This window comes from Streptomyces sp. NPDC037401 (genome assembly GCF_055602345.1).
The window spans coordinates 66,710-179,811 of record NZ_JBVJWO010000017.1 but is presented as its reverse complement, the minus strand read 5'-3'; the positions used below and the strand labels follow the sequence as shown (position 1 = coordinate 179,811).

The following is a 113,102-nucleotide window of genomic DNA, read 5'->3' as shown; positions in this document are numbered from 1 at the left end:
GCCGGCCAGGCCAATGGCCGTACGCGGACCCAGGAGGACGCCCAGCACGCCCCAGAGTGCCGTCAGCAGCGCGATCGAGGCCTTGGTCGTCACCGCCCGGGCGGACAGCGTTCGGGCGGCCCGGTCGGTCGGGGTGCGCTCGAGGCGGTAGGTGGCGTAGACGGGGTTGAAGACCCCGCAACAGAAGACGAGTCCGAGCTCGACACCCATCACCAGCAGCAAGCCTGCGGTGCCCGGCCCGAGGAAGACCAGGCCGACGGGCCAGAGCGCGCGCAGCGCTCCGGCCACGACCAGGACCTGGTGTTGCCCGAAGCGGATGACGAGCGGTCGGGCCAGCCGAGATCCGAGCAGCCCGCCGATCGAGGGCACGGCGAAGGCGAGGCCGTATTGCCACGGCGCGAACCCGAGGGGGCCGAGCATCAGGATGGCCAGGAGCGGCTGGGTGGCCATGACCAGGCCGTTGAACAAGGCGGTGTTGAAGAACAGCGGACGCAGCGTCACGTCGGCGAGGATGTACCGCCAACCGTCGAAAAGGTCCCCGGCTCGCATGCGCGCGGCCTCCCGGCGCTCGGGCGGCGGCTCGTGTCCGCCCATCGCGCGGATGCCCAGGGCCGAGAGCAGAAAGCTGACCGCGTCGGCGGCCACCGTCGCCACCGGACCGAGGATCCCGATCGCCACCCCGCCCAGCGGCGGTCCGATGATGGTGGTCGTCCAGGTCGTGGACTCGAACCGGGTGTTGGCGACGAGCAGGTCGTCGGCCGGCAGCAGTGCCTTCAGGTACGCGCCGGAGGCGGCGCGGAAGGTGATGTCGGCCGCCGCGACGACGACCGAGACCAGCAGGAGCTGGAGAAGGGTGAGCACGCCGAGTGCGAACGCGGCGGGGATCGTCAGCAGCGCCGCGCACCGCACCAGGTCCATCGTGATCAGCATCGTGCGCTTGCGGCGGAACTCCACCCACGGACCGAGCGGCACCGCGACGGCCGCGCCCACCGCGGCCCCCAGGGAGGAGAGCGCCGCGACCTCGGCCGGTCCGGCGTGCAGCACCTGGATGGCGATCAGCGGGAACGCGCCGAAGGCGAGCCACGTGCCGAGGGCGCTGGTTCCGTACGCTCCCCAGAGCCACCCGAACCGCCGCCCCAGCCGATGACCGTGCAGGCGTCCGTGTACGCGGCCCGGCCGGTGCCCGCTCCTCATGCCCGACTCCCCTCGCCGCTCACGGCACAACCGTTCCGCGATCAGCAGCATCAAAGCGAGGGCTTCACCAGGGGTCAAACAACCACAGGACGGTCTGACCACAACCAATGGTTGTACCCCCTAGGGTGGTCGACATGGACCTCGACACCGTCCGGACCTTCGTCGCCGCCACCGACGCGGGGCAGTTCCAGCAGGCCGCCGCCGAGCTGGCGGTCACCCAGCAGGCCGTCTCGAAGCGCATCGCCGCGCTGGAGCGCAACCTCGGCGTGCGACTGTTCACCCGCACCGCGCGCGGCGCCGAGCTCACCATCGACGGGCAGGCGTTCCTGCCCCACGCGCGCGAGCTGCTGCGCGTCGCCGAGCGCGCGGTCGCGTCCGTTCGCCCCGGCCGCCGACCGCTGCGCGTCGACGTGATCGCCTCGCGGGTCGCCCCGTCGGGCCTGATGCGCGGTTTCCACCGCGCACACCCCGAGATCGACCTCGACGTGGTGATGCTGTTCGACATCGAGACGGCCGTCGCCGCCCTCCGGTCCGGTGCGGTCGACGCATCCTTCCGCGCCGTCGCCGTGCCCGGCCGGCCCCTTCCCGAGGACATCGAGACCGTCCGGGTGCTCGACGAGCCGCTCCAACTCCTCACCGGCCCCGCCCACGCGCTGGCGGGCGCCCGGTCGGTGCAGCTCGCTCGGCTCGCCGGGCACCGGATCTGGATGCCCGGCGTCGTCGCCGGTACCGAGTGGGCCGCGTACTACGACGACCTCGTCACCGAATTCGGCCTCACCATCGAGGCGACCGGCCCCGACTTCGGCTCCGACGCGCTCCTCGACACCATCGCCGACACCCCGGCCCTGGCCACCTTCATGGGCGAGCAGACCCGGCTCGTCTGGCCCGCCGGCCACGGCCTGCGCCGCATCCACGTGACCGACCCGACGCCCGTCTACCCGCACTCGCTCCTCTGGCACCGCGACAACCCCCACCCAGCGCTGGCCACCCTCCGCGCCCACCTCGCCGCCACGGTGGCCGGCCGGGACGCCGCCGGGACCTGGACGCCGGACTGGGTGATCCCGCGCTGAACGCCGCTTGCCGTCCTTCAGTCGCCGTTCCGGCCGGGGGTCTTCACGGGGGCCGCGCCGGGACGGGTCCACTGCGGAACGGGACGGCTGGTCGGTCCCCAGGTGGCGACGCCGTCGGCGTCCGAGCGCCAGTACCAGCACGCCTGCCCGCCCTCGGACGGATACCCCTCGCGGACATTGCCGAGCACGGGCCGGCCGGCGGGGTTGTCCTCCCACGCTTCGCCGCGGCCGTAGGGCGTCATGTCGAGCAGGCCGAACGACCCGTTGGCCGACTCGTTGCCACGGCCCGTCGTGGAGTACGTGAGGAACACGCGGTCCCCGTCGCGCAGGAAACAGGTGAGGTGCCCCATTGCGCCGCCGACCGGTGCCTCCACGCCCCGCACCGAATACCAGGGCTGGGTGTAGCCCATGAACTCGACGTAGGGAGCCACCTCGTCCCACGGTCCCGAGGTCAGGACGGCGAACGAGACGCCGCGGGTGTTGAGGTAGACGGCGTCCTTCACGTGCCAGGCGACGGTGGTACAGCCCTCGCACTGCCCCTGGTGCGGCGCGCCGTCGCGCCACATGTGCTTGTAGACCACGAGCTCCTCGCGGCCCTGGAACAGGTCGAGGAACGGGACCGGCCCGTCGGCGCCGGTGACCTCGACCGCGCCGTCGAACTCGACCATCGGCAGCCTCCGCCGGGCCGCGGCGATCGCGTCGCCCTCACGGGTGTGCGCCTTCTCCCGGACCAGCAACTCCTCGCGCGCCGCCTGCCAGGCGGCCAGGTCGACGACCGGCGGCCTGCCGGGGAGACTGCTGCTCGCGTTGCCGGGCGTGGTCGTCATGGTGTCCTCCGTGGTGTCTCGTACGTACCGGGTAGGCAGCGTCGTACGCCGTCCCACGAAGCTCACCAGAACTCTCGTTCTTCAGTCCCTCGGATCCGTGCCGTCAGCCCCACTTTTCGGAGTCGCCCGCATCGAGCGGCCGGGCGGCCGGGTCCCGTACGAGATCGACGGGCTGTCGTTTCCCGCCGGCTCGGCGGGGAGTCCTGTGCCGCGGTCGTCGCCGTCGCCTTCACCGGGCAACGCCCGGGTCAGGGCATCTCGTCGGGATCGCAGCTCGCCCGGCGCCCGATCGTGCGCAGGGCCCGCATCAATGCTTCGGAGTCCCGTTCGCGCACGACGTGGACGGCTCCTTCGACGGCGAGGCCCGACAGTACCCGGGGCGCGCGGGCGGCGGCCGTCCGCAGCACCACCCCGCTCGGCGGGTCCAGGGCCCGTACCCCGCGGTACACGCGGAGGATCTCCGGGGCCGCGTCGAGGCTGTCGATCCCGGCGGGCAGGGCCAGGACGGTGATGTCGGGCCGCAGGACGCGGGCGTGCGCGAGCGCTACCACGGGGTCGTGGGCATGCGAGACGACCTGGAAGTGCGGGTTGCGCTGGATACCCGAGAAGCGCCTGTTACAGGTGCCTGAACCCGTTCGGCGCAGGGAACGCAAGATGGTGTGAACGGTCCGTCCTCGTGGCCGAGACCTTCCTGTTCGGACACCGCACCTGCTGTCCCCGTCCGAGCGCCCCGTTCGCGTCAACTGGAGCTTGACGCTTGCCCCCCACAAGGGAGAGTTACGGACATGTCCGCATTTGGAAACACGTACCCCAGGTTGTGGCGGTTAGCAGAGATGCGGGACAGAGTGTGACTCACCGGCAGGACGCCGGGAACCGTACGGACTCCGCGCGGCCGGCAAGAGGCCGGGCGGGGCTGACTGTTCAAGGAGCCATCTGCATGTCTGCTTCCCTCGCCACCCGCCGCTTCCTCTCCGCGGCTCTGGCCGCCGGCGCCCTGGTCGGCGCGGCCGCCATCCCGGCAGCTGCCCACGACGACGACCGGCGCGGCCACCGTGACCGCTCCTCGATCGTCATCGGCGACGTCCAGACCGAGAGCCACGGCCGCGGCAACCGTGCCCTGAACCGCGAATGGGTCGAGGTGAAGAACACCGGCCGCCGCCCGGTGAACCTGCGCGGCTTCACCCTCACCGACCGCGACGGCAACCGCTACCGCTTCCGCCACCTCCGCCTGGACGGCCACTCCAGCGTCAGGGTCCACACCGGCAACGGACGCGACACCGAGTACGACGTCTACCAGGACAGCCGCCACCAGATCTGGAACGAGCGCGACACCGCCACCCTCCGCGACGACCGCGGCCGCGTCATCGACACCGAGTCCTGGGGCCGCCGCGGACACCACGACGGCCACCGCCGCTAACCCAGGACGGCAGCCCCGCCATCGGGGTCGCTGAACTGCCGGTCACCGGCAACGGCGTGCCGCCGCAACCAGCCGCGGCACGCCGGCGCGTCAGTGCCCGTCCCGTGGTTGTGCGGGGGCCTGCAGCGGCGGCAGGTTACGGACCTGCCGGTCGTAGTCGTCCAGCAGCCGGCGCAGCTGCTCGAGGGATTCCGCCGGCATCTCCGGAGGCGCGGACTTCGTGACGTAGCGGGCCGCTGCGACCAGGGCCGCCAGTTCGTACACGTGGAACGTGCCCCGGAGCACCGTCGGGCGCACGCGCTCCAGCTCCATCTCAGCCCTGGGACCGTACGTACTCGACGACCTGGGCCAGTTCGGAGGCGAACTGGTCGTAGTCCTCCTGCATGCCGTTGATGTACGCGCTCCAGCCCAGGCTGGCCTTCGCGTAGTGGACGGCCTCCTGGATCTCCTCGTCGGTCGCACCGAAGAGCTTGGCGGCCTCCGCGTGGAACAGACTGCAATAGCGGCACTTGGTCTCGGCGTGCAGACCGGCGCCGATCAGTTCCTTGTACTTGTTCGGTATCAGCGTCTCGCCGAGCTCGATCCTCTTGAAGATCTCCCACTCGGGACCGAGCAGCTCCGTCGGGATGCTCTGGAAGAAGTGCGGGACCAGCCCCAGGGTCTGCTTGATGTCGGCCTCGATCTCGCCGCGGTTCACGGTGACAGCCATGACGGCTCCCTCCTCACGGAGGCGCCGCACGCAAGACCCGGGCCCCGCTCGTGCTGGTCACGGGGTGGGAAGGGCACCGAGTCTCATCACGGCACGCGCGGGCCCTCAGTTCCACTCAAGCACGGCACCGCCAAACCGCCACCCGGGCCCGTCGTCCGTCCCGCGTTCCAGGGCGGCCACCCGAAGTGCGAGACGTGGCGTAATCGCCCCGGCACTTTGCGCAATGACCCTGCCCTCCCCCCGGCCGGAGGGATCTCCAGCAGCTTGCGGGCCCGCGCGGCGTACGAGGTGTCCGGGCAGGCCGTGATGGCGGCGAGCACGTCCCCCGGCCGGCGGCTCGGTGTGCCGGGCCTCCTCGATCGCCGCGAAGCTCTTGCGTTCCGCCTTGCCCGACACCGTGCTCGCGCCGTACGTCAGCCCGAACTCGACCAGCAGGTCCGGCGGCCAGTTCGGCTGGTCCATGGCGTTCCCGGGGTGGAAGTACGGCAGCAGGTCCAGTGCGTGCAGCGCGCGGAGCGGGGCGAGTGCCTCGGGCGGGGCTGTGGTGTTCCGGCCGATCGCGGCGAGCACGGCCAGGCTGGGATCGCCGGCCAGTTCGGTGAGCTGCCGGACGGGAGTGAACTCGTCGGCCGCTGCGGCCGCCCGAACGCACGGTTCGGCGTCGGCCGCACCGACCCGCCGGACCAGCGTCAGCCGGACTTCGACGGAGGGCGTCCGTGACCAGTAACGCGGCTACCTTGCGCGGCAGTTCCTCGCGCCCGGCAAGCGCCCGGCGCACCGCCACCGACCGGTCCCGGGCCAGCGCCCTGACCGCCGCCTTGGGGGTATTGCCGACGAGGTCACCGCCACCGGCCTCAACAGCAGCCACAGCTGACGCACCGTCCCGGGGGACGAGCGCCGGGTGGTGGCTATGCTGCGGCCCATGGACATAGTGATCCCGCTCTTCGACAACTTCGAGCCGCTCGACGCGATCGGGCCGTACGAGATCCTCGCGTACGTGCCCGGTGCCAAGGTGCGGTTCGTGGCTGCCGAACCCGGCCTGGTACAGGACGTGTTGGGCTCCCTGCCGGTGCACGTCCCGACCCGGTACTCCGAGGTGGAACACTGCGACGTCCTGCTGATCCCGGGCGGGGGCAGCTTCCAGTCCATGGTGGGCGACCCCGCGTTCCTCGACTGGGTATGCAGGATCCACGCGGGCACCCGCTTCACCACCTCGGTCTGCACCGGATCCCTGGTGCTCGGCGCGGCAGGCCTGCTGGACGGTCTGACCGCCACCACCCACTGGGACGCGGCCGCCGATCTGGAGTCGTACGGCGCCACTTACACCCCCGAGCGGGTGGTCCGGCACGACCGCGTGATCACCTCGGCCGGGGTCTCCTCCGGCATCGACATGGCCGTCAGCCTGGCCGCCCTGCTCACGGACGAGGTGACGGCCCAGGCGATCCAGCTCTACACCGAGTACGACCCGCAACCCCCCTTCGACACCGGCTCGGTGGCCAAGGCCCCGGCCGAGGTGCTCGAACGGGCCCGCACCCTGGGCTAGTCGGCAACACCCGCCGCCCCCGGTCAGGCGGCGCGGCAGAGGGCCGTCTGGTCGGCGGGTGCCGTGGTGCGGGCCACGGTCGCGGGCGCGGGGTGCACGGTGGGGGTGGTGGCCGGGGCCTGCGAGCGGTTGCGGGCGAAGACGACGAGGCGCAGTACTGCGAATCGTGCGACGCCGGCGAGTGCGGAGGCGGACAGGTAGACGGCCTGCTCGAGCACCGGGCCGGGTGCCGCCACGAGCTGGTGCAGGACGAGCATCGCCACGCAGGTCACGGCGTAGGCGACGGCCGCGGATCCGGCCGACTGTGCGTGCTGGCGCCAGGTGGCGCGCCCGCCGGTGCCGAAGGTGATGCGGGCGTGGAGCTCGGTGGCGAGGAGCGTGGAGGCCGCCGTGATCAGAGCGTTGGCCAGGGCCCAGGGCATCCAGGAGGCGAGGGCGACCACGGCGAAGCTGGACGCGAGCCCCACCCCGCCGCCGCAGAGCACGAAGCGGGCGAAGGAGGCGAAGGCGCCGGGTGCCACCTGCTGCTCGCTCTGCGCTGTCTCCATGATCCACCCCTTTGACCACTCACTCCGCGGAACGCGAACCCCTCGGCCTACAGGCCCCCGGTCCGTCGTTTCTCATGATGGAAACGCTACGTTGCATTCATGGATCGAGCAACATACTCGTTGCGCGATTTCGCAATATCCGCAGGTAGATGCCTTAATTTCATTGCAACCGACTTGGAGCTAACGCAACAAACAAGACTCTGACCGTTGCAATAGATTGAGGGTGAACGCTATGCCCCAGCGGCGCGCGACGGTCTGCACGGGCTGTCGCTCAGCTCCGTGTCGAGAGCGACGGCCCCCATGCCTGTCGGCTCCGAGGCCGGCAGTCCGGGCCGTGGGCACGCAGGGTGCTCGGGAACCCGCCGAGGATCCCCGCCGTACCGCTGCCGGGACTACGGGACTACGGCATGACCGGCGGTGATGGTCGGGCGGCACCCGCAGCATGCCGTACTCTTGCCGTACCGACGCGGGGTGGAGCAGCTCGGTAGCTCGCTGGGCTCATAACCCAGAGGTCGCAGGTTCAAATCCTGTCCCCGCTACCAACGCACCGGCCCCCTCGACATCCGTGTCGAGGGGGCCGGTCGCATGTCCGGAGTCAGTGGATTCCGCCGGTGTATACCTGCCGGCCGGTGGCGATCCCGGTGCGGGCGGTGAAGGTGCCCTTGCCGGTTCCGCTCCAGCGCCAGACGGCTCCGGCGGTGTCACGGGCGATCAGGTCGGCGTGGCCGTCGCCGGTGAAGTCGCCGATGCCGACCAGGGTGTTGTAGGAGGCGCTGAAGTCGGCGGCTACGAGGGTGCGGCCGGAGAACTTGCCCGTTCCGGTTCCGTACATCCGCCACAGTTCGTTCGCGTTGTCGTGCAGCAGCAGGTCGCCGTGCCCGTCACCGTTGAGGTCGCCGGCCCCGACGATCTCCTTGTAGCCCTTGAACGCCGTGCTGAGGCCGACGCGCGCGCCGAGGATCCCGGCCGAGGTGGTCGGGTAGAGGTACAGCCCGCCGGTCCTGGGGTCGCGGGCGATCAGGTCCGGGCGGCCGTCGTTCGTCACGTCGCCGGGCGAGGTGAGGACGTCGTAGACGTTCCAGCCGGCGCCCAGGACCTTGTGAGCGGTCCCCGGGGTGACGGCCGCCCCGCAAGCGGGGGTGTAGCGACGCATCTCGCCGTTCACGAGCCGCACGAGCACGTCGTTGCAGCGGTCGCCGTTCATGTCGCCCATCGGCACGGGACGGAAGCCGGACGGCCAGCCGCTCCCGGTGACGCTGCCGCTGAAGTTCCCGGTGGCCGGGTTGCCGTACGCGATCCGCAGCGATCCGCCGGAGACCGAGAAGAGGTCTCCGGTCCCGTCCGGGATGTACGCGCCCGTCGCGGTCCTGCCGTTCCAGGACGCCTTCGGCCGGGCGGCGACGGCTCCGCCGGAGACGGTGTGCAGCAGCCTGCCGTTGAGCGCCGTGACGGCCAGGGACCAGGAGGTCAGTGGACGGTTGAGCAGCCACACCGCATCGAGGGTGCCGGTGCCGTCGGTCTGGGACTGCAGGGACACCAGTGCGCGCGGGGCCACGCCCGCGTGACGGACGTGGGTCTTCTCCGTTCCGTCGATCCACGCGACCAGGCCGGTCGCCTTGTCCACGGTCCAGCGGAGCCGGCGGTCGTACCCGTGCCCGGTCTCGGCGTCGGGGAGGACGCCCGACAGGGCCCGGGTGGCGCCGGTGGCGTTGGTGGTCACGACCAGTTTGTCCGCCGCAGGGTCGTGCAGAACGGTGAAGCCGTCGGAGACATCCACGATGCGGCCGTCGCCGGAGAGCTCGTCGAAGTCCATGGTCTTGCCGTCGAAGGTGTACAGCCGGTCGGCGTGGCCGTTGTCGGCCTTGCCCAGCATGGCGTCACCGCCGCTGCCGGTGTCCGCCCATACCTGCCCGCAGTCCACCACCGCGAGGCATTCGATCAGGTCGTCGCGGCCCGCGGTGCGTGCGGAGGCGCTCAGCCCGGCCGTCGGGTGCGTGGAGATCTGCCAGGTCTGCGTGTGCAGGGCGGAGTCGTTGCCGTCCTCGTATTCGACGACCCGCAGGGCACCCCGTCCGAGCGAGATACCGGTCTTCGGGAACTCCTGTGCCCCCGGAGGGAGCGGCAGGACCGTGGCGGCCGACGGCGGCGTGGTGGTGCCGGGCGCGGTGAAGCGCTGGACACCCCAGGCGGCGGCGCCGGAACCACCGACGGCCAGGGGGCGGCCGCCGGGCGCCGCGAACAGCCCGGGGTAGGCGCCGGGCAGGACGGAACGGCCCGGCCCGCCGGTCAACGGCAGGGCCACGACCTCGGGCAGCGGAAACGGCTGCTGCAGCAGGAGCCAGTCCCCGGCAAGGGCTGCCGCGCGGGTGTTGATGTAGGGATCGGCCGTGAAGAGCTTGGCTGCGGAGCCGAGAGCGTTGCGGGCCTTGGTGACGGCCGCGCTTCCCGGTTCGAACAGGCCGACGCGCGTGGCGCTGAGGAGCAGCTGGTCGTCTTGGTCGAACGTGTCCACGACGGGGGTGAGGGCCGCCGTCGCGAAGTCGAGGTAGCCGACGAACGACGAGTCGCCGTCGACGGCGTACCAGACGGCGGCCCGGTCTGGTCGGCGATCCCGGAGAGGAGCTGCGCCCCCGCGGGTGCGGTCACGGCCCGCTGCCGCCGCTGGCCGTTCACCACGTCGATCAGGTAGCCCGCGCCGGTCTCCGGGTCGTCGGCGCGGACCGTACGCCCGAGGGTTCCCGCGTAGGTGAGACCGTTGAGCTGCACCGTCACGGGCGGGGTGCCGTCGGCGTTCCAGAGCGTCACGGACTGCGGGGTCCAGGACGTGTCGCTCGGCAGGGCGACGACGTCGGCGCCGGTGCCGTACCAGTCCGACGGGCAGGCTCTGGAGTGCGTCCCGCACACGCCCGTGAGGACGGCGGGAGTGCCCTGCGGGGTGGTCGCGACCGACGTGTCGCCGTCGGCGTAGCGCGTCCACAGGGCCCGGGTGCTGCCCTGCGGCCGGTGCAGAATCCCGTGGGGCCGGCGGAGAGGATCTCCTCCCGCGCGGGATCGGGACGGGCCACCGGGCTGTCGAGGACGAGTTCGGTGACCGGACCGGCGGTGGACACGGCCACCGCCGGAGGTATGGCTGTGGCCAGGGCGGCCAGGGACACCAGCGTGGTCAGGCCACGCTGGAGCACAGCGGAGTTGCGCACGATCCCCTCAGACAAGTGCATGTGGGGCGGGACGGTGCAGAGCGGTGGCACCTGCCGCCCGGCCTCCTGCATGCGGAAGTGGCGCGATCATATCCGCACGTCCCCCGCCCTTTGCGAGGTACCTGGAGGGTCCGGTTCCGGGCGGATCCCGCCACCGGAGGACTCCCCTGCTCGCCCGTCGCGATCACCGCCCGGGTGCCGATGGGTGAGCAGGAGAGCCGGCCCCGTCAGAAGATGCGCTGGCCGGGCGTGAGGACGCCGTCGGGGTCGTAGCGGTGGCGCGCAGCCTCGAACTCGGACCAGAAGGAGCCGAAGTGGCGTACCCAGTCGTCCTTGGTGAGCGGCACCGAGCCGATCGGGTACCAGCAGCCGCCCGCCTCGCGTGTGGCGTCGTACTGGACGCGGTTCGCGGCGACCATCTCCTCGGCGGAATCCGCCCCCGGGGAAGCGGTCTTGAGGAGGGAGAAGAGGTAGACGAGGTCCTCGTCCGGCATGACCGGGAGCGGGGTGGTGCGCTTGGCGGTGAGGACGGGGTAGAGCAGGATGACCGCGGTGGCGCCGATCGCGTTGGCCTTGAGGCCGGAGAGCGTGTCCGTGACGACGGCGTTCACGGTGGATGCGGGGAGCAGGCTGTCGTACCAGGGGTGGGGCCGCTGCCACTCGCCCATGGACCTGAACACCTCCACTCCCGGCGCGATCCGGTTGAGGAAGTCGAAGTAGGGCACGTCCTGGGCCTCTGCCGTGGCGTGGCCCAGGTCGTCCGTGAGCCGGGCGTCGTCGGCTGCGGTCCCGTCGTAGGCGGCGGCCTCGATCATGTAGGTCCAGCCGTCCGGGGTGGGCAGGGCCTGGCCGACGAGGTAGTCGAAGCGTCCTTCCCCGATCAGCTTGGCCTGCTGCGCGGTGATGGCCTCAACGGTCGGGTAGGTCAGGACGTAGTGCCGTACGGAGCGGGGCGCGGGGACCAGGGCGACGGTGGCGCGGGTGATGATCCCGCACTGTCCGAGGCCGCCGAGGACGGCGCGGAACAGCTCGGGACGCACGGTGGGCGAGCAGGTGGTGATCTCGCCCTCGCCGGTGACGACCTGGAGTTCGCGCACGTTGTCGACCTGGGTGCCGTAGCGGCCGATCTGCCCGCCGAGGCCGCCGGCCGACAGCGTGCCGCCCACGGACAGTTCGAGGTAGTCGGTGAAGGCCGGCGGGGTGAGGTCGCGGGCCAGGGTGGCCCGGACGAGGTCGCTCCACAGCACCCCGCTCCCGACTATGGCGGTGTCGTCGTGGATCTCGATGGTGTCCAGGGCGCTGAGCTCGATGACGAGCCCGGAGGGGACCTGCGCCTGGCCGTTGGTGGAGTGTCCCTGGCCTCGCCCGGCGACCTTCAGTCCGTGCTCCCGGCAGTGGCGGACCATCGCGGCGATGTCCTCGGCCGAGCCGGGCCTGAGGACGGCGGCGGGCTCCTGGCGGACAAGGCCGCCGAAGTCGGTGGACGCGGCGTCGAGGGCGGGCTGGTCGAAGCGCAGCTCGCCGTCCAGTGCGGGAACCGAGCCGAAGGGATCGCCGGCGCCGGGGGCAGCGGCGGGGTCCGGCTGCGGGGTGGGAAGGTGGGACGTCACGCTTACTCCAGATCAACTCGGGTACGAGGGGCCGCCCCCCGGTCTCGTTCGAGTCGGGGGCGGCGGTGCGCCCGGCCCGCAGCACGCACGGTCGCTCCGGGCGCCGACCTGCTTCCTGCACATTGTGGTCGTACTCGCGCCAGAAGATCCACTTGCCGGTGATGTCGAAATGAGTTCGGCTCAGGCCGGCGACGGCGCCGGGCGCCGTGGTCGGCAGTGGAAGCAGCCGACTGCGGCGCCCGGAGCGCGGTCAGGAAGTGCGCTTCAGGGTCCAGGTGTTGGGGTTGAAGCTGGGGACGGCGGAGTAGCGACAGCCGCTCGAGTAGTAGGTGCTGGTGATGGTCCAGCCGGCGGGCGGCCACGTGGAGGCGCAGGCGTTGACCTGGGTGCCGACCGGGTAGCCGGTGAGGTTCTTGATCTGCTTGGTGTTGGGGTTGAAGCCGGAGCCGCATCCGCCGCTGTTCCACCACTGGGTGTCCACCCAGCCGGCCGGGGTGAGCGTGCTGGAGCACATGGTGAGCGTCTCGCCGGCGGCCGAGGCGGGGCTCGCGGTGATGGCGAGCGCGGTGACGGCTGCGGTGGCCAGAGCGGCGGCGTAACGGGTGCGGATCACGAGAAGTTCCTTTCGGCACACTGGGTTCGCCGCCGACCGTCGGCGGGCCGTGCCAGGCGCCGCGTCATTGCTATCCGACCAGGTCAGGCTGCAGACAGTCACCTTTTGGGCATAACTCTGCAGCAATTTAAAGCCGTTGCGGTCGTGCTGTCCCATTGAGGCCGGTACCAGGGCTGAGCGAGTCCGGGCGGAGCGACCTCCGCCGCCCGATCGGCCGCTCGAACCGTGTCGCCGAGCCCGCCGCCGGTGCCGGCGTGGAACCGTCTGCGCATGACCGAAGGCTCAGCACCACACATCTCCCCGGCGCGCATCACCGTCCTGGGCGTTCAACCCGGCAAACCACCGTTTCGCATCGTGGAGGTCGACGGCGAATTCGTCGGCAGGGCGACATCGATGACGGACTTGCTGGTGATCGCCGCGGAGGCGGGGGTCCCGATCCATGACCTCGACGACCTCGACGTGGTCCGGTGGGTCGGAGGCGGCAAATTCCACTGGATGCCGTCCTGAAGGGGATGGCGCCGCCGACCTGCCGGGTTTCCGTCGCCGTACGGCTGTGGAATCGTGGCATCCCCCTCACTGGTCCGGACCTGATGTGGAGGATCGATGCGGAGCACCACCGTCTTACCGGGGACGCCCTGTGTCTCGCCGCACGCCGGGGAGCCGCCCCTGCACCGGCTGGAGCTGGCCGCGGCGGGAGCCGTGCCGTTCGCCGCCGGGTCGTTCGACGACGTGGGACCGCTGTCCCGGACGAACCACCCGCACCGCCACACCTTCTACGAGATCGTCCACGTCACCGCCGGCTCGGGCACCCACGTCGTCGACCTCGCGGGGTGGCCGGTGCGGCCACCGCAGCTGGCCGTCATCCTGCCGGGACAGATCCACTGCTGGCAGGACCAGCGGGGGCTCGACGGCACCCTTGCCCTGTTCACCGAGGACTTCCTCGTCGACCACCCCGGCGACCGCGAACTCTGCCGGCGCCTGGGGAAGACCGGCTGGTTCGACCTGAGCGAGGAGGAGCACGAGCGGACCGGGCGGCTGATGGCGGAGCTCGCCGCGGAGTACCGGCAGCGGGCCCCGGGGCACGAGAGCGTACTGCGCGCCCTGCTGCACGTCCTCGTCGTCCGGGCGGCACGGCTGCTGGTCACCGGTGGCCGGGGCGGCCCCGGTGACCGGCAGCCGTGCCGCCCGGCCTTGGCCGATGCCTTCGTCCGGCTCGCCACCCGGCGGGAGGCGTCCGCCTGGTCGGTGCGGGAGTGCGCAGAGCGGCTGGGCGTGACGGCGGGCCATCTCACCCAGACCGTGCGCGCGGCCACCGGCCGCAGCCCGGGCCGCCTGCTGATCGAGGCCCGCGTCCACCACGCCCAGCGCCTGCTCGCGCACACCGAACTGCCGGTACGGCAGGTCGCCTCGCGCGTCGGATTCGCCGACCCCGCGTACTTCTGCAGGTTCTTCCGGCGCGAGACCGGCAGCACCCCCGGCGAGTTCCGAAAGCACCACAGTCGCCGTCGCCCGTCCATCGCAGCGCCGGAGAAACGCGCCTAGGTTCATTGCCGATCCGACGGCCCACGAGGAGCAGGCATGGACAAGGACCCCCACCCCCCCGCAGCCCGGACAGGCCCGGCTCGTCCCCCGCAAGACGGTGCTGCGCGCTGCGCTCGCGGCCACCGCAGCAGTCCCCGTCGCCCTCATCGGCGGCTCGGCCCCGGCCCGCACCCTCACCTCCGGCGGCACGGCCGTACCGCTCACCCCGGCCTGTGACGAAGGCGACGATCCCACGCCGGAGCAGACCGAGGGCCCGTACTTCAAGCCCAACTCGCCCAGGCGCACCAGCCTGCTGGAGCCCGGCATGCCCGGCACACGGCTGACGGTGGCCGGCTACGTCTTCGGCAGGGCATGCCTGCCGGTCGCCGGTGCCCTGCTGGACTTCTGGCAGGCCGATGCCAACGGCGCTTACGACAACGCCCGGTTCCGGCTGCGGGGCCACCAGTACACCGACTCGCGCGGCCTCTTCGCGCTGACCACGGTCGTCCCGGGCCTCTACCCCGGCCGCACCCGGCACATCCACGTGAAGGTGCAGGCACCGGGCCGCCCGGTGCTGACGACCCAGCTCTACTTCCCCAACGAGCCGCGCAACAACACCGACACGATCTTCGACCCGCGGCTGCTGATGACCGTGCGCGATGTCAGCGGCGGGCGCGAGGCCGCCTTCGACTTCGTCCTGGACGTCCCCCAGGACCCCGGCCCCGGACCCTCGCCGACCGGTACCCCGCCGTCGGGCAGCGCCTGGGCCGTGGGCACCGCCTACCGGGAGGGCAACCGGGTCACGTACGCGGGCCGCGGCTACGTCTGCCTCCAGGCCCACACGGCACAGCCCGGCTGGGAGCCCCCGTCGGTCCCGGCCCTGTGGCGTACGGCCTGAGCCTCTCGGAAACCCGGGAGCGATGCGTCAGGGGGCGAGGGCCGGGGCGGCGGCCTCCCAGGCGAAGCCGTCCGGGTCGGTGCAGGGGCCCGCGCCGCCGCCGATGACCAGGCGGTGCGAGCCCGTGCCCTCGAGCGGCACGCCGACGTCCTTCGCCAGGGCGCGGCGCCGGTACAGGGCGAGCTTGAGCGGGCCGGACCCGGCGTCGAACTCGGCGTACACGCGGCCGAAGCTCTTCGCGACCGTGAGGCCCTGGGCGGTGTAGAAGCGCTTGCTGGCGGCGACGTCCGCGACGCCCAGCAGGAGGACGATCTCGTCGACGGTCCCGGTGGCGGGGCCGGTGTTCTTCTTCGCCGAGGTGGCGATCTTCCAGATCGTCCCGTCGGGGGCCTGGACCACGGCGCCGTAGCCCCACAGCGACTTCGCGGCGGGCTTGAGTGATGTGGCGCCCGCGTCGAGGGCCGCGCCGACGAGCCGGTCGACGTCGGCGGGCTGGGAGACCGTGAGTCCCAGGATGAACCCGCGGAAGCCGGCCGTGGGTGCCTCCGAGGAGCGCAGGCGTACCTGCGTGTCCAGGCCGAAGGCCTCGGTGTAGAAGCGGTGGGCGGCCGTGGTGTCGGCCACTTCGAGGGTGACGGATTTGATGGTCTTCATGTCCTTCACGCTAGTGAGGGTCATGGCGCGGGCGCTTCTCCGATCCTGACCGATGCGGCGCCCGGTTGTCGGTGCGGCCGTGCACAATCGCCGCAGTGACACGGACCGGTACGACGGGCAGGAGTGGAGATGGAGGGCTTGTACACGCTGCGCAACGCGGCGAACGGGCTGGTGCTGGCGACGGAGGGCGGGCGCTCCGGCAGCGGTTCCCGGGTCCGCCTGGTGCCGGACACCGAGGGCGCACAGCGCTGGCGGATCGCCCCGGTGCACGCCGGGGCGGGGATGTTCCACGTGGTGCACCCGGACAGCGGCAAGAGGCTGGACGTGGCGGGCGCCTCGACGGAGAGCGGTGCGCGGGTGCAGCTGTGGGCGGCGAACGGCTACGGCGCCCAGGAGTGGCTGGCCGAGGACCACCTCGACCAGCCCGGGGTGGTGAGTCTGATCGCCTGCGTCAGCGGACTCCCGCTGGACGTGGACGAGGAGGGGCGGGCCCGGCAGTGGGAGGAGTCGGATTCCCCGACGCAGGGGTGGCGGCTCGAACGGGTGGGCACGGGCCGCGAGTAGGCTCCCCGCCGGCGGCCCCCTCCGGTCCCCTGCGCCCGCCGGGGGCGCCTCCTTATGGGGGACGCTCCCGGAAGATCCTGTTCAGCAGCATCGCAGCGAATGGGCTCGTACGATCACGCTCACATGCCGAACGTGCCGAGCATGTCGGGCATGTCGAACGGGCACACCGGAAGAACGTCACCACGGAGGGGAACCATGTCAGGGATTTCACGGCGCTCGCTGCTGGGGTATTCGGGGACTGCGGCAGCCGGAGCGGCGCTGAGCGGCACGGGGGCCGCGGAGGCGGCCGAAGCCGGGGCACAGACGCCACAGTCCGCGCCCTCGTTCCCTCCGGGGACCCAGTTCAAGGGCAGGACCTCCCTCCCCGGGTACGAGGGGGAGCTGTCGGTCACGTTCAGCGTCGCGATGGTGGACGCCGCGGCCACCCACGAGCTCGCGCCGATCGAGATCGCCAACGCGCTCAGCCAGCTCGCGCAGCAGCGCGGCTGGTCGCCGATCACCTTCTACGGCACGCCCGCGCCCGCCCCGCTCACCTCCTGAGCGGCCGCGCCGGGCGGCGGCGGGCTGCCGTCGCCCCGCGCGGGGGCCGCCCGGGTGGGTGGCCGCGTAGTTGTAGACGAGCGAGACGTCGCTGATTCCGTCGCCGTTGGTGTCGTGGGCGGCGGGCGGCGGCTCGCGCACGGTGCCGACGACGTGCGTGCCGGCCGCGTAGTAACCGTCGACGGCGGTGTTGATCGCCTCGGGGGTCAGGGCGGCGTCGTAGAAGGTTTCCACGGGGTGCTCGCCGCCGGCGACGTCAGGCTCGCGGCGCGAGCCAGCAGTGCGGCGGCCAGCGGCGCACCGCCTTTGCGCCCGGCGCGGCGGCGGGGTTGGGGACGCGATCCATCAAGACTCCGCGGATAAATGGAAATTGATCGAGCATAAACGTCGTATCTCTATCGTGAAGTCTGCCGGATATTCCGGTCGGCATGGCATCCCTCGGCAGGCCCGGCGGCTTCGGTATTGAGTGGATGAGGAAATTCCGGATCACGGTCCGGCGTCGGCGCCCGGCGGCAGGATCCGCTGAGCTGCGTTCCCCCGTCCTTCTCGGTGGCAACGGCAGAGGCGGAGAGGAGCGTCGCCGCGGCGAGGGTCCCCCAGAGGGCGCCGGAGCCGCGGGGTGCGAGAGCGGTGATGACCGCCGGGGAGACGGCCAGGCCGAAGCCCGTGGAGAGCTCGAAACGGGCGAGGGCGCGGCCCAGGACACGGGCCGGGGCGAGGGCCGTGACCAGCGCGGTGGCACTCCCGGCATAGATGATCTCGCCGATCGTGCAGACCACGGACACCGCGGCGACGGCCGGGGCAGCCCAGCCGTGTCCGAGTGAGGTGGCCCCGAGGAAACCGAGGTAGGAGACGGCGAGTACCACGCCGGCGAGAGCCAGCACGGTCCGCCGGGGGAAGCGGGACATCAGGACGGTGACCGGAACCTGCAGGGTGACCACCAGCACGGTGTTGGCCACGAAGATGGCCGCCGACCACACCGGGGAGGCGTCCAGCTGTGTCACCAGGACCAGGGGGAGCGCGATTTCGGGGACGTTGAGGCAGAAGACGTAGATCACGTTGGCGGCCAGCAGCCAGCGCATCCGGGGCGCGGGCCCGCCGGCACCGTCCTCGGCAGGGACGGCGGCCGGGTGCGCGTGGACGCGGACCGACCACGCCAGGGCCGCAGCAACGAGATAGGCGAGCCCGGTGACGGCTGCCAGCGCCTGCAGCGCCGTGGCGCCGCCCGCCAGGCATGCGGTGGCGAGGAGCGCGCCCGCGCCGAGGCCCGCGTTGCGCAGGGCGCGGCCTGCCGCGAGGGCGGTGTCGCGTTCCCGGCCGTGGGCGACCGTGGCCACGAGAGCCGCGTGGGCGGCCGGCCATGCCTGGTTGCCGATGCCCAGGAAGAGCGCCGCCGTCGCGAACGGCCAGACGTGCCCCGCCGGGGTGGCCAGCAGCAGCACCACGCCCAGCACGCGCACCAGCATGGACGCTGCCACGACCGTGCTGCGTGCGCCCCGGTCCAGCCATCGGCCCACCGCGGGCATGCACCCCAGACCCACCACGACCCCGGCCGTCATGGCGATGCCGGTGGCCGGTGCGGACAGCCTCAGCACCATCACCCCGTAGAGCAGCAGAAAGGGCCGCAGCAGGCCGGTGCCGAGCGCGTCCACGGCCAGGGCGACGGCGTAGCGGGGGCCTCCGGAGGCGCGGACGAGGGCGTGGGGCTGGATCTTGGTGGTGGGCATGGCGTCAACGGTGCGTTCGGCCCGCGGGTGCGGGTACGCCGGTTGACGAAGTCCGTCAACCGGCGTCCGTCGCCGACCGTGCGGTCAGTGATGATGGCGGGGTGACGTTGAGGATCGACATCAGCGGCCCGCCGTCCGAGCGACTGCGCTTCGCCGCCTCCCCGCTGGCCGAACTGACCGCAATGCTGCACGTGCTGGCCGAACCCGGGCACCATCCGCAGCTCGCCGGCTGGGCCGGGGACGTCTGGGCCGGGCTGCGGCCGGAGCTGGCCGAGCGGTTGCGGGAGGCGGAGTTCCTCTGGCGTTCCTCACAAGCCGACTTCCTGATCCCCGCCCGGCCCCGTCCGACCCTCGCCGAGGAGCTGGACGACGTGGACGGGATCGACGACGAAACGTACGTGACCGCCGCGCTCGTCACCACCTGCGGCAGCAACCGGCTCCACTTCGCCGCGCCGTCACCGCTCACCGACGCGACCGCGCGCGAGCGGGCCCTGGACCTGGCACAGGCGCGCGGGGGGCGGCAAGAAGCCTTCGCGGAGCGGCTGCTCGCGGACCCGGCCGCGGTCCGGGCGCGGGTGCGCCACACCCTCGAACAGTGCGCCGAGGCGTTCTTCGACGCCGCCTGGGCGGGCGTCGCCGTGCAACTGGCCACCGACCTGCGCCTGAAGAACGACCTGCTGGACCGCCAGGGCATCCGGGCGGCACTCGCATCGGTCTCCGGCGCGGTCACCCTGGCACCCGACGGCGACTGCATCGTCGTCGACAAGCTGCAGGACAAGGCGACCACCGCCCGCGGCTCCGGGGTCACCTTCATCCCCAGTGTCTTCGGCCGCCCGCACCTGGTGGCGGTCCACGCGCCCGGGTGGCAGCCGGTGGTGCAGTACCCCGTGGCCGAGCCGGGTCCGTCGGAGCCGGTATCGCTGGAGACGGTCACACGACGACTGGAGGCACTCGCACATCCGGTACGGCTGCGGCTGCTGCGCACCCTGGCCCGCGGCCCGCACACCACCGGTGAGCTGGCTCACGCCTGGGAACTGTCTGCGCCGGAGGTCTCCCGCCACCTCGCCGTCCTGCGCCGTGCGGACCTGCTCACGGCCCGGCGGCAGGGCCGTTACGTCCGCTACACCCTCAACCTGCCCGATCTGACGGCGCTGGGGACCGACCTGCTGGCGGCCGTACTGCGCTGACCACCGCCCGCTTCCCGAGTCCGCGCGCAGCCCGGGGTATCCGTACGGTGACCTGCCGGGCCCGGGTCAGCGGGTGCGCAGTACGGTCCCCCGGCGTTCGAACTCCAGCAGGGCTTCGACGTCGGTCGCGGCCTTCGGGCCGAGCTCACGCTCCAGGAGCCACAGCGCCGCGTCGATGCCCGAGCTGACTCCGCCCGCGCAGACGAGGTCGCCGTCGTCCACGACGCGCGCGTCCCGTACGTCGGCGCCCAGGTCGCGCAGGTCCTGCTTGGCACGCTGGTGGGTGGTGCAGGGGCGGTCGCCGATCAGGCCCGCGGCGTGGAGGATGAAGACCCCGGTGCAGACCCCGGCCACGGTGAGGCCGGGGCGTACCGCGCGGCGCAGCGCGCGCGGCAGGACGCCCTTCTTGATCTCGGCCCAGACGCCCGGCCGGTCGCGCTGCCGGTAACCCCCGCCGAGCACCACGATGGCATCGGCGGCGAGCGGGTCCCAGGCGCCCGGCACTTCGATCTCCGTGCCGAAGGAGGCCCGGACCCGCCCCGGCCGGCCCGAGGTCACGAGGGTGGGCACCACCGGGCGGCCGAGGGCCGCTGCCAGCGCGAAGACTTCGAGCGGGCCGAAGAGATCGAGCTCCTCGACTCCGTCGAACGCGACGAGATGGACCCGCAGGGGCTTGTCGGCCGTGGTCGGCTTGTCCGCCGTGGTCGCCTTGTCCGCCGCGGCCGCCGGGCCCGCGTGGGCCCACCCCGTGGCGCCGGCCGCGCCGGTGGCGAGCGTGGTGGCCAGCAGTGTCCGTCGGTTCAGCTCGGTCATGCACAGGTGGTCGCGGCCACGGCCCCGCGAGTTCCTGCCCGTTCGTACGGGAGTGCGGGGCTGTGCAACGGACCTTGCGGGCGACTCTCGGTTGACACCCGTACTCCTCCGAACAGGTGACGGTCCGTGACCTGCCGCCGCCCTTGTCCCATCCTCTTGTCTCGGGCTCCGGAGGACTTCTCGCGCCCCGATGCCGGCGGGATGCGCCCCGGACCGGCGTTCCGGACAGCGGAGGCGGACATCTGTGAATCTCGACGACGTGGTCAGCTGCGAGATCCATCCGACCATCGGCATCGCGCGGGTGGGCAACAGTCCCGCGGAGTTCTTCATCGGCCCCGAGCGGCCGGGAGTCGCGCCGGAGCCCCGCGGCGGTTTCAAGGACGCGGCCGGGCGGGTGAAACGGCAGGCGGCCCGGTTCCGCGTGTACGGCTACGACAAGGACGGGAACGTCCTGGGCGAGCTGACGGCGGACGAGGCCGGGATCTCGTGGACGGTCGAGCTCGCGAACGCCAAGGCCGACTGGTTCAAGTTCCTCGGCCGCTTCCAGGACGCGCCGGAGGACGGACCGGGTGACCCGCGCAACCGGCGCAACGCGGAGGTCGACGTCGACGACCCCGAGGCCCGCGCGCGGCTTGTCGTCAGGCCGGGCCCCCGGACCGTGACCGGTCCTTCCCAGGACGGCACCACGGCGCGGTTCGACACCGGCACCTTCCTCGGCAGGACCGTGCCGCTCGGGGAGCTGCGCACCGACGAACGGGGACGGCTGCTGGTCCTCGGCGGGTTCGGCCACTCCGGGACGACGGCGGCGGAGAATCCGATCGTCCACTACGCCAACAACGACTACTGGTACGACGACGTGTCCGACGGCCCGGTGACCGCCACCGTGACCCTCCGCGCCGGCACCGGCGGCAGCGGCGGGGAGGGCGGCGCGGGCCGGACGCTGCAGGCTCGTTCCGCGTGGGTGGTCGTCGGCCCGCCCGACTTCTCCCCCCACACCACCAACCTCGTCACCCTTTACGACGTGGTCGCCGAGACCCTGGGGTACGGGCAGGAGGAGCAGGTCTCGTTCACCCGGCACGTCTACCCGATCCTGCGGCGCATCAGCGACTACCAGTGGGTCAATGCCGCGGCGCTGAGAGGGCACGGCGAGGGTGAGACCGGCCATTTCACCGCGCCGGGGATGCTCCGGGAACTCGCCTCGGCTTCGCCCCGCAGCAAGGCGGTGCGCAGGAGCGTCTTTGAGCGGCTGCGCAACCCGGAAGCGGACGTCGCGGAAGCCACCTCCTGGTACATGCCGCAGCTCGCGGGCGACGACGGGGACCCGGTCGACGGCCGGCCGCGGACGTGGATGACGCTGCTGCCGGGGCAGTACGAGCGCATGCGGCGCTGGGCCGACGGCGATTTCGCCGCCGACTGGACCGGCAGTGAGCCCGTACCCGAGGAGCCCGCGCCGGCGCAGGAGCCGCACGCCCTGGTGGAGGCGGCTCTGGAGGCCTGCTCCGGAGGCCCGTTCTACCCCGGCATCGAGATGACGTACACCGCGGGGCTTCCGCAGACGTGGTCGGGGCCCTTCCGCGTACGTGAGGACTTCGCGCCGGGCGACCTGACGAAGTACATGGCCCTGCCGTGGCAGGCCGACTTCTACGAGTGCCACACCCACTGGTGGCCCGCCCAGCGGCCCGACGACGTGTATCCCGAATCCCACTTCCTCGCGCTGGTACGGGCTGCGGGCGATCAGGCCCCGGGCGGGGACGGGCAGTTCCCCTTCCGGCAGCCCTGGGCCCGCGGGGTGGGCCAGCAGGTGGTCTACAAGCCGAAGCTGGTACGCAGGCCCGGCGAGAGCGAACCTGCGTACCGCACCCGCGTGGCCGAGCAGTGGAAGCGGATCCGCGCGCACGCCGGCGACAACGACATGGTCGAGCAGTGGAGCAGGCTGGGCTTCGTGGTCCCGCGCCGCGCTCCGGACGGCAGCCGCGCACTGGTCGAGACCGAGCGCTCCGTTCACGTCGGGCTCAGCGACCGCGAGTGGTTCTACACGCTCCAGCATCCCGACCGGTTCCCCGAACAGGTCAAGGCCTCGCGCGAATTCGTCCGCAAGGTGCTGTCCGACGCGGTGGCCGCCCAGAACGCCCCCAGTGCGCCGCAGACCCTGCGGCCCTTCCGCTACACGCGGGAGAACCTGGAAGAGCGGCTCGACCTCATCTACACGCAGCTCGCCCAGGAGGCGGACGCCTACGACGCGGCCGATCCGCGCAGGGACCCGCTGTTCCGCGCCCGGGGGTCGGTCGTCGAACGGATCCGCCAGATGGCTCCGTTCAACCTGCTGGACGGCGTCTGGCTGCGCAACATCACCCCGGCGAAGCCGATCGACGACGTACACGCCCTCCTGTTCACCATCTGGAAGGAGGAAGTCGGCGACGGCGACCCGGCACTGAACCACTCCAGCCTGTACCAGAACCTGCTGGAGCAACTGGGCATCTTCCTGCCGCCGGTGGATTCCCACGCCTTCTCCGCCCTGCCCGAGCTGCTCGACTCGGCCTACACCGTCCCCGCCTTCGAGCTGGCCATCTCCCTGCATCCCGAGGAGTTCTTCCCGGAGCTCCTCGGCATGACGCTGCACCTGGAGTGGGAGATCCTCGGCGTCGTGCCCATGGCTAAGCTGCTGGACCACCACGGCATCGACGCGCGCTTCTACCGCATGCACATCGGCATCGACAACGCCTCCCACGGGCACGGCGCGCTCGCCCGTGACGCCATCGTGCTGCACCTCGACCAGCTCTACGCCGCCGGAGGCGACGACGCGGTGCAGCGGCAGTGGCAGCGCATCTGGAACGGCTACGTCGCGTTCCAGACCACGGGAAACCTGGGCGAGGACCTCGCCTCGCTGCTGCTCCGGCCGCCCAGCGTCGAGCAGCGGCTGACCAGGATCATCGAGGCCAAGGCCCGCTGGGCCGCGCGCAACCACGAGGAGAAGATGCTGGGAGGCAGCCAGCTGAACGACTGGTTCGCCGACCCGCAGGGGCTGCTGGGGGCTCTGAGCACGTCCGACTGGGTCACGCCCGGGGATCACAAGCGGAGCAAGCTCTTCGAGCTGTTCGCCTGGGACGGTCCCATGTACAAGGTGTTCGACGAGGAGGAGACCGCCCTGTGGCGGGAATGGATCGACGCCCTCGGCCGGCAGCCGTCCGCGCCGCGCACCTTCTCGCCGCTGGAGTCGATGGTCCTCCTCACGGACGCCGTGCGCGCACGCCCAGACGGCCTGTTCGCCGGAGGAGGTTCCGTGGTCGGGCCGCAGCCCGGCAACCCGGAGCACCTGGTGGAGCGGTCGGCCGCCTGGTGGTCCCTGCAGCCGACGGAGTCGCTGCTGGCGGCCATCGCCCACCCCGCCAACCGCACGGGGCTCGCCGAACGCCCCCGCAGTACCCCCGTCGGGTCCGCAGCGCCGGCGGCAGAAGGGCAGGCACCTGCGCAGGACGGCAGTGACTTCGTCCGCGCGTTCTTCGCTTCGGCCGACGGGCCGGAGCTCGCGGAAGGACTGCCCGTCACCGGCAGCCCCCAGGAGATCGTGGACGACTGGGTCGAGGCCGGCTGCCCGCTGCCCGACAGCCAGGTCCCGGTCGTACGGGTGAGCCTGGCGACGCGCCAGCCGGTGGACGAACCCGACAGCCCGCTGCGCCTGCGGATCCACGGCATGGGCGGCATCCACTGACCGCGGCGGGCTCGGGCGCCGACGTCCTCGTGGCCGGGGGCGGGCCGGCCGGAGCGGCCGCCGCCCTCGCCCTCGCCCGCTCCGGCGCCGAAGTCGTCCTGGTCCACCCGCGGTCCGCGCCCGGGTGGCGGATCGGGGAGAGCCTGGCGCCCACGGCACGCACGCTGCTGGACCGCCTCGGAGTGCTGGACCGGGTCGCCCGGGACGGCCACCTGCCGTGCTACGGCAACCGCTCGGCATGGGGCGGGGCCGCCCTGGCCGCATCGGACTTCATCCGCAGCCCCTACGGCCCGGGCTGGCACCTCGACCGGGCGCGGTTCGACGCCTCGCTGCGGGCCGCCGCGCTGGCCGCCGGTGTACGCCGGTACGAGGGCAGCGTCACCGGGCTCACGCGCGCTGGGAACCACTGGCGGGCCGACGTCCGCGGGGACGAGATCACCGCGCCGTACGTCGTGGACGCCACGGGGGCCCGGGCGCGGCTCGCCCGCCGGGTCGGCGCTCGCCGGGTCCACACCGACCACCTCGTGGCGATCGCCGCCGTCCTGGCGGACACCGGCCGGAGGGACGCCGGGTGCGGTCCGTCCGAGGACGGCACCGAGCACACTTCGCTCGTCGAGTCCGCACCCTTCGGCTGGTGGTACACCGCGCCCCTGCCGTCGGGTGAACACGTCGTCATGGCGGTCACCGATGCCGATCTCGTCGGGGCGGCGGGCCTGCGCACGCCTGACGGCTGGCAGAGCACGCTCGGCCGCAGCCGGCACGTCGGGGCCCGGCTGGGGCTGTCCGTACGGGCCCTGCCGCCGCAGCGCCTCGCCGTGCTCCGGGCCGGTACCTCCCGCGCCCTGCCCGCCGCCGGCCCCGGCTGGGCGGCGGTCGGCGACGCGGCCGGCGCCACCGATCCGCTCGCCGCCCGCGGGATCACCGCGGCACTCGCAACCGGCATCGCCGCTGCCGACGCACTGGCCGCGGATGCCGGCGGCGACGGGGACGCGATCGGCTGCTACGCCGATCTCGTCGCCGACGTCCACAGCGAGTTCCTGGCTGCCCGCTCGGCCCACTACGGGGCCGAAACCCGCTGGGACACACCGTTCTGGACCCGCCGCCGTGCTACGGGTCAGCGGGTGTGAGTCGGCCAGGGGACGTCGGTTTCGACGGCGGCGGTGTAGTCGACGCCCGGGACGGAGAAGCCGTAGAGGCGGCGCACTTCGTCGCTGAACCAGTCGAGGTCGGCGAGTCCGGTGATGGTCTCGCTGGTGGCGGTGCTCCAGCGTTCGGCTACGGCGTCCTGCACGGCGGGGTCCAGTTCCCAGGTGTCCAGGCGGACCCGGCCCTCGTCGTCGAGGCCGAGGGGGTGGGATCCGGTCAACTGGTCCCACAGTTGCACCAGTTGGCCGATCGGGGCCACCATGGCGTCGCCGAGGACGCCGCGCAGCAGCCCGACGTACAGGGCGATGCCGGGGATGGCGGTGGAGGACTGGGTGACGGCGGCGGCGTTGACGGAGGTCACGGCCCGGCCGCCCAGGGTCTTGCCGAGACGCTCGTCCAACGTGCGTGCGGTGGCTTCCAGATGGGCCTTCGCTGCGCCGATGGTGCCCTGCCGGTAGATCGCCGCGGTGAGCGGCGAGCCGATGTAGGACAGGGCGGCGGTGGTGAAGCCGTCGGCCAGCAGGGACCGGTCGGCCAGGAACGTGACCCATCGTTCCCAGTCGGCGCCGCCCATCACCGCCACGGTCTGCTCGATGTCGTCGCCCTCGGCCGGTGCGGTGGTGACCTCCTTCACCTCCGGGGCACCGGACCCGTCGAAGACGAGGGTCTTGGTGGTGTACGGCGAGCCGATCGGCTTGAGGACCGAGGCGTACACGTTGCCGGTGTCAGGGTCGGTGCGGCGGGGCGCGGCCACCGAGTAGACCAGGAAGTCGAGTCGTCCCCCGAACCGCTCGGCGAGGAGGTCGGCAACCTGCTCCTTCACCGTGTCGCTGAACGCGTCGCCGTTGAGGAAGACCATGTCCCGCCCGTGCTGTCGGGCGAGCCGGGCGGTGGCGGCGGTGCGGTACCAGCCGGCCGTGCCGGTGCGCCGCGCGGGCGCCTTCTCGAAGCACACGCCGATGCCCCGGATGCCGACACGGGCCAGGCCCGCGATGGTGGCGGCGAGGCCGTATCCGGCGGACGAGCCGATGACCAGGGCCACCGGCCCTTCGCCCCCGGCGGGGACCGGGCCGGGGACGGCCTGCCACATCTCCTCCACCAGCTGTCGGCAGCCGCCGGGATGGGAGTCGAGGAAGAGGAAGCCCCGGCTCTTGGGCGCAATGACGCGTTCGCTCACGGTGTGGTGCCCCAGGTGTCGTCACGGACAAGGACGCGGCGGCCGCCTCGGCCGCCCCGTGGTGCAAGTCTGCGGCGCAACGGCCGAACACGATGATCTTGACCTGTACAACGATGTCCAGCCGCGCTTGGAGGGTTCCCACTGGTTCGGGCGGGGGGAACCGGCGGCGCCCGAGTCCCCCCGCGCGAGGGGTGTCAGGAGGGTTTGACGGACGAGAACGCGGTGACGGTGGCCTTGTTGTCGCAGAAGGCGAAGACGCCGTCGTCCATGGCGATCTGGTGCGCACCCGCGCCCGGGACGCCGAGGACGAGCGTGGGGAAGCTCGCGGGAGTGGCGCCGGACTTGCAGTAGCCGTCCGCCTCGCCGTGGACGTTGACGAAGGTGAGCTTCGTCCAGGCACGGGCGCCCGGGGCCAGGGACACCTTGGCGACCTTGCCGCTGTGGGTGGTGGCCAGCGGGAGGTTGCGGTCGGGCGAGCCGTTGCCCGCGGCGGCGACGGTCGGGAAGCCGCGGAGCGTGCAGAGGCGGTCCGAGGCGTTGGTGACGGATACGATGGCGGCTCCGGTTCCGGTACCGGGCGGCCGGACGTCGGCCTGGCGGGCGTCCGAGACCTTGACGTCGTCGATCGTGCAGGGCTTCGTCTCGCGGCCGGGGCCGGGCTCGGTGGCGGGAGCGCTGGGCTTGATCCGGCCGCCGCCCCCGGTGCTGCCGGTTCCGCCCGTGCTGCCCGTGCCGTCGCCGGTGGGCGTCGGCCTGGCCGGCGCCGGGGCTGCGGACTCCTTCGGCGGCTGGGCGGCGCCGTCGTCGCCGGCCGGTGTGCAGCCCGTCATCAGGGCGGTCGCCGCAGCTGCTGCCACCAGTGCTGCCACGGTCCGGCCGATGCCTGCTGTGTACGTCATTGGGTGCTCCCCGTGGTTCGGACCGGTACCGTACCGGCACTTGCACGAGGGGACACGGCGCCGCGCCCGCCGGGGTTCCCCGGCCGGGGCGTTGTGGCGGTTCCGTGACGTGATCATGACGTACCGGCGATCGCCGCGCAGGCCTGGCCCGGCCAGGCCTGCGGGTGGTGTCATACGAGTTCGGGTTGCGGTTCGGGTTCCGGTTGCCGCACCGGGACGGGTTTCGACTCCCACAGTCTCGTGGTCCGTACGTAGCCGTAGATCACCGAGGTCATCGCCAGAATGAGCAGCGGCCCGAACACCCGGGGATGCGTGGCCATGTCCAGCGACAGGTAGCGGTACGACAGCAGGAGCGCGGCGAAGACCGCTGCGCCGTAGGCGACGAGCCGGATGCCCTTCCGGTCCCAGCCGCGGTCGTGCGCGCGCAGGGCCGCCTCGATCGTGAGCGTGAACACCACTCCGGCAACCAGATCCGCACCGTAGTGGTAGCCGAAGCCCAGCGTGGCGGCGAGCGTGGCGATGAGCCAGAACGTCCCTGCGAACCGCAGGATCCACGGGCCCTTGCGGGAATGGATGAAGATCGCGGTGGCCCACGCCGTGTGCAGGCTGGGCATGCAGTTGCGGGGGGTGATCGCGTCGTATCCCATCGGGAGCGGGATGTTGATCGGCGGCGGCGTGTTCGGCCACAGGTCGGCCACCGCCCACTGCACGCCGCCGGTGCCCGAGGCGCCCGGGCCGTACGCGAAGATCGGGCCGACCACCGGGAAGATCATGTAGATGCCCGGCCCGAGGAGACCGATCACCAGGAACGTACGCACCAGATGATGGCGCGGGAAGCGGCGCTCGACCGCCACGTTGCGCAGCTGGTAGAGCGCGAAGACGACCGCGGCCACCGCGAGCTGGGCGTAGACCCAGTCCAGGAGGTGGGTGCCGACCGGACCGCCGGCCTCGAGGATCCGGCCTGCCAGCCACGACGGGTTGCCCAGCGCGTGATCGGCGGTCGCCACGTACTGGTCGAGCACCACCGGGCGGGTCTTCGACGTGATGAGCAGCCAGGTTTCGCCGGCCTTGCGGCCGGCCACCAGCAGCAGGCCCAGCCCGACCGCCTTGAGCAGGAGGACGCGTTCCCGGCCGGTGCGGCGCGTGACGGCGATGAACGCGTAGCCCAGCATCACCCACAGCGCGCCGTTGCCGAAGTAGCGGCCGTCGGTCACCTCGGCGTCGGCCGCCCACCGCGCCAGCACGAAGACGATGTCGATGCCGATCGCGACGCCGGCCGCGATGAACCGCTGCCGCCAGGTGAGCACCACCATCATCAACGCCATGCCGGCGTACAGCGGACCCGGCTTGGGCGCGAACACGACCTCCCTCGCCTGGTTGGTGATCGGCCCCGGTACGCCGCCGTAGTGACGCGCGGCCATCTCCAGCGCGATGAGGAATCCGAGGAACGTCGCACCCGCCACGGCCCACAGGATCACCCGTGGTTGACGCCAGTCGACGCGCTTGACGCTGCGATTTATGCCCGAAAACACCCGCGATGCTATGGATATCAATTGTTTGACCGATTTGTTAGATTCTGGTGACAGAGGTCGCTCGTTGCCTGTCCGATCATGCCATTTGCCCGGAGGTCGAACTCTCGTACGTCCGGCTTCCACCGCAAGGGGGGCTGATCGAACATCTCTCGCAGCCGTGTACCGAATCCGGGGCGCCGCAGATCCTGTGTATTGCGCTGCCCGGAAAGTATGATCAAGCAATGTCTGACACGACCGAGACCACGCCCGGCTGGCTCACCAGGGACGAGCTGGAGACGGCCCGGGCCCGGATGCCGATCCTGTACGTGGAGGCCGTACCCGTACGCGTGGATGACAGCGGCCAAGTCATCAGCATTGGACTGCTGCTGCGCATCGGTCCGGACGGGACGGTCAGCCGGACCCTGGTGTCCGGCCGCGTCCTGCACCACGAGCGGATCCGCGACGCGCTGCTGCGGCACCTGGAGAAGGATCTCGGCCCGGTCGCCCTGCCCCGGGTTCCCGCCTCGCTCCAGCCCTTCACCGTCGCCGAGTACTTCCCCACCGTGGGTGTCAGCTCGTACCACGATCCGCGCCAGCACGCCGTGTCCCTCGCCTACATCGTGCCCGTGAGCGGCGACTGCCGGCCGCGGCAGGACGCGCTCGACCTGGTCTGGTTCAGTCCGGAGGAGGCGGCCTCCCCGGCCGTGCACAGCGAAATGCCGGGCGGGCAGGGGGTCCTGCTGAAACAGGCCCTCGCCCATGTGGGACACACCTACTGAGCGATCGACAGCCGCGACGGTAGGGTGCCGCCCGTGTCCGAGCATCAGCGCGACCTCGTCGGTTACGGCGCCGAGCCGCCGCACGCCGCCTGGCCCGGCGGCGCCCGCGTCGCCGTCAGCCTCGTCCTCAACTACGAGGAAGGCGGCGAGCAGAACGTCCTCGAGGGCGACCCCATCCTCCGAGGGCTTCCTCCACGAGCTCGTGGGCGCGCCACCCGTGGTGGGTGGCCGCGACCTGAACGTCGAGTCGATGTTCGCCTACGGCGCGCGTGCCGGGTTCTGGCGCATCCACCGCACGCTCGCGGCGCACGGCGTGCCGCTCACCGTCTACGCCGTGGCGCAGGCGCTCGAGCGCAATCCGGACGCGGCGCGGGCGATGGGCGCCGCCGGCTGGGAGGTGGCGAGCCACAGCCGGCGCTGGATCGACTACCGGCACGTGCCCGAGGACGCCGAGCGGGCCGACATCACGCGCTCGATCGCGACGATCGAGCGGCTCGTCGGCCGCCGGCCCGTCGGCTGGTACACCGGCCGGACGAGCCCCCACACGCGGCGACTCGTCGCCGAGGAGGGCGGATTCCTCTACGACTCCGACGACTACTCGGACGACCTGCCGTTCTACGTCGAGGCGGCCGGCCGCCCGCACCTCGTGCTGCCGTACGCCCTCGACGCGAACGACTTCAAGTTCCTGATCGTCCACGGCTTCACGACCGCCGACGACATGCTCGCCTACCTCGTCGACACCTTCGACGCGCTCCACGCCGAGGGCGCCGACCGCCCGCGCATGATGAGCGTCGGCATGCACTGCCGGATCATCGGCCGACCGGGCCGCATCCGCGCGCTCGACGGCTTCTTGAAGCACGTCGCGCAGCGCGGCGGGGCGTGGGTCGCCACGCGCGAACAGATCGCGCGTCACTGGCTCGCCACACACACGCCGGGAAGTTGATCCCCCTCCCCCACCCAACGGGCGGCTTGCTCCGGCTCCGGGCAAGGGGCTACGGGCCAGGGGTGGGGGTCAGGGGATGCGGGGGCCGCTCCGCACGGGCGTCCAGCTGCCGCCCTTCACCGCGTACACCGTCAGTGCGCGGTTGACCGTGTCACCGTACTCGTCGAAGGCGACGCGACCCGTGACGCCGTCGAACGCCAGCCCCGCCACGGCCTTCGGCATCTTCGCCCGGGCGTCCGGGGGGAGGTTGCCGCCGTGGGCCGCCACGACGGCCTTCACCGCCTCGATGACGGCCCAGGTCGCGTCGTACGCATAGGGGCCGTACGCACCGGCCGCGGCCGTGTACCCCGCCTTGCGGTACTGCGCGAGGAAGGCCCCTCCCCCTGCCAGGCTCTCGGCGGGTACGCCGATGTTGGTGGCGAGGTCGCCCTCGGCCTTCGGATTGGCCGTGACGAACTGCTGGTCGAAGATGCCGTCGCCGCCCATGAGGGGAACGCTCACGCCCGCCTGCTTGAGCTGCCGGGACAGCGGCGCGGCGGTGGTGTAGTAGCCGCCGAAGTACACGGCGTCGGCGCCCGAGGCCCGGACCTCCGCCGCGAGGCCGGAGAAGTCGCCTTCCGCGGGATCGACTTGGTCCTGGCCGACGACGGAGCCGCCGAGCTTCGTGAACTCGGCCCTGAACCCGGACGTGAGGCCGGTGCCGTGGGCACTGCGGTCGTCGACGAGGTAGACCTTCGTCTTCCGGGCCTCGTCGTGGAGGTAGCGGGCGGCGAACGGCCCCTGGTCGACATCGGTCGCGACGGTACGGAAGTAGGTCTTGTACGGGCGGGACTTGGTGCCGTCGGCCCAGTGGGGGCCCAAGGTCAGCTCGGGGTTGGTGTTGGCCGGTGACACGTTGACCAGCTTCGCCTGTCCGAGCGGCGCCGCCATGGTCCGGGCGACGGCGGAGTTGAGCGGTCCGACGATGCCGACCACTTTCCCGTCGGCGATGAACCGAGTGGCGTTCTGCAGGCCCTTGGCGGGGCCGGCCTCGTCGTCCAGGGCCTGGACCTCGAAGTTCACGCCCGGTACGTGCCGGGTCCGGTTGGCGGTCCTGGCCGCCAGGTCGGCGGAGTTCTTGATGCCGACGCCCATGGAGGACAGGCCTCCGCTCAGCGGCGCGTCCACCCCGATCACCACGGTGACGGGGGAAGCGGCGGATCCGCTGCCGGACGAACCGCCGTCGCCGGGCGGGTCCTGACGGGTGAGGGTCCAGGTCAGGACGGAGCCGGCGGCGACGGTGGCCACGGCCATGCCCAGGACGGCGGAGCGCCGGGTGAGGGCGCGCCGGGTTTCGGGGGGCGTCGGCAGGGGTGGCGGGGACGGCAGCTCCGCCTCGCGCGCCGTCGGGGTGGGGGCGTGCTCCGTCGCCGCGTCCGGTACGGGTTCCAGCTCCGGGACGGCGTCGGGCCCGGGATCCGGCTCGGGCCGGACGGTCACGCCGGTTGCCCCTGACCGGGACCGGGAGGACCGCAGCGCCGAAGCCAGCAGCTCGGCGGCCTCGACGGCGCCGGCGCGCTGCGCCGGGTCCTTGGTGAGGAGTGCGTCCAGCACCGGCGCCAGCGGTCCGGCGTGGGTCGGCGGCCGGTGGGGGCGGGTGAAGACGGCCACGGCCAGGGCGTGGAGCCCGTCGGCATCGAACGGCGGGTGCCCCTCGACGGCGTGGTAGAGGGTGGCGCCGAGCGCCCACAGGTCGTTGGCAGGGGTCGGGCGCTTGCCCTCCAACTGCTCCGGCGGCATGTACTGCGGGGTGCCGATGACGATCCCGCTGTGGCTGAGCTTGGTCGTGGCGTCGGCGAGGTGGGCGATGCCGAAGTCCGTGAGGACGACGCGGTCCTTGGTCAGGAGCACGTTGTCCGGCTTGATGTCGCGGTGGACGATCCGCGCGTGGTGTGCCTCGGCGAGCGCGTCGAGCATGGCGGAGCCGATCTCGGCCACCCGCTGCACGGGCAGCCTGCCCTGCCGGCGGATGGCCGCGGCGAGGGACTCCCCCCGGACGAACTCCATGACGATCACGGGGGCGCCGTGGTGCTCCACGACGTCGTGGATGGTGATGATCCCCGGATGGCTGAGAGTGACCGCCGCGCGGGCCTCGCCGGTGAAGCGCCTGAGCAGCGTGGCGCGGTCACCGTCGTCCAGCCCCGGCGGGAAGAGGATCTCCTTGACGGCGACCTCGCGTCCGAAAAGCTGCTGGTCGACGCCCCGCCAGACCCGGCCCATGCCGCCCTGGCCGATGCGTTCGACCAGCTGGTAGCGGCCCGCGATGAGTTCGGAATTCTGCTCGGTCACGCGCACACTCTAGGACCTGATGGTCCGATGGAGTGACGCAACGATGGCTTGATCACACGCCCCGGCCGAGACTTTCCGGGGGCGCAACGGCTCCGGCCCGGCCCCGTGGAGTGCGGGCCGGGCCGGAGGGTTCATCGGTGTCGTGCGGTGGTCACCGTCGTGCGGTCACCTCACGGCGCGAGCCGGTAGGCGTTCGTGATCGTCTCCCGCACGGTGTTGCCGCCCCTGTCCTTCAGGTCCACCCGGAAGGACACGGCCTTGGCCGTCGTCGGGTGCTTCACGCTCACCGAGCGCGCCCCCTTCGTATCGGTCGTCACCGTGAGCGGCTTCCACGTCCTGCCCCCGTCGTAGGAGACGTTGACGGTCAGCGCGGCGACCTGTCCGGCCGCGGCGGCCGCGCCGCTCAGCTCGAGCGGCACCTTGAGCGTGCTGCCCGCCGGAGCGGTGCCGTTCAGGCTCAGCTTCGGCGCGAACCGTACCGTCGACAACGGCAGCCTGGCCGTCCGGTCCGAAGCCGGCCGGGCCGACTTGAACGTCCACACGCCCGTCACCTTCGTGCTGGTGGAGGTGTCCGCGGCGGAGCGGCTCGCCTCGACCGTCAGGCGGTACGCGGCGGAGGCGGCGGGGACTTCGGTGCTCATCCAGTCCGTGGCCGAGCCCTGGCCGAGGACCCGCCCGCCGGATTCCAGCCGGGCGAAGCCGCCGGTGACGAGGGAGGACCCCGGGTTGCCGCTGCCGTCGTTGAACAGCGGGATCCTGGTGCTGATGTAGTCGCCGGTCCGTTCGGCGCCCTGCACCTCCGGGCTCCCGGCCGCGAGATCGGGGCCGACCACACCGGTGTTGAACCGCAGGGTGTGGCTGGAGCCCGGCTTGTAGGCCACCCACTCCTTCGTGTAGATCATGCGTACCTCGCTGCGGGCGTTGAGCTGCGCGGCCGTCCAGGACCAGCGCACACCGGCGGTGCTGAGGTAGTGCGTGGTGGCCAGGGGAAGCTTCTGCTCCTGCGGTTCCCGTATGCCGACGCCGGCCCCGCGCTCGTCCAGCGGCAGGATGCCGACCCGGCCCCTGGCCCCGGTGACGGAAGCGCCGAAGCCGAGCTTCACCTCGGCGACCTCGGCCCGGGTGACGGTGCGGGTGAGGCCGGTGAAGAAGCTGCCCTTCCGGTTGAAGGCGAGCCGGTAGTCGGCGTTCTTGCCGGGCGTCTTCCACACCCCGTTGAACTGGGCCCGCATCGTGGCGGAGTCGGGGCCGAGGGCGGCGGTGCGCATGGCCGGCACCCCGCTGCTGGACCAGGTGTTGGACACGCCCGCGGCCTCGTCGTCGTACCCGACGATGGAGGTGACGAGCTTCGCGGCCGGATCAGGGGCCTTCACGGCGAAGGGCTTGGCCTTGCGGGAGTCGAGCGTGACCGCGACCTTGCCGGTCACCTTCAGCACCGGCTGCACGAAGAAGCCGACCTCGTTGTCCTCGGCGAAGACGAGGCTCTCCAGCTGGTAGGAGCCCTTGGGCAGCCGCTGGACCACGGTGCCGTTCGCGCGGTACGGGAGCTCCGTGCGATCGCCGCGCCCGCCGATGGGGGTGATCATCGTCGCGTAGGTGGCCGGGTTCGCCCCGTCGGCGTCGATGTGCCGCACCGTGACGTCGTACGACTCCACCTCCCGGTCCACCACGAGACCGGTGCGCACCTGCTGGCCGCCTCCCGACGCCAGCACGGTGCCGCCGAAGACGCCGTCAACCCTGCCCTTGCGCGTGTCGGCGGTGACGGAGGTCTTCGCCGTGCCGCCGGCCGGAACGGTCAGCTGGGCGTCCTTGACGGTGAACATGCCGGCCGGGGCGGGGCGGCCCGCCGGGTCTGTCCCGTACGTGCTCAGCTTCAGGGTGACGGCCCGGGTGCCGTAGTTGCGGTAGGTGAGGGTCTTGGAGAGCGGCTTGTCGTCGGCGTGCGGCCAGGCGTGCGTGCCGAAGCCCAGGGAGCCGGGCTCGGAGACGACCTGTGCCGTGGCGGCGCGCGCCAGGTCCACCCGGCCCGCGCCCTGCTGGTGGGCGTTCAGCCGCGGGTTGGGCTTGGCCGAGCCGGTCAGGAGCGCCTTCAGCCGGGGTCCGCTCCAGCCCGGGTGCTGCTGGAGCACCAGGGCGGCGGCGCCCGCGACGTGCGGGGAGGCCATCGACGTGCCGGTCAGGGCGACGTAGTCCTCGCTGGGGGGCTCGGATCCCTGTGTGGTCAGGGCGGCGGTGATGTCGACGCCCGGGGCGGTGATGTCCGGCTTGGACACGGCGTCGAGGGTCGGGCCGCGGCTGGAGGACTCGGCGATCGCGTCCTGCTTGTCCACGTTGCCGACGGTGAGCGCGGCGGGGGCACTGGCGGGCGACCAGATGGTGCCGGGCCGGTCGCCGGAGTTCCCTGCGGCCACCACGAACAGGGCCTTGGCGGAGAGCCGGGCGATGGCTGCCTCCTTGGGGTCGACCCCGGGGGTGTCGGGGCTCCCCAGGCTCATGTTGACGACCTTCGCACCCTGGTCGACGGCCCACTGCATGCCGCTGATGACCTCCGAGCTGAGGCCCGTGGCGCTGTCGTCCAGCACCTTGCCGTCGAGGAGCTGCACGCCGGGCGCCACGCCCTTGTAGCGGCCGCCGGACTTCGTGCCCTTGCCGGCGAGGATGGAGGCCACGTGCGTACCGTGCGCAGCGCGGTCCTTGTTGTCGGGCGAGGCGCTGAAGTTCTTCTGCGCGACCTCGACGCCCTTGAGGTCCGGGTGGGTCTCGTCCACTCCCGTGTCCAGGACCGCCACCTTGACGCCCTTGCCGGTGTAGCCGGACCTCCACATCACGGGCGCGCCGATCTGCGGCACGCTCTCGGCGAGGGTGGCCCGGACCTTCGCGTCGAGCCAGACGTGGGCGACGGGCCGCGCGAGGCCGGCCGTACCGCCTGCCGTACGGGCCGCGGAGCGGCCGGTGACCGCCGCCCACAGTGCCGCGGTACCGGCCTTGGGCGCCTCGAACGCTTCGCCGTCGACGGCGGGCAGCGCACGGCGCTCCCGGACGGCCAGGCCCGCGAACGGGTCGCGGGGGGCCTCGAGGGAACCCGCTCCGGACCCGTCCGGGCGGTAGCCGACGATCAGCGGGAGCGTGGTGCGGTGCGCGTCGTCGTACCCGTCCCCGACCAGCTGCACGACGTCGAAGAGCCGCCGGTCGAGGACGCCGTCGCCGACGAGGCGCAGTGCGTCCTGCGGGATGACGTACGTGTGCCCGGGCTCGCGCCGCACCGAGAAGCCGGTCCCCTCACGGCCCTTGCCCGGTATGAGCCGGACGACCCGGCCGTCGGAGCCGACGACGACGCGGTCGCCGGTGATCAGCGTCACGGTCGCGGACGCCGGCTTCGACTTCGCGGCCTTCGCCCTCGCCTTCGCCGACGCCTTCTCACCGTCCTGTTCGGTGGAGCTCGCGGCCTGCGCCGGCTGGATCCCGGCCGACACCGCACCCGTGATCAGCGTCCCGGCCACAGCGGCGGCGAGTGCCGCCGTTCTCGCTTTTGAAATGGGTCCCACCCGCGTTTCCCCCGCATTCGTGAGCATGCCAAAGCGTTCTCCGGTATCACGCGCTGGAGGTGGGTTCGGTTCTCGGCGGCAGCAGGTAATTCATCGCCGACGTCCCCGGGGCTCCCGGCCCGCTCTACGGCCGGGAGATCTGGCGGCACGGGGCGCGGACCATGCTGGAGGGCTTCCCCGACCTGCGGATCGAGGTCGAGGACATGTCCGGCGCCGGAGACAGTGTGGCGGTGCGGGTCCACTTCCGCGGAACGCACCGGGGCACCTTCCAGGGAGTCGCGGCGACGGACCGGCAGGGCGGCTTCCGGAGCATCGAGATCTACCGCATCGAGGGCGACAGGATCGCCGAGGAGTGGGTCGCTCCCGACATGGTCGGCCTCATGCGGCAGATCTCCCCCGCGCCGGAGCACGCGCACGCGCCCGCCGCTGGGCAGTGACGCCAGTTCCTCGCGTTCGGGATTCACCCTACGACGGAGGCCGGTGTCCCGTCGTACACGCCGGTCCGGTGCCGGCCGCCGGGCGTCCGCAGCCCGTCAGCGGGGCCGGCGGGCGTTGAGCCGGGCGGCCTGGCGCGTCAGGTGGTCGCGTTCGGCGAGGTTGGCTGCCTTCCGGGCGGCCTCGGCGTACAGCCGTGCGGCCGTCGCCAGGTCGCCGTCGCGCTCGTGGAGGTACGCCGCGACGGCAGTGTGGCGGGGCAGCGAGTCGTCCAGTGCCGCGAGCGCGGCCAGGCCGGCGCGCGGTCCGTCGGCCTGGCCCACGGCCACCGCGCGGTTGAGGCTGACGACGGGGCTGTCGGTCAGGCGCGCGAGCTCGTCGTACCACTCGACGATCTGCACCCAGTCGGTCTCCTCGGCGGTGGGCGCGTCCGCGTGGAGTGCCGCGATGGCGGCCTGGGCCTGGAACTCGCCGAGCCGGTCGCGGGCGAGGGCGGCCTGCAGGATGCCGACGCCCTCGGAGATCGCGGCGGTGTCCCACCGGCTGCGGTCCTGCTCGGCGAGCGGCACCAGGCTGCCGTCGGCCGCGGTCCGGGCGGTGCGCCGGGCGTGGTGGAGCAGCATGAGGGCGAGCAGCCCGGCCACCTCGGGGTGGTCGATGGCGGCTGCGAGCTGCCGGGTGAGGCGGATGGCCTCGGCGGCGAGGTCGACGTCGCCGGAGTAGCCCTCGTTGAAGACCAGGTAGAGGACGCGCAGCACGGTGGCGACGTCGCCGGGCTGCTCGAACCGCACGCCGGAGACGGTGCGCTTGGCCCGGCTGATGCGCTGCGCCATGGTGGCCTCGGGCACCAGGTAGGCCTGGGCGATCTGGCGGGTGGTCAGACCGCCCACGGCGCGCAGGGTGAGCGCGACCGCGGACGACGGTGTCAGCGAGGGGTGGGCGCACAGGAAGTAGAGCTGGAGCGTGTCGTCCGCCGCGGGTGCGGGCCCGGTCGCCGGCTCCCGGTCGACGAGGTCTTCACGCCGGCGGCGGGAGGTGTCGGCCCGGGTCGCGTCGAGGAACCGGCGCCAGGCCACGGTGATCAGCCAGCCCTTCGGGTCCCGCGGCGGCTCGGCCGGCCAGACGCGGACCGCCTCGACCAGGGCGTCCTGTACGGCGTCCTCGGCCGCCGCGAAGTCTGCTCCGCGGCGGACGAGGATCGCGAGCACGCTCGGCGTGAGGCGCCGGATCAGGGCTTCGTCCATCGGTGGGGTCACTCGGTGATGGTGGGCGGCGCTGCCAGGAAGGGGCGCAGCTCCAGCCATTCGTGGATCGGCTCGCCGCCCGCCCCGGGGGCGGCCGACAGCTCGCCGGCCAGCTCGACGGCGCGCTCGTAGCTGTCGACGTCGATGATCATCCAGCCGGCGATGAGGTCCTTGGTCTCGGCGAACGGGCCGTCGGTGACCGGCGGGCGCCCCTCACCGTCGTAGCGGACCCACGCGCCCTCGGGGGCGAGCGCCTGGCCGTCGACGAACTCGCCGGTCTTCTCCAGCCGGGCCGCGAAGTCGCCCATGTACTGCATGTGGGCCGAGATCTCCTCCGGCGTCCACCGGTCCATGGGTACGTCGTTGACGGGAGCCGGGGCGCCGCGGTAGTGCTTGAGCAGCAGGTACTTGGCCATGGTCTTCTCCTCGGTGCTGGTGCGGCCCATTGTGGTCGCGTTCACTGCAGGGACGGAGCCGGAAACGGGTTCTCGACATCGCCGTACGAGATTCTTTCGGCGGCACCGGCCGGGGTCACCTCCACCGCGCCGCGGCCGTCCCTCCCGCAGCGGGCGGCCGCCGCGCCGCGTGGGTCACCGCAAGGACCGCCATCACCAGGGCGAGGAGGGCGTACCCGGTGATGAGGGCGATCCGGATCCAGTTGGTGTCCATGTACTGGGTGTACGAAGGATGCAGGGTGCCGTCCGCCCGCCATGTCGATCCGGCCGCGCGGACCTCCTCGGCCCAGCTGCCCCACATGGAGATCCGGGTGAGGAAGACGGCCAGCTGCATGGCCAGGCTGAGCCCGGTCATCCACAGCGGCACCCCTCGGGGGCGCAGGAACAGCAGCGCCACGACGCACACCACGCCGCTGACGCCCACGGGGATGACCGTGAGGTCCGACAGGGTTTCGTAGCCGCTGTCGTACCCCGGCATTTCGGCCTGGTCGATGTAGGCGAGTCCCCGGTGGTGCATGTGCGTCATCAGGCTCAGGCCCGCGCCCGCGGCGCCGAGCGCCGACAGCAGCAGCAGGAGCGGGACGGCGAGTCGTTCCCTCGGCTTCTTCAGCATGCGGCCAGCATCGCCGCGGCGGGCGGGGCACGTCGTCAGCGTGGCGTGGAGATGCGCCCTACGCGTCAGGACGTACGCGGAGCAGTCCGCTGCGGTAGGCGAACACGACGAGCTGGGCGCGGTCGCGGGCGTCGAGCTTCGTCATGGCCCGGCTGACGTGGGTGCGTACGGTCGCGGGGCTCACGACGAACTCCCGCGCGATCTCGTCGTTGGACAGGCCCTCGGCGATCCGCACGACCACTTCCCGCTCACGGCCGGTCAGCGCCGCCATCCGCTCCGGTACCGGCTCGGCGCGCGCGGGGCGGGACGCGAACTCGGCGATCACCCGGCGCGTGACCCCCGGCGACAGCAGCGCGTCGCCCGCGGCGACCACGCGTACGGCGTTGAGCAGCTCCGCCGGGTGTGTGTGCTTCACCAGGAACCCCGAGGCTCCGGCGCGCAGCGCCTCGAAGACGTACGCGTCGGCGTCGAAGGTGGTGAGGATCAGCACGCGTACGCCCGAGAGCCGTTCGTCGGCCGCGATCCTCGCCGTCGCCGCGATCCCGTCCACCCCCGGCATCCGGATGTCCATCAGCACGACGTCCGGGACCGTCTCGCCCACGACCGCGAGCGCGGAGGCTCCGTCGTCCGCCTCGCCGACCACCGTGATGTCCGGCGCCGTGTCCAGCAGGGCCCGGAACCCCGCCCGGACCAGCGTCTGGTCGTCGGCGACCACCACCCGGATCATCCGTGGACCCCCGCGAGCGGCGCGGGCCAGTGCGCCGCGACCCGGAAGCCGCCCGTCTCGCGGGGGCCGGCGGTGAGCGTGCCGCCGGTGGCCCTGGCCCGCTCCCGCATGCCCGCGATGCCGACCCCCGGCCCCGGCCCTGCCCCGGGGGCCCCGGCAGCGCGGCCGCCGGAACCGCTGTCGCTGACGGACAGGCGGAGCCCGCCCGCACCGTCGTGGCCCACCTGCACCTCGGCGCGGGTCGCGCCGGCGTGGCGCGCCACGTTCGTGAGCGATTCCTGAACGATCCGGTACACCGCCACGTCCACCGGTGCGGGCACCGGTTCCGAGTCCAGCGCGAGCACCAGGGCCACGTCGATGCCCGCAGCCTTCATCGACACGGCCAGGGCGGGCAGGTCCGCCACTCCCGGCACGGGGTGCAGGGGCGGCCCCCCGGAATCCTCGCCGTCGCGCAGCAGCCGCACCATCGCGGCCAGCTCGTCGAGGACCGTCCCGCTGACCGCACGGACCGTCTCCAGCGCCGCCTTCGCCCGCTCGGGATGACTGTCGATCACATGTCCGGCGAGTCCTGCCTGAACACTGATCGTGGCCATCGCGTGCGCGACCCCGTCGTGCAGGTCCCGTGCGATGCGCAGCCGTTCCTCCACCACCTGCCGGCGCTGCTCCCGGTCGCGGGCATCGGCCCTCGCCTTCGTACGCTCCCGCCGCGCCCGGACCGCGTCTGCGGCCAGCACCGCGGCGGCCATCCAGCCGAGGAACAGCAGGTCCACCGCCCCGGGTCCGCCGTCCACCACGGCGCTCGCAGCGACCAGCAGCCCCGCCATGCCCGCCGCCCAGCCGTACGCCACGGGCCGCGGCCGGGCCAGTCCGAGCGCGTACAGCGCGACCACACCGGTCACGAGCACCGGCCCCTGCGGGTAGTCCGCCGCCACGTATCCGCCCAGCGCACCGGTCACCACGCCGACGGCGGCCACCGGGAACCGGAACGCCGCCCCGGCGGCCGCGCACGCCACCAGCACCGCCAGGTACGCCCACCCGTCGACGAGCCGGTCGCCGGCACCGGCTGCGATGTGCGCCGTCCCGACCGCGGCGGCTGCCGTTCCCAGCAGCCACAGTCCACCGCGGGCTGCCCACAGGACAGGTCCGCCCCGCGCCGCCACCGCCATCGCGCCTCCCCGCGCCGGTCGTTCCCTCGCCGGTCGTGCAGTCGCCCGTCGTTCCCTCTCCGGCAGGCTCGCACACGAGCACGGCGCCCGAGCCCTCGTACGGGTCCGGGGAAGGGCGGTGTGACGGGGAGCACAGGGAACGTTCTCCCGCCCCGCCTCCTCCTTCGGGTGTCGGTTCCGTCAACACCTCTGGGAGTAGCCGTGGTTGATCCTGTGCGCCGCCGACGGGCCGGGCGGGCGCTGGCCGCCCTGTTCGCCGTCGACGGACTCGCCCATCTGTACTGGGCCTTCGGGCCGACCTGGCCCGCGCCCGACGAGCGTGCGCTGTCGCTGGCCGTCCTGGGCGGGGAGGTGTCGTTCGCGCCGCGCGTGGTGCTGCCCCTGGCGGTGCTCGGGCTGGCCACCTCGGCGGCCCTGCTGGCCCGCGGCCACGGCCGCGGCGGGCGGTTCACCGCCGTCGCGGCCTGGACGGTGACCGCCGGGCTGCTGGCGCGCGGGCTGCTCGGCCTGGCCTGGGTGTTCGGTGCCGGTGACGGGGCGGCCGGGCCGGTCTTCTTCTGGCTGAACCTGCTGCTGTACACGCCGTTGTGCCTCGCTTCCGGGTGGATCGGCGCCGTCGGCCTGCTGGGGCGGGTCCCGCGCCGGCTGCTGGCACTGCCCCTCGTACTCGTGTCGCTGGCGGCCGCAACGGCGTACGGGTACGAGCCGCCGGAGCAGAAGGGCTACGCCGCCCCGGCCGGCTCCCGGTTCGTGGAGACCCCCGTGGCCCGCTTCCACTACGTGCGCAAGGGCTCCGGCGGCTCGCCCGTCGTGCTGCTGTCCCCCGGCGCGTCCTGGACGTTCGCCTGGCGCGAGCAGGCCGCGGCGCTGTCCCGGAACCACACCGTGTACGTCGTCGACCTGCCCGGCCAGGGCTTCACCGAGCTCCGCGACCGGTCCCTGACCTGGGACCTGGACGGTATGACGAAGGCCGTCGGCAGCTTCCTGGACGCCGTGGGCGTCGAGCGGGCCGCGCTGGCCGGGAACTCCTGGAGCGGCGGATGGGCACTGGCCTACGCGCAGCGGTACCCGGAGCGGGTGACGCGGCTCGCCCTGCTGGCTCCCTCCGGGCTGGACGAGCGGGACCCCGCCGCCTGGGAGGCAATGAAACTCCCCCTGGTGGGCGAGCTGTCGACCGGTCTCGGTACGGGCCGCAGCGCCGCCGAGTCCTCCGTGCGCGGCCTGTTCGCGAACCGGGACAGGGTGACGGACGAGATCGTGGACGCGGCCTGGAAACCGGGCACGCGGGAGGTCAACCGGCGGGCGGTGTACCGGCTGGAGCGCGGCCTGGACTGGCGGGAGACGGAGGCGGCGATGGCGGCGACGCGGCTGCCGGTGCTGGTGCTGTGGGGCCGGCAGGACTCCGTACTGCCCGTGCGGCAGGCGGCCCGGTTCGGGCAACTCCTACCGGACGCAAGGGTGTCGGTCCTGGACGGCTGTGGTCACGCACTGACCCTGGACTGCCCGGACCAGGTGAACGCGGCGATGGGAGAGTTCCTCCATGACCGCTGACCCCGTGGCCCTCGCCAGAGCAGCGCGGGGCGGGAACACCCTGGCCCTGCACGAACTGCTCGACCACCTCACCCCGTACGTCTCCCGGATCTGCACGTCCATCGCGCTCGACGACGGCCCGGACGCGACGCAGGAGGCCCTGCTCGCCGTGTTCCGCTCGCTGCGGTCGCTGAAGGACCCGCAGGCCCTGTACGGGTGGGTGCGGGCGATCGCGGTCCGGGAGGCCGTACGGACCGCCCGGCGCGCGGCGCGGGCCCGCCCCGCCGAGCTCGCCGACGTGCCCGCGAAGGGCGATCCGCAGCTGGCCGCGGACATCGAGGACGTCCTCGCCCGGCTCTCCCCCGAACACCGGGCCGTGCTCGTCCTGCGGGACGTGGAAGGCCTCGACGAGGAGAGCGCGGCAGCGGTCCTCGGCGTCCCGGCCGGCACCGCCAAGTCCCGTCTCCACCGGGCCCGTACGAGCTTCCGAAAGGCGTGGTCCGCATGATCGACACGGTGCAGAGACTGCACACCATGGCGGCCGGGGTGCGCGGGGCACGCATCGCCGAAGAGGTCCTGTCCGCGCCCTTCGAGGAGGTCTGGCCGGTCATGGCCGCCCTGGACTTCCTCCCCGACCTCGAGCGGATCCGCATCGTCCGCGCGGACGGGGACCGCATCGAGGCCCTGGCGCGCAGCGCGTACGGCTTCCGGGCCCGTCTGCGCGGCTACCGCCGCCCGGGCTGGTGCTGGCTGCAGAGCCGGTTCCTGATCGTCGGCGTGGCGGCGGCGCCGGAGCCGGAGGGCGGTACGCGCATCGCCCTCACCGGCGGTGTCCGCATCCCCACCCGCGCGGCGGTCGTCCCCTTCGGCACGGCAAGGGAGTTGGACCGCGCGGCGCGGCGGCTGGCGGACCGGGTGCGCTCCACGGAGGGGTGAGGGGCGTGGGCAGCCTCACCGGGCCGTCGAATATTCCGTGTCGTGGCGGTGGCCGGACGTGCAGACTCGCCGCATGGCGAACATGTGCGCGTTCCGGGACGAGGTCGGCCGCTGGGCGGCCGGTGGCTGCGGCGAACCGGCGAACGATCTGGCAGTGCGGCTGGGGCTGCGGACGGCGGTCCTGCTGGAGGGGCCGAGCGACCTCGCGGCCGTCGAGACGCTGGCTGCACGGCGCGGCCGGGACCTTGCCGGCGAGGGGGTGTGCGTCGTGGCGATGGGCGGGGCGATGAACGTCGGCCGTTACGCCGGTCTCCTCGGGCCACCCGGGCTCGGTCTGCGCCTGAAGGGACTGTGCGACGAGCGCGAGCAGCGCTTCTACGGCCTCGGACTGCAGCGCGCCGGGGCGCCGCACGGGGGCTTCTTCGTGTGCGCGGCGGACCTGGAGGACGAACTCGTCCGGGCGCTGGGCACGGCGCGGGTCGAGGAGATCATCCGGGCGGAGGGGGACCTCCGGGCGTGGGAGACCTTCCTGCGCCAGCCCGCACAGCACGGTCGGCCACGGGAGCGGCAGCTCAGGCGCTTCCTCGGCACGAAGAAGGGCCGCAAGATCCGCTATGGCCGTCTCCTGGTCGAGGCCCTCGACCCCGGACGGGTTCCGGCCCCGCTCGACGGTCTCTTCGCGAGCCTGTGACCGGCGCGGGAGACTGTCCGCACAGCCCCCCGCGCTTCGTCCCGCCGGTTCAGCCCACCAGCGGGTTGATCTTGAGCGTGGCGTGGCCCGTCACGACGCGGTGGTCGGTGCAGGGCCGGCTGGTTCCGTCGATGGCCTTGCCCAGGGAGTCGACCTCGCGGCAGTCCGGGATCTCCTTGGCGTCAGCGGAGTAGGCGGAGGACGCGAGCTGGTCCGAGCGGACGAAGATCATGTCCAGCTTCCGCCCGTCCCCGCAAGGAGGTTCGTTCCCCTCGGTGGTGACGGCGGTCCACTCGCCGTAGCCGAGGCACCTCGAGTCGGTGTCGTCGAGTTCGCGGTGCACGCCCCTGTTGTCCTGGTTCTTGCTGTCCGGGACGTTGAGCGCCTTGTCGTAGAACTGGTCGAGGCGGCCGTAGTCGGGCTGGGCGTTGAAGTCGCCGGCCACCATGTAGGTCTTGTCCTTGGCGGCGAAGCCGTCCAGGAGGGTCTTGAGCTCGATCAGCTGCCGGTACCCGAACGGCTCCTCCGTCGTGGACACCGGCGTGATGTGCACCGAGCAGAACTTCATGTTCGGGTAGGCGACCAGCGGTGCGCAGAGCAGGCCGCTCTTCACCGGCTGCGGGGCATCGTCAGGGGACTTGTAGGTGAGGCCGCTCTCCTGCGCGAACTCGTGGTACTCGGCCTTGCCCAGCTCGTACCGGCTGAAGAGGGCCTTGCCGAACGCCTCTCCCTGGCAGATCTGCTTGCCCGCGGCGTCGCGGCTGCCCGCCGGGATCGCCTCCTGGAAGCGGGCGTAGCTCTTGTTCTCGGGGTTCCAGTCGACCAGTGCCGACCGGACCTTCTGGTACTGGCCGTAACACATCTCGTTGAAGGACACGAAGTCCACGTTGTTCTCGGGCCGCTCGATGGAGCCGACCGCCTCGGCCACCAGTCCGTTGTCGGTGGAGCCCTTGTTCATCTTGTGGCCCGACACGTTCCAGGTCCACGCGGTGAACGTCACGGCCTCCGGCCCCACCGCCACGGCCGTCGCACTCGGAGCGGAGGCGACGAGCGCCGCGACCGCCACCGCCACGGCCGCCAAAGGCTTCTTCATGTAAATCCCCCCATAACCCGCAGCAAGGTCCCCCTGCTGCACGAAGGATCACCTTAAGCGGCAGCCGCACGTCTCCTTGCCGCTTCACGAGTTGAACTGCGCCGGAGGGCCGGGGGAACCGAAACTCCTGACGAAAGGGTAGTGCGATGGATAAATGCGACAGGATTTCAACGTTGCCATTCCGTTAAGGGTTTACTTCTTGACGGTCCTCATATCGGCCAGTTGACTGCCTCTACCTCGCCGCAAGGACACGGCCTGGTCAGAGAGGTGCATCGTGAACAGACGCCTGGGCCGTGCCGCCGCCGTGCCGGCTGCCGCCGCCGTACTCGCCGTATCGCTCGCCGGCTGCGGCAGCGGGGATCAGGGCGGTGCCGGGGCGGGAGGGGCCGCCAAGGGCGGTGCGATCAAGGTCGGGCTGCTGCTGCCGGAGAACGGGGCCGTGCGCTACGAGAAGTTCGACAAGCCGCTGATCGAGAAGTGGGTCGCCCACCACACCTTCCGCAAGGGGCAGGTCCTCTACGCCAACGCCGGGCAGGACGCCGCCGCTCAGAACAGCCAGGTCGATGCGATGATCGCCAAGAAGGTGGACGTCCTGATCATCGACGCGGTCGACTCCAAGGCGATCGCCGGCGCCGTCAGGAAGGCCAAGGAGGCAGGCATCCCCGTAGTGGCGTACGACCGCCTCGCGGAGGGGCCCATCGACGCGTACACCTCGCACGACAGCGTGGACGTCGGCATGGTCCAGGGCCAGGCGCTGCTGAAGGCACTGGGCGGCAAGGCCAAGAGCGGTGTGGTCGTCATGATGAACGGCTCGGAGTCCGATCCGAACGCCGAGCTGTTCAAGTCCGGTGCGCACTCCGTCCTCGACGGGAAGGTGAGCATCGGCAAGGAGTACGACACCGCCGACTGGAAGCCCGAGGCGGCCCGCGCGAACATGAAGTCCGCGCTGTCGGCGCTCGGTTCGAGCCGGATCGCCGGCGTGTACTCCGCCAACGACGGCCTGGCGGGCGGCATCATCAGCGCGCTCAAGAACGCCGGTGTGACCGACCTGCCGCCGGTCACCGGCCAGGACGCGGAACTCGCCGCCGTACAGCGGATCGTCGAGGGCGATCAGTACATGACCGTGTACAAGAAGTACGAGCCCGAGGCCGCGGTCGCCGCGGAAATGGCCGTCGCCCTCGCGAAGGGCGAGCGGATCGACCTGCTCGTCAACCAGACGGTCAACAGCCCGACCAACAAGGCCATCCCGGCCATGCTCATCCCCGGTGTCGCACTGAACAGGAGCAACATCAGGCAGACCGTGGTCCTGGACGGTGTCTACACGGTCGAGGAGATCTGCACCGACAGGCTCAAGTCCGCGTGCAGGGAGATAGGCCTCCTGTAGTCGATCCGGGCCCGGCCCCGCGAGCTCTCGCAGGGCCGGGCTCCCGCCGTTCCCGGCCCCAAGGGCTGTCCCGTAACCCCCGGCGGGCGCACGACGCCGGCTACGGCACCTCGCCGCGTTGTCGGAACGTCCGAATACGCCCGGTACGCGGATGCCCCTCCGCCTTGCGATGCACCGCATCCGGCGCCGTGCGCCGATCCACCGGGGGTTACGGGACCGCCCTTAGTCGGGCGGCTCCTGCGCGGGGGCGTTGCCGGGGCCCGTGGGTTCGCCCGGGCCTTCCCGCTCCTCGCCGGGCTCCGGTGCGGGCGGCTCCGTTGCGGGCGGGTCCGGGGCCTTCGGACCGGTGGGCGGAAGGTCGGGCGTGACGGCGTCGGGGTCCTCAGGGACGGGCCTGGGGGCGCCGGCGTCCGGGGTGCTGGTCATCGCTCTCCTCCTCCGGCGCGCGGCGGGGTGCAGCGCCTGTGCCGTACCGGCCGCCTACCCGGCTGTCCCCGGGCGATGCGCCCGGGCAGGAAACCGGCGGCCCCTGCGGGTGCGGGGCGCCGTGGTGCGCAGCCCCACGCCATCGAACACGCGCACGAATCGATGTGCGGGTCCCGGTGGGATGTGCCAGCTTGGAGCGAGTGGGGGCCACTTCCCCGAAAGGGTGAAATCTATGAATCGCCTTCTTTCCACTGCAGTCAGCACTGTCTCCGCACTGGTGCTCGCCGCCGGCGGCGCCTCCGCCGCCCTGGCCGCGGGGCCCACGGACGACCCGTCTGCAGCCGCCGCGGATCTCTGCAGCGACCTGGGTGAACTCAAGGCGGACAACGCCAAGTTGGGTGCCCTGGACCCGGCCACGGCCACCAAGGACCAGATCAGCGAGGCGTACACGGACGTCCAGGACGACTGGAAGGACGTGGCGGAGTCCACGGCGACCTGGAACACGGCGCGCAAGGATGCCGTGAAGAAGGCCACCGATGACCTGAAGAGCGCCTACGAGGACCTGCCGGGCGACACCACCGGCCAGGACGCGGTCACCGCGCTGACGCCGCACACCGAGACCCTCGACACCGCCGTCACCGCGGCCCACACCGACCTGGACTGCAGCAACTACTGAGTTGCCGCGTTTCCGGCCCCCGCCCTTGATCGTTGACGTGGCCGACGAGCGGTCTCCGGAACAGGGAGCGGGTGGCCGGAATGCCATTGGGGCGCAGGACGATCCTCCGGGCGGCGGCAGCGGGGGCGGTGGGGGCGCCGCCCCGGGACGGCCACCGCCCCGGCGTCGGCTGCCGGGGCGGTGGGCCGTCCCGGGTCCTGGCCCGGGAGGGCCGGCCGGGGACACCGTTCGGCTGCGGTTGACCGCGGCCACCAACGGCGCGGCCACCGCCGTCGGCGAGCGGGTGGTCGCCGAGGTCCAGGCCTCCCTGGCCTCCCCGCTCGGCGGCGGCGGGCTGCCGGGCATGCCCACCTGGTCGCCGGACGGCCGGTACCTGGCGCTCTGCGACCGCAACCGGCTCAACCAGCGGTTCCGCGAGGGCTACAACCTGATCCGCGTCGTCGACACCACCACCGGCGCGGCCCGGCTGCACGCCCTGGCCCCGCACGTCTCGCTGTCCGACCGGTACGCCTCCGGCCCGGTGTGGTCGCCGGACGGTCGGCACCTGGCCTGCGTCGCGGAGTCGGCGCTGTGGCTGCTGCCGGTCGGCCCGGACGGCACCCCGGCCGGACCTGCCCGCCGGATCACCGACGAACCCGCCGAACACCCCTCCTGGGCCGCGGACTCCCGGACCCTGCTCTACCAGTGCGGTGCCCGGCTGCGGCTGCTGCGCCTCACCGCGGACGGTTCGCCGGACGGCGCCGCCCGGACCGTGCCGGCGGCCCTGGACCACCGGCGGCCCGAACCGGTGGACACGCTGGTGCGCGCCGGGCGGTTCTGGGACGGCACCGGCGCCCCGCCGCGCACCGAGGTGGACGTCCTGATCCGCGACGGGCGGATCGCGTCCGTGGAACCTCGCCGCGCGGGCGGGCGGCGGCACCGGGCCGGGCGGACGGTGGACGTCTCGGAGGGCACCGTCCTGCCCGGTCTCTGGGACGCACACGTACACCCGTACTGCAACACGTACGGCGCGCGGCAGGGCGTCACCGCCCTCGCCTACGGGATCACCACGACGGTCTCCCTCGGCGGCTCCGCCCAGGAACAGGCCCGGCTCCGGCAGGACGTCCTGGCCGGACGGCTCGCCGCACCGCGGATGCTGACCTGCGGGGAGCACCTGGACGGCAACCGGGTCGCGTACACGATGAGCCGGGCCCACCGCACGCGGGAGGGGATGGCCCGCTCGCTCGCCCGCGCGGCCGAGCTGGACTGGGACGTCCTCAAGACGTACGTACGGGCGCCGGGCTGGATGATGGCGGAGGCGGCCCGGTTCGCACACGAGCGGCTGGGGGTGCCGGCCGGGTCCCACCTGTGTGCCGCGGGGATCTCCACGGGGCAGGACCTCACCACGCATCTGGTGGCCACCGAGCGCGCCGAGGCCGGGCACGGCGCCACCTCGCAGGGGTACGCGTACCAGGACAGCGTGGAGCTCTACACCCGCGGCCGGTTCCATCTGATCGCCACGCCGTTCACCGCGCTCCCGCTGCTCGGCGAGGATCCGGGGGCCGCCGAGGACGCGCGGGTGACGGCGCTGATGCCGCCGTGGGACGTGGCCGCCGTACGCGCGGCGGCGGCCCGCCCCCCGACCGCGGACCAGCTGCTGGCGCTGGAGCGGGAGATGGCGGTCTACCGGCGGATCCTGGCAGGCGGCGGGCTGGTGGCGCTGGGCACGGACGCGCCGCTGGTCCCGGTCGGGCTCCATCTGCACCTGGCCCTGCGGGCGCTGCACCGGTACGGGCTCGGCCCTGCCGAGGCACTGGCCACCGCGACCCGGATCCCGGCGCGGGTGTTCGGGGTCGGGGACCGGCTGGGCACCGTCGAGCCGGGCCGGATCGCCGACCTGACGGTGGTCGACGGGGACCCGTTCACGGACTTCGCCGAGCTGATCCGGGTACGGGCGGCGGTCCGCGGCGGCACGGTCCACGAACGGGCCCGTCTGATCGGCGGGTTCACCGGTGGCAGTGGCGCTGCTGCCGCGCCGGAGCCGGAGGGCGGCTGGCGTGCCGTCACCCGCCGACTGCTCCGGGACGGCTGCTGCGGCGGCGCGGACGGGTGGGACGTCCCGGGGCTGTAGGGCCCGCCCGGTCCGCATCACGACATGTGGCATCCGCTCCCGCTTGCCACAATGGCCCCATGGCCGGTGCAGGGCCCCCGAGCGGGGGCCGTTACGGAGAACGGGTCTTCCGTCCCGAGGCCCGGGGCGAGGACGACCGGATCGACCTCGGGGCCCTCGCCTACGACGAGACGACCATGGCCCGGCTCCGGCAGCTGGGCGCGGGGCCGGGCTGGACCTGCCTGGAGGTGGGCGCGGGTACGGGCACGGTGGCGCGGCGGCTGCTCGGCGAGGCGGGTGTGGCGCAGGTCCTCGCCGTGGACCGGGACGTGCGGTTCCTCGCGGCACACCCTGTGCCGGGACTGACGGCGCTCCAGGCGGACATCACGTCCGAGGACTTCTCCCCCGGGCTGTTCCGGCTGGTCCACGCCCGGTTCGTGCTCATGCACCTGCCCTCCGCGCCGCAGACGGTCTCCCGGCTCGCCGGGCTGCTCGCCCCGGGCGGGGTGCTGGTGGTCAGCGACGCGGTCGACCTGACCACGGACTCGGCGCCCGCGACTCCGTACACGCGCGCCGTGCGGGCCATGTGGCAGGGGCTGCGCGACAGCATCGGGACCGACGTCTCGCAGGTGCCCCACCGGACCGAGCTGCTGCGGGCGGCCGGGCTGGAGGCGGTGGCGGCCGAGATCCACGTACCGCCGCTCCTTCCGGGGAGCCCGATCAGCCGGTTCTGGGCGGACACCTGGGACCGGGCGCGGGCGGCCATGGTGGCGACGGGGCTGATCGACGACGCCGGGATCGACGAGGCCGTGCGCTACCTGGACTCCCCGCGGTGCACCGGACTGTCGCCGGGCATGCTCACGGCCTGGGGCTGGAGGCCCGGGGACGCCCCCTCCCCGTGACGCCCTGTGCGGGAGGAAGGCGCGGATGAGCGACTCCGCCGGCACCCGAGGACCACGAGGCCGCCGGGCCCTGGACGTCGTGCGGACCGAAGGCCCCGCAGCGGCCCGCATCGTGGTCACCGTCGCCGTCGCCTGGCAGGTCGCGCTGTGGCTGGGAGCCGACCAGCCGCCGGTCTTCGCGGCGATCGTCCCGCTGGTGGCCCTGCGCGGCGATCCGATGACGGCCCTGGGCACGTCGCTGCAGCGGGCCCTGGGCGTGGTCGCGGGGGTGCTGATCGGGCTCGCCGTCCTGAACGTGCTGCGCCCCTCGACCGCCGCCCTGGCGCTGGTGGTGGCCCTGGGCCTGGGCGTCGGCATGGTCCTGCGGGCCGGCGGAGGGCTGAACATCCAGGTCGCGGCGTCGTCGCTGCTGGTCTTCGCCAGCACCTCGCCCGATGCCTACGCACTGCACCGCGTGTGGGAGACCGTCGCGGGAGCGGCCGTGACGATCCTGCTCGCCCCGCTGCTGTGGCCGCCGGCCCCCCACCGGGTACTGGCGGCCATCGCCGACGACTGCCGTGTGCACCTGGCCCGGGCCCTCAACGGCACCGCGGCGGCCCTCGGCGCCGGGGCGGCTGCCGCCCGCGACAACCTCGCTCTGGTCAACGCCCACGCCGAAGCCGTACACGCGAGCGCCGCGCGTGCCAGGGAAGCCGAGCGAGGCATGAGGTTCAACCCGCTGCGCCGCCGTCACCGCGACGCCGTACGGCTGCGGGCCGGGCGCATCGACACCGCCGACCGGCTCGCCCCACACGTGGTGACCCTGGCGAGGGAGGTCGCCGCACTGACCGGCAGGGAAGACCTCGCCGCAGACCTCGCGGGGGCCCGGAGCCGGCTCCCCGAACTGGCCGCGCTCACCTCGGGGGCCATCGCCGACACCCTTTCCGGCGAGGATCCCCGGCCTGCCGTTGCCACCGCCCGGAACTGCCTGGCCGCCTACGTCCGCGCAGATTCCCGGCCCCTCGCCGTCGCCCTCCGCCGGCCCTTCCAGCAGGTCCTGGACGACCTCGCGCCGGTCGGCGCGTCCGGCCCGCCGGCCGGCTCCGACGGCTGACCCGGGCACGCGCGGCCGGAGCCGCCGTCAGCGTGTCAGGACGTGCTCCAGTGGAATCTCCCGCCGCCGACCCACCGGACCTCGTCCGGGTCGTCCATGTCGTGGATCGTGATTCCGGAGGCCGCTGCGGTCAGGACCACGTCCGTCATGGACCGGGCAGTGCCGACGACCTCGCCGTCGATCTCGACGATGCGGAACGGCGGGTCACCCGGGTACACGCCGAGTACGGTGACCCGCGCCCCGGAGACGTACGGACTCGCGCTTTCGGTCATGCACAAACGCCTCCACTTCGCGGCCCGTCCGCCGCGTTCTTTTCGAGGATACGCGCGGAGTTCCCCTCCGCACGCCCGGAAAACAGCGAATAAGGGATTCGGACGTCGGCTGCCCGTTATGCGGAAGTGCTCCGCGTGTTCTCGTGGCAGTGCGGTCCGTCGTGCGCGACCATACGGACGCCGACACACGCTCGGCCACCGGCGTCGTTCGAAAGAGACAGCGTCAAGAGAAGCAGCCAGCAGGTGGAAACACCGCGACAGGAAGAAGGACGGACGTGTCCGGCAGCGAAAGCGAGAACCCGGCAATCCCCTCCCCGGCCCCCACGTCTACCCGCCCCAGGACGAACCGGGACTGGTGGCCTGATCAGCTGGATCTTCAGGTCCTCCACCAGCACTCGCCCCGGTCCAATCCGCTGGGTGAGGACTACAGCTACGCCGAAGAGTTCGCGACCCTCGACGTCGACGCGCTGAAGCGGGACGTCTTCGAGGTGATGACGAATTCGCAGGAATGGTGGCCTGCCGATTACGGCCACTACGGGCCGCTCTTCATCCGGATGAGCTGGCACGCCGCCGGAACGTACCGCATCGCCGACGGCCGGGGCGGCGGCGGCTCCGGCGCCCAGCGCTTCGCCCCGCTCAACAGCTGGCCGGACAATGCGAGCCTGGACAAGGCACGCCGTTTGCTCTGGCCGGTCAAGCAGAAGTACGGCCGGAAGATCTCCTGGGCCGACCTCCTGGTCTTCACCGGCAACTGCGCCATGGAATCAATGGGCTTCAAGACATTCGGGTTCGGCTTCGGCCGGGAGGACATCTGGGAACCCGAGGAAATCTTCTGGGGATCGGAGGACACCTGGCTCGGAGACGAGCGCTACAGCGGTGACAGGGAACTCTCCGGTCCTTTCGGCGCCGTGCAGATGGGGCTGATCTACGTCAATCCCGAAGGGCCCAACGGAAACCCGGATCCCCTGGCGGCCGCCAGGGACATTCGCGAGACGTTCGGCCGTATGGCGATGAACGACGAGGAGACGGTCGCGCTCATCATCGGCGGCCACACCTTCGGGAAATGCCACGGCGCGGTCGATCCCGAGTACATCGGCCCGGAACCGGAAGCCGGGCCGATCGAGCAGCAGGGCCTCGGCTGGACGAATTCGTACGGCAGCGGCAAGGGCGTCGACACGCTCACCAGCGGGCTGGAGGGCGCATGGACCTCCGAACCGACGAAGTGGGACAACGGCTACCTGGACAACTTGTTCCGGTACGACTGGGAGCTGACGACGAGCCCGGCCGGTGCGAAGCAGTGGACCCCCACGGACCCCTCCGCCCAGGGCACCGTGCCCGACGCCCATGACCCGTCGAAGCGGCACGCCCCCATGATGCTGACGACGGACCTCGCGCTGAAGCTGGATCCGGTCTACGCGCCGATCTCCAAGGGCTTCCACGAGAACCCGGCCAGGCTCGCGGACGCGTTCGCCAAGGCCTGGTACAAGCTGCTGCACCGCGACATGGGCCCCCTCTCCCGGTACCTCGGCCCGTGGGTTCCCGAGCCGCAGCTGTGGCAGGACCCCGTCCCCGCGGTCGACCACGAGCTGGTCGGGGCGGCGGAGATCGCCGACCTCAAGGCCAGGATCCTCTCCTCGGGGCTGTCCGTCCCGCAGCTGGTCACCACCGCATGGGCGTCGGCGGCGAGCTTCCGCGGCACCGACAAGCGCGGCGGGGCCAACGGCGCCCGGATCCGGCTCGCGCCGCAGAAGGACTGGGAGATCAACGCCCTGCCCGAGGTGGCCGAGGCGCTGCGGACCCTCGACGGGATCCGGGAGGACTTCAACGGCTCGCAGGCCGGCGGGAAGAAGGTCTCGCTCGCCGACCTGATCGTCCTGGGCGGGTGCGCGGCGGTCGAGCGGGCCGCGAAGAGCGCCGGGCACGACGTCACGGTCCCGTTCGCGCCGGGGCGCACGGACGCTTCGCAGGAGCAGACCGACGTGGAGACGTTCGCCGTGCTCGAACCGACGGCGGACGGGTTCCGCAACTACCTCCGGCCGGGAGAGAAGCTGTCGCCGGAGACCCTCCTGCTGGACCGCGCCAGCATGCTCACGCTGACCGCACCGGAGATGACGGTTCTGGTCGGTGGCATGCGGGCCCTGAACACCGGCTTCGGCGGGTCCCCGCACGGCGTCTTCACCCACCGGCCGGAGAAGTTGACCAACGACTTCTTCGTCAACCTGCTCGACATGGGTACGGAGTGGAAGGCGTCGGCCGCGGCCGAGAACGTCTTCGAAGGCCGCGATCGCGCCACGGGCGAGGTCAAGTGGACCGCCACCGCCGTCGACCTCGTCTTCGGTTCGCACTCCCAGCTGCGGGCCGTTGCGGAGGTCTACGCGGCCCAGGACGCGGGAGGGAAGTTCGTGCGTGATTTCGTGGCGGCGTGGGACAAGGTGATGAACCTCGACCGTTTCGACCTGGCCTGAGCCCGGTGTCCCGGTCGGCCCGTCATCGGCCGGCCGGGACGGTCACGTGGACGGTCGGTGGTTGTCGGGATGGCGGAGGCAGGAGGCGACGACCACCAGGGGCCACATCGACTGGATGAAGGTCACGAGGCGTTCGGCCACACCAGCGGCTCCGTGACTGTGCATTTCGATCAGGAACCAGCCCGCACCGACGCCCATGAAGGCGGTCGCCGCGACGGACGGAACGGGCCGCAGTCCCCACGGGGCGCCCATCCTGCGGTCGGCAGCCAGCACCGGCCACACCGCGAGGAGGGCGAAGCCGACCGCGACGGCTGCGCCGTGGCGCAGGGACCCGCCGCTGCTCGGCACCGGGAGCAGCGCCACCGCCAGCGCCGCAACCCCGCCGCCGCCCAGCGCCACGCGTCCGGCGAGCGCGGCTGCGCGCAGTCCCCAGGCGGTGAGCAGGTGGCAGGCGCCCAGCGCGACGAACGCTCCGGTCATCACCCCGAAGCCCGCAGCTCCGTAGGCCGCAAGGACGCTGATCGTCTGAGTGGCGGGATCGTAGCCGGGCCCTTCCAGTTGTGCCGCGATCGTCCAGCCGCCGACCAGCAGGACAGGGGCACACCCCGACGACAGCATGGCCCACCTGGGAACAGGTCGCATCGGACCACCGTAGGGCCGCCCGGTCACGGCTCCGCCCGCGCACGCGGGCAGAGCAACCCGTTTGGGCCTGCCCCGACGCATCGATCGGGCGGGCGGACGGCCGGGGCCGGGCGTGGCGACGCTCCCGGCGCGGGCGGCGGGCCACCATGGAGGAGGAAGGAGATCCGCCATGCCCGCACAGGGATCTGCAAAGCAGCCCACCACCGAACTCGACGCCCGCTACAGCTCCGCCCTCCGGCCCCGCCCCGGTGCTGCGGACGTCACCGCCACCGAGTGGGCCGAAGCCCGGCGACTGCTGACGGCCGCCGAGATCTTCTGGGTGTCCACGGTGCGGCCCGACGGCCGGCTGCACGTCACTCCCGTGATCGCCGCCTGGTACGACGGGGTGCTGTACTTCTCCACCGGCAAGGCGGAGCAGAAGGCGAAGAACCTCGCTCACAACGCGCACTGCGCGCTGACCACCGGGGGCAATTCGCTCACCGAAGGGCTCGACCTCGTGCTCGAGGGCAAGGCGGAGCAGGTCACCGATCCCGCGCTGCTGGAGGAGGTGATCACGGCGTACGAGACGCAGTACGGGGCGCACATCACCTCCTCCGAGGGCACCTTCCACGGGATGGGGGACTCGTTCCGGAAGGGGGAGGCGGTGGTCTTCGCGGTGGCTCCGGCCAGCGCGTACGGCTTCGGTCGGGACGACGGCGTCTACAGCCACACGCGGTGGACGTTCTGACCGGTGCGGCTCCCGGGTGCCGGGGGTCGACGACCGTGCTCAGCCGGCGCCGGCGCCGAACCACTCGGGCAGGTGCGCGAGCAGATCCTGCTGGTCGTCACCGACCCACGCCACGTGGCCGTCCGGCCGCAGCAGGACCGCGGGTACGTCGAGTTCCGCGCTGACGTCGACGACGTGGTCGACCCGGTCCGCCCAGCCCTCCACCGAGAGCCGACCGGTCCGGTCGAGCAGCAGTCCGCGGCCGCCGTGCATCAGGTCGTACAGGCGCCCCTGCGCCAGCTGCACGTCCCGCAGCCGGCGGCCGAGCAGGTCGTGGCCCTCGCCGAGGTCGTAGCGGACGCCGACCGCGGTGATCATCTCGGTCACGTAGCGGTTCACCTCCTCGAAGTCCATCAGCTTCGAGAACAGCTCGCGCAACGCGGTCGCGCCCGGATCGGATCCCAGCAGCGTGATCTGCGCGCGGGTGTTCTCCAGCACGCGGGCGCCCACCGGGTGCCGTTCGGCGTGGTAGCTGTCCAGCAGCCCTTCCGGCGCCCAGCCGCCCACCTCGGCAGCCAGTTTCCAGCCGAGGTTGAACGCGTCCTGGATGCCGAGGTTGAGCCCCTGCCCGCCGGTCGGCGGGTGGATGTGCGCCGCGTCGCCGGCCAGCAGCACCCGGCCGACCCGGTAGCGCTCGGCCTGCCGGGTGGCGTCGCCGAAGCGGGACAGCCAGCGCGGCGAGTGGGCGCCGAAGTCGGTGCCCGCGAACGCCCGCAGCTGCTGCTTGAACTCCTCGAGGGTCGGCGCGGCCGGACGGTCCTCCGACACTCCGTCGGCGGGGACGACGATGCGGTACGCCCCCTCCCCGAGGGGGGTGGCCCCGAACCGCAGCTGGGTCTTGCGGACTTCCGCGACGACGGCGGCGATCGTCGCCGGATCCCCGGTCAGTTCCATGTCGCCGAGCAGCGTTTCGACCTTCGCGGGCTCGCCGGGGAAGCCGACGCCGATCAGCTTGCGCACCGCACTGCGGCCACCGTCGCACCCGACGAGGTAGCGCGAGCGCAGCTGCGTGCCGTCCGCGAGCTCGACGGTCACCCCGCCCCCGGGCCCGGCCCCGTCCCCTTCTTCGGACTGGCTCAGCCCGACCACTTCGCAGCCGCGCCGGATCTCCGTGCCCAGTTCGAGGGCACGCTCGTTGAGCAGCCGCTCGGTGACCGGCTGCGGCGTGGCGAGGCCGTACGGGTGGGCCGTGTCCAACCGGTCCGGCCACGGCTTGAGGATGCCGCCGAAAAGACCGCCGACCTGGAACTTCTCACTGACCGCGAGGAACCGGTCCAGCAGACCGCGCTGGTCCATCATCTCGACGCTGCGCGCGTGCAGGCCCTGCCCCCGGGACTGGGAGGTCGGCTCGGTCAGCTTCTCCAGCACGACCACGTGCACACCGTGCAGCCGCAACTCGCCGGCCAGCATCAGGCCGGTCGGTCCGCCGCCGGCAACGATCACGTCGATCAACACAACTCCCATGAGTTTCCGCAGGTCCTGGCTTGGAGTGGCGATTCTGCGGCACGACCGGGGTCTTGCCGCAAGACCCCCGGTGCGCCATACCTTGAGAGTGGCAAGGAGTGGGAAGACCTCCTTGCCTTTGTCGTTTCCCCGCGTGGACCAATCAGGTCTGCGGCCGCGCCGACAGCCCTCGGCGCAGGCACTCGGCGAGGCGGATCGCGATGCCGCCGTCCGGGTCCAGGGCGGGGTTGAAGATCGTGACGTCAAGACCGCACGCCCGCTCGTCGGCGAGGGCCGTGCCCAGTACCTGTTCCAGCTCGAGCCAGGTCAGACCGCCCGGGAGCCGGTAGTCGACGGCCGGCATGAGTTCGTCGTCCAGGACGTCCGCGTCGAGGTGGACCCAGTAGCCGGAGGTGTCGCCGTCGGTGAGCAGGCGGACCGCCCGGCGGGCGGCCCCGGCGGCCCCGGCCGCGCGGACGGCGGCGAGGTCCATCGCGTGCAGGAGCGGCGGCAGCTGCTGCATCCCGGCCTCGGCGGACTCGGCGGAGTCCCGGAAGCCGAAGGCGACGACGTCCTCGTCCCGGAGCAGGGGCCTGCGGCCTTCGAGGTCGGTGAGCAGGCGTGGGCCCCGGCCCGTGGCCAGGGCGAGTTCCATCGACGCCACCTGACCGGTCGGCTCGGCCGACGGCTGGTAGAAGTCGGTGTGCCCGTCGAGGAACAGCAGTCCGTGGCGTCCGCGGCGGCGCAGGGCGAGGAGGTTGCCCAGCAGGATGCTGCAGTCACCGCCCAGGACCACGGGAAGGCGACCGGAGTCGAGGACACCGCCCACCGCGTCGGCGAGACGCACGGAGTACTGGGCGATGCCGACCGGGTTGAGGACCCCGGTCTCTGCGTCGCGCCCCGGGTCGTACGCCGGGGCTTCGACCCGGCCGGCCCGTACCAATCCGGGAAGGGCCGACAGGCCGGCGTCGAGCAGCGCCCCCGGCAGGTCCTCGACTCCGGAGGGCCAGAGGCCGAGAGTGGACGGCGCCTCGATGACCGCTGCTTGCTGCACGTCCCACGCCCTTCGCTCACCGCCGGCCGGTCTCCGGTCTCCGGTGGGCACCCGGTCGAACACCTCCACCGTAGGCCCACGCCCCCGTACGCGAAGGCCGGCCGGTGTCAGGTGCGGAAAAAAGTCCGGCGCGGGCGGCAACCTCCGGGCGGGTCGCGCGTCGTGCGGGGTGAAGGGCGCATTTCCGCTCCCTTCACCCGACCCTGGAGATCCACGTGAAGAACCTCAGGCACGTTTGTGGTGCGGCCGTCGCCGCCGGAGTGCTCGCCGCCCTCGCCGCCGCCCCGGCCCAGGCCGACTCCGCCGTCCCGGCGCCCGCCGTCGCGTCGGCCACCCCGGCTCCCGCGCCCGCCACGAGCGTCGAGCCCACCGGGCCGTCCGAGGCAGCCCCCTCGGTCCAGCCCTCCAGCGCGCCGTCCGAGGCACCGTCCGCGGCTCCGTCCGAGGGTCCCCGCGTGGAGGTCCCGGGCGCACCGGCCGCCGAGGGATCCGAGGCGCCGACGCCCGCCCCCGCCGACGGCTCCGCGCCGGAACTCGCGCATACTGGCTCGACCGCGACCACCGCCGCCCTCGGCGCCGGAGCCGCCGTGCTCATCGCCGCCGGCGCCGGATCCCTGTATGCCGTACGGCGGCACCGCGCGCACAACTGACGTGCCCCACCCGAGGAACCCTGTGCTCCACCTCGCCGTACCGCAGCCCGCGCCGCTGTCCGCGCCCGCACCGCACGGCTTCCGCCGTGCGGTGCGGGGCCTGCTGGCCGGGCTGCTGCGCCGCGACCGCCTCGTCCACTCGCGGAACAGGGGTGGTCCGGCCCCGGCCGTGCAGCCGTACGCCGCCGACGGGGACGGCCTGCCCCCCGGCGAGCCGCCTCCCACGGTCAGCGCGCTCTACCACGCGCACCGGCTGCGCATGGTGCGCCTGGCCGTGCTGCTCGTCGACGACCTGGCCACTGCCGAGGACGTCGTGCAGGACGCCTTCACCGCCCTCTACCGGCGCCACGGCGAGCACATCCACGAGGTCGACAACGCCCTGGGCTACCTGCGCACGGCCGTCGTGAACACGTCCCGTTCGGTGCTGCGCCGCCGCCGCACGGCCCGCGCCTGGACCCCGCCGGCCCCGGCGGACGTCCCCTCCGCCGCGGACTACGTCGTCCTGGACGAGGCCCACCGCGAGGTGCTGGCCGCGCTCGGACGGCTGACCCCGCGCCGCCGCCAAGTGCTGGTCCTGCGGTACTGGGCCGACCTCAGCGAGGCCGAGATCGCCACGACCCTCGGCATCAGCCGGGGTGCGGTGAAGTCGAACGCGAGCCGCGCCCTGGACGCGCTGGAGAAGATCCTGGAGGGCCGGGTATGACCCGCGAACACGAGCACGTTCACGACCGGGGTGCAGCAGTGCGGCGGCCCGTCGAGCGGCGGCTGCGCGAGGCCTTCGCGGTACGCGCCGAGAGCGTCACCGTCCGGGACCTGCGTCCCGCGGACCCGCCCGGCCCGCACCTGCGGCGGCTGCCCCTGGAGCGGCTGCGCCGACTGGGCCTGCCGCTGGCGGGACTGGCCACCGCCGCCGCCGTGGCGGCCGGCTACCTGGCCCTCGCCCCCGAGCCGTCGGCGCCGCGGCCCGTACCGCCGGCCGCCCCGCCGGAGATCACCGCACCCGGGCCGGACCCGGCCCCGTCCCGGCGGCGGACCACGCCCACTCCGGCGCCGGCGGAGTCCGCACCCGTACCCCCGGAGGCCTCCGCGGGCCCGTCCGCGGGGCCGACCGCAGGCCCGTCCACGGGCCAGGAGTCCCGGCCGTCGGCCTCACCGCGGGACGGGGTCTCCTCGGAGCCCCTGCCGCCCGCACCACCGCCGTCGGTGGAGCCGACCCCGCGGTCCTGAGTCCGCGACCGCGGCCGGAGCAGCGCGGCGGGGGCTATTCCGCGGGCCGTGCGCACACGGGCGCGTCGCCGTCCTCCGCGCGCGGCCAGTGCCTTCCCTCCAGCGCTTCGGCGCTGCGGTTGAGCCGGACCAGTACGTCCTCCAGCGCCCGGACCTCGTCCGGCGACCAGGTGGCGACCAACCGGGCCAGGCACGAGCGGTTGACCTCGCGGTCGTCGGCGAGCCTGCGCGCGCCCTCCTCGGTGATCCGCAGCTTGCGGGCCATCCCGCCTTCCGGGTCCGCGACCCGCTCGGCCAGGCCGCAGCGCAGCAGGGCCGCCGTCTGCCGGTTCACGGTCGACGCGTCGAGCGCGAAGGCCTCCGCCAGCTGTCCGATGGACATGGGGCCCTGGGTCTCGATCCGGCTGAGCAGCAGGTAGGCGGAACGGTCCAGACGCCCGGGGTCGCGCTCCCGGCGTGCCAACACCTGGTGCCGCGAGAGCAGCATGAGCTCCCGCTCCAGTCTTTCCAGCACCGCGCCTCCCGCTCGTTTCCGGCGCTCCATTATCCCGGGTCCCCGGGCCCTGCGAACCGTGCAGGGCGCAGGCCCGCTCCTCCCCCGCCCGCAATATGCATGATACATATCGTGTGTACTATGCATTTCCCCGTGTCGGCCAGCCCCAGGCCGTTCCCCTCGGCCCCGGACCCGCACTGCCCCCGGGCCCGAGCCTGACCAGGAGGACCCGCATGACCCTCACCACCTCCCCCGCCTCCCGCGCGGCCGAGATCCTGTCCCGGCCGGTCACGCTGAACGGCCTGACCGTCCCCAACCGCATCGTGATGGCACCGATGACGCGCATGTTCTCCCCCGGCGGCGTGCCCGGGGAGGACGTGCAGTCGTACTACGCCAGTCGCGCCGCCGCGGGCGTGGGACTGATCGTCACCGAGGGGACGTACGTCGGCCACGAGTCGGCCGGGCAGAGCGACCGTGTGCCGCGCTTCCACGGGGAAGAGCAGCTGGCCGGGTGGGCGAAGGTCGCCGAGGCCGTTCACGAGGCGGGCGGCACGATCGTGCCGCAGCTGTGGCACATCGGCATGGTGCGCAAGCAGGGCGAAGCGCCGTACCCCGACGCCCCCGCGCTCGGCCCCTCCGGGGTCCGTGTAGACGGCACCGAGGGCACGGGCAAGGCGATGACCCTGCGCGACCTGGACGACGTCATCGGCGCCTTCGCCGAGGCCGCAGCCGCGGCCGAGCGCATCGGCTTCGACGGCGTCGAGCTGCACGGCGCCCACGGCTACCTCCTCGACCAATTCCTGTGGGCGCGGACGAACCGCCGTACCGACGCCTACGGCGGCGACGCGGTGGCCCGTACCACCTTCGCGGCGGAGATCGTGGCTGCGGTCCGCGAGGCCGTCTCCCCCGAATTCCCGGTCATCTTCCGCTACTCGCAGTGGAAGCAGGAGGCCTACGACGCCCGGCTCGCCGAGACCCCGGAGGAGCTGGAGGCGATCCTGGCCCCGCTCGCCGCGGCCGGCGTCGACGCCTTCCACGCCTCCACCCGCCGCTACTGGCTCCCGGAGTTCGAGGGCTCGGACCTGAACCTCGCCGGCTGGACCAAGAAGCTCACCGGCAGGCCCACCATCACCGTCGGCTCGGTCGGCCTCAACGGCGACTTCCTCCGCGCCTTCGCGGGCGAGGGTGCGGCGCTCGGCGACATCGACAACCTCCTCGACCGCCTGGAGCGCGACGAGTTCGACCTGGTCGCCGTGGGCCGCGCCCTGCTGCAGGACCCGCAGTGGGCGGCGAAGGTGCTGGGAAACCGGTTCGACGAGCTGGAGCCGTACGACGCGGCGGCGCTGAGGACGCTGAGCCGGTAACTCCCCGTCCGGGTCGGGCTGCGCGCCACGCGAAGTGGCGCGCAGCCTACGCAAGGGCCGCGAGGACGAGTTCCGCGTCCGAGTCGCCGGCCGCCGCCGCGCGGTGGAGCACCCGGCGGAGTTCGGGCAGGTCGGCAGGGGTCGTGAGAACCGTCGCGAGGGCGACCGCTGCCGACGTGTCGCCGTCGGCAGCGGCGATTCGCCACTGTGCCGCGGCCTCCTGCGGCCGGTCCGCCAGGCTCAGCACGTGCCCGAGGTGGAAACGCGCGTGCCGGTGCCCGTGCAGGGCCGCCTCGCGGAAGAACGGCTCCGCGTCCGCGAAGCGCTCCTGGCTCTTGAGCAGCAGTGCCAGGTTGAGCAGCGCGCTCGTGATGCCCGCCTCGACCGCGCGCCGGTACAGGGGCTCGGCGCGTTCGGGACGGCCGCCGTCCCGGTGCAGGTTGGCCAGGTTGTACAGGGCCCGCGCGTCGCCCGCGTCGATCGCCCGGTGGTACCAGGCCGTCGCCTCCTCCGGCCGTCCCGTGGCCTTCAGGACGTTGGCCAGGCAGAAGACCGCTTCGGCGTCGCCCGCCCCGGCCCGTGGCCGGAGCAGCGGCTCGGCCTCCGTCCAGCGTCCTGCTTCCATGAGCAGCAGGGCCCTGTTGACGAGCCCGTCGAGGTCTCCGGACGCCTCGGCACGCGCGTACGCCGCCATCGCCTCTTCGGGCCGGCCCAGGTCGGAGAGCAGTACTCCGAGGTTGTACTCGGCGTCGTCAGCGCCTCCCAAGGCGGCGCTGCGCAGGCATACTTCGGCGTGTTCGAGCTCGCCGCGCTCCCTGAGCAGCAGGCCGAGGTTGTTCCACGCCGCAGCATGGCCGAGCATGCCGGCCTGCTGGTAGGCCTCGGCCGCCTCGTCGGGGCGGCCGGTCGCGTGCAGGAGGTTGCCGAGGTTCAGGAGCTCGGTGGGTGCCGTCATGTCCGCCTCCGTACGGTAGACGCGCTCGGCTTCCTCGTACCGGCCGAGGTCGGCCAGGACGACTGCGAGGTTGTTGGCGGCCCGGCGGATCCCCGCATCGGTGAGGATCCGCCACAGCGCGACCGCCGTGGCCGGGTCCTGCCGGGTCGCGTTCGCGGCCACCTTGAAGGCACCGTCCAGGTCGTCGACGCCCAGGACGGCGCCGAACCAGGTGGCCGAGGGGACGGGGGCCGCTTCCTCGCTCGCGGCGTCGACGAGATGGGGGTGGACCTCCCAGGCATCGCCGCCTGCCGGCAGCAGCATGCTGCTGATGCCGCAGCGGGGCCGTGCGGCCCAGGCCAGGGCGTCCGCGGCCGATTCCGGTCGCAGCATCGCACCGCCGCCCTCGGCGAGATAGGGAGCGTGAGCGCCGAGCAGCAGGGCGGTCGGCAGCGGGCCTTCGAGGCCGGCGCGGCGGAGGTCGATGCCGGCCCGGATGAGTGCGGCGCCGCGCGGGCTGCCGCCGGCCCGGTCGGCCTTCTTCAGCTCGCGCCAGAGCCGGGGGCCGGCGACGAGGTACTCGGCGACTCCGATGACGGGGTCCCGGCCCGCCGCACGCGCCACGCGTGCGTCGGAGGAGGTACGGGCCCGGGCGCGTTCGGCAGGGGTCCAGCGGCGGGCGAGCTCGAACTCCGCCATCCGGCGGACCGCTTCCGAGTCCTGCCAGAGCTCGTACGCCGACGTGCTCACCGTGCCCAGGACACAGCTCCCTGCCGTGCTGACGTCCCGCAGGGCGGGGGCGCTGAGGCAGCCGTCGCCGAGGTAGCGCTCCAGCGCATCGAGCCACAGCACGCACGGCTCTCCGTACGCGGCGATGGCGGCGGTCAGCGCGGGCACCTCGGCGGGGTGTGCCGGCCGTACGAAACGATGCCCGGGCAGCTCGTCGTGCAGAGCCTGGAAGAGGCTTCGCGTCTTGCCGGCGGCGGAGTCTCCCGCGACGAGCACGGCGTCGCCGCTCTCACCGGCCCGGCGGACCGCGGCACGCAGGTCAGGGTCGATGTCGCGCGGTACGTAGCCGGGGACTCCGTCGCCGTCGGCACGGTGGACTCCCGCATCGAGCGGTCCGACGTCGCGTACGAGCGGCCAGAACGCCGGGTCGGGACACCACTCCGACGCAGGGAAGAGCCCGCCGATGGCCGGGTTCTGCAAGGAGGTCCGCTGCAGCCAGTCCAGGCCGTGGAACGACAGCGGAAACGGATACGCCCCGCGCAGGCCGTCGAACCAGGCGCGCTCCTTGTGGGTCATGTTGACCGGTGCGACGAGGGTCCATCGCACCGGGCCCACGTGCGCGGCAACACGGTCCAGCGAGTCCCGTACCTGCCGCTGCTGGGGCGGCCCGATGCGGCGGAACGCCTTCATCTGGAAGACGTGCCGCCCGCCACCGGGCAACGGAACGAACGCGTCGACTCCCCGGTCGCCTCCGGCGCCGTCCACGCACACCAGGTCCGGATGAACCATCCCCAGCAGCACTGCCACTGCGGCCTCGAACGCCAGCGGCTCCCCTGCCAGCAGCTGCCAGCGTGACATTCCACCCATGGGCGGATTGTGCCGCCCCCGGCCTGCGCGCACGGGCGATCCGGGCAATCCCGGGTGGACCGCGACCACGGCGCGCCGAACGTCCGCCCCGGGCGGAGGCAGTGACAGCGGCTATCCGGCGCTGATCGCGGACAGGTGCGCGGTGCCGTCGCGCAAGGCGGTGATGCGGACCTGTCCTGCGGGGAAGGGGTCCCTGCCGTTCGGGCCGGGAACCTGCGCGAAGGGCGTCCAGGAGCCGTCCGGCTTCCTGATGTCGTGCCAGACCCGCCCGTCGAGCCCGACCGCCACGATCTGGGCGGAGCCGTCGGGCATCCCCGCGATGCCGATCGCGCTGGCGCCCATGGTGGCCGTGGTGACTCCCCTCGGGGCCCGGAAGCCGGTCCAGGAGCCGTCGGGGCGGCGCAGTTGGTGGTAGACCATGCCGTCGAGCCCGATCGCGAGGACCTGGGACGAGCCGTCGGGCATGCCGGTGATCGCGAGGGCGGGCCCGGCGAACGCCGGGGCGCCGTTGTAGCCGGCCAGGCGTCCCCAGCCCGTCCACGATCCGTCACGCCTCCGGATGCAGTGGTGCATCGCCCCGTCAGTGGCGTAGCCGAGGAGCTGCGCGGATCCGTCGGGCATCGCGGCGATCGACACCTTCGTCGCGCCCCAGCGGCTCGTCGCGGTCAGGCCGCGCACGGGCCGGAACCCGGGCAGGCCGCCGTCGGCGCGGCGCACCTGGTGGTAGGTGGTGCCGTCCATGGCCGTCGCCACGATCTGGCAGGTTCCGTCGGGGAATCCGGCGATGTCCGCTTCCCGGACGGCGAATTCGCCCGCGCCGCCGTCCGGTCCCGCGATCCGCTGCCAGGGCCGGAGCGTGGCCGGGCCGCGTACGGCGGTCAGCCACAGGCTGTTGTCGGGGGCGATGCCCAGGACCTGGACGGAGCCGTCCGCCATGCCGGCCACGGCGGTCCGGAGCCCTGCGAAGGAGGAGTCCGCGCCGGCGGCGCCGGGCAGCGGGCGCATGCTGCTCCACGTCCCGTCGGGCCGGCGCTCGGAGTGGAAGAGGGCGCGCTGCTCGACGGAGTACGGGGGCAGCGCCGCGGAGTAGAACCAGACCGGGTTGGTGATCGCCACCAGCTGGTCCAGCGTGGTGGAAGCGGGTTTGGGCCGGCGTACCTCGGCACGGGCGAACAGGGAGGCCTTGCCCCAGCCGCGCCAGTGGAGACGTCCCCTGCCGCTGCCGTCGATCCAGGTGGCGGCCATGATGCCCCACTCGGTGTACAGCGTGGCGATGCTGTCCGGTGCGCCCGTGACGTCGAGGGTGACGTCGACGGCGTCGAAGAACTTCAGGGGCAGCTCGTCTCCGGGTCCCGCGGCCGCCCCGCCGGCACGGGCCGTGAGGTCGACCGTGACCGCCGGGGACTCGACGGCGTAGGACCGGCCCATGCGCAGGGCGTCCAGGATGGCGGGGGTGGACAGGCTCGTGGCACGCACGACGTTGTGGGGCCGGCCGACGATGTCGGCGGGGCTGTGGGCGTCGCTGTTGCCCACGGCCGCGATGCGCTTTCCGAGGCACAGCATGGCGTGCCAGGCGACGATGTTGGCGGCGTCGTCCAGGGTCCACGGTCCGTTCCACACCTCCAGCGCGTCGACGCGGTCGAGGCCGAACTCCCAGAAGGAGCCGGGGGCGGGCGTGAGCGGGTGGGCGGCGATCGTGAGTCCGCCCAGGCTGTGGACCCGCCGGGCGCGGCTGTCGAACGCCCCCGCGTCGCGGGGGCCGTAGCGCCAGTCCACCCACTCGCCCTGGGGCAGTCCGACGGCCAGCCAGTGGCCGTGCCGGGTGGTGACCTCCTCGGCGTTGATGACCAGCAGGTCGGTCGGGATGTTCCCGCGCCACGTCAGGCCGGTGGAGCTGGTGTTGTGGTCGGACGTGGCGATGAAGTCCAGCCCCTCGTGGCGGGCGGCTTCGACGATCTGGTCCACCGTGCGCTGTCCGTCGGAGTGCACGCTGTGCAGGTGCAGGTCGCCCCGGTACCACCCGGGTCCCCGCCCTGCGACCGTGGTCGGCAGGATGTCGTACGGGGGCCGGGGCAGCGGGTCTCCGTGGTGCAGGGTGACGTCGATCTGCCAGGCCATGCCGCCGGTGCTGCCGACCATCGGCCCGAGGATGACGGACCAGGTGCCCGGCTCGATGGGCCCGGGCACGTACCCCGGGGTGGCGTCCGCTCCGGAGAGGGTGAACTCGGAGCGCTGGCTGCCCGACCAGCCGCGGAAGCGCGTCGGCCCGAAGATGCCGGTGTCCAGGATGCCCGCGGCCCTGTCGTAGGAGGAGGAGACCGAGATCCGCTGCACTCCGGCGGGGACGTCGAAGGCGACGTACGCCCACTGGTCGTTGCCGTACGGGGAGCGGCCCTGGTAGGTGGTGGTCACCGCGCCGGTCCCCCGGCCCCGCGTCGCCGCGTGCGCGAGGGGTGCGGGAACGGCCGCGGCGGCTCCGCCTGCGGCGAGCAGGGCACCCAGCCGGAGCAGGGCCCGGCGCTCGACGTCGCGGTCGGGGGTGGGGCGCGGGCTGGGGCGCGGGCTGCGAACCGCGTCGGGCAGGGGGTTCGGGGGTCGGTCACTCAGCACAGCCGGGCTCTCCGTTCACGTGACGTGGCGTGTCGTGGAAGGCGTGCAGGCGCGAAGTGCGGGGTGCAGGGTGCAGGGTGCGGGGTGCGATCGGAGGGCGGGCGGGCGAATCTGCGCCGCATCGCCGGGCCGGCGGCAGGGCAGGCCCTCTCCTCCGAGTCGTTCGAACGAACAGTAGGGCAGGGGCCGTTGGAGGACAATGACGCGAGCAGGCATCCGCACGCGGTGGCGGCGCCTCGCGCAGGGGCCTGACGGCCGACCGCGGCGCCGCGGGTGCGCTCGTGTCAGCCGGTCGGTCCATGGTGCCGAGCCGGGACGGGTCCGGGGGCCCTCGGGGCGTTACCGTCGCAGGCATGAGTGCCGACCCCGCAGCCGCGACCGCGGCCTGTCCGGAATGCGCCCGGCTGCGCCAGACCGTGCATCAGCCCGCTCCCGCCACGGGAGCCCAGGCCCACCGGGACGCACCCGGGCCGCCCGGGCCGCTGACCAGGCTGGCGCGCCACGTGGCCAACCGTCACCTCGACCTCCTCCCCGGATGGGTTCGGGACTGCGCCCGTTGCGACGAGCTCAGCGGGGCGCTGAGACAGGCGGCGGACATGGGGTTGCTCGGCGCCGGGGCAGCACAGGTGGGTGCCGAACACCGCGCCCTCCACCTGCTCGGCGTCCCGGACGGGCACGTCCCCTGACCGGCCCTCGACCGGGCTCCGCTGCGGCCGGAGACGGCCGGTCCAGCCGGCCTGGCGGGGCCTAGCGGCGGGACCGCTGGGCTTCGACGATCTGCCGCAGGGAGCCGTCGAAGCCGCCGCGCGCCTGGACCCGCTCCGCGAAACGCGGGAACTGGCCGGCCACCGCACTCAGCAGCCGCAGCTCCAGCGGTGCCACGTTCAGTTCGCACAGGTCGCGGCGGACTGCCCGTACGACGCCTTCGGCCACCTGGCCGGGGGTGACGGTCCTGATGCGGTTCGGCGTGGCGGCACCGGTCTCCGCGAACATGCCGGCGTCGCGGACGAAGCCGGGCTGGACCAGGGACACCCCCACCCCGGTGCCGCCGAGGTCCTGGCGCAGGGCGAGGGCGAATCCGCGCAGCCCAAACTTCGTCGCGTTGTACAGGGACGAGGACTTGGTCGCCGCCTTGCCGGAGATGGAGCCGACCAGCACGATGTGGCCGCGGCCGCGGGCGACCATGTGGGCGGCGAGCAGGCGGGAGAGCACGATGGGCGCGCGGAGGTTGACGTCGAGGGCGCGGTCGAGCTATTCCTCGGTGTAGTCGAGGAGTTCACCGCTGGCCGGCAGGGCCGCGTTGGCGACCAGGACGTCCGTGTCGGCGCACGTCTCGGCGAGCCGGGCGACGTCGGCCCGGACGGCGAGGTCGGCGACCACGGCACGCGCACCATAGGCGTCCGAGGCGGTTTTGAGGGCCTCTTCGCGCCGGCCCGTGACCGTGAGGCGGGCCCCGTGCGAGGCCAGGCTCGAGGCCAGGGCCGCTCCGATGCCTCCCGTGGCCCCGGTGAGCAGAACGTTCGATCCGGATATGTCCATGACGACTCCCGTCTACTGTTCGTTCGAACGAACAGTAGGGAGGGCCGCGGCTCCGTGTCCACACCGCCGCCCGCCAACTCCCCTCCCGGGCCTGGGCAATGGCCTCGGACAATGGGGCAGAATGCCGCCATGCCCCATGCTTCCGACACCCGCCAGAGAATCATCGACGCCGTGCTGCGGATCATCGGGCAGGACGGGATCGCCGCCGTGACCAACCGGCGCATCGCCAAGGAGGCCGCGGTCTCGCTCGGTTCCGTCACGTACCACTTCGCCACGCAGCACGAGCTCCTGCGGGAGAGCCTGTTGCACTTCGTGGCCGAGGAGACCCGGCACTTCACGGCCCTTGCCGACGACTGCTCCGACGAACGCCTCGACATCCGGCAGGCGGCCGAGGTGGTGGCGCAGGTCGCGGGCGGCAACGCCTTCGACAGCCGCCACATAGCCCCGTTCGAACTGTACGTCCAGGCCGGCCGGGACGAGCGGCTGCGTGCCGCCGCGGCCGAATGCTTCGCCGCCTACGACCTGCTGGCCGCCCGCATTCTGACCGACCTCGGCGTGCCGGACGCGCAGAAGCTGGCCGGCGCCGCAGTGGCGCTGGTCTTCGGCCAGCAACTGCGCCGCCTGGCCACCGGAGCCCCCGCCGAGGAGCTCGTCGACGCACTGCTGATCCTCACTCAGCTCGCCCCCTCGGAGTCCTAGGGAGTACGACTCGCCCGGCCCTCGGCATCGAGACCGGGGGCCGGGCGGCGTGCGGCGGGTGCCGGACCGTCAGCAGGTGATGGTGACCTCGTGGACGACCGGCCTGGCCGTCCAGGGGAACGCCGCGACGCCGAGGGTGCCGCGGATGGTCGAGCCGCAGGGGACGGTGCTGGTCAGACCGCGCACCTCGGTGGTCGGGGGGATGAAGAGGACCGGCCCGGTCCGGGTCTCGGGCGCGGCGCTGCCGACGACTTCCGCGGTCAGCGTCGTGAACAGCTCCTTCCGCGCGGGCGCCGGGCTGCCCGGGGAGGGCGGGCCGGCGAGGGAAACCTTGCCGTAGATCTCGACGGTGGTGCCGGTGACGTCGGCGCACACCTTGGTGGCCAGACCCGCCTGGAGGCCCGTACTCCCGCAGGACGTGACGGTCTCGGTGGCGTTCTGGGTCGGCGTGACTGCGCCGGCGGGGGCGATCGCTAAGACGGTCAGACCTGCGACGCCGGCCGCGAGAAGAGCGAAGCGGCTCATGGGAAATCTCCTTGTTGTCGTCGCCGCCCGGGCTCCCCCCGAGCGGCGTATGACATGTGATATTTCACGTGGCATGGGAACACGAGGTGGCGCGCACGTGAACTCCCCCCACCCTCCGGGCGGCCTTCCCGCAACAGGGATCTGACGTCGATTCGGGCGGCCGGCCGTCGTCGGGGGCGGCGGCTCCGGCGATTGTCAGTGGTCCACGAGAGGATCACTGACATGACGATCCTTTCCGCCGATGAGGCGTTGTTCAGCATGTCCGGTCGCGCCGAGTACGAGGCTGCGCTCCAGCGGCTGCGCGGGGCTTCGCAGGCGTATTACGGCGACGGCGACAGCCGTCTGGACGACGCCTCGTACGACCGGCTCCGGCTGGCCGTCCTGGCCTGGGAGGAGGCGAACCCTTCCGAGGTCTCCCCCGACTCCCCCACCGGCCTGGTCGCCGACGGTGCGGCCCCGGCCGGCGACGTCGCGCACACCACCCGCCTGCTGAGCCTGGACAACGTCTTCGACGCCGAGGGCCTGGTTGCCTGGGGCGCCTCCGTGCAGCGCCGTCTGGGCCGCGCCCCGGCGGGCGGGTTCACGGTCGAGCCGAAGATCGACGGCGCGGCCGTGGCCGCCCGGTACCGCGGCGGCCGCCTCGTCCAGATCATCACCCGCGGCGACGGAAGCCACGGCGAGGACATCAGCCACGTCATCGGCCAGATCGACGGCCTGCCCGAGCAGCTGGCCGAGCCGGCCACCGTCGAGGTGCGCGGCGAAGTCGCTTTCACCCAGGAGCAGTTCGAGACGGCGAACGCCGTCCGGACGGCACACGGCGCACAGGTCTTCGCCAATCCCCGCAACGGCACCGCGGGCACGCTGAGGGCGAAGGACCGGCCGTACCGGCTCCGGATGACGTTCTGGGCCTACGGCGCGGTCGCACTGGACGGCGTGGCGTTCCTGCCCGCCGGGACCACGCACGCCGAGACGCTGGCCGCCGTGGCCGCGGCCGGGGTGCAGACGACTGCGGCCTCCCCCGCCGGGCTCCACGTCGTCGCCGACCTCGCCGGGGCGCAGCGGCAGATCGACGCCATCGCCGCGATGCGCGCGGAGCTGCCCGTCGGCATCGACGGCGTGGTCGTCAAGCTGGACGACGCGGCCGAGCAGGAGGAGGCCGGGTTCGGGTCCCGCTTCCCGTACTGGGCCATCGCGGTCAAGCTGCCCGCGGTCGAACGGCAGACGGTGCTGGAGGACGTCGTGTGGGACGTGGGCCGCACCGGGGTCCTGGCCCCGACGGCGGTCCTCGCCCCGGTCGAGCTCGACGGCTCCACCGTCACCCGGGCCACGCTCCACAACCCCGCCGACATCCGGCGCCGCGACCTCCACATAGGCGACACCGTGACGGTGTACAAGGCCGGCGACATCATTCCGCGCGTCCAGGCGGCCGTGGTCCGGCTCCGGCAGGCCGGAGCGGTGCAGGTGCCGCTGCCCGACGCGTGCCCCCGCTGCGGCGGGGAGATCGACAAGCGGCAGGAGCGCTGGCGGTGCGCGAAGGGCACGTCGTGCGCGCTGCCGGCGCTGATCGAGTACGCCGCCGGGCGCGAGATGCTCGACATCGACGGACTCGGCAAGACGTACGTGGCTGCCCTGGTCGAATCCGGCGACGTCACCGACGTCGCCGACCTCTTCGCGCTCTCCGCCGACCGGCTCGCCCTCGCGTCCGGCAGCTCCAAGCGGGCCGCCAAGCTCGCCGAGCAGATCACAGCGGCCAAGTCCCGCCCGCTCAGCCGCGTGTTCTGCGCCCTGGGAGTGCTCGGCACCGGCCGCAGCATGTCCCGGCGCATCGCCCGGCACTTCGGCACGATGGACGCGATCCGGCGGGCCGACGCCACCGCGATGCAGGACGTGGAGGGGATCGGCCCGGAGAAGGCACCGGTCATCGTCGAGCAGGTCGCCTCCCTCGCCCCGGTCATCGACAAGTTGATCGCCGCGGGCGTCAACATGACCGAGCCCGAGGACCCGTCGGCGGCGCAGGGCGGCGCAGGACCGCTGGAGGGCAAGGTCGTCGTGGTGACCGGCAGGATGACCGGGGCGCTGGAAGGCCTCGGCCGGTCCGAGATGAAGGCCCTCATCGAGAAGGCGGGCGGACGCGCGGGCAGCAGCGTCAGCAGCAGGACCGGCATCCTGGTCGCCGCGCCGTCCGAGAACGGCAAGCCGAGCTCGAAGGCGGTCAAGGCCGCCGAGCTCGGCGTCGAGGTCCTCGTACCGGAGGCGTTCGCCGAGCTGGTCGCCGACTTCCTGACCTGAGCCGACCCGGTACCGGGAGAAGGGCCCCGCCTCCGGCCCGTGCACGTGCTGCTCGTGTTCGTGCGCGTGCTGCTCGTGCTCTTTGCAGCCGGTCAGCCCGTGGACTGGATGCCGGTGGCCCAGCCGTTCGGGGCCACCTCGGTCCTGGCTCCGTCGCCGGTTCCCTGCGCCGTGCCCGCGCAGACGAGCAGCGCTCCCTCGCCGGCGGTCGCCCGCATGTCGGCCTTGCCGTCGAGGTTCGCGTCACCACCGCTGGCGATCAGCGGGCGGATGGCCTTGGAGTACCCGAAGCCGTACTCGACCCGCGCCCCGAACGGAAAACGTGCCCGTGCCGCTGCCCCGGTACGGCCACAGCTGTCCGTCACCCGCGTCACGGGCCAGGAGGTCCAGGCGGCCGTCGCGGTCGGAGTCGCCCGGCGCGGCCGTCATCGAGGCGGAAGACCGGGCTCTGCCTCGGCGGACGACGGCAGCACCACCCGCGTGCTGACGCGCCGCCTGGTCCCGCTCGCCGGTCCCCTGCCGGCGGGCGGACCCACCGGCGGTCACGGACGGGAAGCGGGTGGAGGCCCGGTCACGAGGGGTTGCTGAGGGCCGGTTCGCCGACGCGGGCGAGCACGTGCCCGCCTGCGGAGGACCTCGCGGCCGGAACGGGACGGGCGAAGGGGCCTGTTCCGCTGTCACGGGACCGATCCCGCGCTGTGTAATGTCACATGGCGTGACGCTCTTACGCCGCGCGGCCCTGGCCGCCACCCTGTTCGGCGCCGTCGGCGCCCTCCTGACGCCCCTCCCCGCACACGCCGCGTCCGCGCCGCCCTGCCCGACCGGCGTGACCGCGCCCCCGGACCGGGAGCAGACCCGGCTGGAGGATCCGCGTACCGCCGCCTTCCCCGAGCGGGCCGGACTCGGGGAGTTCGTACGCCGGTTCCCCGCGGCTCTGTGCACCGCGCGCAGCAGTGCGGAGGCGGAGCGGCTGCTCGACGCCTGGGGCGTGGGCCTGTGGCAGGCGGCCGTGAGCCGGGCCCAGGGGCGGCGGCCCGGCGGGGACCTGGCAGTGGGCGACGACCGTCCGCTGTACTGGGCCCGGCTGGCCATGACGGTCCAGCTCTCCCGGTGGCAGCCGGACTTCACGGTCGACCGCGCCGCCCTCCGGGCGCGCTTCGAGGACGCCTCCCGCGGGCTGGCAGACAACGACTTCCGCGGGACGCCGGGCGTCCGGCGGGTGTTCGTCAGCGGGTTCGACCCCTTCGGCCTGGACGCCGAGCTGCGCCGGGCCAACCCGTCCGGCTCCGCGGCCCTGCAGCTCAACGGCCGGCGCCTCACGCTGTCGGACGGTACGGTCGCGGAGTTCCGCGCCGTCGTCCTGCCCGTGCGGTACGCCGACTTCGACGCCGGCATCGTGGAGCGCGCGTACGCCCCGCGGCTCACCCCCGGTCCGCGGGCCGCGCACGCGGTCACCAGCATCAGCCAGGGCTACCCGGGGCTGTTCACCCTGGAGGCCTGGGCGGGCCGTTCCCGCTCCGCCGACCCCTATCCCGACAACGCGGGTGTGCTGTCGGGAGGGACCCGCCAGAGCCCCGTGACCGCGCCGGGCCTCGGCCGGGGTGCGGAGTTCATCGGGACCACGCTGCCCACCGAGGCGATGACCGCCGTCCAAACGCCCTTCCCGGTCCGGCTGAACACCGCCGTCACCGAGATCCCGGCCGGAGAGCTGGAGCCCGTCGACCGGGCCGACGGGCCGACGCCCGGTTCGCGGGCCGTGGCCGGCGGGGGTGGCGGCTACCTCTCCAACGAGGTCGCCTACCGGTCCAACCGGCTCCGGCTGGAACTCGGCCGCCGGATACCCGGAGGGCACCTGCACACGCCGGTCCTCACCGGCCTTCCGGCCGACCCCGCGACCCTGACCGGGGCGGAGTTCGAACGCAACACGAGGGCGATCACGGACCAGATCCGGGCGATCCTGCAGCACTCCGTCCAACCGGGGGATGCCGGGCCGCAGCAGTGACGTACGGCCACCCTCGCGGCCTCGCGCGCGGCCGGGACCCGGCGACGGCGGTCGTCCACTCGGGCTCCGGGCCGCCGTGCGCTCAGGCTCCGGAGCGGGCGGCGGGCACCGTGGGATTCCTGCGCATCGAGGCCGCGTACAGGGCCGTAGAGACAGCCATACGCAGCGCACTGGCCGCCGGGGTGCGGGGCCTCGCGCCGCCGGGGTGCGGGGCCTCGCGCCCGACGACTGGCTGGCCGGCTGGGGCCTGGTCCCGAACGTCTTCGGGGACCGTCCCGTCGAAATCGCCCCCTTCGACTCCGTACTCGACGGCGTGCCCGCCCTCCTGCTGCTCTTCGACGCCCACTCCATGCTCGCCGGCCGCCGCGGCCTCGAACTCGCCGGTATGGACGGGCCGCGGACCTTGGGCCAGGCCAGTGCCGAGGTGGTCTGCGACGCCGGCGGCCGCCCCACCGGCCTCCTCCTGGAGGACGCCGCCTGCCGCGCTGCGGGCCCTCCAGGGCATGACCGTGAACGCGGCCCGCGCCGTGGGCGAGGAGAACGTCGCCGGCCGGATCGCCGGCGGCCACCGGGCCGACCTGACGGTCCTCGCCGAGAACCCGCTCACCACGGCGGCCACCGACCTGCCGGAGCTGCCCGTGCTGCTCACGGTGGTCGACGGCACCCCGACCCACCGCGACCCGCGCCTGTGACCGGCCGGCCTTCCCGGGGCACGGGGGCCCGCCGCCCCCGTGTAGGCCAGGATCCGTCCTACACGGGGACTAGCGTGACCACCACGGCGAGGAACCACCCGGTCCCGACCGGAACTCACCGCACCACGAACTCTCCCAGGAGGCGGTCCCATGTCGGTCGAGCCGGTGCCCGAGGGCTATCACACCGTGACGCCCTGGCTCATCTCCCGCAACACACTGCAGCTCATCGACTACCTGAAGCGGGCCTTCGGCGCCGAGGAGCTCGCGTGCCTGGTCGGTGAGGACGGCGCGGTGGCGCATGCGGAGGTGCGGATCGGCGACTCGGTCGTGATGATGTTCGACGCGCGGCCCGGGTGGCCGCCGACGCCCGGCTTCCTCCGCCTGTACGTCGAGGACGCCGATGCCGTACACCGCCGGGCCGTCGCCGCCGGCGGCACCTCGGTCACCGAGGTCACCCACCTGTTCTTCGGCGACCGGGTCGGCCGCGTGCGCGACCCGCTGGGCAACCTGTACTGGATCCAGACCCGGGTGGAGGACCTCACCCCGCAGGAGATGGAAGCCCGCCTGAGCGACCCCCGGTTCACCAGGGCCATGGAGTACGTCCAGAACGCCGACTTCTTCCCCGGGCGGGCCGGCGAGGAGGCGTGACCGCGCCGCACCAGGGCTTCAGCGACCGGCCAGCGTCTCGCGCAACCGGCGGGCCTGTTTGAGGAGCTGGGACGAACCCGGCCGCTCCGCGAGGGCGGTCACCCCGGGCAACTCGCCGTACGCACCCGACAGCCGCGCGGAGTCCGCCGCGACGGCCAGCAGCGCGCCCTGCACCTGCGGACGCGTGCACGCCAGGAGGCCCGGCAGCGCTGCGGCCAGGACCGGCCAGACCGCCGCGGCCCCCTGCGGCAGGGCGGCCGCCGCTCGGAGCGACTCGGTCAGCAGGGGCACCTTCAGCGTGCCCAGCCCTACGAGTTCGGTCAGCTCCCGGCCCAGCAGCTCCAGTTCCAGCCTGCCCCGCGCGGCCAGCAGCACCAGCGCCCGTACGGCAGCCTCCCGGTCCCCCTCCGGGACGGATGCGAGCCCGTACGCGACGGCCAGGTGCACCGCGGGTCCGGCCGGGCCCTCGGCCGCGGCCAGCGCCTCCAGGAAGGCGGGTGCCCCGCGGCCGTCCTGGTCGGCCGCCGAGGCGACACCCGTCATCAGCCGGGCCGCGGCGATCTCCGGGTGCCAGGGCAGGGTCGCGACCGTGTGCGCGTCCCTGTCGTCGGGCAGGGACGCGTGCGGGCAGCCGATGCGCGGCTCGAACGTACGGAACAGCGACCAGAAACGCCGCGGGAACTCACCGCGGCCCTCCATCGCCTCGTGCCCCACGAGGATCCGGCGGCCGATCCGGGCGCCCCGCCGCCTGCTGGGCCGTTCGGGCTCGCCGGCCTCGCGCTCCCGCCACCACCCCGGCCGGGGCAGACCGCCCTGCCGCAGCCAGGCGGCCACCCGCGGCCCCTCCTCCAGCTCCAGCTTCTCCGCGGCGCGCACCACGTCGGCGTCGACCGGGCCGCCCCCGCAGCGCAGCAGCGCCTGTCCCAGGTCCGCCGGGCCGGGCCGGACGCCCAGCCGGCCGTACTCGGCGAGGCGCGCGACGAGATCGTGCGGCTCCACCGCCCCGGTCGGCCTGCTCGGCACGGACAACAGGAACGGAACGGCGTCACCGGCCCGCAGCCGCGCGCCCAGTTCGGCGATGCGGTCTCCCGCGACGTAGTCCAACGCCACGTGCTGGCACAGCTCCAGCCAACCCGCGCCGGGGCTCTCCCCGTGCGCCTCGGCCCGTACCGGGCCCACAGCGGCGCCGACGATCCCGGCGACCCGGCGCACCTGATGGTGCGGCTGGACGACGAACGCCCGCGGGACGGCCCGCAACGCGGCGGTCAGTGCCTCGCGGTCCCGGTAGCTGTGGCTCACCACGGCGTTCAGCACGCGTTCGTACGCCCCCACGCCGGGGTCGCGGCGGTCGGCCAGCACGGCCGCGACCTCGTCGGCGAGCGCACCCGACGACGGTACGGCGAATTCCCCCTCGATCATGTGACGCAGGCTAAACGGTCCCGCCGACAACGCCACCGACAACGCCGGCCGGCCTCAGATCCGGGGAGGGGCCTCGTCTTCGAGCCGGTCGGCGAGGATGACCGCCACGTCGTCCGCCAGACGGCCCTGCGTGTGGCGGATCAGTGCCCCGCGCAGGTCCTCCAGGAAGGCCTTGCGGCTGTGGTCGCGCATCGTCTCCATGGCCTCGGGCAGGTCGAAGAAGGTGCTGTCGCCGTCGCGGGCCTCGATGACGCCGTCGGTGTGCAGCAGCAGCCGGTCCCCCGGTACGAACGGAAAGCTGTCCGTCCGCCCGTGCGGGCCGCTGATGAACTCCTCGAGACCGAGCGGCGGCAGCGGGGCGGTGGGCATCAGGGTGCGTACTTCTCCGTCGTGCAGCAGGAGCGGCGGCGGATGGCCCCGGTTGATCACTTGTACGTCGTGGCCGTCCGGGATCTGGGCCACGACCGCGGTCACGAAGGCCTCCTCCCGGTAGGCGTCGTCGCCGCCGGTCGTGCCCGCGCCCGCGACGGCGGTGTCCCGCCGCAGGGCCGCTCCGCAGTGGTTGATGACCTCCACCAGGTCTTCCTCGTAGTGCACCGACTCCCGGAACGCGCCCAGCACGACCGCGGCGGCCCGTACGGCCGGCAGTCCCTTGCCCCGGACGTCCCCGACGATCATCCGGACCCCGTACCGGGTCTGGACCGCGTCGTACAGATCGCCGCCGATCTGCGCGCCCGTCTCGGCCGCCAGGTACATGCTGGCCGCCCGCACGGGGCCCAGCCGGGTCGGCACGGGCCGCAGCAGGACCTCCTGGGCGGCCACGGCGATCCGGCGGATCTGGTTGAGCTCGTTCTCCCGGCGGGTGCGCACGGCGCGGCTCGTGATGAAGCTCGCGACCGACACCAGGAACAGGGCGACGAGGTTCGTGTAGACCTGCTGGCCGCCCCAGGCCTGGTTGTGGGTGGCGGTGGTCACGCTGACGGCGACGGCCACCCCTGCCGCCGCAAGCGTGCCCTTGGGGCCCATCGTGACCGCGGCCAGAGCGGGTGTCGCCACCAGCAGCGGGCCGGTGTACACGATGTGCGCGGGCGTGAGCTCGATGAGGAGCACCAGCAGGGCGAGCGCGAACGGCACGCACTCCGCAAAGGTGAAGAGGACCTGGTGGTGGCCGCTGGCTCCCGGTCCCGGGGGCGAGCGCACGGGCGCTCTCATGACTACAGCCTGCCTCGCCCGGACGCACGGCCGCCACCCGCCGCCCGCCACGCGCCACCCGTCGGGGTCACGGCCCTCCTGCCCGGTCCGGCTGCCGCCAGGACCGGGTAGGGATACGGAAACGGCGCGCCTCCCAGGCCGCCGCCCCCGAGGAGTCTGGAGCGCCGCGTACCCATGAGCACCGATCCCGCGGAAGTTCCCCGGGTGTCCCGGCAGGAATTCGACGCGCTCTTCGCCGCGGTCCGTACGTGGGGCCGCTGGGACCCGGCCGACCGGGGGGCCTGGAACCGGGTCACGCCGGACCACGTGCGCCGGGCCGCCGCCCTGGTCCGGGACGGTACGACGGTGCCGCTGGGGTTGCCCTGGAACACCCGCCCCGGCCCCGACAACACACGACCCGCCCTGCACTACATGTCCGATCTCGGCGATGTCGAGCCGCCGGAACCGGCCACCCACAAGGACTTCCTCGGCGTCGACTACCACGGCAAGGGCGTCACCCACCTCGACGCGCTGTCGCACGTCGCCTACCGGGGCCGGCTCTACGAGGGCCACCCGGCGCGCGAGGTCATCGGGGCGGGCGGCGCGCGCTTCGGCTCGGTGACGGCGCTCGGCCCGCTCGTCACCAAGGGCGTGCTCCTCGACCTGCCCGCCGTCCTCGGTACCGACTGGCTGGAGCCGGGCCGGGCGGTCCGCGCCCGCGACGTCGCCGACGCCGAGCGGGCGCTCGGCGTCGGGATCGACGACGGGTGCGCGGTGCTGCTGCGCTCCGGCCGGTTCCGGCGCCGCCGCGCGCTGGGCCCGTGGGACGTCGGCGCGGCGAGCGCGGGCTTCCACGTGGACGCCGTACCGCTGCTGGCCGAGCGGGCGATCAGCCTGCTGGGCGCGGACGGGGACAGCGACGTACGCCCCTCCCCGGTCGAGGGCCTCCACTCCCCCGTCCACGCCCTCGCCGTCGCGGCCATGGGGGTGCCCCTGCTCGACAACCTGGACCTGGAGGCACTGTCCGCCGCGTGCGCCGCAGCGGGACGCTACGAGTTCATGATCGTCGTGGCACCCCTCGACGTCCCGGGCGGGACGGGATCGCCGGTCAATCCGGTCGCCGTCATGTGAAGGGGCAAGTTGCCAGGAATATACTCAAAACGCATTGATTCAACTTCACGGCACGGAGACCAGAGCGATCATCCCGATACGGCCAGGGGCGCACCGGCAAGGGGAAGTGATGCAGATGGGGGTCACGGGAGACGAGATCGGCCCCGCACGCTCCCGTGAGCGATTCATGGTGGGCGAGTCGGTCGAGACCGGGGTGCGGAGTCCGATCCTGAACTCCTGGCTGCGCTGCCGCCTGCTGGGACTGTCCCCGGACCAGACGGAACTGCCCTACCGGGACGACTTCGATCCGGACAGCCGGCTCGTGCGTGCGGCCGGACCCGTGCTCGACCAGCTGCAGACCCGGTTCGCCGGCAGCCTGATGAACATCTCGGTCGCCGACGCGAACGGCACGGTGCTGCAACGCCGTTTCGGCGAGCCCTCCCTGGCCCGGAGCCTGCCCCCCATCCAGAGCGTGCCCGGCTTCGTCTTCGCCGAGCGCTTCGCCGGGACCAACGGCATCGGCCTCGCGCTGGCCGAGCGGGGCCTGATCCAGGTCTTCGGCGCCGAGCACTTCGCCGAGCGCTCCCAGCGCAACGCCTGCTGCGCCGTCCCCATCCGCGACCAGCTCAGCGGGCGCATCGAAGGCGTGCTGTGCTTCGGGTACCCGTACGAGTACGAGCGCGAGGCCCTGGTCGTCCTGGTCCGGCAGGCCGCCGAGAGGATCGAGCGGCGGCTGATGGAGCAGAGCTCGGCGCGCGAGCGGCGGCTGCTGCGGACGTACCTCGATGCCGAGATGCGCGCGCGGACGGGCGGGGCGGCCGGGGACGGGCGCCACGTCGGGCCGACCGCTGCGGGCGGACTGGCCGAGCTGCTCGACTTCGAGCTGGACGCGCACGAGCAGACGATCCTCAAGGAGAAGGCGACCGAGCTCATCGCCTCGTCCCGGCGGGCCGCCGTGGACGTGACCCTCCCACACGGGCGGGAGGCCACCTTGCTGAGCCGTCCGGTCAGGAGCGGCTCCGGGGTGGAGGGCATGGTCGTCGAGGCCGTGGTCAGCAGCGGCACGCTGCCGGTCCACCGCCTCGCCGCCGCGCCCCGCGCCGGACCGCCGCCCGCCGGACCGCTCCCCGGCACCGGCCGGCCCCGCCCGGGTACGTCAGAGGCCGGTACCTCAGACCCCGGTGCGGCAGACCCCGGTACGACCGGCGCCCGCCCCGGGGCCGCCGACGCCCGCCCCGGCACGGTCCGCGGGCTGGTTCTGGTCGGCGAGCCGGAGGTCGGGAAGTACGCCGTCGAGGCACGCCGCCGCCTGGAGCTGCTGACCGAGGCCAGCACCCGTATCGGCACCACCCTGGACGTGGCGCGCACCGCCGGGGAACTCGCCGAGATGGCGGTCCCGACCCTGGCCGACTACGTCACCGTCGACCTGCCCGAGGCCGTGCTGCGCGGCGACGAGTCCGCCGAGCCCTCGGCCGAACTGCGCCGTACCGTGGTCCACGGCATCCGCGACGACTGCCCCTTCTACCCGGCCGGACAGCACGTGGAGCTCCGCCCCGGGACACCCCACATGCACTGCCTGACCGACGGACAACCCGTTCTGGAGCCCGAGCTGAAGTCCGCGGCCGGCTGGATCGCCCAGAGCCCCGACCGCGCCCGGCGGATCCTCGCGCACGGCGTCCACTCCCTGATCGTCGTCCCCCTGCTCGCCCGCGGCGTCCTGCTGGGCATCGCGAGCTTCTACCGCGCGCAGGACCCCGCCCCCTTCGGGGACGACGACCGGCGGCTGGCCCAGGAACTCGCCGCCCGCGCAGCCCTGTGCATCGACAACGCCCGGCGCTACACCCACGAGCACACCCTGGCCCTGGCCCTGCAGCGCAGCCTGCTCCCGCGCGGCCTGCCCGAGCAGGGCGCCGTCGAGGTCGCCCACCGCTACCTGCCCGCCGAATCGGGGGTGGGCGGCGACTGGTTCGACGTCATCCCGCTGTCCGGCACCCGCGTCGCCCTGCTCGTCGGCGACGTCGTCGGCCACGGGTTGCACGCCGCCGCCACCATGGGGCGCCTGCGGACCGCCGCGCGCAACTTCGCCGAACTGGAACTCGCCCCCGACGAGCTCCTCACCCACCTCGACAACCTGCTGGTGCGCCTGGACCGGGAGGAGGGTGCCGACGAAGCCACGGGCAGCATCGGCATCGTCGGCGCCACCTGCCTCTACGCCATCTACGACCCCACCTCGCGACAGTGCACCATGGCCCGGGCCGGCCACGTCCCGCCGGCCCTGGTCGGTCCTGACGGCACCGTGACCTTTCCCGACGTGCCCGCCGGGCCCCCGCTGGGCCTCGGCGGCCTGCCGTTCGAAACCGCCGAGATCGAACTTCCCGAGGGCAGCACCCTGATCCTCTACACCGACGGCCTGGTCGAGGACCGCCACCGCGACAGCGACATCGACGTCGCCCTCGACCGGCTGCAGCGCACCCTGGCCCGCCCGGACCGGAACCCCGAGGACACCTGTCAGGCGGTCATGGAGGCCATGGCACCCGAGCACCCGTCCGACGACATCGCCCTGCTCGTCGCCCGGACCCACACCCTGCCCGCCGACCGGATCGCCGTATGGGACCTGCCGGCCGATCCCGCGCGGGTCTCCGACGTCCGCGCCGCCGCCACGCGCCGGCTGGCCCAGTGGGGGCTGGACGAACTCTCCTTCGCCGCCGAGCTGATGCTGAGCGAGCTGGTCACCAACGCCGTCCGCTACGGCACCGAGCCGATCCAGGTGCGGCTGATCCACGACCGCACGCTGATCTGCGAGGTGTCCGACGGCAGCAGCACCGCCCCGCACCTGCGGCGGGCGGCCAGCACGGACGAGGGCGGTCGCGGCCTGTTCCTGGTCGCGCAGCTGGCCCAGGCGTGGGGCGCCCGCTACACCCCCCAGGGCAAGGTCATCTGGGCCGAATGCGCCCTCGACGCGGCGTAATGTCCGCCACACACGGAAATGCCCCTTGACGCTCAGTAGCATCCTCCCTGTCCCACCCTCTCGTGAGGGAGATCCGAGGTCCCCGGAGACGTCCGTGCCCGACGCCCATGACACGTCCGACACCTCGGCGAACCGCCGGCCCCCGCCCCCGCCCCCGCCCCCGCCCCCGCCCCCGCCCCCGGGCAGGGAACCGCTCGTGCGGATACACGGCCTCGGCAAGCGCTTCGGCGGCACCGTCGCGCTGGATTCGGTCAGCCTCGACCTCCACGGCGGCAGCGTGCTCGCCCTCCTCGGGCCCAACGGCGCCGGGAAATCCACCCTCATCAAGGTGCTCGCCGGCGTCCACCGGGCCGACGCGGGCGAGGTGACGGTCGCCGGGCACCCGCTCGGGTCCGACGCCGCCTCCGCGAAGATGTCCTTCATCCACCAGGACCTCGGCCTGGTGGAGTGGATGACGGTCGCCGAGAACATCGCCCTGGGAACGGGCTACCCGCGCCGGGGCGGCCTGATCTCCTGGCGGCAGACGCGGGAGCAGTGCGCCGAGGCCCTCCGGATCGTCGCCGGACACCTGGACCCCGACGCCCGGATCGCCGACCTCGCACCGGCCGAGCGCTCCCTGGTGGCCATCGCCCGGGCCCTCGCAAGGCGCGCGGAGCTCTTCGTCCTCGACGAGCCGACCGCCACCCTCCCCGCCGCGGACTGCGCCCGGCTCTTCGACGTCCTGCACCACCTGCGCGACCGGGGCCACGGCATCCTCTACGTCAGCCACCGGCTCGACGAGGTCTACCGGGTCGCGGACACGTTCGCCGTCCTGCGCGACGGCCGCCTGGTCAGCCAGGGGCCGCTCGCCGGGTACGGTCCCGCCCGGCTGGTCCGCGACATCGCGGGCGGCGTACCGGCCGGGCGCGGCCCCGCCGCCGCCGTGCCCGCCGGCCGTCGACCCGTACTGGGCCTCGACGCCGTGACGACCCAGCGCACCGGGCCCGTCAGCCTGCAACTGGCCCCCGGCGAGATCCTCGGCATGGTCGGGCTGACCGGCGCCGGCCACATGCACCTGGGCCGCGCCCTCGCCGGAGCACTGCCGCTGCGCGGCGGGCGGGCGCTGCTCGACGGACGGCCGTACCATCCGCGCACCGTGGCCGCCGCCGTCGGCCGGGGCGTCGGCTTCGTGGCCGCCAACCGCCAGGAGGAGGGCTGCGCCCCCGATCTGACGGTCCGGGAGAACTTCCTCGCCAACCCCCGGGCGGCCGGGGTGCCGGCGTGGCGCCGGCTCGGGCCCCGGCGCGAGCGGCGCGAGGCCGCCGCCCTGATCGAGCGGTTCTCCGTACGCCCCCGCGACAGCGAAGTGCCCATCGCCACGCTGTCCGGCGGCAACCAGCAGAAGGTGGTCCTCGGCCGGTGGCTCCGCGGGCGCATGCGGCTGCTGATCCTCGAGGAGCCGACCGCGAGCGTGGACGTCGGCGCCAAGGCGGCGATCCACCGGCTGCTCGACGACGCGGCCGCCGCGGGCACGGCCGTCCTGCTGGTGTCCACCGACTTCGAGGAGGTCGCGGACCTCTGCCACCGCGCGCTGGTCTTCGTACGGGGATCGGTGGCGGCCGAGCTCGCGGGCGCCGGGCTGACGCCTGCCGAACTCACCCGCGCCGCGTCGGCCATGCCCGCGATCACCGGAAGCACCACGACGCCGTGACCCGCTGGTCCCCGCGCGGACACCACCTCATCGGCAGCTACGGCCTGCTGGCCCTGACCGCCCTGCTCTTCCTGGTCTTCTCCATCGCCCTGCCGGACACCTTCCCCACCCACGACAACGTCTCCTCGATCCTCTCCAACCAGTCGATCCCCGCCCTCCTCGCCCTCGGCGCGACGATCCCCATCGCCACCGGCAAGTTCGACCTGTCCCTCGGCTACGGGCTGGGCCTGGCGCACGTCCTGGTGATGCACCTCATCGTCGAGGAGGGCACGCCCTGGCCGCTCGCCTGCCTCGCCGTCGTCACCGGCGGAGCGCTGGTCGGCGCCCTGAACGGCATCGTCGTCGAGTTCGCCCGGATCGACTCCCTCATCGCCACGCTCGGCACCGGCAGCATCATGTACGCCCTCACCGGATGGCTCACGGACGGCAGCCGGATCGTGCCCGGCCCGGACGGCCTGCCGCCCGCGTTCACCAACCTGTACGACGCCCGGTTCCTCGGCCTGCCGGTGCCCGCCTTCTACGTCCTGGCGGCCGTCGTCGTCCTGTGGACGGTGCTGGAACGGCTGCCGTTCGGCCGGTACCTGTACGTCGTCGGCTCCAACCCCCGCGCCGCCGGCATCATCGGCATCCCCACCCGCAGGTACTCCGTCTACGCCTTCGCCGGATCGGGCCTGTTCGTGGGCATCGCCGGGGTCCTGCTCGCCGCACAGCAGCAGATCGGCAACCCGAGCGTCGGCCTGGACTACCTGCTGCCCGCCTTCGTCGGCGCGCTGCTCGGCTCCACCACTGTCAAGCCTGGCCGCGCCAACGCCGTAGGAACGCTCGTGGCCGTCAGCGTTCTGGCCGTCGGGCTCGCCGGAATCGGCCAGCTCGGCGCCCAGTTCTGGGCCACCCCGCTGTTCAACGGCGGCACGCTGCTGCTGGCGGTCGGCCTGGCCGGATACGCGGCGCGGCGGCGGCTCCGTGCGCGCGCCACGGCGGACGCGCACCCGCCCCGCCATCCGCCCGCACCGGCGGACGGCCCCTAGCCCGCAGCGGGCCCCACGGCGGGATTTACGGAAGACCCACAGCGCACCACGAGTCAGGAGCACCGTGTACCCGAACCGCAACGGCGTCCTCGCGGCCGCGGCCCTGTGGGCGGCCGCCTCCGCCCTCGCAGCGGGCTGCGCAGGCGGCCCGTCGGAGCCTTCGGCCCCCGTGTCGGCCGCCCGCTGTCCCGCCGTGCTCGCGCAGGCGAAGGCGGCCGTCGGGCATGCCGAGCGTAATGACGCCGCCTGGAACGGCCCCACGACCGGACCCGAGGCCGTCCCGGACAAGACCATCGTCTACGTCGCCCAGACCATGACCAACCCCGGTGTCGCCGGGGTCGCCAAGGGCGTCCGGCAAGCCGCGGCGGCCATCGGCTGGCAGGTCAGGGTGATCGACGGCGACGGGACCCCTGCGGGCATCCAGGCCGCTTTCAGCCAGGCGGTCACCCTCAAGCCCTCGGGCATCGTCATCGGCGGCTTCGATCCGCTGCTCACGGCCCAGCAGATGGCGCGGGCCCAGGCGGCGGGCATTCCGCTGATCGGCTGGCACGCGGTCAGCTCCCCCGGGCCGAGCACGAATCCGCGGCTCTTCACCAACATCACCACGAAGGTGGAGGAGGTGGCGGCGATCAGCGCGGACTGGGTCATCGCCCGCTCCGACGGCGGCGCCGGGGTCGTCGTCTTCACCGACGACTCCATTCCGTTCGCCCGCAACAAGTCCCAGCTGATCAAACAGCGGCTGGCCGCCTGCCCTGGGGTGAGGCTGCTGGCGACGGAGAACATCCCCATCCCGGACGCGAGCCAGCGCACCCCCCAGCAGGTCTCCTCGCTGGTGTCGCGCTTCGGGGACCGGTGGACGTACTCCATCGCGATCAACGACCTGTATTTCGCCGACGCCGCACCGGCGCTGCGCGCCGCCGGGCGCCCCGGCGAGGGGCCGCCCTTCAACATCGGCGCGGGCGACGGCGATCCGTCCGCGTTCCAGCGCATCAACGGCCGGCGGTACCAGGCCGCCACCGTTCCCGAGCCGCTGGCCCAGCAGGGCTGGCAGATCGTCGACGAGTTCAACCGCGCCTTCGCCGGCCGTCCCGCCAGCGGCTACGTCGCACCCGTGCACGTGGTGACGGCCGAGAACAGCGGCGGCGCCACGTCCTGGAACCCGCGGGGCTACCGGGAGGCGTACGAGAAGATCTGGCGCGGCGAGTGACACGGCTCCGGCCCGCTCCGGCAGCTGCCCCAGGCCCTCCCGCTGGATGATCGGCCCCCTGGTCGACTGGCATGATCAGGTCATGAACGAACCGAACTGGGCCGGTCTGCGCCGACAGCTGGTGGAAGCCCTGCGCCTGTTGGCCGCGCCCGCGCCGGACCAGTGGGCCTGGCTGAAGCGCTACGCGGTCCCGGTGGACGAGATCGCCCTGAGCTGACGGCACGAAGGGCCGCCGCCAACCCGGCGGTCCGCCCCACGGTAACGCGGGTCGGGGGCGTCTCGATGCGGGCCACGGCCTGCACGATCACGGGGGCCGGCTCGGATGCCGGTCAGTTGTCCGGTTCGGCGGCGGTGAGGCGCTCCCGTGCCCGCGTGGCGGCATCGGCCGCCCGGTGTGCCTTCTTCGCGGCCGCGGCTGCGTCCTTGTGCCGCGCGGCCGCCTCCTTTTCCTCGGCCGCAGCCTGCTGCCGTGCCTCACGCGCCCGGTCCAGCGCCGAGGCCGCGGCGGCCAGTTCCCCGTCCCGGGCCGCAGCCTCGACCCGCGCTTCCTCGACCGCAGCCCGGGCCCGCTCCACCCGCGCGGTCCGGGCCTTCGCCTCGTGCCCGCGCTGCCGAGCCGGGCGTGCGGCCGCAGGGGCACCCGGGCGGTGATCCGGCTTCGGGGCGTCGGGGGCAGGCTCGAGACCGGTGAACCCGGCAGCGGACGGCGGTGCCTTCACCAGACGCCCCGCCCGCCACTGCTCAGCGGCATCGGGGTCGGCCAGCACCGCGTGCAGGATCTCCTCGACCTCCTGCCGGACGCCGTCCGACACCGCCTGTCCCGCCTCCCCGGCCAGCCGGCGCGCGTCCCGGGCAAGAGCCGCGATCACCTGGTGCCGCTGCCGTGACAACTCCCGCAGCTGTTCGCCCTCCAGGCTCCGGTGCGCCTGCCGGAGTGCCGCACCGAGCTCCAGCAGCCGTTCCGTCTCCTCCGGCTGCTCACGTACGAGGAGGTTTGCGCACCAGGCGGCGAGCGTCGGCTTCCTCAGGCCCGCGATGGCCCGGGCTCCCGCCGCATCGCCCTCGCTCCTGGCCCGTGCCGCCCGCGCGTCCCGGGCCGCGGTGAACTCGGCAGGCCGCAGCCCGTACAGCTCCGAGACCACCGCGTCTACGTCCACCGCCACCCGCACTCACCCCCTCACGGCACACGCGAGGGTTTCAGTCCATGTCGAGGTAGTACACGCCCGCCTTGGCATCGGCGAAGAGCGTGAACTGGACCCGGGGTGCGTCGCCGGGTTCCTCACCGTCGATGTCCATCTCGACCGGCTCGGCGTCCACGAGGACGTACTCCCCGAAGCCTTCGAAATCACCCGGGCCGTCGGCGACGCCCACGTGGATCGGCGTCTCGTCCGGCAGCCCTGCCAGTACCTCACGCAGCCTGCCCGCGGTCCACACCTGCGGAGCATGCTCAAACACATCGGCCATGGACCGAGCCTAGGCCCGCAGACCGCCCTCACCGCCGCGCCGCGCCGCACGCGAGTGACCTGCCTCACATGTCGTCACAGCCGCCGGCCGCGCGGTGTCTTGAAGTCGAACCCTCGAACCGAAGGAGATGCCATGAACGAGAACACCGACGTGGTCGTGATCGGCGGCGGATACGCCGGCGTCATGGCGGCCAACCGCCTGATGCAGCGCGCCGACGTGACGGTGACCCTGATCAACCCGCGCCGGACCTTCGTCGAGCGGATCCGCCTGCACCAGCTGGTGGGCGGGTCCGACGACGCGGTCGTCGCGTACGGGGACGTCCTGCGCGAGGGCGTCGGGCTGGTGGTCGACACCGTGACCGGGATCGACGCGGCCGGGCGCCGCGTGACGTTGGCCTCGGGCGGCACGGTCGGCTACGACTACCTGGTCTACGCGGTGGGCAGCGGCAGCGCCGACCCGGGCGTGCCCGGAGCAGCCGAGTTCGCGTACCCGATCGCCACCTTCGAGGAGGCGGAGCGACTGCGGCCGGTTCTGGACGCCGCGCCCGCGACGGCCGCTGTGACGGTGGTCGGAGCGGGTCCGACCGGCATCGAGACCGCCGCCGAGCTGGCGGAACAGGGCCGCGCCGTGACCCTGGTCTGCGGCGGGGTGCTGGGCCCGTACCTGCACGCCCGCGGCCGGCGCTCGGTTGCCGAGCGGCTGGCCGCGCTCGGTGTGACCGTGCTCGAAGGCCCCGGCACGAAGGTGACGGCCGTGACCCGCGACGCCGTGCAGCTCGGCGGCGGTCGCGAGCTGCCGAGCCGGGTGACCATCTGGACCGCAGGCTTCGGCGTACCGGACCTGGCCGCGCGCAGCGGGCTGAGCACCGACGCCCTGGGCCGGCTGCTCACGGACGAGACCCTGACGAGCGTGGACGACGTACGCATCGTCGCGGCCGGGGACTCGGCGGCGCCGTCGGACCTGCCGCTGCGGATGAGCTGCCAGGCGGCGATGCCCCTGGGCGCGCGGGCCGCCGACACGGTGCTGGCCCGGATCGCGGGCGAGCAGCCCGCTGCCCTCAACCAGGTGTTCGCCGGCCAGTGCATCAGCCTGGGCCGACGCGCCGGCATCTTCCAGTTCGCCCACAGGAACGACGTCGCCCTGTGGTTCCACATCGGCGGCCGCACGGGCGCGAAGCTCAAGGAGCTCGTGTGCAAGGGCACCGCCAAGCACCTGGCCGACGAGGCGGGCAAGCCCGGTTCGTACGGCTTGCACCGCGTCTCCGGGGGTGCGAAGCGCCGGGAACTGCTGCAGGCCGAGCGCGGCAAAGCTCAGGCCACCGCTCGACCGGCGGCCTGAGGCGGGCAGTTCGCCGTTCCGGGACCCCGTCCGGACGGCTTCGCCGCTCACGGCGTCACGACGTACCGGCTCGTGTGCGTACTGTGAGACGGGGCTGTTTTCGGGTGGACGGCCGGGGTAGCGTCCTCGGGCTGCCGCGGGGGCGGTGGTCGGTGCACAAGGGGGTTCACGAGGTGCCGGTGGCGATGGTCGAGGCCGTACTCCTCGCCCGCAGGAACGAGCAGCGGTTCGAGGATCTGCAGCGCAGGCGCAAGAAGCTCGAGCGGCACATCCGGCAGGAGGGCCAGGCCCAGGAGGAGCAGCGCCGGGCCGTGTACGAGGGAGCCCTGGTGCCGTTCGGCGAGGTGTTCTCGCGACTGAAGCGGGTGGACCTCGCGGAGTTGACGCCCGTGGATCCGGCGGGTCATGCGGTCGAGGACGTGGAACTGCGAGAACTGCGGCTCGTGGCGGCCGAGGCAGTGGCGTCGGTGGCCGGTGGCGCGGTCGCGGGCGTGGGGGTGGGTGCTGCGGCCTATGCGGCGGTGGGCGCCTTCGCGACCGCGTCGACGGGTGCTGCGATCTCGGGGCTGTCGGGCGCGGCGGCGACCAGCGCCACTCTGGCCTGGCTGGGCGGGGGGTCGCTGGCGGCCGGGGGCGGGGGCGTCGCGGCGGGCACGCTGGTGATGACCGCTCTGGTCGCCGGACCGGCGCTGCTGGCCGCCGGCGTCTTGCTGGAGTGGCGCGGCCGTTCGGCCAGGGACGGGCAGAAGAAGGTCGCCCGGCAGCTGGCGGTGGCGGGGCGCGAGCTGAAACAGGCACGGCTGGAGCTGTCGCAGGTGTTCCAACGCAGCCGCGACATCCGCCTGGTGCTCAAGGAGCTGGGCGATGCCATGGAGGCCCGGCAGGGGTTGTTCGGCGAGCTGGTGGAGCAGTGTGACGACTACGCGGCCTACGGACCCGGACCGCGGGCCGTGGTGAAGGACATGTTCGACCTTGCCGTGGCAGCCGTGGCGGTGATGGGCGCGCCGCCGGCCGGGGAGGACGGGCGGATCAACGAGGTGTCGGGCCGGGCGGTCGCCGACGCGCGGGCACGGCTGGCGGCGCTGGCGGCCGCGGCGTGAGCGCGGACACGGCGGCGGCCACGCCCGACGGGGCACGGGCCGATGCGGCCGATGCGGCCGGGGCGGAGACGGCGGGGGTCGCGGCGTGGGCGGCCGCCGACGCCGCGACCCGTCGCTTCGCGGCCGCGACGCTGGAGACCCTGAGCACACGGGACACCGTGGAGCGGCTGGCGCGCCGCTACGCCGCTCTCGGCAATCCCCAGCGAGCGGGGCACCTGTTCGAGGTGCAGCACGCGCTGTCCTTCAACCAGGCCGCGGCGCGGGCCGGATCGCCCGTGCGTGCGGTGGTCTCGGAATGGGCTCCGGGCGGATCGCACACCGCTGCCGCCGACGTGCTGCTCGTCGACGGCGGCCGTGCCGTGGGCGAGGTGCAGGCCAAGCTGATGGCGTCGGTGCCCGGCACCGCCCACCAGGTCGCCCGCGGCCACTACGAGGGCATGACCCGTCTGGTGGCCGCGGACAAGGTGGACGCGGTGGACGGCCTGATCGGGCGGCGCCTTGCGATGTCACCCGACGGCGTGAGGTTCGCCGACTACGCCGACGCCCGCGCCCACCTGTCCGACCGGATCCGCCACGGGGACGTCACCTCGCGGCCCGTGGATCTCGCCGACGCCCACCGCGCCGCGCTCGCCCCCGAGAAGTGGATGCGCGACCACGTACTCAAGGCCGCGGGCCGGGAGGCGGCCGTCGCAGCCGGAACCGGCGCCGCTGTCGGCGCCGTCGTCACGGCCGCCGTCACGGCCGCCGGTCAGCTCGGCCGGGTGCGGGCGAAGGAGACCTCCCCCGCCGCGGCGGCGCTCACCGCGGCGGCGGCCGCGGCGCAGGGCGCCGCCCGGTCCAGGTCGCTCGCGGGTCTCGCGTCGTTGGTGCGGTCCGCCGGGCGGGCGGGCCGGCTGCCCGCCGCGTTCGGCGGCGGGGAACTGGCCTTCGCCACGGCCACCGCGGCCCTTGCCGTCACCGAAGCCGGCATCGACCTCGCCCAAGGCCGCATCGACGCGGCCGAGTTCGCCTCCCTCAGCGCGCAGGCCGCCCTCCGGGCGAGCCTGACCTGGGCGTGCGGCGCCGTCGCGCAGACCGTCGTCCCCGTCCCCGTCGTCGGCGCTCTCGTCGGCGGCCTCGTCGCACAGGCCGTCGGCACGCTCATCGTCCAGGGCCTGCAGACGGCCCTGGTCTGGACGCGCGGCACGCGCACCCCCGGGTCCCGGCTCCTCGAACGTGAACTCCTCACCGCCTCCCTCACCACCGGGCTCCTGGCCGGCGCCACCACCGCGCTCGGCCCCGGCACCTACACCGCCGGCACCGTACTGCCCGCCTTCACGACCATCCGCGAGCACCTCGCCCTTGCCCGGCCCGGCCGCGCACTCGACGGCCTCACCACCCTGACCGCCACCCACGCCGGCATCCCGCTGCACCTCACACCCGAAGAGTTCGACAGCTGGATGACCCTGGACGACGACGTTCCCCTGACGCTCGACCCCAACTGGTAGGCCGCCCGCTACCGGGACGCCGGGGCGCCCGGGCCGGGGATCCCGGGGACGGGCGCGTGCGCGTGCGCGGCGGAGAGGAGCGGCGAGGCGGCCGCGGTGCAGACCGCCGTGACGTACAGGTCACGCGGCTCGGAGCTGTTGTTGCGCCCGCTGATGAGCCACCCCTTGGGGCCGTTGTCCCACCACATGGTGCTGGCGGTCATGGTGAACTCGCCGGGGGTGAGGTAGGCGAGGTGGCCACCGCCGCTGACGGCCAGCTCGCCGGGCGGACACGGACGGCTCCTGACCGTGCCCGACTGGCCCGGCTGCAGGGTGATGAAGTTGCCCGAGAAGTGGATCTCGATCGGGTCGGCTGCGGCCCGGACGGACCCGCCCTGCTGTGCGTAGGCGATTCCGGCCCCGGCGGCGAGGGCTGCTGCCGTCACCAGGGCTGTGGCGCGGATGTGCTTCACGATGACCTCCCGTACGACCGATGCGTCGGGGGGCTTTATCACCGCTCGGTGCCGATCCATCCGCAGGTTCACACGGATACCACGGGCGGAAACGATCCACCGTCGTCTCTTCGAGTGCTTCGGCGTGTCGGACCGCGCTCCGGTCGCGGTCAGAGGGTCTGATCCGACGGCCCGACGATCGCCCGCAGCGCCGCGAGGTGCCCGTGGTACGCCTCCCGGCCCCGCCGGGTCAGGCGGAGCCACACGCGCTGCCGGGTCTCGCGGACGGCCTTGCGCTGCTCGACGTATCCGGCGTCCATCAGCATGGTGACGTGCTTGCTCAGCACCGAGGCGGAGACGTCCAGTTGCTTCTGGACCAGGGCGAACTCCGCCTCGCCCGCGGTGTCCAGCAGGGCGCAGATGCGCAGCCGGTTCGGGGCGTGGATGGTGGTGTCGAAGCCCGCCAGCGGGTCGTGGGGATCGGCGCTCACGCGGTCTTCCGGTGCAGGCGGACGAAGGCGAGGTGGAAGCCGACGGACACGGCGGCACCGATCAGCGAAGCCGCGATCAGCCATACCGGCCGTCCCGTGACGCGGAACGCGAAGCCCGCTCCGGCCACCAGCGCGGGCAGACCGACCGCGAGCGGCACGCTGGCCCGCTTCGGCAGCACGTCGAACCGCAGGGCCACGCCCGTCTTGTTGCGCCAGGACTTGGCGGCGACGGCGAAGAGCGCCCCGTACACCGCGGTGAGCGCCAGCATGATCCCCAGCCAGGCGGCGCGGGGCAGCAGCCAGTCCGAGTCGGCCGTGACGCCTCCGTAGACGAGGGGGAGCGCGGCGATGTAGAGCGTGAGCGTGACGAAGAACCAGTTCGGCCACGGGGTGGCCGACAGCGCTGCGGCAGAGGCCCGTACGTGCTCGGTGTCGGCCAGGGCGGAACGGGCCTGCTCGGGGGTCAGCGATACCGCGTGAGTTTCCATGCCGGAAAGAGTAACAGTCACTTTCCGATCCGGAAAGAGACATGTTTCCGGATCGGCAACTACTCTGCTCGCGCCTCTCATTGGCGGCGGTTCAGCGCTGCTGCGCGACGGGCGAGTTCAGCAGCGCGGCGCGGCGGTCGGCCCCGGCCGCCCGAGTCACAGGTCGGCGAGGGTGCGGTCCACGGTGTCCAGCAGGGCCCGCCTGTCCCGCTGGACCCTGCCGAGCACGCGCAGTCCGCAGTACGTGCTCTGGATCCGGCGCGCGAGGGTGCGGAGGTCACCGGTGGAGCGGATCTCGCCGGTGTGGCGGTCGGCGGTGAGGATCGCTTACAGCTCGGTTTCGACCCGGTCGGAGCTGCGCCGTACGGCTTCCCTGACGTCCTGGTCGAGGCCGGACGCTTCGACGGCGGCGTTGATCGCGTCAAGGAGACCGCGCGAACGACATGAACCCCGTCCTGGTGAGCCTGGCGGTGCTCTGGACGCCGACCGGCCCGTGCTGCGTCGTGGCCGCCATCGTCGTCTCGGTACGCCGGAACCGCGCGTCCGAGCGGATCGGCGAGCCGTCCCGCGGATGGCGCCCCTTCCCGGGCCCGCCTCGTCCCGATGGGGGGTGCCGGCTCACACGCAGGCGCGCGTGGGTTCCGGGAATGCCGGATCGGGTGCGAGGGGCAGGGCTCGGGAGACGCGGACCATCAGGTCCCGGTACTCCGTCTCGGCCTCCCGGAGTGCCGTGACCGCCCTCGTGCTCCGGTCCTCGCCGGCGGGTGCGTTGCGCAGGCGGGCGGCGGCTGCGGCCTTGAACATGGCGGCGAAGCCGATGGCCACCGCGTCGCGTTCGCGGTCCCCTCGGGCCTTGGCCTGGCGGTAGGCCTGCTCGCGCACGTCGTCGTTGCAGTACGCCCGCAGTTCCAGCTTCCAGTCGTGGATGTGGGTCAGGCGGTACATCAGCGCCTGTTCCGGACCGGAGTACCAGGGCGTGGGGAGGTACATCCTGTTGCGGGCGGAAGTCGCCGGGTCGCGGACCACGTGCCACAGGGGCCTCAGCGCGATGACGGTCAGGCACGGGCGCCAGACGCGCTCGACCACCCTGGGCCCGAAGACGGGCACGAGGAACCCCACACCGATCATCAAGCCGCTGGCCGACATGAACGGCGCGACCATTTCGTTGAGGACGTCCCAGTCACGGCCGGTGCAGCGGGCGACGATGGCGGTGAGCTTGAACACGCCGAAGACGATGTTGACGAGGGACGCGACGACCAGCACGAGCAGGCCGAGCCGCAGCGAGGCGTCGACCGGGGTCCTGCCCGTACGCCCCCCGCTCCTGCCGAGTTCGAGGGTCCAGTTCCAGCACATCACCGCCATGGCCACGGCAGCCAGGACGAAGGCGAGCAGGTAGAGGACGAGCATCTCGCGGATGTACGGGGTGGTGGCGTAGTAGGTGTCGAAGTCCCGCGGCCGCTCGACCGGCGCGTCCCCCAGGGCGAAGAGGCCGACGGCGGACACGACCAGCAGACAGCAGGTCAGGATCCAGGCGCGCACGCGGCGCCGGGTCCGGGCCTGGGACCTCGGATCGCCCCGCCAGTGCTCCAGCAGCACCAGGCTGGCGCACGCGTACGCGCAGAGGATGCACTGGACGAGGAGGGCGGAGAGATTGCTGACGCCGGTGATCCGGTTGACGAGGGTGATGGTGGGCGGGGCGGAGAAGACGAAGCCGACGCAGGGCAGGAGGAGCAGGGCGTTCGCTGTGCGGACCATCGGGATACGCCGCCCCCTGACCAGGGCCGGCAGCTTCGCCAGCAGGGCGACGGCCAGCCCGGCGGCAGGGATGTAGTAGTTGACGCCTTGCACGGTCAGCCTTCCAGGGATGCCCAGATACGGCCGGCCACACCGTCGGCGGGCCCTCCCCTGGAGGTGCCTTCCAGGAACGGACGGAACTTGGCCGCCAGCAGGCGGCCGAACTGCTCCGCGCGCCGCTCCTCGTCCACGTCGACGTCGGCTCGCGCAGCTACGTAGGCGACCGCGTCGTCCAGGCTCCACCGGTCGCCCAGCATACGAGCTGCGGCTGCGGTTGCGGCGGGGGCGCCGGCCGTGGCGCCGTGGTGGCCGCAGCTGCCCTCCTTGCGGTGCCACAGCTCGTGTCCCATGATCACGATCTGGTGGAGCGGCGAGGTGTTCGCCTCCACGACGATCACTTCGTGATCACCGAGATCGATCCAGAGCCCGCTGACCGTGTCGGTGGGGAACGGCTCCAGCATCAGACGCACCTCGCGCCCGCCGGTCCTGGTCAGATGGGCGCAGATCGCCCGGAACACTTCGAGCGGTTCCTCCGGAACCGGCTCCCCCACGCCCGCGAACAGCTCGTCACGGTGACGCTTCATTTCGCGGGAGATGCCCACCGTGTCCACCCATCCCTCAGACCGGACGCACCGGTCCCCCCGGATGCATCGTTCCCAGCACCAACCACCCCTGGGCCACAGCACCTTGAGCAGCGGCCTCTGTCAATCCATTCCCGCCGAACCGTCCGGAGCAGACCCGGCCTCCGGCGCTCGTCCGTCCTGAAACCGCCTGACGGCGGGGCCGGTCAGGGAGCAGGTGGCGGGATGGGCGACGGCGTCGGGCACGGCGGCAGGCGAGCATAAGGAGAGCGCGGCGACCACGGGTTCGGAGCCGGGCCCGGCGGCGGGGCCGGTGTTCCCGGAACGCCGAAGGCCGGGCCGACTCGGAATCTCAACAGCACGAGTGGCCGTTCCGGCCGGGCCCCGGGCGAGATCCTCACCCACGCATACCCCCGCCGGACTGAGCCATTTCGAACGCTCCTGCGAGCGAGACACTAACCACTCCACCCACCCGAAGCAACCGGAACCGCCCCGGGGTCCGGCTGTACGGGGGGCGGCAGGGGCGCAGCCGTTACGGAGCGTAGGGGGCGGGTAGGAGTACCGGTATGGACAACCTCGTCTGGTGGGTCCTCGGGGCTCTCGCCGTCGCCACTGCGGCCGGCGCGGCCGTGCTCCTGGTCCGCGTGGTCCGGGCCCGGCGGCTGCTGCTGGACGCGGGGGTGCCGTTCCGGGACAAGGCGCTGTTCTGGGCCGCCGTCGCGTACACGCTGTGGCCGGTCGACCTGCTTCCGGATCCCGTGTACCTCGACGACATCGGCGTCCTGCTGCTCGCCCTCCGTTCCCTGCACGCAGCCGCCCGGAAGGCGGGTGAGGGCATCCGCGACCATGCTGCATGAGCGGCCCCGCCCTCTCGCTCCGGCAACGAATCCGGCGCCGACGGCGGGTCCGCCGGGCGGACTTCGACGGCGTCGCCGGAGGGCGCGCGGGACGCTCAGACCAGTCGGCGGCTGAACTCCAGCCGGTTGGCGAAGTTCCGGTACCCGGCCCGTGTGAAGGCCTTCGCCATCGCCGCGTTGGCCGCGTCGCAGTCCCCGCGGATCTCGGTGGCGCCGTTCCCGGTCAGGACGCGGGTGCCGCGCACGACGACCGAGGTGGCGTACCCCTTGCCGCGGTGGGCGGGCGCGACACCGACGAAGCCGATCACGGGCACGCTCGGGTTCTCCGCGGGGAGGCTGATCACGGCCGCGGTGCCGTCGGCGTCGTAGCCGATCTCCCACCACTCGGGCTCGTGCTTCAGCTCGGCCGTCTCCTCGAAGAGCAACTCGGCGGCGCGCCGGGGGCCGTGCTCGCGTACGTCGGCTGCGAGCCGGGCGTCCGCCGTGTCCGCCAGGAGCTCCGTCAGCAGGGCGACGAACGGTTCGGGGCCGAGGTCGGCGAGCGTACGGAAGGTGAGCCGGGGGTCGTCGGCGGGCAGGGTGGCGAGGGCCTCCCCGGCGAGCTCGAGGCTGAAGCGGCGTCCGTCGCGGACCGGACTGAAGCCGGCGTGCCGCAGCAGCTCGCCGCGGCGCTCCGGGTCCCGCTGGAACTGCGGGGCCTGGGCGGGAGAGTCGACGACGTGCTCCAGCTCGGTCGCGCCCAGTTCCCGGGCCTTCGCCGCGGCTGCGTCGAGCAGGGCGGCCGCGGTCTCGGGCGAGTCCTCGGGAGCCTCGAACAGCACCATGGCGAGCGGGACGTCGTGCCCCGGAATCGTCCACAGCACCACGCTGCCGACGGGCTGTCCGTCGCTGCCCTCTGCGATCAGGCACCACTCGGGCCGGGTGCAGGTGTTCTCGAGGAGCTGGGCGAGGTACGCGCGGGTCGCGGCGTTGCGTTCGGCGTCGCCGGGGTGCTCGACGAGGGCGGGGAGTTCATCAGGGCGGGCAGTACGAACGAATGTCACTGAGGGCCTTGTCAGTCCGGGGAGTTGTCGGTATCGCCCCGCGAACCTAACCCCTGGGACGCGCGCCGACCAGAGGTTTTTGGATCTTCAGCCAGGTCCGGAGCGGCCGGTACCCGGATGCTCTGACCCCCACGGCCCGCGGGCCGTCTCAGGCACTCGATGCCACCGTCGGGTCCAGTCGGGATGCCCTGCCGGCCGCCTGGCCGGTGGGGCCGCCGTCCCTCACGGGCATGACAAATGTCATGCCCTGTCAAGGTGTCTCTCCTTCTGCAGGTTGATGCCGGGTTCGTCCTGGCGGAGGAAGTGGCACCGGCGGCCGGGGACAAGACTCGGGGTGTCCCAGATCGCCGGGCCCCAGCGGGCCACCGACGAGGAGCCGCCGTGCGCCACACCCGTCCTGCCGACCGTCCTGCTCAGCGGCTGCGCCGCGCCGCCGCTGCGAGCGCCGTCGCCGTCGCCCTGCTGGCGGGCCTCGCTCCGGCGGCGAGCGCCGCCGGGCCGGCCCCGCTCCCCGCTCCCTCCGCGACTGCGGCGGGCCGGCACCCCGACCGGGTCCGGCTCCAGGCGGGACTCGACACCATCCGCAAGGCGGGCGTGTACGGCGTCTTCTCCGCCGTCCGCGACGGCCGCGCGCGCTTCGACGGCGCCGCCGGTGTCGCCGACGTCTCCACCGGACGCCCGGCCCGTCCCGGCTTCCGGCACCGGGTCGGCAGCATCACCAAGACGTTCACGGCCGTCGCCGTGCTCCAGCAGTCCGCGAAGGGCCGGATAGGCCTGGACCGCCCGGTCGGCGACTACGTGCCCGGGCTCCTGCCCGGCGAGCGGGGCCGCAAGGTGACCGTACGCATGCTCCTCAACCACACCAGCGGTATCGACGACTACATCGCGGACGCCTTCCCCTCCCTCAAGAAGGGCAGCACGGCCAGCCTGGACGACCACCGCTTCCGCACGGTACGACCGGCCGAGCTGATCGGGTACGGGGTGGCCCGGCCGCAGCTGTTCGAGCCCGGCACGGACTGGAGGTACTCGAACACCAACTACCTGCTGCTCGGTGAGGTGCTCCGCAAGGTCACCGGTCAGGACCCCGAACGGCTGATCACGCGGGACGTGATCCGGCCGGCCGGGCTGCGGGACACGTACTTCCCCGGCACCGACCCGTACGTCCGGGGCCCCCATGCCCGCATGTACGAGAACTTCTACGGGCTCATCGACCCGCCGCGCGACTACAGCGTCTACAACATGACCTGGGTCGGCACCGCGGGCGCCCTCGTCTCCACCCCGCGCGACCTCAACACCTTCTACCGCGCCCTGCTGACGGGCAACGTCCTGCCGCGCCGCCAGCTGGACCAGATGCGCACCACGGTCGACGTCAAGAACAGCGCGGGCGCCGTCGTCATGCGCTACGGCCTCGGCATCTACTCCATGGACACGCCGTGCGGCCCGGCCTGGGGCCACGACGGGGCCGTCTGGGGCTCCGGCACGTGGGCCATGTCCAGCCCGGACGGCGCGCGGCAGTTCGCGCTCGGGTACAACCTGATGAAGTACCAGCGTTTCAACGAGAGCGCCACTGCCCTCCTCCCGCACCCGGCCGACGCCGCCATGGCCGACTACGCCGAGCGGTCCCTCTGCGGGAGCACTACGCCGCCCACGCCGGACCCGGGGGCGAAGAAGAGCCGCGCCGTCGACGCGGCCCCGGCCGCTCGGATGACCCCGGCCGCACCCGGCGCACTGCCCCGGGCCGTCTCGGCGCTCCCCGGACCGCTGAGCACAACGCTTCGTTGAGAGGTCCGTCACCGTGCCCGGCGGTCGGCCGCCTGTGCCGTGCGCTCCAGTCGGCTCCGGTAGTCCTGCCACCACTCCGAATCGCCCGGCGCCATGCTGTCGTTGCCTTTGTTCATCCCCACGGCGCCGTCCACGCGTTCCCTGATGATGTCGGCGTGCCCGGCGTGAAGTCGGCCTTGGGATCCGATGCAGTCGTGGGTCCAGCCCGCCGCTCGCGCGCTCCCCGTCCACCGTCGGCCCCTGAGGGCTTCCTACAGCATCCGCACCTCGGCTTCGGGCAGCTTGGCCCACCAGTGGTGGTAGCGGCTGTAGACCTCCGCCTCGCGCTCGCCGAGGAATGCCGTCAGCGACCGGGCCTCCGCGGCAAGTCCGTCCCAGGCTGCGGCCGGCAGCGGCCGAAAGGCCGTGGCCTCGATGCCGCCCTCCACCGGACGCCACACGCCGGCGACACGGCCGTCCACCAGCACTGTGGGCAGTACGTCGCCGTTGCGCCGTATGACCAGCGGGCGGTAGGCCTCGGGTATGACCCGGCTGCGGTCGGCGTAGGCCAGCAGAGTGCTGTCCCACATGGCCATGAGGCGGGGAGGGGCAGGGGTTTCGGCGGGCGGCCGGGAGGCGCCCGGGAGGTCGAACAGCGTGCCGCCGTCCGGCCCCTGGAGCTGCTCGACCACGCCGTCCAGCGCGCGGAGTGCCGCGCGGACGGGGGCCCGCTGGACCATGGCGAACTGCGCCACGTCGGCAACCGACGCGGGTCCGAACCCCGCCAAGTAGCGGAGGATCAGGTTCTGCAGCGCCTGGGGTTCCACGGCCCGGCCCGTGGGCACGGGCCCGGATTCGGCTGCGACGAAGGACGGCCGGAGGCCGAACGACCACGGCGCGTCCGTCGGGGCGTGGTGCAGCGGGGCGTACGCCTTCAGTCCCCACCAGGCCGCGTCCTTCTGCCCGGTGCCGAGCCGCTCTTCGACCCATGTCTGCATCTCCGCCGAAGTCCGGGGCCGGCGGGCGAAGGCGAGCAGTTCCGGCACCAGCGCGTCGGCGCCCGCCGGGGTCAGCCCCCCGACGGCGAACCGGTGGCCGAGCCGGGAGGCGTACAGCGTGGGCTGCATCGCCCCCCGGAAGACGGGGTAGTCCTCGGCGTGCACGGCGTGCAGGGTGATCCGCATCAGCGTCGCCTTGACCACCGAGCGGCCGGTGAAGGCGGCGTCGAGGTCGGCCGGAGCGAAACCGCTGAGCCGGTTCCACAGGGCGACGTACGGCGACGCCGGGTGCTGCGCCTGGAGCGCCACCACGCGCCGCACTCCCTCGGGGACGGTCAGCGGCTCGCGTTCCAGCAGCAGTTGGCGGCTGAGGGTGGCCCGGTTGAGTTCGCGCGCGGTGATCATCACAGCGCAGGATTCTCCCCTGTCCCGCGATTGCGCGCAGCGGGGACGGCCGACCGGGCACGGCCACCGGGACCGGACCCGGAACGGACCCGACTACGCGCCGACGTAGGCCGCCAGGTGCTCTCCCGTGAGGGTGGGGCGGGTGGCGACGAGTTCGGCCGGGGTGCCCTCGAAGACGATGCGGCCGCCGTCGTGGCCCGCGCCGGGGCCTAGGTCGATGATCCAGTCGGCGTGCGCCATGACCGACTGGTGGTGCTCGACGACGATGACCGACTTGCCGGCGTCGACGAGCCGGTCGAGCAGGCCGAGCAGCTGCTCCACGTCGGCGAGGTGGAGGCCCGTCGTCGGCTCGTCGAGGACGTAGATGCCGCCTTTGTCGGCCATGTGGGTGGCCATCTTGAGGCGCTGCCGCTCGCCGCCGGACAGGGTGGTGAGCGGCTGGCCGAGGTTGAGGTAGCCGAGCCCGACGTCGGAGAGGCGGCTGAGGATGCGGTGCGCGGCCGGGGTGTGGGCCTCGCCGTTGCCGAAGAACTCCTCGGCCTCGGCCACGGACATCTCCAGCACCTCGCTGATGTCCCGGCCGCCGAGGAGGTACTCCAGCACCGATGCCTGGTAGCGCTTGCCCTCGCACTCCTCACAGGTGGTGGCGACGCCGGCCATCATCGCCAGGTCGGTGTAGATGACTCCGACGCCGTTGCAATTGGGGCAGGCGCCTTCGGAGTTGGCGCTGAACAGCGCCGGCTTGACGCCGTTGACCTTGGCGAACGCCTTGCGGATCGGTTCGAGCAGCCCCGTGTACGTCGCCGGGTTGCTCCGCCGCGAGCCGCGGATCGCACCCTGGTCGACCGACACCACGCCCGCACCGGCCGGGACGGACCCGTGGACGAGCGAGCTCTTGCCGGAGCCGGCGACGCCGGTGACGACGACGAGCACCCCCAGGGGGATGTCGACGTCGACGTCGCGGAGGTTGTGCGCCTTCGCGCCGCGGATCTCCAGGGTGCCGGTGGGCTTGCGCACCGTCTCCTTGACGGCGGCCCGGTCGTCGAGATGGCGGCCGGTGATGGTGCCGCCGGACCGCAGGCCCTCGACGGTGCCCTCGAAGCACACGGCGCCGCCCGCCTTGCCGGCGCCCGGACCGAGGTCGACGACGTGGTCGGCGATCTCGATCGTCTGCGGCTTGTGCTCCACGACGAGCACGGTGTTGCCCTTGTCGCGCAGGCGCAGCAGCAGGTCGTTCATCCGCTGGATGTCGTGCGGGTGCAGACCGGTGGTCGGCTCGTCGAAGACGTACGTGATGTCCGTGAGCGAGGAGCCGAGGTGGCGGATCATCTTGACGCGCTGCGCCTCGCCGCCCGAGAGCGTGCCCGCCGGCCGGTCGAGCGCGAGGTAGCCGAGGCCGATCTCCACGAACGAGTCGAGGGTCTGCTGCAGGGCCGTGAGCAGCGGGGCGACCGACGGTTCGGAGAGTCCGCGGACCCACTCGGCGAGGTCGCTGATCTGCATCGCGCAGGCGTCGGCGATGCTGATCCGCTTGATCTTCGACAGCCGGGCACCCTCGCTGAGCCGGGTGCCGTCGCACTCGGGGCAGGTGGTGAAGGTGACCGCCCGCTCCACGAACGCCCGGATGTGCGGCTGCATCGCTTCCTTGTCCTTGGACAGGAACGACTTCTGGATCTTGGGGATCAGTCCTTCGTAGGTGAGGTTGACGCCGTTGACCTTCACCTTCGTCGGCTCGCGGTAGAGGAAGTCCTGCATTTCCTTCTTGGTGAACCTGCGGATCGGCTTGTTCGGGTCGAGGAAGCCGGACTGGGCGTAGATTCCCACGGTCCACACGTTGTCCGACTTCCAGCCGGGGATGGTGAACGCGCCCTCGGCGATCGACTTGGAGTCGTCGTAGAGCTGGGTCAGGTCGATGTCGGAGACCGCGCCCCGGCCCTCGCAGCGCGTGCACATGCCGCCGGTGCGCTCGTAGGTCGCCTTCTCGGCCTTGGTCTTGGCGCCGCGCTGGACGGTGATCGCGCCGCTGGCCCGGACCGTGGCGGTGTTGAAGGAGTACGCGCTGGGCGGGCCGATGTGCGGCTTCCCGAGCCGGCTGAAGAGGATCCGCAGCATCGCGTTGGCGTCGGTGGCGGTGCCTACCGTGGAGCGCGGGTCGGCACCCATCCGCTGCTGGTCGACGATGATCGCGGTCGTCAGACCGTCGAGTACGTCGACCTCGGGGCGTGCGAGCGTCGGCATGAAGCCCTGCACGAAGGCGCTGTACGTTTCGTTGATCAGCCGCTGCGACTCGGCGGCGATCGTGTCGAACACCAGCGAGCTCTTGCCCGAGCCGGAGACACCGGTGAACACCGTCAGCCGGCGCTTCGGGATCTCGATGCTGACGTCCTTGAGGTTGTTCTCGCGCGCGCCGTGCACGCGGATCACTTCGTGGCTGTCGGCAACGTGACGTCCGGGCGACTGCCGGATCGTCGTCCTGGCCGTCCTCTTGGCCGTGCTCATCGTGTCTCCATCTGTTGCGCGGACCGCGTGCGCGATCTCCGTCGGTGTCGCCTGGATCGATCCAACCAAGCTTCGAGCTGAACGTCTGGCTTCTTGGTGGGCGCCGCCGTGGCGATGGGCATCACGCTAGGCGCCGCCCGGCCTCCGGCGCTTCTCAATTCCTGATCGATCCGCCCGGGCCCTCCGGAGCGGGCGTGCCGAGGCTCCAGGCGACCCCACCGGTCTCCGCTCCGCCGGAGGGTGCGATGTCCACGGTGCAGGGCGGGCACGTGGAGCCGTAGCGCAGTCCGGTCGTCGCAGCGCACCTCGTACCGGCGCTTCGCCGTGCCGCGGGCAGGGGTGAGGTCGACCGTACGCACGTAGACGCTGTCGCAGGCCACGTCGAAGCGGAACGGCCGTGCCGTGCCGTGCCGTGGGGACCCGGTACGGCACGTGGCGTGTGCGTACGTGTTCCAGGTCGACAGCACGGGCACGGCACGGTCGCCCTCGCCTCGGTCCGACTGTGGCCCCGCGGCGGTGTCAGCCCGCCGGGCGGTCCTTACACGCCGGTCGCGGGGCGGGGGTCGCGGCGCATGGCCCACAGCACCGGACCGCCTCCGGGCAGCTGCACTTCCCCGCGCACGGCGAAGCCGAAGTGCTCGTAGAAGGGGAGGTTGGACGGCTTCGAGGATTCCAGATAGACCGGCAGGCCCGCCGCGTCGGCCTGGGCCAGCCCCGAGCGGAGCAGGGCGGCTCCGTGCCCCTGGCCGCGGGCGGCCGGGTCCGCGCCGATCACCGCCAGGTACCAGTGCGCTTCCTTCGGTGCGTGCTCGGCCGCCGCCTCGACGGCGTCGCGGAACAGCAGGGCACGGTCTCCGAGGATGTTCTGCAGCTCCCGAATGGTCTCCGCGTCGGGGACGGCCTTCTCCTGGCCCTCGGGGGCCACCCAGAACGCGGCCGCCGAGTCGGTGCGCTCGCACACGCCGTGGTGGGCGTACTGACGGGTGAAGAGCGTGGTGAAGTAACGGCCGAGCGAGGCCTCGCGGGAGGAGTCGTCGGGGAAGAACCAGCGCATCATCGGGTCGTCGTCGAAGGCTCGGGCCAGGTGGCTGCTGATCGGTTGGGCATCGCCGACCGTTGCCGTCTTCGGAGTGTTCGTTATCGACATACGGGTCATTCTGCACCCTTGATGATCTTCGATGACCGCGGGGGCGCCTCTCGCCGTGCGGCCTCGACCGCCCTCCCGGGCCGGGCCGGCCGGGGTCGGGCAAGCCCCCCGTACGGCAGGGACTCGCCCGGCATCGGGAACGCACGCGGGGAGCAACTCCCCGTGCGGCCCGGCCGCTTCCCGGCCCGCGGCCGTCACGAGGCCTCGCTCCACACCTCGTCGCGCTGACGCGCCGTCCGGAGGGCGCCGGCCCACCAGACGAGGTCGTCGAGCATGGTCTTCGCAGCCTGCTCGGCACCACTCGCGTCCCGGGGCTCCCCGGCCCCGTCGAAGGGGAACCGGTGGAAGCTGACGGTCTCGCGGATCGTGGCGGCGTGCAGCTCGGCGAAGACCGGGCGCAGTTGCTCGACGGCACGCAGGCCGCCCGACAGTCCGCCGTACGACACGAAGCCGACCGGCTTGCGCGCCCAGACCCGCCCGGCGATGTCGATCGCCTGCTTCACCGAGGCCGGGAAGGAGTGGTTGTACTCGGGGGTGAGCAGCACGTAGGCGTCCGCCTCTGCGAGGCGCTGGACGAACGCCCGGCTGCGCGGGGCGAGATCGCGGGTCCAGTGGGCCGGCAGATCGGCGTCGACGAGGTCGATGACGGAGAGTTCGAAGTCGGTGCGGTCGGCGGCGACGCGTTCGAACCAGCGGGCGACCGTCGGGCCGAACCGGCCTTCGCGGGTGCTGCCGACGATGAGTGCGATGCGCAGTGGGGTAGTCATGACCACAGGTTTAGGACATCAAGTCCGCTTGAGGTCAAAGCCCGCTGGCCGCCACGACCTTGACGACACGGCCCAAGGGCTGTCCCGTAACCCCTGGTGGATCAGCGCACGGCGTCGGATCCGGTGCATCGCAAGGCGGAGGAGCATCCGCACACTGGGCGCATTCGGATGTTCCGACAACGCAGCGAGGTGCCGTAGCCGGCGGCGTGCGCCCGCCCGGGGTTACGGGACAGCCCTTAGGGGCGCAGGCCGGCCAGCAGGACGTCGAGGGCGAGTTCCGTCGCCTCCGGCAGCGGCGTGTCGTCGAGGAGGGATCCGACCGCCAGTGTTGCCAGGCCGTGGAGGGTGGAGAAGGCGACCTGGGCGAGCCGGGCGGCGTCGCCCTCGCGCACGAGGCCCTCCTGCTGCGCCTGCGCGATCAGTTCGGCGGCGGTCTCCAGGCTCCGGTGTCCCAGCTCCCGCAGTTCCGCGCTCGAGTCGTCGGCGTGCTTGACCGTGAACATGAGGTTGAGCAGCGTCGCGTGCGCGACGGCGAAGTCCACGTACGCGCGGCCCAGGTCTGCCAGGCGCGCCGTGACGGGGCCGGGGGCGTCGGCCGCGGCCCGCAGGCGGGCGTTCAGCCGGGTGAAGCCGTTGACGGCGAGGGCGTCCAGCAGGGCCTGCCGGTCGCGGAAGTGGCGGGCCGGTGCCGCGTGGCTGACGCCGAGGTCGCGAGCCAGGGCCCGGAGCGACAGTCCGTCGGCCCCGGACTCGGCGAGGACCGCCTCCGCCCGCTCCAGCAGTGCGGCCCTCAGGTTGCCGTGGTGGTAGGACCCCTCGGCCAAGGCGGTCACCCCTCTCTCCATGTTGTCATTGACTACAATGATGGCTCCGTCTACATTCGATTATCCCACCCCTGCGCGGGAACGGAGAACCACACGATGCCCATGCCCATGCCCATGCCCATGACCTACCGGGGGACCACGGCCCTGATCACCGGGGCGAGCGCCGGTCTCGGTGTCGAGTTCGCCCGCCAGTGGGCCGAGCGCGGCGCGGACGTCGTGCTGGTCGCCCGGCGCCTCGAACGGCTCGAGGAGCTGGCGGCGGACCTGGAGAAGCGCTTCGCGGTCAAGGCCCACGCGATCGCCGCCGACCTCGCCCTGCCGGGCGCGGCACCCGCACTGCGCGCGGAGCTCGACTCGCGCGGCATCCCGGTCCAGACCCTGATCAACAACGCCGGTTTCGGCAGCCACGGCCCCTTCGCCGGGCAGGACCCGTCGCAGATCAACGAAATGATCCAGCTCAACGTCGTCGCCGTGGCCGAGCTGACGCGGGCGTTCCTGCCCGATCTTGCAGCCGACGGCCGGGGCGCCCTGGTCACGGTCGCCAGCTCCGCCGCCCACCAGCCGACCCCTTCCATGGCCGTGTACGGAGCCACCAAGGCATTCGTACTGAGCTTCACGGAGGCCGTGGCGTACGAGACGCGCACCTCCCCGCTGCGCGTGCTCGCCGTCTCGCCGGGCCCGGTCGGCACCGAGTTCTTCGACGTCGTGGGCAGCCGGGACGCGGCCGTGGGCCGGATGGCCACTCCGGAGCAGGTCGTGACCGCCACGCGCCGGGCGCTGGAGCGCGGCAAGACCCCGCCCAGCATCGTCGCCGGCCTCGGCAACCGCATATCCGCCGTCGCCTCCCGCCTGGCACCCCGCCGCGTCGCCCTGACGGTGGCGGGGCGGGCCCTCAAGGCCTGACGGGGCCCGGCACGAAGCGACCCCGGACGCAGCCCCCTTCCTCCTCCCGGCGGACTCTGCCGTGCCGCGGCGGCGACCGCATGGTCCCGGTGTCATGCTGGGAACAAGAAAGCGGAGGGTGCCATGGGCTTCTACGGCGAGCAGGTGCTACCCCGGATCGTCACCGTCGTGTGCGGGGCCAAGACGGCCCGGCCGCTGCGCCGCCGGGTCTGCGCGGGCCTCACGGGGCGGGTGGTCGAGATCGGCTTCGGCAGCGGGCACAACGTCCCCTTCTACCCTCCTGCCGTCACCGGCGTGTCCGCCGTCGAGCCTTCCGACACCGCTTGGCAGCTGGCGGAAAAGCGCGTGCGGGCTTCCCGGATCCCCGTGCTGCGGGCCGGTCTGGACGGGCAGTCGCTGCCCTTCGAGGACGGGACGTTCGACTGCGCCCTGTCGACCTGGACGCTGTGCACCATCCCCGATGCCGATGCCGCCCTGCGGGAACTGCGCCGTGTCCTGAGGCCCGGCGGGACCCTCCACTTCCTCGAACACGGCCTGGCCCCGGAGGAGGACGAGCGCGTGCGCCGCTGGCAGCGGCGACTGGACCCGCTCCAGCAGCGCCTGTTCGGCGGATGCCATCTGACCCGCCGGCCCGTCTCGCTGGTCACCGGCGCCGGGTTCACCGTCACGTCCGTTGACGTCTTCTACGAGAAGGGCGGACCGAAGCTGCTGTGCTCCGACTCCCTCGGCGTCGCGGTCGCACCCGCGACGCCTTGAGGCCCGCGGCTGCTGCGCTCCTACGTGTTGGCCGCGCCGTAGTGCAGGACTCCGCCGCGGGGAACCAGGTATCCGATGTCCCGCGTCGGCGGCAGTTCTCCTGCACGGTGTGATCATGCGTCAGGGCCCGCTCCCGTGCCACCCGCAGCGACACCGGCCCCTGCGGGCGGCCAGGGGGTCCACCGACCGGTGGACGGCGGGTTCCACCGGCCGAGCCTGTCGCGGCACCTGCCACGTTGACCAGCATGTTCGACATGACGAATCTTCCTGTACGCATGGCTCGTTGGAGCGCCGAGCGCCCCTGGCGCGCGATCCTCGGCTGGCTGCTCTTCGTGGCGTTGTGCCTCGGGACCGGACTGGCGGTCGGCGGCAACCCGGCCGCCTCCGAGGACTTCCGGATCGGCGAGGCCGGCCGGGCCGAGAGCATCGCGGCCGAGGGCGGGCTCCAGCAGCCGCCGGTGGAGCGGGTGCTCATCCAGGCCCGGCCCGGCACGGGTCCGCTGGACACGGCCGCCGCCGACGCCGCCGCCAGGGACACCGTCGAGCGGATGCGGAAGCTTCCCGAGGTCCTCTCGGTCACCGGCCCGGTCCGGGCGGCCGACGGCTCGGCGGTCCGCGTCGACGTCACCATGAGGGGTGCCGAGCTCGACGGCAAGAAGCACGTGGACCCGCTGCTCGCGCAGACCGCCGCGGTCCAGGCGGCCCACCCCGGGGTGCGGGTGGACGAAGTCGGCGGCGCTTCCATCGGCAAGGGCGTCGACAAGCTCCGCGGTGACGACCTGGCCCGCACCGAGATGATCGCCCTGCCGGTCACGCTGGTCACCCTGCTGCTGGTGTTCAGCTCGGTGGCCATGGCGATCGTGCCGCTGGTGCTCGCGCTCTCCTCGATCACCGCCGCCGTGGGCCTGTCGATGCTCGCCTCGCACCTCTTCCCTGACGCCGGGGTCGGCACCAACATCATCCTGCTGATCGGCCTCGCCGTCGGCGTCGACTACACCCTCTTCTACCTCAAGCGGGACCGTGAGGAACGGGCCCTGGCGGACGGCCGGCTCAGCTCGAGCGCCATCGTCGAACTCGCCGCCGCCACCTCCGGCCGCGCCGTGGTCGTCTCCGGACTCGCCGTCGCCGTCTCCAGCGCCACCCTCTACCTCGCCGACGACGTGATCTTCTCCTCGATCGCCACCGGCGCTGTCGTCGTCACGCTCGTCGCCGTCGTCAGCTCTCTGACCGTGCTCCCCGCCCTGCTGGCCAAGCTCGGCGAGCGCTCCGAACGGCGCAAGGCCGCCCGCGGGGCCCGGGATGCCGACAGGGCTCACGGCGCCCGTACGGCATCCAGGGCGAGCAGGATCCGCGCCGCACGGACCGCGCAGGGCACGAAGGGCCGCTCCCACCGGATCACCGACGCCGTGCTGCGCCCCACCCGCAAGCACCCGGCCGCCACCCTCGCCGTCGCCACCCTCGCGATGCTCGCCCTGGCGCTGCCCCTGCTGAACCTGAACCTGACCGAGATGAGCCGCGAGACGCACTCCCGCGCCATCCCCGCCATGCGGACCTACGACCGGCTGACGGACGCCTACCCGGAGCTCAGGGCCGGCCACCAGGTCGTCGTACGGGCCGATGCCGGACAGGCCGACGAGGTGGCCGCCGCGCTCCGCACGCTCGCCGAGCGCGCCCAGGAGGACCTGGGCGCCACCGGGACGCCGGCCCTGCGCACCTCCCCCGACCGCCGGATCAGCCTGCTGGAGCTGGCCGTCCCGCACTCCGTCGGCTCCGACACCGCCCGGGCCTCGCTGCGGCGGCTGCGCGAGACGCACGTACCGGCCACCGTCGGTCGACTGGCCGGAGCCGAAGCCGCAGTGACCGGTGAGGTCGCCCGCTACGCCGACTATCCGGCGCACCAGAAGCAGAAGCTCCCGCTGATCATCGGCGCCCTGCTGCTGGTCACCTTCGCCATGACCGTGTGGGCCTTCCGCTCGGTGGTCCTCGGCCTCGTCGGGATCGTGCTCAACCTGCTCTCCGCCGCTGCCTCGCTCGGCGTGCTGGTACTGGTCTTCCAGTACGAATGGGCCGAAGGGCTCCTCGGCTTCGACTCCACGGGCTCCATCGGCTCCCGGGTCCCGCTGTTCCTCTTCGTGATCCTCTTCGGCCTGTCGATGGACTACCAGGTCTTCGTCATCAGCCGGATCAGGGAGGCCGCGCTGAGCGGAGTACCCACCAAGCAGGCGGTGGTCGACGGCATCCGCAGCTCGGCCGGTGTGGTCACCAGTGCCGCCGTGGTGATGGTGACGGTCTTCGCCAGCTTCGCGGCGCTGCACCTGATCGAGATGAAGCAGATCGGTTTCAGCCTGGCGGTGGCGGTCCTGCTGGACGCCTTCGTCATCCGGATCCTGATCCTGCCCTCGCTGATGCTGCTGCTGGGCGAGGCCAACTGGTGGCCGTCCCGCGGCGTCCGGCGGGCCCGGCGGGCCCAGGGGGATCTCCGAACGGCGGCTCCCGTGCCCTGCGCCGTACCCGGAACCGAGCCCGGTGCGCGACCGGTCTCGGCTCCGGAGCCCGCGGCCGACGGCGGCCGGACCGCGCACGTAGGGTGACGGCATGGATCAACAGCCGCAGCTCGCCGACCGGTTACCGGTACGCAGCGTCCACCTCTGGTACTCGGTGGCCTGGGTGGTCCTCGGCCTGGCGCCCTCGGTCATCGGCGTGCAGAACGACCGCGGACCGGCCGCGTACGCCTCGCTCGCCGTGCTGACCGTCCTGGCCGTCGGGTACGCGGCGGTCCGGATCCGCCCGGCGCGGCCCGTGCTGCCGCCCCCGGCCTGGCCGGCGGTGCTGGCTCTCGGCCTGGGGGCGATGGCCGCCCTGCCGGGCGGCGGCGCGGCCCTGTTCATCGTCTCGCTGCCGCAGTTCTGGATCCACACCCGCACCCCGCGCGCGGCGATCGCCCTCAGCGGTGCCGCCGCCGCGGCAACCGTGGCCGGCACCACCGCGTACGCCGCCGGGTCCCCCACGGGCAACGCCGTCTTCACGGTGATCGGCTACGCGGCCGGGGTGCTGCTGGGCCTGCTGGTGGACCGGCTGCAGGCGGACGGCGAGGAGCGGGCCGGCCGGCTCGAAGCCGATCTGGAGGGCGCCCGGCAGCGGCTGGCCGAGGCCCACCGGCAGCAGGGCGCGGCGGACGAACGCGAGCGGATGGCCCGGGAGATCCACGACACGCTGGCGCAGGGTTTCGCCTCGATCATCGTGCTGGCGGAGGCGGCCCGTTCGGCGCTGGACACCGACCCCGAGCGGGCCGCCGGGCAGCTTCGGTCGATCGAGCGGACCGCTCGGGAGAACTTCGCCGAGGCCCGGGTGCTGGTCGGCTCCGCGCCGCAGAGCGGCCTCACCCCGGGCCCGGTCGTCGGCACGCTGCGCCGCACGCTGGAACGTTTCACCCAGGACACCGGCCTGGCCGTGGACGCCGACCTCCCGCCGGACGTGGACTGCGACCAGCAGACCCGGATCGCGCTGCTGCGCTGCACGCAGGAGTCGCTGGCGAACATACGCAAGCACGCCGACGCGAGCACGGTCGGAGTGGTGCTCACCCAGCACCCGTACGCCATCGAGCTGGAGATCACGGACGACGGGCGCGGGTTCGTGGTCGGGGAATCCCCCGGCTTCGGCCTCGACGGGATGCGCAAGCGGCTGACCGAGCTGGGCGGCGAGCTCACCGTCACCAGCTCCGTGGGCGACGGCACGCGCATCCTCGCCACCATTCACACGACCGGAAGGGAAGCCTGACTTGACGACCGGAACCGAGGTCACCCCGCTGCGGGTCGTCGTGGTGGACGACCACACCGTGATGCGGGCAGGAGTCGTCGCCCTGCTCGCGGAGGAACCCTCCATCGTGGTGGCCGGGGAGGCGGACAACGGCCGCGAGGGGGTCGAGATCACGGCTGCGCTCGCCCCGGACGTGGTCCTGATGGACCTGCGGATGCCGGTCATGGACGGGGTGGCCGCCACCGCCGAGATCACGGCAGGTCCGTCCGGGAGCCGGGTGCTGATCCTGACCACGTACGACACGGACGCGGAGATCGAGCGCGCGGTCGAGGCGGGGGCCATCGGCTACCTGCTCAAGGACACCACCCGGGAGCAGCTCGTCGACGCGATCCGCTCGGCCGCGCGCGGCGAGACCGTGCTGGCGCCGAGGGTGGCCGAACGCCTGGTCGCCCGGATGCGCCGGCCGGCGCCGGTGGTGCTGACCGCTCGGGAGCAGGACGTGCTGAACGCGGTGGCGGACGGCCTGTCCAACGCCGACATCGGCCGGCGCCTGGTGATCGCGGAGGCAACGGTGAAAACGCACTTGCTGCGCGTCTTCGCCAAGCTGGACGTCAGCGACCGCACCCACGCGGTGGTGATGGCGATGGACCAGGGCCTCCTCACCCGGCCCGACCGGGAACGGGGCAGGGGCCGGGGAACGCCGTAAGGCATGCCCCGGCACGAGGAGTTGACGTCCGGAAAGCCCGAGAAGGCATCGTGGCGAATTCAGGGCCTGGCCGGCGGAATGGCGCGCCGGCGGTGTCGCATCGACCGGCGGCTGCCTGCCGGACCGCCTCATACGCTATGCAGATGATGATCAAGCATGCCGCCCGCCGGACCGTCTCGGTCGTTCTGCTCCTGACAGGGACAGCGGGGTGCGCCGAGTCCGGCGGCCGCGCCGCTTCCGGTCCCACGGCCACCGCCCCGGCGGAAGCCGCCGCGAAGCCCACCGGAGGGCGACCCTCGAGCGCCGCACCGGCCTCCTCCGCACCGGCCGCTTCCGCACCGGCCGCTTCCGCACCGCCCTCCGGGCCCGGCTCGGCGGCACCGGTCACGGACGCGATGCTGAAGCCGGCGGAAACCGCCCGCGATGCCGCGCAGCACTTCGCGCAGGCTCTTGCGCGCGGCGAGGCGGAGCTGGCCTGCGGGCTGGCGGACGCCCGGCTGCGGGCGAGCGTCCCCGGCGGCTCGTGCGCCGCGGCCCTCGCCGAGCTGGTCACGGACGGCCGGTACGTCTTCGGGCAGAGCGCCTGCGTCGACTCGCCGACCAGCTACAAGATCGACCGCGACCCTCAGGACACCCCGGACTCCGTGCGTGTCGACATCGACTGCGCGCAGGGCCACACCTGGCTCCGGGTCCACCGCATCGGCACCATCTGGCGGGTCACCGACATCAACCGCCCCTGAACCACGAAGCGCAGCACCGGGGGGGGGAGGCAGGGGGGGGGGGGGGGGGGGGGGGGGGGGGGGGGGGTGTGGCACGGAAATTTAGATAGGGAGGGATATCGGTAGGAGGTACCG

At 73.0% G+C, this 113,102-nt stretch carries 102 protein-coding genes, 1 tRNA gene and 2 pseudogenes (1 of these 105 cut by a window edge); 54 read left to right on the top strand and 51 right to left on the bottom strand.

Annotated features, from left to right (window positions below; translation table 11 throughout):
• Positions 1-1,194 carry the 5' portion of an MFS transporter gene (locus tag ACZ7H1_RS20545; RefSeq protein ID WP_470788449.1) on the bottom strand. Its footprint begins 75 nt before the window's first position, so only the first 1,194 of its 1,269 coding nucleotides appear in the window; the start codon lies at positions 1,192-1,194; its stop codon lies off the left edge, out of view.
• Positions 1,195-1,328: 134 nt separating this feature from the next.
• Between ACZ7H1_RS20545 and ACZ7H1_RS20540 the strand changes: the two genes are divergently transcribed.
• Entirely contained in the window at positions 1,329-2,264 is a 936-nt protein-coding gene (locus ACZ7H1_RS20540; RefSeq protein WP_470788448.1) for a LysR family transcriptional regulator, read from the top strand.
• A 17-nt stretch (positions 2,265-2,281) separates the two neighbouring features.
• Here the strand turns inward: ACZ7H1_RS20540 and ACZ7H1_RS20535 are convergent, their stop codons facing one another.
• Positions 2,282-3,091 carry a DUF899 domain-containing protein gene (locus ACZ7H1_RS20535; protein WP_470788447.1) on the bottom strand — a complete coding sequence of 270 codons (810 nt, stop codon included), beginning with the start codon at positions 3,089-3,091 and terminating at the stop codon, positions 2,282-2,284.
• A gap of 248 nt (positions 3,092-3,339) precedes the next feature.
• Complete coding sequence (locus tag ACZ7H1_RS20530; protein WP_470788445.1) at positions 3,340-3,642, bottom strand: hypothetical protein; 303 nt, start codon at positions 3,640-3,642, stop codon at positions 3,340-3,342.
• A 386-nt stretch (positions 3,643-4,028) separates the two neighbouring features.
• Between ACZ7H1_RS20530 and ACZ7H1_RS20525 the strand changes: the two genes are divergently transcribed.
• Positions 4,029-4,508 carry a lamin tail domain-containing protein gene (locus ACZ7H1_RS20525; RefSeq protein WP_470788444.1) on the top strand — a complete coding sequence of 160 codons (480 nt, stop codon included), beginning with the start codon at positions 4,029-4,031 and terminating at the stop codon, positions 4,506-4,508.
• A 90-nt stretch (positions 4,509-4,598) separates the two neighbouring features.
• Here ACZ7H1_RS20525 and ACZ7H1_RS20520 read toward each other — a convergent pair whose 3' ends face one another.
• From ACZ7H1_RS20520 to ACZ7H1_RS20510, 3 genes are all read right to left on the bottom strand, one after another.
• Entirely contained in the window at positions 4,599-4,805 is a 207-nt protein-coding gene (locus tag ACZ7H1_RS20520; protein WP_470788443.1) for a hypothetical protein, read from the bottom strand.
• A gap of 16 nt (positions 4,806-4,821) precedes the next feature.
• Complete coding sequence (locus ACZ7H1_RS20515) at positions 4,822-5,217, bottom strand: carboxymuconolactone decarboxylase family protein (protein WP_470788441.1); 396 nt, start codon at positions 5,215-5,217, stop codon at positions 4,822-4,824.
• A 105-nt stretch (positions 5,218-5,322) separates the two neighbouring features.
• Positions 5,323-5,787, bottom strand: a complete 465-nt coding sequence (locus tag ACZ7H1_RS20510) for a hypothetical protein (RefSeq protein WP_470788439.1) — start codon at positions 5,785-5,787, stop codon at positions 5,323-5,325.
• A gap of 352 nt (positions 5,788-6,139) precedes the next feature.
• On the opposite strand from ACZ7H1_RS20510, the gene ACZ7H1_RS20505 reads away from it, so the two are divergent.
• On the top strand, positions 6,140-6,760 hold the full coding sequence (locus ACZ7H1_RS20505; RefSeq protein ID WP_470788438.1) for a DJ-1/PfpI family protein: 621 nt from the start codon (positions 6,140-6,142) through the stop codon (positions 6,758-6,760).
• Between the two features lie 23 nt (positions 6,761-6,783).
• On the opposite strand, the gene ACZ7H1_RS20500 is transcribed toward ACZ7H1_RS20505, so the two are convergent.
• Positions 6,784-7,308, bottom strand: a complete 525-nt coding sequence (locus ACZ7H1_RS20500; protein WP_470788436.1) for a GtrA family protein — start codon at positions 7,306-7,308, stop codon at positions 6,784-6,786.
• A gap of 465 nt (positions 7,309-7,773) precedes the next feature.
• Here ACZ7H1_RS20500 and ACZ7H1_RS20495 point away from each other — a divergent pair.
• A tRNA-Met gene (locus ACZ7H1_RS20495) sits at positions 7,774-7,850 on the top strand.
• A 53-nt stretch (positions 7,851-7,903) separates the two neighbouring features.
• Here ACZ7H1_RS20495 and ACZ7H1_RS20490 read toward each other — a convergent pair.
• On the bottom strand, positions 7,904-9,820 hold the full coding sequence (locus ACZ7H1_RS20490; protein ID WP_470788434.1) for an FG-GAP repeat domain-containing protein: 1,917 nt from the start codon (positions 9,818-9,820) through the stop codon (positions 7,904-7,906).
• A gap of 243 nt (positions 9,821-10,063) precedes the next feature.
• Between ACZ7H1_RS20490 and ACZ7H1_RS20485 the strand changes: the two genes are divergently transcribed.
• Positions 10,064-10,276 (top strand): hypothetical protein, encoded by a 213-nt coding sequence (locus ACZ7H1_RS20485; RefSeq protein WP_470788433.1) that lies wholly within the window; start codon positions 10,064-10,066, stop codon positions 10,274-10,276.
• Between the two features lie 456 nt (positions 10,277-10,732).
• Here ACZ7H1_RS20485 and ACZ7H1_RS20480 read toward each other — a convergent pair whose 3' ends face one another.
• Together ACZ7H1_RS20480 and ACZ7H1_RS20475 are read right to left on the bottom strand one after the other, a co-directional pair.
• Positions 10,733-12,115, bottom strand: coding sequence for an FAD-binding protein (locus tag ACZ7H1_RS20480; protein ID WP_470788431.1), 1,383 nt, complete (start codon positions 12,113-12,115; stop codon positions 10,733-10,735).
• 250 nt (positions 12,116-12,365) lie between these two features.
• A complete protein-coding gene (locus ACZ7H1_RS20475) occupies positions 12,366-12,728 on the bottom strand; it encodes a hypothetical protein (protein ID WP_470788429.1) in 363 nt (120 codons plus the stop codon).
• Positions 12,729-12,998: 270 nt separating this feature from the next.
• On the opposite strand from ACZ7H1_RS20475, the gene ACZ7H1_RS20470 reads away from it, so the two are divergent.
• From ACZ7H1_RS20470 to ACZ7H1_RS20460, 3 genes are all read left to right on the top strand, one after another.
• Positions 12,999-13,235 carry a hypothetical protein gene (locus tag ACZ7H1_RS20470; protein ID WP_470788427.1) on the top strand — a complete coding sequence of 79 codons (237 nt, stop codon included), beginning with the start codon at positions 12,999-13,001 and terminating at the stop codon, positions 13,233-13,235.
• Positions 13,236-13,331: 96 nt separating this feature from the next.
• Positions 13,332-14,270, top strand: coding sequence for an AraC family transcriptional regulator (locus tag ACZ7H1_RS20465; protein WP_470788425.1), 939 nt, complete (start codon positions 13,332-13,334; stop codon positions 14,268-14,270).
• Between the two features lie 4 nt (positions 14,271-14,274).
• Entirely contained in the window at positions 14,275-15,147 is an 873-nt protein-coding gene (locus tag ACZ7H1_RS20460; RefSeq protein ID WP_470788472.1) for a dioxygenase family protein, read from the top strand.
• A 27-nt stretch (positions 15,148-15,174) separates the two neighbouring features.
• Here ACZ7H1_RS20460 and ACZ7H1_RS20455 read toward each other — a convergent pair whose 3' ends face one another.
• A complete protein-coding gene (locus tag ACZ7H1_RS20455) occupies positions 15,175-15,801 on the bottom strand; it encodes a glyoxalase (RefSeq protein ID WP_470788470.1) in 627 nt (208 codons plus the stop codon).
• A gap of 129 nt (positions 15,802-15,930) precedes the next feature.
• Here ACZ7H1_RS20455 and ACZ7H1_RS20450 point away from each other — a divergent pair, with 129 nt between their 5' ends.
• Both ACZ7H1_RS20450 and ACZ7H1_RS20445 read left to right on the top strand, forming a co-directional pair.
• Positions 15,931-16,365: an RICIN domain-containing protein gene (locus ACZ7H1_RS20450; protein ID WP_470788423.1), complete on the top strand. Its 435-nt coding sequence runs from the start codon at positions 15,931-15,933 to the stop codon at positions 16,363-16,365.
• A gap of 195 nt (positions 16,366-16,560) precedes the next feature.
• Positions 16,561-16,905: a twin-arginine translocation signal domain-containing protein gene (locus tag ACZ7H1_RS20445; protein ID WP_470788421.1), complete on the top strand. Its 345-nt coding sequence runs from the start codon at positions 16,561-16,563 to the stop codon at positions 16,903-16,905.
• Positions 16,906-17,300: 395 nt separating this feature from the next.
• On the opposite strand, the gene ACZ7H1_RS20440 is transcribed toward ACZ7H1_RS20445, so the two are convergent.
• The gene (locus ACZ7H1_RS20440) at positions 17,301-18,632 is read right to left on the bottom strand and encodes an MFS transporter (protein WP_470788420.1); all 1,332 of its coding nucleotides are present in this window, start codon (positions 18,630-18,632) and stop codon (positions 17,301-17,303) included.
• Positions 18,633-18,733: 101 nt separating this feature from the next.
• Between ACZ7H1_RS20440 and ACZ7H1_RS20435 the strand changes: the two genes are divergently transcribed.
• On the top strand, positions 18,734-19,819 hold the full coding sequence (locus ACZ7H1_RS20435; RefSeq protein ID WP_470788418.1) for a DUF5937 family protein: 1,086 nt from the start codon (positions 18,734-18,736) through the stop codon (positions 19,817-19,819).
• Between the two features lie 66 nt (positions 19,820-19,885).
• Here the strand turns inward: ACZ7H1_RS20435 and ACZ7H1_RS20430 are convergent, their stop codons facing one another.
• The gene (locus ACZ7H1_RS20430) at positions 19,886-20,632 is read right to left on the bottom strand and encodes a DJ-1/PfpI family protein (RefSeq protein ID WP_470788416.1); all 747 of its coding nucleotides are present in this window, start codon (positions 20,630-20,632) and stop codon (positions 19,886-19,888) included.
• 244 nt (positions 20,633-20,876) lie between these two features.
• On the opposite strand from ACZ7H1_RS20430, the gene ACZ7H1_RS20425 reads away from it, so the two are divergent.
• Together ACZ7H1_RS20425 and ACZ7H1_RS20420 are read left to right on the top strand one after the other, a co-directional pair.
• Positions 20,877-24,341, top strand: coding sequence for a LodA/GoxA family CTQ-dependent oxidase (locus ACZ7H1_RS20425; RefSeq protein ID WP_470788414.1), 3,465 nt, complete (start codon positions 20,877-20,879; stop codon positions 24,339-24,341).
• Positions 24,342-24,370: 29 nt separating this feature from the next.
• Entirely contained in the window at positions 24,371-25,468 is a 1,098-nt protein-coding gene (locus tag ACZ7H1_RS20420) for an NAD(P)/FAD-dependent oxidoreductase (RefSeq protein WP_470788413.1), read from the top strand.
• Here the strand turns inward: ACZ7H1_RS20420 and fabV are convergent.
• The 3 genes from fabV to ACZ7H1_RS20405 all read right to left on the bottom strand — a co-directional run bounded on the left by fabV (position 25,456) and on the right by ACZ7H1_RS20405 (position 29,038).
• Positions 25,456-26,664 carry an enoyl-[acyl-carrier-protein] reductase FabV gene (gene fabV, locus ACZ7H1_RS20415; RefSeq protein ID WP_470788411.1) on the bottom strand — a complete coding sequence of 403 codons (1,209 nt, stop codon included), beginning with the start codon at positions 26,662-26,664 and terminating at the stop codon, positions 25,456-25,458. The genes ACZ7H1_RS20420 and fabV overlap by 13 nt on opposite strands.
• Positions 26,665-26,858: 194 nt before the next feature.
• Positions 26,859-27,563: a DUF4232 domain-containing protein gene (locus ACZ7H1_RS20410; RefSeq protein ID WP_470788409.1), complete on the bottom strand. Its 705-nt coding sequence runs from the start codon at positions 27,561-27,563 to the stop codon at positions 26,859-26,861.
• A 170-nt stretch (positions 27,564-27,733) separates the two neighbouring features.
• Positions 27,734-29,038: a phosphatase PAP2 family protein gene (locus ACZ7H1_RS20405; protein ID WP_470788469.1), complete on the bottom strand. Its 1,305-nt coding sequence runs from the start codon at positions 29,036-29,038 to the stop codon at positions 27,734-27,736.
• 278 nt (positions 29,039-29,316) lie between these two features.
• Here ACZ7H1_RS20405 and ACZ7H1_RS20400 point away from each other — a divergent pair, with 278 nt between their 5' ends.
• Positions 29,317-29,853 (top strand): NUDIX hydrolase family protein, encoded by a 537-nt coding sequence (locus ACZ7H1_RS20400; protein ID WP_470788408.1) that lies wholly within the window; start codon positions 29,317-29,319, stop codon positions 29,851-29,853.
• A gap of 202 nt (positions 29,854-30,055) precedes the next feature.
• On the top strand, positions 30,056-30,796 hold the full coding sequence (locus ACZ7H1_RS20395) for a polysaccharide deacetylase family protein (protein ID WP_470788406.1): 741 nt from the start codon (positions 30,056-30,058) through the stop codon (positions 30,794-30,796).
• A gap of 69 nt (positions 30,797-30,865) precedes the next feature.
• Here ACZ7H1_RS20395 and ACZ7H1_RS20390 read toward each other — a convergent pair whose 3' ends face one another.
• Together ACZ7H1_RS20390 and ACZ7H1_RS20385 are read right to left on the bottom strand one after the other, a co-directional pair.
• Positions 30,866-33,124, bottom strand: a complete 2,259-nt coding sequence (locus tag ACZ7H1_RS20390; protein WP_470788404.1) for a bifunctional serine/threonine-protein kinase/ABC transporter substrate-binding protein — start codon at positions 33,122-33,124, stop codon at positions 30,866-30,868.
• 170 nt (positions 33,125-33,294) lie between these two features.
• On the bottom strand, positions 33,295-36,669 hold the full coding sequence (locus ACZ7H1_RS20385; protein ID WP_470788402.1) for a S8 family serine peptidase: 3,375 nt from the start codon (positions 36,667-36,669) through the stop codon (positions 33,295-33,297).
• A gap of 92 nt (positions 36,670-36,761) precedes the next feature.
• Between ACZ7H1_RS20385 and ACZ7H1_RS20380 the strand changes: the two genes are divergently transcribed.
• Positions 36,762-37,106, top strand: coding sequence for an ester cyclase (locus ACZ7H1_RS20380; RefSeq protein ID WP_470788468.1), 345 nt, complete (start codon positions 36,762-36,764; stop codon positions 37,104-37,106).
• A 96-nt stretch (positions 37,107-37,202) separates the two neighbouring features.
• On the opposite strand, the gene ACZ7H1_RS20375 is transcribed toward ACZ7H1_RS20380, so the two are convergent.
• The 5 genes from ACZ7H1_RS20375 to ACZ7H1_RS20355 all read right to left on the bottom strand — a co-directional run bounded on the left by ACZ7H1_RS20375 (position 37,203) and on the right by ACZ7H1_RS20355 (position 41,309).
• On the bottom strand, positions 37,203-38,348 hold the full coding sequence (locus ACZ7H1_RS20375; RefSeq protein WP_470788467.1) for an RNA polymerase sigma factor: 1,146 nt from the start codon (positions 38,346-38,348) through the stop codon (positions 37,203-37,205).
• A gap of 8 nt (positions 38,349-38,356) precedes the next feature.
• The gene (locus ACZ7H1_RS20370; RefSeq protein ID WP_470788465.1) at positions 38,357-38,764 is read right to left on the bottom strand and encodes a YciI family protein; all 408 of its coding nucleotides are present in this window, start codon (positions 38,762-38,764) and stop codon (positions 38,357-38,359) included.
• A 115-nt stretch (positions 38,765-38,879) separates the two neighbouring features.
• Positions 38,880-39,416, bottom strand: coding sequence for a hypothetical protein (locus ACZ7H1_RS20365; protein WP_470788401.1), 537 nt, complete (start codon positions 39,414-39,416; stop codon positions 38,880-38,882).
• Between the two features lie 58 nt (positions 39,417-39,474).
• Positions 39,475-40,143, bottom strand: a complete 669-nt coding sequence (locus ACZ7H1_RS20360) for a response regulator transcription factor (protein WP_470788399.1) — start codon at positions 40,141-40,143, stop codon at positions 39,475-39,477.
• On the bottom strand, positions 40,140-41,309 hold the full coding sequence (locus tag ACZ7H1_RS20355) for a sensor histidine kinase (protein ID WP_470788397.1): 1,170 nt from the start codon (positions 41,307-41,309) through the stop codon (positions 40,140-40,142). Before ACZ7H1_RS20355 ends, ACZ7H1_RS20360 begins: the two co-directional genes overlap by 4 nt.
• Before the next feature lie 201 nt (positions 41,310-41,510).
• Here ACZ7H1_RS20355 and ACZ7H1_RS20350 point away from each other — a divergent pair, with 201 nt between their 5' ends.
• The 4 genes from ACZ7H1_RS20350 to ACZ7H1_RS20335 all read left to right on the top strand — a co-directional run bounded on the left by ACZ7H1_RS20350 (position 41,511) and on the right by ACZ7H1_RS20335 (position 44,466).
• Positions 41,511-42,860 (top strand): alpha/beta fold hydrolase, encoded by a 1,350-nt coding sequence (locus tag ACZ7H1_RS20350; RefSeq protein ID WP_470788396.1) that lies wholly within the window; start codon positions 41,511-41,513, stop codon positions 42,858-42,860.
• Positions 42,850-43,347, top strand: a complete 498-nt coding sequence (locus tag ACZ7H1_RS20345) for an RNA polymerase sigma factor (RefSeq protein WP_470788394.1) — start codon at positions 42,850-42,852, stop codon at positions 43,345-43,347. The genes ACZ7H1_RS20350 and ACZ7H1_RS20345 overlap by 11 nt, the downstream gene beginning before the upstream one ends.
• Positions 43,344-43,775 (top strand): hypothetical protein, encoded by a 432-nt coding sequence (locus tag ACZ7H1_RS20340; RefSeq protein ID WP_470788392.1) that lies wholly within the window; start codon positions 43,344-43,346, stop codon positions 43,773-43,775. The genes ACZ7H1_RS20345 and ACZ7H1_RS20340 overlap by 4 nt, the downstream gene beginning before the upstream one ends.
• A gap of 73 nt (positions 43,776-43,848) precedes the next feature.
• Positions 43,849-44,466, top strand: coding sequence for a TOPRIM nucleotidyl transferase/hydrolase domain-containing protein (locus tag ACZ7H1_RS20335; protein WP_470788391.1), 618 nt, complete (start codon positions 43,849-43,851; stop codon positions 44,464-44,466).
• 49 nt (positions 44,467-44,515) lie between these two features.
• Here ACZ7H1_RS20335 and ACZ7H1_RS20330 read toward each other — a convergent pair whose 3' ends face one another.
• Positions 44,516-45,559: an endonuclease/exonuclease/phosphatase family protein gene (locus tag ACZ7H1_RS20330; RefSeq protein ID WP_470788389.1), complete on the bottom strand. Its 1,044-nt coding sequence runs from the start codon at positions 45,557-45,559 to the stop codon at positions 44,516-44,518.
• A 274-nt stretch (positions 45,560-45,833) separates the two neighbouring features.
• Here ACZ7H1_RS20330 and ACZ7H1_RS20325 point away from each other — a divergent pair, with 274 nt between their 5' ends.
• Positions 45,834-46,943: a sugar ABC transporter substrate-binding protein gene (locus tag ACZ7H1_RS20325; RefSeq protein WP_470788387.1), complete on the top strand. Its 1,110-nt coding sequence runs from the start codon at positions 45,834-45,836 to the stop codon at positions 46,941-46,943.
• 222 nt (positions 46,944-47,165) lie between these two features.
• Here ACZ7H1_RS20325 and ACZ7H1_RS20320 read toward each other — a convergent pair whose 3' ends face one another.
• On the bottom strand, positions 47,166-47,369 hold the full coding sequence (locus ACZ7H1_RS20320) for a hypothetical protein (protein ID WP_470788386.1): 204 nt from the start codon (positions 47,367-47,369) through the stop codon (positions 47,166-47,168).
• Between the two features lie 232 nt (positions 47,370-47,601).
• On the opposite strand from ACZ7H1_RS20320, the gene ACZ7H1_RS20315 reads away from it, so the two are divergent.
• The 4 genes and pseudogenes from ACZ7H1_RS20315 to ACZ7H1_RS20300 all read left to right on the top strand — a co-directional run bounded on the left by ACZ7H1_RS20315 (position 47,602) and on the right by ACZ7H1_RS20300 (position 52,129).
• Complete coding sequence (locus ACZ7H1_RS20315; RefSeq protein ID WP_470788384.1) at positions 47,602-48,045, top strand: hypothetical protein; 444 nt, start codon at positions 47,602-47,604, stop codon at positions 48,043-48,045.
• A gap of 307 nt (positions 48,046-48,352) precedes the next feature.
• Positions 48,353-50,155: pseudogene (locus ACZ7H1_RS20310) on the top strand (amidohydrolase family protein); the annotation flags it as partial.
• Positions 50,156-50,214: 59 nt separating this feature from the next.
• Complete coding sequence (locus ACZ7H1_RS20305) at positions 50,215-51,036, top strand: class I SAM-dependent methyltransferase (protein WP_470788382.1); 822 nt, start codon at positions 50,215-50,217, stop codon at positions 51,034-51,036.
• A 25-nt stretch (positions 51,037-51,061) separates the two neighbouring features.
• Positions 51,062-52,129 carry an FUSC family protein gene (locus ACZ7H1_RS20300; protein WP_470788380.1) on the top strand — a complete coding sequence of 356 codons (1,068 nt, stop codon included), beginning with the start codon at positions 51,062-51,064 and terminating at the stop codon, positions 52,127-52,129.
• Between the two features lie 35 nt (positions 52,130-52,164).
• Here ACZ7H1_RS20300 and ACZ7H1_RS20295 read toward each other — a convergent pair whose 3' ends face one another.
• Positions 52,165-52,401, bottom strand: coding sequence for a hypothetical protein (locus ACZ7H1_RS20295; RefSeq protein ID WP_470788378.1), 237 nt, complete (start codon positions 52,399-52,401; stop codon positions 52,165-52,167).
• A gap of 275 nt (positions 52,402-52,676) precedes the next feature.
• Between ACZ7H1_RS20295 and katG the strand changes: the two genes are divergently transcribed.
• Complete coding sequence (gene katG, locus ACZ7H1_RS20290) at positions 52,677-54,866, top strand: catalase/peroxidase HPI (RefSeq protein ID WP_470788377.1); 2,190 nt, start codon at positions 52,677-52,679, stop codon at positions 54,864-54,866.
• Between the two features lie 42 nt (positions 54,867-54,908).
• Here the strand turns inward: katG and ACZ7H1_RS20285 are convergent, their stop codons facing one another.
• A complete protein-coding gene (locus tag ACZ7H1_RS20285) occupies positions 54,909-55,508 on the bottom strand; it encodes a DUF998 domain-containing protein (protein WP_470788376.1) in 600 nt (199 codons plus the stop codon).
• Between the two features lie 169 nt (positions 55,509-55,677).
• On the opposite strand from ACZ7H1_RS20285, the gene ACZ7H1_RS20280 reads away from it, so the two are divergent.
• On the top strand, positions 55,678-56,235 hold the full coding sequence (locus ACZ7H1_RS20280) for a pyridoxamine 5'-phosphate oxidase family protein (RefSeq protein WP_470788374.1): 558 nt from the start codon (positions 55,678-55,680) through the stop codon (positions 56,233-56,235).
• 39 nt (positions 56,236-56,274) lie between these two features.
• Here the strand turns inward: ACZ7H1_RS20280 and rox are convergent, their stop codons facing one another.
• Both rox and ACZ7H1_RS20270 read right to left on the bottom strand, forming a co-directional pair.
• The gene (rox, locus tag ACZ7H1_RS20275) at positions 56,275-57,726 is read right to left on the bottom strand and encodes a rifampin monooxygenase (protein WP_470788463.1); all 1,452 of its coding nucleotides are present in this window, start codon (positions 57,724-57,726) and stop codon (positions 56,275-56,277) included.
• Positions 57,727-57,880: 154 nt separating this feature from the next.
• Positions 57,881-58,771: an arginase family protein gene (locus ACZ7H1_RS20270; RefSeq protein WP_470788373.1), complete on the bottom strand. Its 891-nt coding sequence runs from the start codon at positions 58,769-58,771 to the stop codon at positions 57,881-57,883.
• Between the two features lie 260 nt (positions 58,772-59,031).
• Between ACZ7H1_RS20270 and ACZ7H1_RS20265 the strand changes: the two genes are divergently transcribed.
• Genes ACZ7H1_RS20265 through ACZ7H1_RS20255 form a run of 3 tightly spaced genes read left to right on the top strand, consistent with a single transcriptional unit; the run spans position 59,032 to position 60,648 of the window.
• On the top strand, positions 59,032-59,421 hold the full coding sequence (locus tag ACZ7H1_RS20265; RefSeq protein WP_470788371.1) for an LPXTG cell wall anchor domain-containing protein: 390 nt from the start codon (positions 59,032-59,034) through the stop codon (positions 59,419-59,421).
• Between the two features lie 22 nt (positions 59,422-59,443).
• A complete protein-coding gene (locus ACZ7H1_RS20260; protein WP_470788369.1) occupies positions 59,444-60,124 on the top strand; it encodes an RNA polymerase sigma factor in 681 nt (226 codons plus the stop codon).
• Positions 60,121-60,648, top strand: coding sequence for a hypothetical protein (locus ACZ7H1_RS20255; protein ID WP_470788368.1), 528 nt, complete (start codon positions 60,121-60,123; stop codon positions 60,646-60,648). Before ACZ7H1_RS20260 ends, ACZ7H1_RS20255 begins: the two co-directional genes overlap by 4 nt.
• Positions 60,649-60,682: 34 nt before the next feature.
• On the opposite strand, the gene ACZ7H1_RS20250 is transcribed toward ACZ7H1_RS20255, so the two are convergent.
• Positions 60,683-61,192, bottom strand: coding sequence for a MarR family winged helix-turn-helix transcriptional regulator (locus ACZ7H1_RS20250; protein WP_470788366.1), 510 nt, complete (start codon positions 61,190-61,192; stop codon positions 60,683-60,685).
• A gap of 182 nt (positions 61,193-61,374) precedes the next feature.
• Between ACZ7H1_RS20250 and ACZ7H1_RS20245 the strand changes: the two genes are divergently transcribed.
• A complete protein-coding gene (locus tag ACZ7H1_RS20245) occupies positions 61,375-62,505 on the top strand; it encodes an NADH:flavin oxidoreductase (RefSeq protein ID WP_470788364.1) in 1,131 nt (376 codons plus the stop codon).
• A 46-nt stretch (positions 62,506-62,551) separates the two neighbouring features.
• On the opposite strand, the gene ACZ7H1_RS20240 is transcribed toward ACZ7H1_RS20245, so the two are convergent.
• Positions 62,552-65,035 (bottom strand): tetratricopeptide repeat protein, encoded by a 2,484-nt coding sequence (locus ACZ7H1_RS20240; RefSeq protein ID WP_470788363.1) that lies wholly within the window; start codon positions 65,033-65,035, stop codon positions 62,552-62,554.
• A gap of 111 nt (positions 65,036-65,146) precedes the next feature.
• Complete coding sequence (locus ACZ7H1_RS20235) at positions 65,147-67,645, bottom strand: CehA/McbA family metallohydrolase (protein WP_470788361.1); 2,499 nt, start codon at positions 67,643-67,645, stop codon at positions 65,147-65,149.
• A gap of 353 nt (positions 67,646-67,998) precedes the next feature.
• On the opposite strand from ACZ7H1_RS20235, the gene ACZ7H1_RS20230 reads away from it, so the two are divergent.
• Positions 67,999-68,331, top strand: a complete 333-nt coding sequence (locus ACZ7H1_RS20230) for a hypothetical protein (protein ID WP_470788359.1) — start codon at positions 67,999-68,001, stop codon at positions 68,329-68,331.
• Positions 68,332-68,392: 61 nt separating this feature from the next.
• Here the strand turns inward: ACZ7H1_RS20230 and ACZ7H1_RS20225 are convergent.
• Positions 68,393-69,184 (bottom strand): annotated as a pseudogene (locus tag ACZ7H1_RS20225) (SDR family NAD(P)-dependent oxidoreductase).
• A gap of 129 nt (positions 69,185-69,313) precedes the next feature.
• On the opposite strand from ACZ7H1_RS20225, the gene ACZ7H1_RS20220 reads away from it, so the two are divergent.
• Positions 69,314-69,883, top strand: coding sequence for a TetR/AcrR family transcriptional regulator (locus ACZ7H1_RS20220; protein WP_470788357.1), 570 nt, complete (start codon positions 69,314-69,316; stop codon positions 69,881-69,883).
• 69 nt (positions 69,884-69,952) lie between these two features.
• Here ACZ7H1_RS20220 and ACZ7H1_RS20215 read toward each other — a convergent pair whose 3' ends face one another.
• Positions 69,953-70,408 carry a hypothetical protein gene (locus ACZ7H1_RS20215; protein WP_470788356.1) on the bottom strand — a complete coding sequence of 152 codons (456 nt, stop codon included), beginning with the start codon at positions 70,406-70,408 and terminating at the stop codon, positions 69,953-69,955.
• A gap of 222 nt (positions 70,409-70,630) precedes the next feature.
• Here ACZ7H1_RS20215 and ligA point away from each other — a divergent pair, with 222 nt between their 5' ends.
• Positions 70,631-72,697: an NAD-dependent DNA ligase LigA gene (gene ligA / locus ACZ7H1_RS20210; RefSeq protein WP_470788355.1), complete on the top strand. Its 2,067-nt coding sequence runs from the start codon at positions 70,631-70,633 to the stop codon at positions 72,695-72,697.
• 92 nt (positions 72,698-72,789) lie between these two features.
• Here ligA and ACZ7H1_RS20205 read toward each other — a convergent pair whose 3' ends face one another.
• The gene (locus ACZ7H1_RS20205) at positions 72,790-73,062 is read right to left on the bottom strand and encodes a hypothetical protein (RefSeq protein WP_470788354.1); all 273 of its coding nucleotides are present in this window, start codon (positions 73,060-73,062) and stop codon (positions 72,790-72,792) included.
• A 350-nt stretch (positions 73,063-73,412) separates the two neighbouring features.
• Here ACZ7H1_RS20205 and ACZ7H1_RS20200 point away from each other — a divergent pair, with 350 nt between their 5' ends.
• Complete coding sequence (locus tag ACZ7H1_RS20200) at positions 73,413-74,699, top strand: pyroglutamyl peptidase (RefSeq protein WP_470788352.1); 1,287 nt, start codon at positions 73,413-73,415, stop codon at positions 74,697-74,699.
• An 82-nt stretch (positions 74,700-74,781) separates the two neighbouring features.
• Here the strand turns inward: ACZ7H1_RS20200 and ACZ7H1_RS20195 are convergent, their stop codons facing one another.
• Positions 74,782-75,204, bottom strand: a complete 423-nt coding sequence (locus ACZ7H1_RS20195) for a hypothetical protein (protein WP_470788351.1) — start codon at positions 75,202-75,204, stop codon at positions 74,782-74,784.
• Between ACZ7H1_RS20195 and ACZ7H1_RS20190 the strand changes: the two genes are divergently transcribed.
• Together ACZ7H1_RS20190 and ACZ7H1_RS20185 are read left to right on the top strand one after the other, a co-directional pair.
• On the top strand, positions 75,203-75,391 hold the full coding sequence (locus tag ACZ7H1_RS20190) for an amidohydrolase family protein (RefSeq protein WP_470788349.1): 189 nt from the start codon (positions 75,203-75,205) through the stop codon (positions 75,389-75,391). The two genes, ACZ7H1_RS20195 and ACZ7H1_RS20190, sit on opposite strands and share 2 nt — an antisense overlap.
• Positions 75,392-75,541: 150 nt before the next feature.
• Positions 75,542-76,039 (top strand): VOC family protein, encoded by a 498-nt coding sequence (locus ACZ7H1_RS20185; RefSeq protein ID WP_470788348.1) that lies wholly within the window; start codon positions 75,542-75,544, stop codon positions 76,037-76,039.
• Between the two features lie 18 nt (positions 76,040-76,057).
• On the opposite strand, the gene ACZ7H1_RS20180 is transcribed toward ACZ7H1_RS20185, so the two are convergent.
• Both ACZ7H1_RS20180 and ACZ7H1_RS20175 read right to left on the bottom strand, forming a co-directional pair.
• The gene (locus ACZ7H1_RS20180; protein WP_470788347.1) at positions 76,058-77,458 is read right to left on the bottom strand and encodes a hypothetical protein; all 1,401 of its coding nucleotides are present in this window, start codon (positions 77,456-77,458) and stop codon (positions 76,058-76,060) included.
• A gap of 54 nt (positions 77,459-77,512) precedes the next feature.
• Entirely contained in the window at positions 77,513-78,670 is a 1,158-nt protein-coding gene (locus ACZ7H1_RS20175) for a PP2C family protein-serine/threonine phosphatase (RefSeq protein WP_470788346.1), read from the bottom strand.
• 174 nt (positions 78,671-78,844) lie between these two features.
• Between ACZ7H1_RS20175 and ACZ7H1_RS20170 the strand changes: the two genes are divergently transcribed.
• The 6 genes from ACZ7H1_RS20170 (at position 78,845) to ACZ7H1_RS20145 (ending at position 86,869) form a co-directional block, all read left to right on the top strand.
• Entirely contained in the window at positions 78,845-79,780 is a 936-nt protein-coding gene (locus ACZ7H1_RS20170; protein ID WP_470788345.1) for a cyclase family protein, read from the top strand.
• A gap of 115 nt (positions 79,781-79,895) precedes the next feature.
• A complete protein-coding gene (locus ACZ7H1_RS20165) occupies positions 79,896-82,727 on the top strand; it encodes a SpoIIE family protein phosphatase (protein ID WP_470788462.1) in 2,832 nt (943 codons plus the stop codon).
• Positions 82,728-82,923: 196 nt separating this feature from the next.
• Positions 82,924-84,417 carry a sugar ABC transporter ATP-binding protein gene (locus ACZ7H1_RS20160; RefSeq protein ID WP_470788343.1) on the top strand — a complete coding sequence of 498 codons (1,494 nt, stop codon included), beginning with the start codon at positions 82,924-82,926 and terminating at the stop codon, positions 84,415-84,417.
• Positions 84,414-85,445 carry an ABC transporter permease gene (locus ACZ7H1_RS20155; RefSeq protein WP_470788342.1) on the top strand — a complete coding sequence of 344 codons (1,032 nt, stop codon included), beginning with the start codon at positions 84,414-84,416 and terminating at the stop codon, positions 85,443-85,445. The genes ACZ7H1_RS20160 and ACZ7H1_RS20155 overlap by 4 nt, the downstream gene beginning before the upstream one ends.
• 64 nt (positions 85,446-85,509) lie before the next feature.
• On the top strand, positions 85,510-86,652 hold the full coding sequence (locus tag ACZ7H1_RS20150) for a substrate-binding domain-containing protein (protein WP_470788341.1): 1,143 nt from the start codon (positions 85,510-85,512) through the stop codon (positions 86,650-86,652).
• Positions 86,653-86,734: 82 nt separating this feature from the next.
• Entirely contained in the window at positions 86,735-86,869 is a 135-nt protein-coding gene (locus tag ACZ7H1_RS20145) for a hypothetical protein (protein WP_470788339.1), read from the top strand.
• Between the two features lie 112 nt (positions 86,870-86,981).
• Here the strand turns inward: ACZ7H1_RS20145 and ACZ7H1_RS20140 are convergent, their stop codons facing one another.
• Both ACZ7H1_RS20140 and ACZ7H1_RS20135 read right to left on the bottom strand, forming a co-directional pair.
• Entirely contained in the window at positions 86,982-87,815 is an 834-nt protein-coding gene (locus ACZ7H1_RS20140; RefSeq protein WP_470788338.1) for a hypothetical protein, read from the bottom strand.
• A 34-nt stretch (positions 87,816-87,849) separates the two neighbouring features.
• Entirely contained in the window at positions 87,850-88,116 is a 267-nt protein-coding gene (locus ACZ7H1_RS20135) for a DUF6225 family protein (RefSeq protein WP_470788337.1), read from the bottom strand.
• 132 nt (positions 88,117-88,248) lie between these two features.
• On the opposite strand from ACZ7H1_RS20135, the gene ACZ7H1_RS20130 reads away from it, so the two are divergent.
• The 3 genes from ACZ7H1_RS20130 to ACZ7H1_RS20120 all read left to right on the top strand — a co-directional run bounded on the left by ACZ7H1_RS20130 (position 88,249) and on the right by ACZ7H1_RS20120 (position 92,041).
• Positions 88,249-89,454, top strand: a complete 1,206-nt coding sequence (locus ACZ7H1_RS20130; protein WP_470788335.1) for an NAD(P)/FAD-dependent oxidoreductase — start codon at positions 88,249-88,251, stop codon at positions 89,452-89,454.
• A 152-nt stretch (positions 89,455-89,606) separates the two neighbouring features.
• Complete coding sequence (locus tag ACZ7H1_RS20125) at positions 89,607-90,554, top strand: hypothetical protein (protein WP_470788334.1); 948 nt, start codon at positions 89,607-89,609, stop codon at positions 90,552-90,554.
• Positions 90,551-92,041 (top strand): hypothetical protein, encoded by a 1,491-nt coding sequence (locus ACZ7H1_RS20120; protein WP_470788333.1) that lies wholly within the window; start codon positions 90,551-90,553, stop codon positions 92,039-92,041. The genes ACZ7H1_RS20125 and ACZ7H1_RS20120 overlap by 4 nt, the downstream gene beginning before the upstream one ends.
• 8 nt (positions 92,042-92,049) lie before the next feature.
• Here ACZ7H1_RS20120 and ACZ7H1_RS20115 read toward each other — a convergent pair whose 3' ends face one another.
• The 5 genes from ACZ7H1_RS20115 to ACZ7H1_RS20095 all read right to left on the bottom strand — a co-directional run bounded on the left by ACZ7H1_RS20115 (position 92,050) and on the right by ACZ7H1_RS20095 (position 95,829).
• Positions 92,050-92,535, bottom strand: a complete 486-nt coding sequence (locus tag ACZ7H1_RS20115) for a hypothetical protein (RefSeq protein ID WP_470788332.1) — start codon at positions 92,533-92,535, stop codon at positions 92,050-92,052.
• Positions 92,536-92,642: 107 nt separating this feature from the next.
• Positions 92,643-92,963 (bottom strand): transcriptional regulator, encoded by a 321-nt coding sequence (locus ACZ7H1_RS20110; protein ID WP_470788331.1) that lies wholly within the window; start codon positions 92,961-92,963, stop codon positions 92,643-92,645.
• Positions 92,960-93,451, bottom strand: a complete 492-nt coding sequence (locus tag ACZ7H1_RS20105; protein ID WP_470788329.1) for a hypothetical protein — start codon at positions 93,449-93,451, stop codon at positions 92,960-92,962. Before ACZ7H1_RS20105 ends, ACZ7H1_RS20110 begins: the two co-directional genes overlap by 4 nt.
• 618 nt (positions 93,452-94,069) lie before the next feature.
• A complete protein-coding gene (locus ACZ7H1_RS20100; protein ID WP_470788328.1) occupies positions 94,070-95,299 on the bottom strand; it encodes a DUF6545 domain-containing protein in 1,230 nt (409 codons plus the stop codon).
• A gap of 2 nt (positions 95,300-95,301) precedes the next feature.
• Positions 95,302-95,829, bottom strand: coding sequence for a toxin-antitoxin system, toxin component (locus ACZ7H1_RS20095; RefSeq protein WP_470788327.1), 528 nt, complete (start codon positions 95,827-95,829; stop codon positions 95,302-95,304).
• A gap of 563 nt (positions 95,830-96,392) precedes the next feature.
• Between ACZ7H1_RS20095 and ACZ7H1_RS20090 the strand changes: the two genes are divergently transcribed.
• Positions 96,393-96,683, top strand: coding sequence for a YkvA family protein (locus ACZ7H1_RS20090; protein ID WP_470788325.1), 291 nt, complete (start codon positions 96,393-96,395; stop codon positions 96,681-96,683).
• A gap of 95 nt (positions 96,684-96,778) precedes the next feature.
• Here ACZ7H1_RS20090 and ACZ7H1_RS20085 read toward each other — a convergent pair whose 3' ends face one another.
• On the bottom strand, positions 96,779-97,726 hold the full coding sequence (locus tag ACZ7H1_RS20085) for a GNAT family N-acetyltransferase (protein ID WP_470788324.1): 948 nt from the start codon (positions 97,724-97,726) through the stop codon (positions 96,779-96,781).
• A 381-nt stretch (positions 97,727-98,107) separates the two neighbouring features.
• On the opposite strand from ACZ7H1_RS20085, the gene ACZ7H1_RS20080 reads away from it, so the two are divergent.
• Positions 98,108-99,508 (top strand): serine hydrolase domain-containing protein, encoded by a 1,401-nt coding sequence (locus ACZ7H1_RS20080; RefSeq protein WP_470788323.1) that lies wholly within the window; start codon positions 98,108-98,110, stop codon positions 99,506-99,508.
• A 251-nt stretch (positions 99,509-99,759) separates the two neighbouring features.
• On the opposite strand, the gene ACZ7H1_RS20075 is transcribed toward ACZ7H1_RS20080, so the two are convergent.
• The 5 genes from ACZ7H1_RS20075 to ACZ7H1_RS20055 all read right to left on the bottom strand — a co-directional run bounded on the left by ACZ7H1_RS20075 (position 99,760) and on the right by ACZ7H1_RS20055 (position 106,127).
• A complete protein-coding gene (locus ACZ7H1_RS20075; RefSeq protein ID WP_470788321.1) occupies positions 99,760-100,893 on the bottom strand; it encodes a winged helix DNA-binding domain-containing protein in 1,134 nt (377 codons plus the stop codon).
• Between the two features lie 90 nt (positions 100,894-100,983).
• Entirely contained in the window at positions 100,984-103,389 is a 2,406-nt protein-coding gene (locus ACZ7H1_RS20070) for an ATP-binding cassette domain-containing protein (RefSeq protein ID WP_470788319.1), read from the bottom strand.
• Between the two features lie 538 nt (positions 103,390-103,927).
• On the bottom strand, positions 103,928-104,545 hold the full coding sequence (locus ACZ7H1_RS20065) for a GNAT family N-acetyltransferase (RefSeq protein ID WP_470788317.1): 618 nt from the start codon (positions 104,543-104,545) through the stop codon (positions 103,928-103,930).
• 185 nt (positions 104,546-104,730) lie between these two features.
• Positions 104,731-105,303 carry an NADPH-dependent FMN reductase gene (locus tag ACZ7H1_RS20060; RefSeq protein ID WP_470788315.1) on the bottom strand — a complete coding sequence of 191 codons (573 nt, stop codon included), beginning with the start codon at positions 105,301-105,303 and terminating at the stop codon, positions 104,731-104,733.
• Positions 105,304-105,539: 236 nt separating this feature from the next.
• Positions 105,540-106,127, bottom strand: a complete 588-nt coding sequence (locus tag ACZ7H1_RS20055; RefSeq protein WP_470788460.1) for a TetR/AcrR family transcriptional regulator — start codon at positions 106,125-106,127, stop codon at positions 105,540-105,542.
• A 114-nt stretch (positions 106,128-106,241) separates the two neighbouring features.
• Here ACZ7H1_RS20055 and ACZ7H1_RS20050 point away from each other — a divergent pair, with 114 nt between their 5' ends.
• The 6 genes from ACZ7H1_RS20050 to ACZ7H1_RS20025 all read left to right on the top strand — a co-directional run bounded on the left by ACZ7H1_RS20050 (position 106,242) and on the right by ACZ7H1_RS20025 (position 112,988).
• Complete coding sequence (locus ACZ7H1_RS20050; protein WP_470788458.1) at positions 106,242-107,030, top strand: SDR family NAD(P)-dependent oxidoreductase; 789 nt, start codon at positions 106,242-106,244, stop codon at positions 107,028-107,030.
• 123 nt (positions 107,031-107,153) lie between these two features.
• A complete protein-coding gene (locus ACZ7H1_RS20045; RefSeq protein WP_470788313.1) occupies positions 107,154-107,786 on the top strand; it encodes a class I SAM-dependent methyltransferase in 633 nt (210 codons plus the stop codon).
• A gap of 254 nt (positions 107,787-108,040) precedes the next feature.
• Positions 108,041-110,377 (top strand): MMPL family transporter, encoded by a 2,337-nt coding sequence (locus ACZ7H1_RS20040; protein WP_470788456.1) that lies wholly within the window; start codon positions 108,041-108,043, stop codon positions 110,375-110,377.
• A 4-nt stretch (positions 110,378-110,381) separates the two neighbouring features.
• Positions 110,382-111,563: a sensor histidine kinase gene (locus ACZ7H1_RS20035; protein WP_470788311.1), complete on the top strand. Its 1,182-nt coding sequence runs from the start codon at positions 110,382-110,384 to the stop codon at positions 111,561-111,563.
• Between the two features lies 1 nt (position 111,564).
• Complete coding sequence (locus tag ACZ7H1_RS20030) at positions 111,565-112,248, top strand: response regulator (protein WP_470788309.1); 684 nt, start codon at positions 111,565-111,567, stop codon at positions 112,246-112,248.
• A gap of 143 nt (positions 112,249-112,391) precedes the next feature.
• Positions 112,392-112,988 (top strand): hypothetical protein, encoded by a 597-nt coding sequence (locus tag ACZ7H1_RS20025; RefSeq protein ID WP_470788308.1) that lies wholly within the window; start codon positions 112,392-112,394, stop codon positions 112,986-112,988.
• The last annotated feature ends 114 nt before the right edge of the window (positions 112,989-113,102 follow it).

Coding starts and splice junctions, on each gene's coding strand:
- ACZ7H1_RS20540 (WP_470788448.1), top strand. CDS start 1,329: ATGGACCTCGACACCGTCCGGACCTTCGTCGCCGCCACCGACGCGGGG.
- ACZ7H1_RS20535 (WP_470788447.1), bottom strand. CDS start 3,091: ATGACGACCACGCCCGGCAACGCGAGCAGCAGTCTCCCCGGCAGGCCG.
- ACZ7H1_RS20525 (WP_470788444.1), top strand. CDS start 4,029: ATGTCTGCTTCCCTCGCCACCCGCCGCTTCCTCTCCGCGGCTCTGGCC.
- ACZ7H1_RS20515 (WP_470788441.1), bottom strand. CDS start 5,217: ATGGCTGTCACCGTGAACCGCGGCGAGATCGAGGCCGACATCAAGCAG.
- ACZ7H1_RS20505 (WP_470788438.1), top strand. CDS start 6,140: ATGGACATAGTGATCCCGCTCTTCGACAACTTCGAGCCGCTCGACGCG.
- ACZ7H1_RS20500 (WP_470788436.1), bottom strand. CDS start 7,308: ATGGAGACAGCGCAGAGCGAGCAGCAGGTGGCACCCGGCGCCTTCGCC.
- ACZ7H1_RS20470 (WP_470788427.1), top strand. CDS start 12,999: ATGACCGAAGGCTCAGCACCACACATCTCCCCGGCGCGCATCACCGTC.
- ACZ7H1_RS20465 (WP_470788425.1), top strand. CDS start 13,332: ATGCGGAGCACCACCGTCTTACCGGGGACGCCCTGTGTCTCGCCGCAC.
- ACZ7H1_RS20455 (WP_470788470.1), bottom strand. CDS start 15,801: ATGAAGACCATCAAATCCGTCACCCTCGAAGTGGCCGACACCACGGCC.
- ACZ7H1_RS20450 (WP_470788423.1), top strand. CDS start 15,931: ATGGAGGGCTTGTACACGCTGCGCAACGCGGCGAACGGGCTGGTGCTG.
- ACZ7H1_RS20445 (WP_470788421.1), top strand. CDS start 16,561: ATGTCAGGGATTTCACGGCGCTCGCTGCTGGGGTATTCGGGGACTGCG.
- ACZ7H1_RS20440 (WP_470788420.1), bottom strand. CDS start 18,632: ATGCCCACCACCAAGATCCAGCCCCACGCCCTCGTCCGCGCCTCCGGA.
- ACZ7H1_RS20430 (WP_470788416.1), bottom strand. CDS start 20,632: ATGACCGAGCTGAACCGACGGACACTGCTGGCCACCACGCTCGCCACC.
- ACZ7H1_RS20410 (WP_470788409.1), bottom strand. CDS start 27,563: ATGACGTACACAGCAGGCATCGGCCGGACCGTGGCAGCACTGGTGGCA.
- ACZ7H1_RS20400 (WP_470788408.1), top strand. CDS start 29,317: ATGTCTGACACGACCGAGACCACGCCCGGCTGGCTCACCAGGGACGAG.
- ACZ7H1_RS20375 (WP_470788467.1), bottom strand. CDS start 38,348: ATGGACGAAGCCCTGATCCGGCGCCTCACGCCGAGCGTGCTCGCGATC.
- ACZ7H1_RS20370 (WP_470788465.1), bottom strand. CDS start 38,764: ATGGCCAAGTACCTGCTGCTCAAGCACTACCGCGGCGCCCCGGCTCCC.
- ACZ7H1_RS20365 (WP_470788401.1), bottom strand. CDS start 39,416: ATGCTGAAGAAGCCGAGGGAACGACTCGCCGTCCCGCTCCTGCTGCTG.
- ACZ7H1_RS20360 (WP_470788399.1), bottom strand. CDS start 40,143: ATGATCCGGGTGGTGGTCGCCGACGACCAGACGCTGGTCCGGGCGGGG.
- ACZ7H1_RS20355 (WP_470788397.1), bottom strand. CDS start 41,309: ATGGCGGTGGCGGCGCGGGGCGGACCTGTCCTGTGGGCAGCCCGCGGT.
- ACZ7H1_RS20345 (WP_470788394.1), top strand. CDS start 42,850: ATGACCGCTGACCCCGTGGCCCTCGCCAGAGCAGCGCGGGGCGGGAAC.
- ACZ7H1_RS20340 (WP_470788392.1), top strand. CDS start 43,344: ATGATCGACACGGTGCAGAGACTGCACACCATGGCGGCCGGGGTGCGC.
- ACZ7H1_RS20335 (WP_470788391.1), top strand. CDS start 43,849: ATGGCGAACATGTGCGCGTTCCGGGACGAGGTCGGCCGCTGGGCGGCC.
- ACZ7H1_RS20330 (WP_470788389.1), bottom strand. CDS start 45,559: ATGAAGAAGCCTTTGGCGGCCGTGGCGGTGGCGGTCGCGGCGCTCGTC.
- ACZ7H1_RS20320 (WP_470788386.1), bottom strand. CDS start 47,369: ATGACCAGCACCCCGGACGCCGGCGCCCCCAGGCCCGTCCCTGAGGAC.
- ACZ7H1_RS20315 (WP_470788384.1), top strand. CDS start 47,602: ATGAATCGCCTTCTTTCCACTGCAGTCAGCACTGTCTCCGCACTGGTG.
- ACZ7H1_RS20305 (WP_470788382.1), top strand. CDS start 50,215: ATGGCCGGTGCAGGGCCCCCGAGCGGGGGCCGTTACGGAGAACGGGTC.
- ACZ7H1_RS20300 (WP_470788380.1), top strand. CDS start 51,062: ATGAGCGACTCCGCCGGCACCCGAGGACCACGAGGCCGCCGGGCCCTG.
- ACZ7H1_RS20295 (WP_470788378.1), bottom strand. CDS start 52,401: ATGACCGAAAGCGCGAGTCCGTACGTCTCCGGGGCGCGGGTCACCGTA.
- ACZ7H1_RS20285 (WP_470788376.1), bottom strand. CDS start 55,508: ATGCGACCTGTTCCCAGGTGGGCCATGCTGTCGTCGGGGTGTGCCCCT.
- ACZ7H1_RS20280 (WP_470788374.1), top strand. CDS start 55,678: ATGCCCGCACAGGGATCTGCAAAGCAGCCCACCACCGAACTCGACGCC.
- ACZ7H1_RS20255 (WP_470788368.1), top strand. CDS start 60,121: ATGACCCGCGAACACGAGCACGTTCACGACCGGGGTGCAGCAGTGCGG.
- ACZ7H1_RS20250 (WP_470788366.1), bottom strand. CDS start 61,192: ATGGAGCGCCGGAAACGAGCGGGAGGCGCGGTGCTGGAAAGACTGGAG.
- ACZ7H1_RS20245 (WP_470788364.1), top strand. CDS start 61,375: ATGACCCTCACCACCTCCCCCGCCTCCCGCGCGGCCGAGATCCTGTCC.
- ACZ7H1_RS20240 (WP_470788363.1), bottom strand. CDS start 65,035: ATGGGTGGAATGTCACGCTGGCAGCTGCTGGCAGGGGAGCCGCTGGCG.
- ACZ7H1_RS20230 (WP_470788359.1), top strand. CDS start 67,999: ATGAGTGCCGACCCCGCAGCCGCGACCGCGGCCTGTCCGGAATGCGCC.
- ACZ7H1_RS20220 (WP_470788357.1), top strand. CDS start 69,314: ATGCCCCATGCTTCCGACACCCGCCAGAGAATCATCGACGCCGTGCTG.
- ACZ7H1_RS20215 (WP_470788356.1), bottom strand. CDS start 70,408: ATGAGCCGCTTCGCTCTTCTCGCGGCCGGCGTCGCAGGTCTGACCGTC.
- ligA (WP_470788355.1), top strand. CDS start 70,631: ATGACGATCCTTTCCGCCGATGAGGCGTTGTTCAGCATGTCCGGTCGC.
- ACZ7H1_RS20190 (WP_470788349.1), top strand. CDS start 75,203: ATGACCGTGAACGCGGCCCGCGCCGTGGGCGAGGAGAACGTCGCCGGC.
- ACZ7H1_RS20195 (WP_470788351.1), bottom strand. CDS start 75,204: ATGCCCTGGAGGGCCCGCAGCGCGGCAGGCGGCGTCCTCCAGGAGGAG.
- ACZ7H1_RS20185 (WP_470788348.1), top strand. CDS start 75,542: ATGTCGGTCGAGCCGGTGCCCGAGGGCTATCACACCGTGACGCCCTGG.
- ACZ7H1_RS20180 (WP_470788347.1), bottom strand. CDS start 77,458: ATGATCGAGGGGGAATTCGCCGTACCGTCGTCGGGTGCGCTCGCCGAC.
- ACZ7H1_RS20175 (WP_470788346.1), bottom strand. CDS start 78,670: ATGAGAGCGCCCGTGCGCTCGCCCCCGGGACCGGGAGCCAGCGGCCAC.
- ACZ7H1_RS20170 (WP_470788345.1), top strand. CDS start 78,845: ATGAGCACCGATCCCGCGGAAGTTCCCCGGGTGTCCCGGCAGGAATTC.
- ACZ7H1_RS20165 (WP_470788462.1), top strand. CDS start 79,896: ATGGGGGTCACGGGAGACGAGATCGGCCCCGCACGCTCCCGTGAGCGA.
- ACZ7H1_RS20145 (WP_470788339.1), top strand. CDS start 86,735: ATGAACGAACCGAACTGGGCCGGTCTGCGCCGACAGCTGGTGGAAGCC.
- ACZ7H1_RS20135 (WP_470788337.1), bottom strand. CDS start 88,116: ATGGCCGATGTGTTTGAGCATGCTCCGCAGGTGTGGACCGCGGGCAGG.
- ACZ7H1_RS20130 (WP_470788335.1), top strand. CDS start 88,249: ATGAACGAGAACACCGACGTGGTCGTGATCGGCGGCGGATACGCCGGC.
- ACZ7H1_RS20105 (WP_470788329.1), bottom strand. CDS start 93,451: ATGGAAACTCACGCGGTATCGCTGACCCCCGAGCAGGCCCGTTCCGCC.
- ACZ7H1_RS20095 (WP_470788327.1), bottom strand. CDS start 95,829: ATGAAGCGTCACCGTGACGAGCTGTTCGCGGGCGTGGGGGAGCCGGTT.
- ACZ7H1_RS20090 (WP_470788325.1), top strand. CDS start 96,393: ATGGACAACCTCGTCTGGTGGGTCCTCGGGGCTCTCGCCGTCGCCACT.
- ACZ7H1_RS20070 (WP_470788319.1), bottom strand. CDS start 103,389: ATGAGCACGGCCAAGAGGACGGCCAGGACGACGATCCGGCAGTCGCCC.
- ACZ7H1_RS20065 (WP_470788317.1), bottom strand. CDS start 104,545: ATGACCCGTATGTCGATAACGAACACTCCGAAGACGGCAACGGTCGGC.
- ACZ7H1_RS20060 (WP_470788315.1), bottom strand. CDS start 105,303: ATGACTACCCCACTGCGCATCGCACTCATCGTCGGCAGCACCCGCGAA.
- ACZ7H1_RS20050 (WP_470788458.1), top strand. CDS start 106,242: ATGCCCATGACCTACCGGGGGACCACGGCCCTGATCACCGGGGCGAGC.
- ACZ7H1_RS20045 (WP_470788313.1), top strand. CDS start 107,154: ATGGGCTTCTACGGCGAGCAGGTGCTACCCCGGATCGTCACCGTCGTG.
- ACZ7H1_RS20040 (WP_470788456.1), top strand. CDS start 108,041: ATGACGAATCTTCCTGTACGCATGGCTCGTTGGAGCGCCGAGCGCCCC.
- ACZ7H1_RS20035 (WP_470788311.1), top strand. CDS start 110,382: ATGGATCAACAGCCGCAGCTCGCCGACCGGTTACCGGTACGCAGCGTC.
- ACZ7H1_RS20025 (WP_470788308.1), top strand. CDS start 112,392: ATGATGATCAAGCATGCCGCCCGCCGGACCGTCTCGGTCGTTCTGCTC.